The following is a 115343-nucleotide window of genomic DNA, read 5'->3' as shown; positions in this document are numbered from 1 at the left end:
CCACGAGCGCCGTCCGCGCCACCGATTTCATCAGAATTTCGGTGCTCGCCTCCGTCCTCCTGGTGGCAACCGCGTGTGGCGGCGCTCCGGCACCCCAGGCGGCACCGGCGTCGTCCGTGCCGGCGTCCTCCCCCAGCTCCCCAGGCAGACCTGAAGGCACGACGGCGGTCCCCACCACGGCACCGGCGGCCACCACCCGGGCGCAGGCCTCCCCACCGGCCCCTGCCTCCTCACTGTCCCCGGCCCCGAAACCGGCGGCCGCGCCCGCCGGCAACGCCCAGCCGGCCTTCGCGGCCAAGGCCCTGGACATCCTTGCGGGGCTCCCCGTCAAGGGCCGTGCGCCAAAGACCGGGTACAGCCGGGCGGAATTCGGCCAGGCCTGGGCGGACGTGGACAGGAACGGCTGCGACACCCGCAACGACATCCTTAACCGCGACCTGACAGCCAGGACGTTCAAGCCCGGGACCCGGAATTGCGTGGTGCTCACCGGCGTGCTGGCGGACCCCTACACGTCCACCGTGATCGACTTTGTGCGCGGACCGAACAGCGCCGTGGTGCAGATCGACCACGTGGTGGCGCTCAGCGATGCCTGGCAGAAGGGCGCCCAGCAGCTGTCCGTGCAGGAACGCACCGCGTTCGCCAACGACCCGCTGAACCTGCTGGCCGTGGACGGGCGCACCAACCAGCAAAAGGGCGACGGCGACGCCGCCACCTGGCTGCCGCCGAACAAGGGCTACCGCTGCGCGTACGTGGCGCGGCAGATTTCGGTCAAGTCCGCGTACAGGCTGTGGGTCACGCAGGCCGAGCACGACGCCATGGCGCGGATCCTGGGCGGCTGTGCCGGTGCCCGGGTGCCGGCCGCCCCCACGGCCGCCGCCAAGCCGCCCGTGGTGGCGCCCGCCCCCGCGCCCGCGCCAAAGCCCGCGCCCGCGCCAAAGCCCGCGCCGGTCCCGTTGGTCCAGCCGCCGTCGAACGTCTTCTACCAGAACTGCGCCGCCGTCCGGGCAGCCGGGGCGGCCCCCATACGCGCCGGTGATCCGGGCTTCCAGTCCAAGTTTGACCGCGACGGCGACGGGATCGGCTGCGAATAGCGGCCACTGGAAACTGCTCCCGGAATGGCTAAAATTAAGCCATGGCCCCCAGCGGTGAGCAGCCGGTCACCCCGGCACTGTGGATCCGCCATGACAGCGAGATTCTGCCGTTGTGGTGGGACCGGCTGTGCTCCCAAATCGGACCCCAACCGGCCTCGCGCTATGCCTCCGGACTCTTCGACAGCGACCGCCGCAGGCCCATCGCCCAGTGGTACAACCCGGCCCTCGGGGCGGCGCTTTTGGTGGCGATTGAAACCGGCCCGGAATGGCCTGTGCAGCGCTTTGCCGTCTTCTACGCCCCTCCCGGAGGCGGCTTCACCAAGGTCCACATGGACAACCACGAGTGGTTCACCCGCACGCCGCAGAAATCGCCCACCGAGGACGAGGCCTTTGCCGCCGCCGTCGCCTCGGCCGAGGCCTTCCTGCAGGTGGAGATGGACTTCATCTAGAACCCGACCGCTGGCACCCGGCAGCTAGAATCCGAACGCCATCCGCGCTGCCAGGAACACCATGACGAGCGCGATGGCGCCGTCGAGCACACGCCACGAAACCGGCCTGGCAAAGACGGGCCGCAACAGCCGGGCGCCAAAGCCGAGCGCGCTGAACCACAGCACGCTGCCCAGCGCCGCGCCGGCACCGAACCACCACCGCAGCCCGCCGTGCTGGTTGGCCAGCGTGCCCAGCAGCAGCACGGTGTCCAGGTAGACGTGCGGGTTCAACCACGTCAACGCCAGCACCGTCCCGAGCACCGCCCGGCGGCCCAGCGCTCCCTGCTGCCCCGAGACCGTCAGCGTGCCCGGCCGGAGCGCCCGCTTGGCGGCGAGGACGCCGTAGGCCAAGAGGAAGGCCGCCCCGGCCAGCCGGATGACCACCACCACGGCCGGCACCGCGCGCACCACCTCGCCGATGCCGAAGATCCCGGCCGCAATGAGCACGACGTCGCTGAGCATGCACACCAGGACCACCAGCCCCACATGCTCGCCGCGCAGGCCCTGGCGCAGCACAAAGGCGTTCTGGGCACCGATCGCGATGATCAGGGCCAGCCCGGCGCCCAGGCCGGTGCCTGCGGAGGAAAGGATGTCCAGTGGAGTCACATCCTTGAAGCTACTAGGCTGGCAGGATGCAGTACAGCTAATTATTCTTACGATACATAAGGAAAGCTAATGTTGAACTTCCAGACGGAGCAGCTGCGCACGTTTCTGGCCGTGCTGGAACACGGCACCTTTGACGCCGCCGCCAGGGCGCTGCACGTCAGCGCCTCGGCGGTCTCGCAGCGGATCAAGGCCATGGAACAGGCAGCCGGCCAGGTGCTGCTCCAGCGCACCACCCCCATCCGGGCCACCGCGCCGGGCGAAGTGGTGCTCAAGCTCGCCCGGCAGCTGCGCCAGCTGGAGGCCGACGCCGCGGCGGAGCTCGGAGTTGCCGGTACCGCACCGGTGCCCATCCCGGTGGCGGTCAATGCCGACTCGCTCGCCACGTGGTTTGTGGACGCGCTGGCCGCGGTGCCGGCCGGCTCGGGATTGACCTTCGAGGTCCTGCGGGAAGACGAGCAGCATTCCGCCGGCCTGCTGCGCTCCGGGGAGGTCATGGCGGCCGTGACAGCCGCGCCCGACGCCGTCCAGGGCTGCTCCGTCGCCCCTCTTGGCTCGCTGCGCTACCGTGCCGTGGCGTCGTCCGCGTTCATGCGGCGGTGGTTCCCGGGCGGCTTCGGTGCGGGGCGCTTTGCCGACGCGCCCACCCTCCAGTTCGACCGCAGCGACACTCTGCAGTCGAACTTCCTGGCCGCCGTGACGGGCGGCAGCCCCGCCGGCCCGCAGCACTTTATCCCGGACACCGTGCAATTCGCCGCCGCCGTCCGCGCGGGGCTGGGCTGGGGCCTCATGCCTGAGGCACACTGCGCCCAGGGGCTGCGGGATGCCAGCCTCGTGGAACTGGTGCCCGGCCGCATCACCGGCGTCCCGCTGTACTGGCAGCGCTGGAAAATCCAGTCGGCGGCCCTTGACCTCCTGACCGCGGCCGTCAGGACGACGGCGACTGCCGCCCTTTCGTAGCCCGCCGGCGTCCGGCGGGAGCCGCCTGGGGCCCGCCGGCGTCCGGCGCTTTAGCGCAGCGCGGCACCCATCTGCGCCACGATCCTCCGCAGGACGGGACGGGGGAGGGCAAAGTTCAACCGCACCCAGCCGCGGCCGGCGCCCCCGCATTCGGCGCCGTCCACCAGCGCCACCCCTGCGTGCTCCCGAAAGAAGTCAGCCGGGGACCCTGCGATTCCCAGTTGCGAGCAGTCGACGAATGCCAGGTACGTCCCGGCGGGCCGCAGCCAGCCCGCACCCGGCAAATGTTCGCCCAAAAGTTCGCCCAGCAACTGCCGGTTCCCGTCAAGATAGTCCAGGACATCGCCCAGCCACGGCCCGCCGTCGCGGTACGCGGCGATGTTTGCCACCACGCCCGGGGTGCTGGCGCCGTGTTCCGCAAAGTCGCCCACCTCGGACCACTTCCCGCGGTCCGCGGCATTGGAAAAGATCATTTGCGCGGCCTTCAGCCCGGCCAGGTTCCACGCCTTCGACGCAGAGGTGCCCGTCACCGTGTGCCCGGCCGCAGCGGAACCGGTCGATGCGTACGGGACATGGGTGCCGCCGTCGTACACCAGCGGAGCATGGATTTCATCGGAGAACACGCGCGCACCGCGGGCAGCCACGATCTGTGAAATGCGGAGCAGCTCATCCCTGCTGTATACCTTGCCCAGCGGATTGTGGGGGTTGCAGAGCACCAACAGGCCGCCCCCGGCGAGCGCCGTGTCGAGGGCCGCATAGTCCAGTTCCCACGACGATTCGGTGCGTAGCAGCGGCACCTCCACCAGTTGCCGGCCAAGGCTGTCGGGCAGCTTCAGAAACGGCATGTACGCGGGAGTGGGCACCACAATCCTGGCACCGGGGGCGCTGAAGTACTTGATGGTGCTCTCCAGGACCGCCAGGACGTCGGACGCGGGACGGATCCAGTCCGCGGGCACGTCCCAGCCGTGGCGGGCCAGCAGAAAATCGCCGCAGGCCGCTCCCATCGCGTCCACCAGCCCGCCCGGCAGGTAGCCGGTGAGCCCCTGTGCCACGGCGTCCTGCACCGCCTTCGCGATGGGGGGGCGCCAGACCAAAGTCCATCTCCGCCACCCACGCCGGCAGAAGCGGGGCGACCCCCGTCCACTTCAGGCTGCCGACGGCCCGCAGCTGCTCCGCCGTGATGGCGTCAAGCCGTGCGGCAACCGCTGCCTGGGCCGGAGTTTCCCTCATGATTGCCCCTGGTGCCGTGGAAGATGTGCGGTCCACCGAATCTTCCCACAGCACCCGACATGCCGTCACCCGGCCCGCCGGTCCCTTCGCCGCTAGAATCCACCCATGACCGTTTCCAGCACGGCCCGTTCCCGCGCCGGCCGCCGCAACCAGCGGGTCCTTGTCGCCGGCCAGCTCCTGTCCGGCGTTGGCGTGGCCTCCGGCATCTCCGTGGGCGGGATCCTTGCCGCACAACTGGCCGGCACGACGGCGGCGTCCGGCTTTGTGCAGACCGCCTCCACCTTGGGTGCCGGGCTGGTGGCGGTGCCGCTGGCCAACCTTGCCGTGCGTGCGGGCCGCCGCTGGGCGTTGAGCACGGGATTTGCCCTGGGCGCCGCCGGAGCCGCCCTGGTCTTCACTGCCGCCGCGCTGGGCCAGTTTTGGCTGATGGCCGTGGGCATGCTGTTCTTCGGGGCGGCCAGCGCCTCCGGCCTGCAGGCCCGGTATGCCGCCGTCGACGGCGCCCCTCCCGAAAACGCCGGCCGGGCCATGGCGATCGTCATCTGGGCCACGACGGTGGGCTCGGTGGCCGGCCCCAACCTGTCCGAGCCCGGCCGCCAGATGGGCATCCGCCTTGGCGCGGTTCCCCTGTCCGGCCCCTTTCTGTTTTCGCTGGTCGCGTTCGTGACGGCCGCGCTGGTCATCGCCACCTTCTACCTGGGTACGCCGCACCCGACCGAGGCACAGCCCGGCGCCGTCCCCACGCCGGACCGCGCTCCCACGGCGCACGACGCTCCCAAGGGGCACGACGCCGGAAAGCCGGCCCCCGCCGTCGTCCGGCCCGGGCGGGGCGGGAGTTCCAGGAAGCACGGCACGTGGGCGGCCCTGCGCCTGGCCTCCCACAACCCGCGGGCCCTTTTTGCCTTGGCGTCGGTGACGGGCGGGCACATGATCATGGTCGGCGTGATGGTCATGACGCCCGTCGCGATGGACGCTCACGGCCACTCGCTGGAGATCATCGGAATTGTCATCAGCCTCCACATTCTGGGCATGTACGCGGCGAGCCCCGTGTTTGGCTGGCTCGTGGACCGGCTTGGCGCCGGGCGCGTGGTCGGACTGGGATGTGGCATTTTCCTGGCGGCGATCGGGCTGGGCGCGGCCGTCGCTGACAGCAGCGACCCGGTGTTCATGTCCATCGCGCTCACCACGCTGGGGCTCGGCTGGTCCGCCTGCCTGATCGGGGGCTCTTCGCTGCTGAATGCGTCCGTGCCGGAGGACATCCGGGTGCCGCTGCAGGGCGCCAACGACATGATGATGAACTTTGGCGCCGCCGGCATGGCGGCCGTGGCAGGACCGGTGCTTGCCGCCGGCGGCTTCTTCTGGGTCAACATGGTGGCCTTGGCCGTGCTGGTGCCCGTGGTGGTGCTGGGCGTGCGCGCGCGACGGATCACGCCGGAACCCTCCGCGGTGGAAATGGTCGACGCCGGTGACTGAGCTTGTCGGTGGTCGGGCCTGTCGTCGATACCTGGTGGTCGAGCACCGGGCCCTGTGAGGACGTCGAGACCCTGGTCCCGGCGATGGTGCCCGTCGAAATCTAGGGTAGGGCGCCGGTGATTGAGCCCGTCGCCGCTGATTGAGCCTGTCACGGGTTGTCGGGGGTTTTAGGGGTTTTGGGCCTTGGTCGACGATGATGTTGTGCCGAAAATAGTTGTCCACAGATGTGCCGTTTGGGGCTTGTTTCCCGCCTGGATGTCGGTGCCTGAACCTAGAATAAAGGTAGTAAAGGATCAGGGAATTTCAGACTCTTGACGAATATATATTCGCTATGATTCCTCCAGGGACTGGAAGGGCGGGTGGGCAGGGTGGCGGCACCGGAGTGGGTGGAGCAGGGGACGGACACCGGGGCGCCTGCCGCCGCGTCCCCCGCTGCCGTTCCGCCGGCTCCGGTGCCCCTGGCGGGTGCCGGGGCCTTGGTTGGTCATGGATCCGTGGCGCCTGTCACGGCGTCGGTGTCCTCGGGTGCGGGGTGTGCGGTGCTGTTGTCCACGGCCGGGCTCCTGCTCGAGCAGTGTGCGGGGGTGTTTGATGCGGTGGTGCTGGCGCAGTTGGATGCGGCCCTGGCCCATGAACTCGCCGGTGATGCCCGCCGCCGCGCGGTGGAGGGCGCCGAGCGGCTGGAGCAGCAGGTCCGGGCCGGGGCCGCGGCGGGGAACCTGGCGGACCTGGCCCAGTTCGTCTCCACCGCCCGGGGAACCGCCACGAAGGCCCGGGCCCAGGCCGCCGCGGCCACCGAGGTCGTCCTGGCCCTGGGCGGCACCCTCGGCGGCAACACTGGAAACCGTGCCGGGACCACGGGCACCCCGGGGGCCGTCGCGGCGGGTTTTGATGCTGGCGTGGTGGACAGGGTGGATCCTGCCGCGTTGGTGGAGGTGATGGCCCGTTTGGAGGAAGTGAAGAACGCGGCGGCCGCGGCGCAGGCCCAGGCCCAGGCCGTTTTTGTTGCCCAGCAGCGCCTGCTCCAGGCCAGGTCCGGGGTGCCCCGGGAGAAACTGGGCAAGGGCGTCGCGGAACAGGTGGGCCTTGCCCGGCACGAGTCCGCGTCCCGGGGACGGATGCTGTGCGGGCTCGCGCACGTGGTGGTGCGCGAAATGCCGCACACCATGAACGCGTTCTCCGCCGGGATCCTCAGCGAGTACCGGGCCCGGATCCTGGCCCGGGAGACCGCCTGCCTCTCCGCCGGGGACCGGGCCCGCGTCGACGCGCTCGTGTGCGCGGACCAGGAAAAACTCGCCACGATGGGCAGCCGGGAACTGGCCGCCGCGGCGAAAAACGCCGCCCTGGCCCTGGACCCGGCCGCCGTCGCCAAACGCTTCGCCCGGGCCGAATCCGAACGCAACGTCTCCCTGCGCCCGGCCGCCGACGGGATGACCCTGCTCAGCGCCCTGGTCCCGCTGCGCCAGGGCGTGCGGGCCTACAACCTCCTGACCAAGATCGCCGACAGCGCCAAGGCCGCCGGAGACGAACGCGGCAAGGGCCAACTCATGGCCGACACCCTCCTCCACCGCCTCACCCGCCACACCCCCTGCACCCACAACACAGACGACCCCGGCACCGGCGGCAACCAAGACACCGCCAGCACCGCTGGTTCCGACAACCCCGCGGGCACCTCCGGCTGGTCCGCGGACTGGACGGCGGACTGGCCCGCGGGCTGGACGGGCGAAGGCAGCCGCCCGGGCCGGGCGCGGCTGTGCACCACCGTGACCGAGCCCGACATCGCCCTGGAACTCATCATGACCGACCGCGCCCTCTTCGACGGCGCCAGCGACCCCGCCCTGCTCGTGGGCCACGAACCCATCCCCGCACCGGCAGCCCGCGCCATGATCTACGGCACGCCCACCAACACCGACTCCGGCAGCATGAACAGCGGCAGCGACGCCGACACCGGCAACGGTGCCATCGCCGGCGGGGAAAGCGACCGGGTGGAAAGCGGCGGGGCGGACGGCCGGCCCCCGGGCCGCGCGGCGGCGTTTTCGCCCACGGTGTGGATCAAGCGCCTCTTCACCCACCCGGAAACCAACGCGTTGCTGGCCATGGACTCCAGGGGCAGGCTGTTCCCGGAAGGCATGAAGGAATTCCTGCGCCTGCGCGACCAAACCTGCGCCACCCCGTACTGCGACGCACCGATCCGCGACTACGACCACATCAAGTCCTGGGCCGCAGGCGGGCACACCAGCATCACCAACGGCCAGGGCATGTGCCGCGCCTGCAACCAGGCCAAGGAAGCACCCGGCTGGACCAGCACCACCAGTTCCAACGGCACAGCCGCGCCGGAAACCACCGTCACCACACCCACCGGACACCGCTACATCACCACCGCCCCGCCACTGCCCGGACCCACACGCAGGCAACGCCCCCAACGCTGCTGACCACAGAAACCGACCACCAGCGGCAGGTCCCGACGGCTCCCGGAAGCTTCAACAGGCCTCCGGCAAAATATGCGCACACCAGACCTGCCGGTGTCCCGCACCCAAGCCGTCCCTTGGCGGAGGCGCTACATTCCCAAAATATGCCGCAGGGCCGGCTCCAGGGACTCGTGCCGGAACTGGTAGCCGTCGGCCACGACCTTCGCAGCCGATACCCGCTGGTCCGCGAGCGCCAGCTCGTCGGCACCCTGCCGCCCCAGCAGAAGCCTGGGTCCCACGGCCGGAACCCTGACTGCTGAGGGCCGGTGGAGCACCGCACCCAGGACGCGTGCGTACTGTTCCGCCGTCACCGGGTGCGGGGCCACCGCGTTGACCGGGCCTTCCAGGGACGCGGACAGCACCGCGTGGGCATAGATTCCCGCCACATCGTCAATGCCGATCCAGCTTTGCCACTGTTCCTTCCCCAGCGGACCGCCCACGCCGGCCAGGTACATCGGCAGCAGCCGTTGCAGCACACCGCCGGCAGCCGACTGCACCACGCCCGTGCGAACATTCACCACCCGCAGCCCCGCGTCGGCGGCCGGCCGGCAGGCAGCCTCCCAATCAAGGCACACCTGTGCCAGAAAATCGGAGCCGGCGGGGTCCGTTTCTGCCAGCGCCCGGGACGACGCCTGGCCGAGGTTGCCCGCGGGATGATGGGGCGCCGCCCCGTAATAGCCGACGGCGGAGCCGCTCACCAGGGTGCGGGCAACGCCGTCGGACGCCAGAACGGCCAGCTTCCCGCTCAACAGCGCCGTCCCCTGGATGCGGCTGCGGTAGATGGCGTCCTTGGTCTTTGCCGTGAACCTCCCCCCGATGGGATGCCCGGCGAGGTGGACCACGGCATCGCATGCGGCCAGTTGCGTCGCGTCCAGCGTCCCCGTTGCCGGGTCCCAAAAAATCTCGCCAGCGCCTCGCGGCGTTCGGCGGACCAGCTTAATCACGGTGTGCCCGCCGCCGGCCAAAAGCGCACAAAGCTGCGCGCCGATCAGCCCGGATGCGCCGGTCACGGCAATGGTGAGCGGCCGGCCGGCATGTTGCCGGTGAAAGGCGAGATCGTCGGAGAGCTGGCGGGCGCGGAAGTCGAACATCCGCACCAGTTCCGCCTCAAAACGCCGCGCGACCCACCCGCTTTCAGCGACGCCCGGCAGCCGGTAGTTCACCGTGTCCGTCATGACGGTGCTGTCCGCAACCGGTCCGTCGGCAAAATCATGCCTGTGCGTCCAGCTCGTCAACGGCCCGCTGGTCATCACGTCGGTGAACGATTCCCCCGCCACCAGGTCGGTGTGGAGCGCGTCCCACCGCACCTGCGGGCGCACGGCATTGAGGCTGCGCAGGCCCGCCGGCAAAAGCCCTTGGAACGTGCCCGAGGCCGCACCCAGCCACATGCCGAACCCTCCTGGCGCGCCCACGCCCATGGCCGCCGTCGAACCCGGCTCGATCCCCTGGCTTGGCTCGGCCAGCACCGTCCCAAAGAACGACGGCGTGAGCCTCACCAGCGCGCCTGGCCGGCTGAACCACCGGAAGACGTCGCCACGCGGAAACGGAAGAGTGGTGGTACGACGGAACGTATGCATGATTCTCCTTCTGCTGCCCCCACGCTACCGCGCCTGGAAACCGTGCAGGCGGCCGGTCGCGGGGCCAACGGTGGCGTCCACCGCGGTCACCAGGCCCGGAGCCCGGTCCGATTCCAGCCATCCAAGCAGCATCCGGACGGCATGTTCTGGGCCTTCGGCGACCACTTCCACGGTGCCGTCGGCACGGTTGACGGCGCTGCCGGCCAGCTGCAGTTCCCGCGCCTTGCGTGCCGTGAGGTAGCGGAATCCCACCCCCTGGACCGTGCCGTGGACGACGGCGGCCAGCCGGATGGACCCGCCTGCCACATCGGCCTGTGCCATGGCCTCCCCTTCCCTGCTGGCCATATGGTCCCACAGATCGGCGGCCGGCGGGGAGACCCGCGGACACTTTGTCGGTGCCCCTTGCTAGATTCAAGGGACTGCAAGTCCGATCCGCCGGAAGGCCCCCATGTTCCTCCTCCCCACCCCCACGCCTTCCGCGGACGACGGCGGATCCCCCTTGATCTTTTCGGCCTCGGACCTGGTGGTGGCCAGCGAATGCGAATACCGCACGCTGCGGATCCTGGACGAAAAACTGGGCAGGTCCGACAGGCCCGGGTTTCCGGAGGACCCCATGCTCCGCAGGGCCGCCACGCTCGGTGACGCCTTTGAGCGCAAGATCCTGAAGGAGCTCAAAGCCCGGCACGGGGCCTGGGACCCCGCCGCCGGCACGGGCGTGAAGGAAGTGGACCGCGGCGAGCTGACATGGGAGGCCCTGGAGGCCAAGCGGGAGGAGACCTTGGCTGCGCTGAGGGGCGGGGCCGACGTCGTTTTTCAGGCAACGTTCTTTGACGGCTCGCTGGTGGGCTTTGCCGATTTCCTCGTGAGGCAGCCGGACTGCTCCTACGCGGTCTGGGACACCAAGCTGGCCAGGCACGCCCGGGTCAGCGCCCTGCTGCAGCTGGCGGCATACGGCGACCAGTTGGAAAAGTACGGCATTCCCGTGGCGCCCGTGACCACGCTGGTGCTCGGCGACCGCAGCGAGAGCAGCCACCCCATGCGCGACCTGCTGCCGGTGTTCCGCGAGCGCCGCGACAGCTTCCTGGCGCTGACGGCCGGCCACCGGGCGCAGCCCGGGCCCGTGGCATGGCTCCAGGACGGCCTGACGTACTGCGGCCGCTGCGACTACTGCACCGAGCAGGTCCGGGAACACCGGGACCTGCTGCTGGTGAACGGCATGACGGGCTCGCAGCGCCGCAGGCTCATGGCGCAGGGCATCACCACCATTGACGCCCTGGCCCGGATGCCCACGGCGGCCGCAACGGGTCCGCTGGGCCGCCTCCGCGACCAGGCCCGGATGCAGCTGGGACTGGAACCAGCGGACGGCACGGCCACCGCCGGCACGGGCAAGGACTCCCACACGGTGAGCTACAAGGTGCTCAGGGACAGCGTCAGCAGCCTTCCGGCCCCCAGCCCGGGCGACATCTTCTTTGACTTCGAGGGCGACCCTCTCTGGCAGGACCCGGTGACGGAAAAGTGGGGCATCGAGTACCTCTTCGGATCCATCGAGGCGCCCGTGCCCGGGTCGGCGGCGGCTGCCCAGCCGGTGTTCCGGCCGTTTTGGGCGCATTCCCGCGGGGAGGAACGGCAGGCGCTGGCCGATTTCATCGCCTACGTGCAGGACCGGCGGACGGCCCACCCTGACATGCATGTCTACCATTACGCGCCGTACGAAAAGTCGGCGCTGCGGCGCCTGTCCGTCCTGCACGGGGTGGGCGAAGACGCCATCGACGGCTGGCTGCGCACCGGGCTGCTCGTGGACCTGCTGGACACCGTCCGCCAGTCCGTGCGGATCTCGGAGGACTCGTACTCCATCAAGAAGCTCGAGCCGCTGTATATGGGCGAGCACCTGCGCAGCGGGGACGTGAAGGATGCCGGCGCCTCCGTGGTTGCCTATGCCCTCTACTGCGCCGCGCGCGACGCCGGACTGGCCGGGGACACGGCCAAGGAGGCCGAGGCGCGGGAGGCCCTGGCGTCAATCAGCGACTACAACGAGTACGACTGCCTCTCCACCCTGCGGCTGCGGGACTGGCTTTTTGAGATCGGTGCGGCCGTGCAGGTGAATGCCTGGACGGAGGGCAGCGGCAAGCTGGACATCCCCGAGGCGAAGGAAGGCAGCTACGAGCCCACACCCGAGGAACTCCTGCTGCAGGATTACCTCACGGAGCTGGCCAAGGAAAAAGGCCATGTCCTGACGGACGACGAGAACGCCGTCGCCATGGTGGCGGCCGCCGCCAGCTATCACCGCCGGGAGGACAAGCAGTTCTGGTGGGGGCACTTTGACCGGCTCGAAAAGCCCGTGGACTCCTGGACCGAAGAACGCAACATCCTGGTTGTCCGGGACGCCGAGGTGCTTCAGGACTGGGCCAGGGCAACCCCGAAGGCCAGGACCGAGACCCGCACCGTGCGGCTGACCGGAACGGCGACGGAAGGCTCAGACTTCCGTCCCGACACCCAATGGTTCGCCATGTTCAACGCGCCGCTGCCGGAGGGCATGGCAGATGAAGGCACGGACCCCGCCGAGCGCGGCGGACTGTTCAACGTGACCATCGTCGAGGACGTTTCGGATCCAGCCACCCCGGAGCTCACCACCCTTGTCGTGACGGAGAAGTCCAGCATGAAGGTCCCGCCGTACGGTCAGCTTCCCATGGCACTGGCGCCCACCAAGCCGGTGGCCACCAAAAGCATCCGCGAGGCGCTCGCCCGGCTGGCGAACACCGTTGGCGGCACCCTTCCGCAGCTGCCCAGGCACCCCGGCGTGGAGATCCTGCGCAAGGCCCTGCCCCGGCTGGCCGGCGGCGCGATCCTCCCGTCCGCAGTCGTTCCCGCGCCTGTTTCCGGGGACGGGCACAGCCCGGAACAGGTGGACTACATTGGCGCCATCACGGAGGCGGTGCTGGCACTGGACCATTCCTACCTGGCCGTCCAGGGGCCGCCCGGCACCGGCAAGACGCATGTCGGATCGCACGTGGTCGCCAACCTGGTGGCCCGCGGCTGGAAGGTGGGCGTGGTGGGACAGTCCCACGCGGTGGTGGAAAACATGCTGCGGGCCGCGGTGGAGAAGGCCGGAGTGGACCCGGCCCGGGTGGGCAAATCCCTCAAGGCGCCCCACCAGGTGCCGTGGCTCGTCACCGACGACAAGGAATTCGGCCGGCTGCTGGGCGGACGGGGCGGAGCACTGATCGGCGGCACGGCGTGGACCATGACCGGCGCCGGCGTGCCGCCCGGCTCGCTGGACCTGCTGGTCATTGACGAGGCCGGGCAGTACTCGCTGGCCAACACCCTCGCCGTGGCCCAGGCCGCCAGCCGGCTGCTGCTGCTGGGCGATCCACAGCAGCTGCCGCAGGTCACGCAGGGCTCGCACCCGGCGCCCGTGGACGAATCGGCGCTCGGCTGGATCTCGGCGGGCGAGTCCACGCTGTCGCCGGAGAAGGGCTACTTCCTGGCCGACTCCTGGCGCATGCACCCGGATCTGTGTGCCGCCGTGTCAATGCTCAGTTACGAGGGCAGGCTCAAATCCGCGCCGGCCGCGTCCACACGCCACCTGGCCGGGCGGCCCGCAGGCGTGGAAACCGTCCTCGTGGCGCAGGCCCCGGACAACGGCCGCGAGAACAGGCAGTCCTCCCCGGAAGAGGCCGCCGAGGTGGTGGCCCAGGCGAAGGCGCACATCGGACTGCCGTGGACGCCCGGCGCCGGCGAGGCCCCCCGCCCGCTCCGCCAGGAGGACATCCTGGTGGTGGCGGCCTACAACGCCCAGGTCCACCTGGTCCGCGGCAGCCTCGACCACGCCGGACTGCAGGATGTCAGGGTGGGCACCGTGGACAAGTTCCAGGGCCAGGAAGCCGCCGTCGTGCTTGTGACCATGGCCTGCGCCGACCCCGCCAGCGCGCCGCGCGGCATGGAATTCCTGCTAAACCGCAACCGGATCAATGTGGCGGTCTCACGCGGGCAGTGGCGCGCGGTCATCATCCGTTCCCCCCAGCTGACCAACTTCATGCCCTCAAAGCCGGCAGCAATGGCCGAACTCGGCGCGTTCATCGGCCTGTGCGGCCGCTGAACCCGACCGGCGTTCCACGCGATAAAATGAAAGACCGTGCCCCGACTCCCCAAAGGCCCCGATGCGCTCCACTGACAACGCCGTTGCGCAGTGGCATGCCCAAAAGCAGCTGCGGCTCAGCCCGGCCTGGCGGCTCCTGCAGGCCGCGCCCTGGTCCGTCGCCTTCCTGAGGGCGGAATTCACCGCGGCCCGCCAGCGCGTTCCACTGGAGGAATTCCACGCGGACCTCGCCGCGTTCATGAAGGAGCTGCGGCACGAGAACCTGAGCCTTAACGAGTCGTGGCAGGCCTCCAACTATGCCGACTCGTGGGTGCGCAGCCAGTTCCTGTCCCGCCCCATGGTGGACGGCCGCTTTGTCTACGAACCCACCGCCGCCACCACCCGCGTGCTCGCGTTCCTGGACTCGTTCACGGTGGAGCGCACCAACCTGAACAGCTCAAGGCTGAGCACCCTGCTGACCAGCATTGAAACGCTGTCCTTCCAGACGGACCCCAACCCGGATCACCGCGTTGCCGTGCTTGAGGCCGAAATCGCCGATCGGCTTGGAGAGATTGAGGCCCTGCGGAACGGCCGGAACCCCGCCGTCCTCTCCGAGAACTCCGCCCTGGCGGCCACGCGCAGCGTCCTCGACCTGGCCTCCAGCCTCCCTGCCGACTTCAAGCGCATGCGCGACGGCGTGGAGGGGATGCTGCACACCATCCGGCAGGAAATCATGGAATCCTCCGTCACCAAGGGCGTGGCGGTGGGCCAGGTGCTGGAAGGCGACAAGGCGCTGCGCAACACCGCCGAGGGCGAAACCTTCCAGGGGTTCACCGAGTTCCTCAACGACCCCGCCCGCCAGGCCCGCTTCCGGCAGGCCGTCAACGAGGTGCTCGAACGCGGCTTCACGGACCAGCTCACGGGCGAGGAACGCGGCACGCTGGCCACCCTGGTCCGCGAAATGCGCCGCCAGGCAGCGGACGTCCACGCCATCTACGGCCGCCTGTCCGAGAGCCTCCACAGCTACGTGATGAGCGACGAATTCCGGGAGTCCGTCCTGCTGCGCAAGGCCATCCACGCCGCCGAACAGGCCGTGGCCCGCGCCCCGCTGGGCCCGCGGACGCCCGTGATGGAGCCGCTGCTGTACGCCCCCGCCTTTGAAACACTTGCCGGGCTGGGCATCTTCAACCCCGAAGACCACGTCCCGCCGCCCCCGCTCGCCGCCCCTCCAGCCCTCAGCGGCGCCGACATCCACCGCACCCCCGCCACGCCGCTGCCGGACATGGCCGCCGTCCACGCCGCCGTCGCACTGGCGCGCAGCACACGCAACGGCACCGCCACCCTCGCCGACGCCTACGCCGAGATGCCGGCCCAGCAGCGCCACATCAACACCATCCGCGGCCTCATCCTCGCCGCCCGCGCCACCGACCAGGCCGTGGACCCGGCGCGCACCGAGGCCCTCCGCTTCACCCAGATCGACGGCACGGAGCGCACCGCCCGCCTGCCGCTGGTGACGTTCACAAAGGACACCGCCCCATGACCCCCAGTTCCGTGACTTCCCAGGAAACGTACGACGCCGGCGCCCCGCCCACCGCTGCCGGCCCCGGTGACGCGTACCGTTCCGAACGCTCCCTCTTCCCCGGGGACACTGGATCGTTCCCCCTGGAGCTGCGCCAGGCGTTGGTCCGCCTGCTGCGTGGACCGTACATCGACGGCACCGTGGACGCGCCGCTGTGGACCACGATCCTCACCCACCGGGCCTCGCTGCAGCAGTACCTGAGCGAAGTGTTCCTGCTGCTGACGGTGGATCCGGAACGCAAGATCGCGCTGCTCACCCCGGCCGGGATCGACGCGGTCCACACGCAGCCCATCGTGGCCCGCAAGCCGCTGCGCCGCGAGGAGACCCTGCTGGCGCTGCGGCTGCGCCTGCTGCTGGACCGGCAGTCCGGTACGGGAACGGACGCCACCATCACCCGCGGCGGGGCGCGGGAAATCCTGGCCGAGCACCGGCAGCCCGGAGCCGTGGATGACAAGCGCCTGGACGAGCAGACGGATGCGTCCCTCGCCCGGCTGCTGGCCTTGAAACTGCTCCTGCCCACCGAGCTCCCCGGCGAGTACCGGGTCAGCAACGCCATGGCACTGGCGCTGCCCTTTGATGCCATCGACCAGATCCCGGCCTACCTGGCCGCCCTGGACGCGGATGACACGACCGAGGACGGCACAGAATGAGCATCGCCACCACCTTGCCCATCGGCACGGAAATCAACCCCGGCCAATACCGGCTCAGCCAGATCCAGATCATCAACTGGGGCACCTTCCACGGCCGCCACGCCATGTACGTTGACCGCGCCGGCACGCTGCTCACGGGCCATCCGGGCGTGGGCAAGTCAACCCTCTTTGACGGCATCCAACACATCTTCTACGCCGCCCCGCGGCTGAACGAATCCGCCCACGAGGCATCCAACCGCAAGGACCGCCGCACCACCTTCAGCTACATGCGCGGGCGAAAGATCAAAACCCCTGACGGCACCGTGTACCAGCGGCCCAGCGCCACCTGGTCCGCCACGGCCCTCGTTTTCGAGGACGGCCTGGGCCGCCACGTCACGATCGCCGCGCTCTTTGACCTGCCCGCCAACGGTCTGGAGGGCCAGGTGGGCAAGCATTACGTGATCCACGACCGCCCCCTCGACACGGAAGCGCTGGAAAGGCACGGGAGCCGGCGCTTCTCGCCGTCGTCCCTGCATGCCGCGCTGCCGGGCTGCGAGGCCTTCGACGTTCACAAGACGTTTGCCGAGCGCTTCCGCCGGAAGCTGGGGATCGACAATGACAAGGCCTTCAGCCTGCTGCGCACCCTGCAGAACGGCAAGGGCCTGGACAAGGGCGTCAACAGGTTCTTCCGCTATGAGGTGCTGGACAAGCCCGCCACCCTGGCCGCGGCCCGGGCGGCCGTGGACGACTTCAGCCACCTGCGCGGCATCTACCGCCAGCTCGAGGACGCCCGGGGCCAGCGCGACGCCCTGGCGCCCGTGCCCGAACTCCACCAAAAACTGCGGGAATTCAAGGATTCCCACGGCCGCACAGTTGAGCTAAAAAATGTCCAGCTGCCGCTCCTTCGGCTCCAGTTCCAGGCGGAGCTGCTCGCCGCCAAGGCAGTTGCCCTGCAGGAGCAGCGTGCGCTGACGCAATCCGAAATCGCAGCGGCGGCGGCCGCCAAGGACCTCCTGGCCGAATCCGTGGCGGCCCTCGACGAACAGCACGCCAACCACGGCGGCCGCGCCATTGAAGGCCTGGAGAAGGACATCCGTGCGGCCAGGCGCGAGCTGGAGGAGCGCGTGCGCGTGGAGACGTCGGTCCGCGAGGACCTCGAAGCGGCCGGCCTCGAGGTCGGCTGGACCCCGGAGGGACTGGCGGCCGCACGCCAAAGCGCGGGCGCCGGCGTCGAGCTTCAGCAGGCGGAAACAGAAACGGCCCGCACGCGCGAGTACGAGGCCGTAGCTGAGAGCATCAACGCCAAAGCCGAGGAGAAGAAGCTCCGCGCGGAGATTGCCTCGTACCAGCGGCGTGGCACCAACATCGACGGCCGCAATGCCGCGGCCCGGCGCGCCATCTGCGCCGAGACCGGCCTTGACCCCGCGGACCTGCCTTTTGCCGGCGAGCTCGTGGACATCGCCGGCGGCCACGCCGCCTGGCGTCCCGCCGCTGAAAAGGTGCTGCGTTCCCTGGCCACCACCCTGCTGGTGCGCGGCGGGGACATCAAGGCCGTCACGCGCGCCGTCAACGGGCTGGACGGCTTCGGCCGGGTGCGGTGGATCGACATGGGAACGCCGGCGCGCCAGACCGAGCCCGGCGAGGACCACCTTGCGGCCAAGCTGGAATTCCATGCGTCCGACGCCGGAGGCTGGCTGCGTGCCAAGGTGGCCCGCGACTTCGCCTTCCGCTGCGTGGACAACGACGCGGAACTGCACGCCCATGAGCGGGCCATCTCCCTGGCGGGGACCGTGAAGGCCAGCTCCTCCACATTTGAGCGCGACACCCGGGCGGTCAACCCGGCCGACTACCTCCTTGGCTTCACCAATGTGGACAAGATTGCACAACTGGAGGCCCGCGCCGACGAGCTGGCAGGCGCCTGCGAAAGCGCGGCGGCCCTCGCCGACCAACGCAGCAAGGCCAAGGACCAGCTCAAGGGCAGGCTGGAGGCGCTCCGGCGGGTAGCCAAGGACGTCCGGCCATTTGAACAGCTCGATTCCGGCTCCCTGGCCGCGCAGCTGGAGCAACTCCGGCAGGCACTCCAGACGACCATCGACAGCAGCGCCACGCTCGCCAGCATCAGGAAGCAGCTGGGCGGGGCAAAAGCGGAGCTGGAGGCCGCCGTCGGACGCGTGGCCGTGCTCAACAACAGCCTCTCCACGGTGGAGCGTGAACTGAAAACGGTCCAGGACGCGGCCGAGGCCACCGCCGCGAAGGCCGCCAAGGAGCCGCCAGCCGGGTGGGCCGTGGAGGCCTTCACCCCCTACACTGCCGACGGCGGGCCGGCCACCCTGGAGGAACTGGAACAGCTTTTTGGCCATGCAGCCGTAGATCTCGGGGAGCGCGCGGCCACGGCCAAGGAACGCGTATTCCGCACCGAAGCCGCGCTGACCGAACTCTTCAAGGCGTTTGCCCGCGAGTTCGGGCCGGGCATGGGCGCCAGCTACGGCACCGGTGCCGACGCGGCCGAACACTACGAAGAGCTGTACGGGCGGATCATCGCCGACGGGCTGCCGCAGCGCCAGGACGAATTCCGCGAATACTTCAACAACCGCTCCTACGAGCGCTTTTCCGACCTCCTGCAGCTGCTGGAGGAGGAGCGGCGCGCCATCGCCGAGCGGATCCTGCCGCTGAACCAGATCCTCGCGGACGTGCCGTTTGAGAAGGGCAGCCGGCTGCGCCTGGATGTGGCCACCACCGTCCCCGACGAAGCCCGTGCATTCCGCACCGACCTGAAGGAAGCCCTGGGCAACGCGTACGCCAAGGCCACCGAGGAAAAAATGGCCGCCAGCTACCAGCAGCTGGAGCGGCTGGTGGACGCCCTGAGCGATCCCTCCCTGCAGTCCTGGGCCGACACCGTCCTGGATGTCCGCCAGCACGTGAGAATCAGCTGCAATGAGCACCGGCCCAACGGCGAGGTGGAGCTTGGCCTGGAACCGGGCACCCTGTCCGGCGGCGAGGGGCAGCGTTTCACGTCGTTCATCATGGGCGCCGCCCTGGCCTACCAGCTGGGCATCGACACCCAGGGCTACAGCACCTATGGAACGGTCATGATCGACGAGGCCTTTATCCAGGCCAACTCCGAGTACGCCGGTGCCGGCATCAACGCGCTGCAGGAATTCGGCTTCCAGCTGCTGCTGGCCGCGCCCGAGGACAAGGTGGACCTCTCACGCCACCTTGGCTCGGTAACGGACATCATCAAGCACCCGCAGGCGAACATCTCCGGCTTTGTCGCCTCGGGCCGCTCCCCCGCCACGGCGACGGACATCATCCTGCGGTAACCCAATGTGACACGATTTCACGCGGTTTTGTGATTCCTGCCGCCGCCCCGGGTAGTGTCGGTGTCAACAAACTTTCAGCACATGCCGGACGCACCCATGCCTGTCCACCGACGTACAGGCATGGGACCGGCGCTGCGAGGCAGTGCCGCGCCCCACCACTCTGCGCGGCAGTCGCCGTCGTCCAGGCAAATCTCCGCCCGGACGCTCTCGCGTCTCCCACCTTGGAAGCGACGCAGGAAAAACACATGTCACTAGAAGCAACCCTGACCCCATCCACCGGCAGCCAGATTGCCCTTTCGGAACAGGAGATCTTCGCGGCCCACCGTGGCGGCAAGCTCTCCGTCAGCAGCAAGGTCCCCCTGGACAGCCTACGGGACCTGTCCATCGCCTACACGCCGGGCGTGGCCCAGGTCAGCCGCGCCATCGCCGCCAATCCTGCCTTGGCCGGCAGCCACACCTGGGCCAGCCGGCTGGTGGCCGTGGTCAGCGACGGAACAGCCGTCCTGGGCCTGGGAGACATCGGCCCCAGCGCGTCCCTGCCCGTCATGGAGGGCAAGTCCGCCCTCTTCAAGACCTTTGGCGGCCTGGACTCCATCCCCCTGGTGCTGGCCACCACGGACGTAGAGGAAATCATCGAGACCCTGGTGCGGCTCCGCCCCAGCTTTGGCGCGGTCAACCTTGAGGACATTTCCGCCCCGCGCTGCTTCGAACTGGAAGAACGCCTGATCGAGGCGCTGGACTGCCCCGTCATGCACGACGACCAGCACGGCACCGCCGTTGTGGTCCTGGCCGCCCTCAGCAACGCCGCAAAGGTGGTGGACAAGGAACTTGGCGACATGCGCGCCGTCATTTCGGGCGCGGGCGCCGCCGGGATAGCCGTGGCGCAGATCCTGATCGACGCGGGCCTTGGCGACGTGGTGCTTCTGGACTCCCGCGGAATCATCCACCGGGACCGGGACGGGCTCAACGCCGTCAAGGCCGTCTACGCGGCGAAGACCAACCGGGAGGGCCTTCGGGGCGGCATAACCGAGGCCCTCAACGGGGCGGACGTTGTAGTCGGTGTGTCTTCCTCGACCATCCCCGAAGAAGCTCTGGCCGGCATGAATCCGGATGCCATCATCTTTGCCCTGTCCAACCCGGACCCGGAAGTCATGCCCGAGGTGGCGCAGCAGTACGCCTCCGTGGTGGCCACGGGCCGCAGCGACTTCCCCAACCAGATCAACAATGTGCTGGCGTTCCCCGGCATCTTCCGTGGCGCGCTCGACGCCGGCGCCCGGCGCATCACGCCCGCCATGAAGTTGGCGGCGGCTAAGGCCATTGCGGAGCTGGCGGCCGGCAGCCTGGCGCCGGACCACATAGTCCCGAGCCCGCTGGACCCGCGCGTTGCCCCTGCGGTGGCGGCGGCGGTGGCGGCGGCGGTCTGATCCGGGCGTGTGGTAGTTGGTTGTTAAAGTTGGGGAGGCCCCAACACTGGTGTGTTGGGGCCTCTACCCTTGTTGGTGTTGTCCGGCGGTGTCCTACTCTCCCACATCCTCTCGAATGCAGTACCATCGGCGCTGTGGGTCTTAGCTTCCGGGTTCGGAATGGGACCGGGCGTTTCCCCCACGCTATGACCACCGTAACTCTTCCTCCGCCCGCGGTGCCGGCCCCTTGGTGTTGGGGTTTCGGTGGTGCGGGGGAATTCTGTAGTTGGTGTCCTGTTGTGGACAACAGTATTTGATTATACACGCCCTTCCCGGCCCCTTTGGGGGGGGTGGGTGGGGTGTGCTGGTTTTTCCCGGGGCGCAAACCTGTTGGGTTTGTTGTTGGGGAACCATATAGTGAACGCGGGCATGTGGTGTTGTTTTTGTGGTGTAAGTTATCGGCCTATTAGTACCGGTCGGCTTCACGAGTCTTTAGTCCTCGCTTCCACGTCCGGCCTATCAACCCAGTGGTCTGCTGGGGGCCTCTCACACGCTAGGTGCATGGAAATCTCATCTTGAAGCGGGCTTCCCGCTTAGATGCTTTCAGCGGTTATCCCATCCGAACGTAGCCAATCAGCGATGCACTTGGCAGTACAACTGACACACCAGAGGTTCGTCCGTCCCGGTCCTCTCGTACTAAGGACAGCCCTTCTCAAATTTCCTGCGCGCGCAGCGGATAGGGACCGAACTGTCTCACGACGTTCTAAACCCAGCTCGCGTACCGCTTTAATGGGCGAACAGCCCAACCCTTGGGACCTACTCCAGCCCCAGGATGCGACGAGCCGACATCGAGGTGCCAAACCATGCCGTCGATATGGACTCTTGGGCAAGATCAGCCTGTTATCCCCGAGGTACCTTTTATCCGTTGAGCGACGGCCATTCCACAATGTGCCGCCGGATCACTAGTCCCGACTTTCGTCCCTGCTCGACATGTCTGTCTCACAGTCAAGCTCCCTTGTGCACTTACACTCGATACCTGATTGCCAACCAGGCTGAGGGAACCTTTGGGCGCCTCCGTTACTCTTTAGGAGGCAACCGCCCCAGTTAAACTACCCATCAGGCACTGTCCCTGACCCGGATTACGGGCCGAAGTTAGATGTCCAAAGTGACCAGAGTGGTATTTCAACGATGACTCCGCCGCCACTGGCGTGACGGTTTCACAGTCTCCCACCTATCCTACACAAGCCACTCCGAACACCAATACCAAACTATAGTAAAGGTCTCGGGGTCTTTCCGTCCTGCTGCGCGTAACGAGCATCTTTACTCGTACTGCAATTTCGCCGAGTTTATGGTTGAGACAGCGGGGAAGTCGTTACTCCATTCGTGCAGGTCGGAACTTACCCGACAAGGAATTTCGCTACCTTAGGATGGTTATAGTTACCACCGCCGTTTACTGGGGCTTAAATTCTCAGCTTCGCCGCACGAGTGCGGCTAACCGGTCCTCTTAACCTTCCAGCACCGGGCAGGAGTCAGTCCGTATACATCGTCTTGCGACTTCGCACGGACCTGTGTTTTTAGTAAACAGTCGCTTCCCCCTGGTCTCTGCGGCCCACACCCGCTCACGGGACGCGATGGTCCCTTCACGGGGCAGGCCCCCCTTCTCCCGAAGTTACGGGGGCATTTTGCCGAGTTCCTTAACCATAATTCTCTCGATCGCCTTGGTATTCTCTACCTGATCACCTGTGTCGGTTTGGGGTACGGGCGGTCCGAACCTCGCGTCGATGCTTTTCTTGGCAGCATGGGATCACCAAATTCCCCCTTGCGGGGGTCCCGTCAGATCTCAGGAGCGCCAACCCAATGGCCACGCGACGGATTTGCCTATCGCGTTCCCTACATCCTTAGACCGGGACAACCATCGCCCGGCTTGGCTACCCTCCTGCGTCACACCTGTTAATACGCTTGCCTCCCCGGTTCAGTTCCCACGCGCCCCACACATTCCTGGCCCGAAGGCACGCAAATGGCGGTTTGGGCGGTTAGTATCACCGGCTCAACATTGGCGGTTCTTCACCGGTACGGGAATATCAACCCGTTGTCCATCGACTACGCCTGTCGGCCTCGCCTTAGGTCCCGACTTACCCAGGGCAGATTAGCTTGACCCTGGAACCCTTGATCATTCGGCGGACGGGTTTCTCACCCGTCTTTCGCTACTCATGCCTGCATTCTCACTCGTGTGGGCTCCACCGCTAGTTCACACTGCGGCTTCCATGCCCACACGACGCTCCCCTACCACTCCAAACCCCTGAACCACGGAACGAATCCACGGCTAGGGTACATGTTTGAAATCCACAACTTCGGCGGTGTACTTGAGCCCCGCTACATTGTCGGCGCGGAATCACTTGACCAGTGAGCTATTACGCACTCTTTTAAGGATGGCTGCTTCTAAGCCAACCTCCTGGTTGTCTAAGCAATCCCACATCCTTTCCCACTTAGCACACGCTTAGGGGCCTTAGTTGGTGGTCTGGGCTGTTTCCCTCTCGACTATGAAGCTTATCCCCCACAGTCTCACTGCCACGCTCTCACTTGCCGGCATTCGGAGTTTGGCTGACGTCAGTAACCTTGTAGGGCCCATTAGCCATCCAGTAGCTCTACCTCCAGCAAGAAACACGCAACGCTGCACCTAAATGCATTTCGGGGAGAACCAGCTATCACGAAGTTTGATTGGCCTTTCACCCCTACCCACAGCTCATCCCCTCCATTTTCAACTGAAGTGGGTTCGGTCCTCCACGCGCTCTTACACACGCTTCAACCTGGCCATGGGTAGATCACTTCGCTTCGGGTCTAGATCACGCCACTGCAACGCCCTGTTCAGACTCGCTTTCGCTACGGCTTCCCCACACGGGTTAACCTCGCGACGTAACACTAACTCGCAGGCTCATTCTTCAAAAGGCACGCCATCACCACAACAACCACCCCCCAAAGGGGGCGCGGCGGCTCTGACGGATTGTAAGCACACGGTTTCAGGTACTATTTCACTCCCCTCCCGGGGTACTTTTCACCTTTCCCTCACGGTACTTGTCCGCTATCGGTCATTAGGTAGTATTTAGGCTTATCAGGTGGTCCTGACAGATTCACACGGGATTTCTCGGGCCCCGTGCTACTTGGGAAAAATCACCCGGAGGCGTGCCATGCATTTCGGTTACGGGACTCTCACCCTCTACGGCAGGCCATTCAAAGCCCTTCACCTATACACGCACCTAACCCCCCACCGGCCCGGCAGGACCAGTACGGCAACTCCCACAACCCCGACCATGCAACGCCCGCCGGCTATCACACATGGCACGGTTTAGCCTGATCCGCGTTCGCTCGCCACTACTGACGGAATCACTATTGTTTTCTCTTCCTGTGGGTACTGAGATGTTTCACTTCCCCACGTTCCCCCCACACACCCTATATATTCAGGTGCGGGTCACCACCTGGCCTCACGACCGGTGGCGGGGTTTCCCCATTCGGACACCCTCGGATCAAAGTTCGGTTATCAACTCCCCGAGGCTTATCGCAGATTCCTACGTCCTTCTTCGGCTCCTAATGCCAAGGCATCCACCGTGTGCCCTTAAAAACTTGACCACAAAAAACAGTCAACACACACTAAAACACTTATCGAGAGAACCATGAAACCGCCACCACCAACACCCCACAGGGCGCCGGCAGCATCAGATCCAGGTTCAAACATACTCAAAGAAATTGCTTCCTTTATAAGATGCTCGCGTTCACTATATAGTTCTCAAACAACAACCCCAACACACACCACCCCGCCAGGGAACACCAACACCCCAAAAAGGGGCACCAGCACCACCCGGCAAACCGGCCATGCACGGGAAAACCACGAAACACAACACCCCCACCCCCCCAACCAAGGGAAGGCAACGGGAACGTTGTTGTTCCAGGACCCAACAGTGTGCCAAACGCATGAAAACCCACACACCCACCAACCCAAACAGTCCTTTCCACACACCCCCGCAAGGGAAAGTGCCGTACTCAAACCAGGTCGCCGGATGCCGATCATCGGCTGCTTTATTGATATTCCACCCTTGAGCGGCCCGCCCGGAAACATGCGTCCCGGCAGCAGGCCATACTCCACGCACCCCCCACGAACGGTCCATGCGGACCCCGTGCAGGTGCCTGGTGCTCCTTAGAAAGGAGGTGATCCAGCCGCACCTTCCGGTACGGCTACCTTGTTACGACTTAGTCCCAATCGCCAGTCCCACCTTCGACCACTCCCTCCCTTGCGGGTTGGGCCATGGGCTTCGGGTGTTACCAACTTTCGTGACTTGACGGGCGGTGTGTACAAGGCCCGGGAACGTATTCACCGCAGCGTTGCTGATCTGCGATTACTAGCGACTCCGACTTCATGGGGTCGAGTTGCAGACCCCAATCCGAACTGAGACCGGCTTTTTGGGATTAGCTCCACCTCACAGTATCGCAACCCATTGTACCGGCCATTGTAGCATGCGTGAAGCCCAAGACATAAGGGGCATGATGATTTGACGTCGTCCCCACCTTCCTCCGAGTTGACCCCGGCAGTCTCCCATGAGTCCCCGGCACTACCCGCTGGCAACATAGAACGAGGGTTGCGCTCGTTGCGGGACTTAACCCAACATCTCACGACACGAGCTGACGACAACCATGCACCACCTGTAAACCGGCCGCAAGCGGGGCACCCGTTTCCGGGCGTTTCCAGTCCATGTCAAGCCTTGGTAAGGTTCTTCGCGTTGCATCGAATTAATCCGCATGCTCCGCCGCTTGTGCGGGCCCCCGTCAATTCCTTTGAGTTTTAGCCTTGCGGCCGTACTCCCCAGGCGGGGCACTTAATGCGTTAGCTACGGCGCGGAAAACGTGGAATGTCCCCCACACCTAGTGCCCAACGTTTACGGCATGGACTACCAGGGTATCTAATCCTGTTCGCTCCCCATGCTTTCGCTCCTCAGCGTCAGTTAATGCCCAGAGACCTGCCTTCGCCATCGGTGTTCCTCCTGATATCTGCGCATTTCACCGCTACACCAGGAATTCCAGTCTCCCCTACATCACTCTAGTCTGCCCGTACCCACCGCAGATCCGGAGTTGAGCCCCGGACTTTCACGGCAGACGCGACAAACCGCCTACGAGCTCTTTACGCCCAATAATTCCGGATAACGCTTGCGCCCTACGTATTACCGCGGCTGCTGGCACGTAGTTAGCCGGCGCTTCTTCTGCAAGTACCCTCAACCACACAACGTGCGGCCTTGTTCCCTACTGAAAGAGGTTTACAACCCGAAGGCCGTCATCCCTCACGCGGCGTCGCTGCATCAGGCTTGCGCCCATTGTGCAATATTCCCCACTGCTGCCTCCCGTAGGAGTCTGGGCCGTGTCTCAGTCCCAGTGTGGCCGGTCACCCTCTCAGGCCGGCTACCCGTCGTCGCCTTGGTAGGCCATTACCCCACCAACAAGCTGATAGGCCGCGAGTCCATCCAAAACCACAAAAGCTTTCAACCCCCCACCATGCGGCAGAAAGTCAATATCCAGTATTAGACCCAGTTTCCCAGGCTTATCCCAGAGTTAAGGGCAGGTTACTCACGTGTTACTCACCCGTTCGCCACTAATCCCCGATGCAAGCACCGGATCATCGTTCGACTTGCATGTGTTAAGCACGCCGCCAGCGTTCATCCTGAGCCAGGATCAAACTCTCCGTTAATAAAACAAACAGACACACAACAACGCACCGGAAAAAGACACGAAGCCATGCACTAAATTCGAAACCAGCTAAACGATCATGCATCACCACAGGGGCGGCAACACACAACCAAATAACCAATCCATAAAACAATAAATTGGTATCAATAAAACTTGGCACACTATTGAGTTCTCAAACAACAACCACACCCAGCCAACACACCCGAACCATCCAACAGTCCGTGGCGATCAGCACCGGGGCAACTTCTCAAACTTACCCGATCCGCCTCCAAGAAGCAAACCCGGCCCCCCGCGCCCCCAACCAACCAGAACCCGGACAACCACCCGCACACACGCCAAAACAACCGGCAAAACCGGCCACATGAACACAGGATTTCCGCTCCCCCGAACACCGGGACAACTCGAGAAACAATACACACCTTCCCGCCCCCACGCAAATCAACGACAACGCCCGGGCCGGCACCCCGCCCACACCCCACCGACCCCCAAACACCAGGCGGGACACCCACGGACGCCCGGCCGGCACCCGCGGCGTCCGGTCACAAGCGCAGCGATTAAACGAAAAAGTCCCCGGCTGAACCTTTCGGTTCTGCCGGGGACCCCATCTTACAAACGTGCGCGAGGGGGGATTTGAACCCCCACGCCCTTTCGGACACTGGCACCTGAAGCCAGCGCGTCTGCCGTTCCGCCACTCGCGCGTTTCGCATGTTTTCCACCGTCTCCCTTGTCGGGTTTCAGTGGAACAGCGAGATCAAGCATATAGGACACTTTGCCAAATTCCTAAACGGGCTCCTCCCCGTGGTGTTTCGGTTAGCGTGCCCGGGCTCAAATTGGTGCGTATGCCCCTAAAACGCGGGGTCGCCGCCCGCGGGAGGACCTGCCGTCAGGGGTCTTCCCGGGGTCTGGGATGGACCCCGGGCGGGGCGCCCAATAGGGTTATTCCAAGGCCCGGCCAGTAGTATCGACGTTGTGGATCGTTGCCCGAGATACGGGCGACTGTTTCTTAACGCGTGTTTACATGTGGCGCTGAGGAACATGGGGCGGGAATTTATCGCCAGGTGCCACACCCAGGAGAGGAGGAGAGAGCATGGGATTGTTTGACAATGTTGAAAGAGGCATTGAGAAGGCAGTTCGCGGCGCCTTCTCCCGCGGTTCGAAGGCCCTGCAACCCGTTGAGGTTGCCAGTGCCCTTCGCCGCGAACTGGATGACAAGTCCATGACGCTCGATGCCGGCCGCACCTTGGCGCCCAACGTGTTCAACATCCAGCTGGGCGATTCCGACTTTGAGCGTGCGCGCTCCTGGGGCGTGCCGCTCGCCGAAGAACTTTGCGATGTTGTCATCAACCACTCCCGCAGCCAGGGCTATGTGCTACAGGGTCCCGTCCGTGTCACGTTCAACCACAGGGAAGAGCTGCGCGCAGGGCATTTCGAGGTGTCCTCCGCCACCGAAAAGGAGAACCGGGCCGAGGCCCAGCGTCCTGGCATTGCCCCCGCGGCGCCAGCCCATGCACCCGCCCGGTCCCGGCAGGAGCCCGCGCCCCTGTACAAGAGGCAGGAACCTCCGGCGCAGAAGGCCGCGCCCGAGGGCCAGCCCGTGCTGGACATTGAGGGCCAGCGGTATTCCCTCAACGCCAGCTCCATCACGTTGGGCCGGTCCTCGGAGGCGGACATTCTCATTGACGACACCGGGGTGTCCCGCAAGCACCTGGAGATCCGCACGCGCGGCGGCGTCAGCACCGCCGTCGACCTCGGCTCCACGAACGGCAGCTACGTCAACGGACACCGGGTTCACGGCAGTGTGGACCTGACCGACGGAACAACCATCACCATGGGCCGGACGGAGATCATCTTCCGCGTCCTGCCGGCACGGAATGGCGGCCGCGCATGAATGATCTGAGCCTGACAGTCACCATTTTGCGCTTTGGCTTCCTGATCCTCATGTGGGTCATGGTTTTCAGCGTGGTGGCGGCCATGCGGCGCGATCTGGTGATCGGACGCAAGGCCAAGGTGGGCGCGCCCACCGCACGCCAGGCCCGCAGACATCCTGAGCTGGTCGACGAGCCTGCTCCCGCCAAGGCGCAGGCCCGCGAGCTGGTGGTCACCGAAGGTCCGCTGACCGGGACCACGCTGGAGCTCGCCGGCGCCCCCATCCTGCTGGGCCGTGCGCAGGAGTCAACGCTGGTGCTCGAGGACGATTACGCCTCCGGCCGCCATGCCCGGCTGTTCCCGCAGGGCACGCGTTGGTTCATTGAGGACCTCGGGTCAACCAACGGCACCTACCTCGGCGGCGCGCAGCTGACGCGGGCGCTTCCCGTGGAGCTCGGCGTCCCGGTTCGGATCGGCAAAACGGTCATCGAATTGAGGCCGTAGGTATGGCCGAACACCCGTTGATCCTGCGCTATGCGGCCAGGTCGCACGTGGGGCTGGTCCGGGCGAAGAACGACGATTCCGCTTACGCGGGCAAGCACCTGGCCGTGGTTGCCGACGGCATGGGCGGCCACGCTGGCGGCGACGTCGCCAGCTCCTCGACGGTGCTGGACTTGATCCACCTGGACCGCGACGGCTACGACGGGGACGACGCCGGCAACCTCCTTGCCGACGAGATCCAGACTGCCAACTCACTTTTGTCCGAGCTGGTCCATGTCAATCCCAAGCTGGCCGGCATGGGCACCACGGTGACAGCGCTGCTTCTGTCCGGGCGGCGCCTCGCCTACGCCCACATCGGCGATTCGCGTGCCTACCGGCTCAAGGACGGCGTCTTCGAGCAGATGAGCACGGACCACACCTTTGTGCAGCGCATGATCGACGAGGGCCGCATGACCGTGGCCGAAGCCGAGGTCCATCCCCACAAGAACGTCCTCATGCGGGTGCTCGGAGACGTCGATGCGTCCCCCGAACTGGACTTGAAGTACTTCGACGCCGAACCCGGCGAACGCTGGCTGCTGTGTTCGGACGGCCTGAACTTTGTCCGCCACGAGACCGTGGAGGAGGTGGTCCGCCACACAACCAATCTGGCCCACTGCGCGGACACGCTCATCGACCTGACGCTTGCCGTCGGGTCGCCGGACAATGTCACGGTGGTGGTTTTTGACGTGGCTGCCGCGAGCCCGAACGACACGGCCACCGCCGCGCTGGACGCCATAGCTGTGCCTTTGGCTGCCGGTACCGGCCCGGACGACGGCGGCGCGCCAGGCACGCAGTCTTCCCCGGCTGCCGTCCCCGGCCAGGACGGCGGCGAGGCCGGCGACAAGGACGGCGGCAAGGACGGCGGCAAGGACGGCGGCAACGCGGGTCCGGATACCCCGGAAACCATTTCCTCGGACGGCGCGGAAGGCGACGACGAGGAAACGGGCGGGCTCGACGCCCACATTCGTGCCGCCGTCGTCCGCCGTGAACTCTCCCAACGGCCGCACGAGCTGGTGGGTGCCGCGCTCACGGCCAACGCGGAGGGCAAGATTCCGCAGCTGGCGAACCACCCGGCCACACAGCGGGCCGCAACCGTGCTCACGCACAAGCCGATCGACGCGCCGCCGCTGGACGACGACACCGAGGAGTCGCTGCCCCGGGCCCGCTACCGGCGCTGGCTGTTCCCCATCGTGGGAGGCCTGGCCGCCATTGCCATCGTGGCCGGCGCGTGGACGGCGTTTGCCTGGACGCAGACGCAGTATTTTGTCGGGGTCTCCCACGGCAACGTGGCCATCTTCCAGGGCGTCTCGCAAAATCTGGGCCCCATCCCGCTCTCCCACCTGCAACGCGAAACCAGCGTCTCGGTGCAGTCGCTGCCTGAATACTCCCAGCAGCTGGTTGCCCAGACGCTCCCGGCCGGAACGCTCGGCGCAGCCGAACAGATCGTCACGGACCTGCAGTTGGGAACCGGCACCAGCACGCCGCCGTGCGACCGGGTCGCGGCCACGCATCCACCCTCCGGCACGCCCGGCGCCACGTCCTCCCGCGCCGCGAGCGGCAAGGCCGCAGGCTCCTCCAAGGCGACCCCTTCCGCCACGACGGCGGCCAAATCCGCCGTCCCCGCCAAGGCAGCCCCCAAGACAACGGCCAAGGCAACCGCCAGCGCCACGACCAAGCATTCGGGTACGCCCACGGCATCGCCGTCGGCCACCCCAACCTGCATTCCGGGAGGTGGACAATGAGCCAGCTGATGACCGTTGCCAAGCCACGCCGAAACATTGAACTGCTCTTGCTGGTGCTCGCCCTTGGCATGGGCGTCATGGCCAACGCCCTGGTCAACCTCAACCTGGGCCGGACCTTTGACAAGGACTTTTACACGCAGGCGGCCGTCCTGGCCGGATTGTCGCTGGCCGTGCACATCACCCTGCGGTTCCGCGCCAAATATGCCGACCCGGTCATGTTGCCCGTCGTGGTTGCCCTCAACGGCCTGGGACTGGCGGTGATCCACCGCCTGGACATCGTCACCGGGGATACCGCGGGGCAGCGCCAGTGGCTCTGGACGGGGCTTGCCGTGGCCGCCGCCGTCGCCGTGCTCTGGCTGCTCAAGGACCATCGGATCCTGCGCCGCTTCACCTACATCTCACTGGTCCTGTCCGTGCTGCTGCTCCTGTTGCCACTGGTACCGGGCATCTCGGCCGGTGATGTCAACGGCGCCACCGTGTGGATCAAGCTCGGGCCCTTCACCTTCCAGCCCGGTGAAATCGCCAAGATCACGCTTGCTGTCTTCTTTGCGGGGTACCTGTCCTCCAACCGTGACCTGATCCTCCTGGCCGGAAAGAAGATCGGCCGCCTGCAGCTGCCGCGCTCCCGCGACCTGGGGCCGATGGTCGTGGCCTGGATCGCCAGTGTGGGCGTTCTCGTGTTCCAGCATGACCTCGGCACCTCCGTCCTGTTCTTTGGCCTCTTTATGGTCATGATCTACGTGGCGACCAGCCGCATCAGCTGGGTCCTGATCGGGCTGGTGCTCATGGCCGTGGGCGGATACGCCGCCTACAAGATCTTTCCCCACGTCACCCGCCGGATCGACACCTGGATCCACGCCCTGGATCCCCAGGTCATTGGCGCCACCGGCGGCAGCGGGCAGGTTGTTGAAGGCCTGTTCGGCATGGCCAACGGCGGACTGCTGGGCACCGGCCTCGGGGAAGGGTCCCCGGACAGCGTGCCCCTGGCCAACAGCGACATGATCATCGCCAGCATTGGCGAGGAACTCGGGCTCGTGGGACTGTTCGCGGTCGTCTGCCTTTATGCGCTGTTCATTGCCCGCGGCTTCCGGGCAGCACTGGGCACGAGGGACTCCTTCGGCAAGCTGCTCGCCGTCGGACTGGCCTTCGCGTTCGCCCTGCAGTGCTTCGTGATCATCGGCGGAGTCACCCGGCTCATTCCATTGACCGGGTTGACCACGCCGTTCCTGGCGGCCGGCGGGTCCTCCCTGCTCGCCAACTGGATCATCGTTGCGCTGCTCCTGAAGATTTCAGACGCCGCCCGACGGCCGGCCGCGCCGGCCGCAAAGCCCGATGACCAGCCCCGGAAGGAGGTGCCCGCGTCATGAACCAGGCCATTCGAAACTCCTGGATAGTCGCCGTGGCACTGTTCATCCTGCTTTTTGGCTCCATCTCCTATGTGCAGTTCTTTGACGCAGATTCGCTCAATGCCAACCCCAGCAACAACCGCCAGTTGTTGAAGACCTTTTGCAGCGACCGCGGCCCCATCCTGGTGGGCGGCCATCCCATCGCGGAATCCGTCGCCACGGATTCGGACTGCAAGTACCAGCGCAAGTACAACGATCCCCTGCTGTACGCCGGGCTGACAGGCTTCTTCAGCAAGTATGCCGGTCAGTACGGGCTGGAATCCGCCATGCGCGATGAACTGGCCGGCACCACCAATGAGGCCGTGTTCGACCGCATTTCCCAGGCCTTCACCGGTACGCGGCCGCAGGGACAGTCGGTGGAGCTGACCATCGATCCGGCCATCCAGAAAATGGCGTATGACATGATCCCCGACGGCATCGCCGGGTCCATCGTGGTCATGAACCCCAAGACCGGCGCCGTCGTCGCCATGGTTTCCAAGCCGTCGTACGACACGAACCTCATGGCCAGCCATGACCAGAAATCCGTTGACACGGCCTATGCCAAGCTGGTCAACGAACCCGGCATCAACTTGTTCGGTTCGGCCGCCTACAAGCAGACGTACGCGCCAGGTTCGGTGTTCAAGCTCGTCGACACCGCCGCCGCGCTGGCGTCCGGCAAATACAACAAGGACAGTGTCCTGCCCAACCCGGCGGCGCTGAAGTTCCCCGGCATCGACTACACGCTGCCCAACTACCTCTACGGCCAGTGCGACACCCAGGACAAGGCGAGCTTTACCTTTGCCTTGGAGAACTCCTGCAATACGCCGTTTGCCAGCATCGCGCTGGACCTGGGCCAGGACGCCATCACGGCACAGGCGAACAAATTCGGCTTCAACGACAAGTCCCTTTCCTTCCCGGACTCCGTCACGGGGAGCCGCTTTCCCGGCTCCACGGCGACCCTGGACAAACCGGCCCTGGCCCGCAGCGCCATCGGCCAGCAGGATGTGAGCGCAACACCGCTGGAGATCGCCATGATGACGGCGGCCATTGCGAACGGGGGCAAGCAGATGAAACCGAACCTGGTCCAGACCGTCAGGACCCCGGACTTGAGGACCGTGGAAAGCCTCAAGCCGCAAATGCTCCGCCAGTCCACCACGCCGGAAATTGCGCAGCAGATCACCGACTGGATGGTCAGTGTGGTGGAAAACGGAATTGCCGGGGCGGCGGCCGTTCCCGGCGTGGAAGTGGCCGGCAAAACCGGCACCGCCGAAGTCGGCAATACTGGGTTGAACAATGCGTGGTTTACCGGTTTCGCGCCGGCCAATGATCCCCAATACGTGGTGACGATCATGATGCCCAATGTTGACGTCGCCACCGGTGCAGCACTAACAAGTCCCAATGCAAGCAAACTCTTCAAGGCGGTGTTGAAAAAGTGAGGCCTACTTCAGGAATCACCTTAGGCGGCAGATTCCAACTCACCTCACGCATTGCCATCGGCGGCATGGGCGAAGTTTGGAAAGCCCAGGACCAGGTCCTGGGGCGCATTGTCGCGATCAAGATCCTCAAGGACGAATACACAGGGGATCCTGGATTTCGGGCGCGCTTCCGTGCCGAAGCCAAGCACACCGCACTGCTGAACCATGTGGGGATCGCCAACGTCTTTGACTACGGTGAAGAGGACGGCTCGGCCTACCTGGTCATGGAACTGGTACCCGGGGAACCGCTGTCCACCCTGATCGAGCGCGAACACGTGCTCTCCGCCGACTGGACACTGTCCATGATCGCCCAGACGGCGCGTGCCCTCTCCGTGGCGCACGCCCAGGGCCTGGTGCACCGCGACGTCAAACCCGGCAACCTGCTCATCACCCCCGAGGGCCGCGTGAAGATCACCGACTTCGGCATTGCCCGCCTGGCTGACCAGGTGCCGCTGACCCAGACCGGGCAGGTCATGGGCACGGCCCAGTACCTGGCACCCGAGCAGGCCACGGGCCAGATCGCCACGGGCTCCAGCGACATCTATTCGCTGGGCGTCATTGGCTATGAGTGCATTACCGGCCACCGCCCGTTCACAGGCGAGTCGCAGATCGCCATTGCCCTGGCGCAGGTCAACGACGCACCGCCACCGCTGCCGGACACGCTGCCCACGCCGGTGCGCGCGCTGCTCATGTCCATGCTGGCGAAGGACCCGGCCAACCGGCCCGCCAACGCGCTGAAGCTGGCCGAGGCCGCCGAAGCCATCAGGGCCGGCAACACCAAGGCCGCGCACGCCGCCGTTCCCGGCATGCTGCTGTTCGAAGCCACCACCGGGCCCATCACGGCACCCGTGGACATCAACGCAACGGCTCCCACCTCCGTGGTCGGAAGCGTCTCGGAACCAGGCACGGCGGCGCTGCCCACGGTCGCCGCCGCCGCCGTCCCCTCCGGTCCCCCCACCCGGGCGGAGGCCCTGGGGGCGGAGCGCGCCTGGAATGCCGAGCCGCAGGACAGTTCGCTGATGGCCGACTTCGAGGAAGAGGACGCACCGGCGGAGCCCGTCAAGCGCGGCCGCAGCCCCTGGACCTGGCCCGCCGTGGCGTTGATCGCGCTCCTGCTGTTTGCCTTGGCGGCCCTGGTGCTCCAAAGCATGGGCGTCTTTGACGCCAAGCCGGCCGCCACGCAATCGACCACCCCCACCGTAAGCTCCGCACCGCCGACGCCGTCGCAAACCCCATCGGAAACGCCGACGCCGGAACCGACCACTGAAGCACCCAAAACGGTGAACGTACAGCTGGACCGGTTCTTGGGCAAGCCCTACGCCGAAGTCAGGGACACCCTGACCAACGAACTGGGCCTGCAGGTGCAACGCCAGGACGCCTTTGACCCTGACGTCGCCGCGGGCACGGTAAGCGACATCAGCCCCAGCGGCCCCTCGGTGCCCGCCGGCTCCACGGTTACCGTCACCGTCTCCAAGGGAGCGGAGACCGTGGCCGTGCCGTCCTTCCAAGGGCAGACCGGCAACGCATACGACCAGGCCCTGGTGGCCGCAGGCTTCGTGCCCAGCCGGTCCCAAGAGGCCTCCGACACCGTCGCCGAGGGCAACGTGATCAGTGTTGACCCCCCGCCCGGAACCCAGGCGGCCAAGGGCAGCACCGTCACCTACGTCGTCTCCACCGGACCGGCCGCGAAGGCACCGACGGCACCGGCGGAACCGCCCACCACCGCGCCGGCCCCGACACCCACGGGGTAGCACCACCCCCCACCCGAGAGCACCAACGGGCCCCGAACGGGCCCGCCCAAACCGCCAGCAAGTGAAAGGACACTGACACCATGAATGTTCCACGCGTCGTCAGTGGACGATACGAAATTGGCGAACTGCTGGGCCGCGGCGGCATGGCCGACGTCTACATGGCCCGTGACATCCGGCTGGGCCGCACCGTGGCTATCAAGGTGCTGCGCGGCGACGTGGCACGCGATTCCCAGCTGAAGGCCCGCTTCCGGCGCGAGGCGCAGGCTGTTGCCGGGCTGAACCATCCTTCAATCGTTGCCGTCTACGACACCGGGGAGCACCTCAGCGGCGATGCCCTCGGCGACGGCGCGAAGCTGCCCTACATTGTCATGGAATACGTCAGCCACACCACGCTGCGGGACCTGGTGCGGGCCGACGACATCTCCGTCGACCAGGCCATCGACTTTACGCTGGGTGTGCTCTCCGCCCTCGAGTACAGCCATCGCGCCGGCATTGTGCACCGGGACATCAAGCCCGCCAATGTCATGGTGGTGGAAGATTCACAGGGACATCCGGGCGGTGTGAAGGTCATGGACTTCGGCATTGCCCGGACCATCTCCGACTCGGCCGCCACCATGACCCAGACCCAGACCGTCATGGGCACCGCGCAGTACCTCTCGCCGGAGCAGGCCCGGGGGGAGTCCGTGGACGCCCGCAGCGACCTGTACTCGGCGGGCTGCCTGTTCTACGAAATGCTGGCGGGCCGGCCGCCGTTCACGGGCGATTCGCCCGTGTCCGTCGCCTATCAGCACGTGCGCGAAGTGCCGCCCGCGCCCAGCACCTTCAGGCCCGAGGTGTCCCCCGCGCTGGACAGTGTCCTGCTCCGGGCGCTGCAAAAGGACCGCCAGGACCGCTTTCAGGACGCCGCATCGTTCCGGCGGGCCCTCCGCGCCGCGCGGACAGGCGTTTCGCTGGTTTCGCCGGCTGTCCCGGCCGTCACCGACCCGCTGTCCACCGTGGCCGCGCCGGTCCCCGAGCCGGTCGTGGCTGTCTCCGCCGCTCCGCAGGCCGGCCCCGTGGCCCACGACGACAACGGACCGGCCACCCGTGCCATGGCCAAGGTCCTGGCGGGGGGCGCCCTGACCTCGGACGACGGCGGGGCTCCCGAGGTGCCCGGGGAACCCGACCGTGCCGTCAAGCGCCGCCGCCGGGCCTGGGTGGTGACCTTGTTTGTGTTCCTGGTGGTCATCCTGGGCGGCGGAGCATATTTCGGCTACAACCTGGTGAACGCCAAGCCGCCCGCCGCGGTACAGGTGGACATCCCCCCGGTGTCCGGCATGAACGAGATCGACGCGACCACGAAGCTGCTCGAGGTTGGCCTGGAACCGCAGACCACCAAGGAATATTCCAAAACGGCCCCCGCGGGCGAGGTCATCGGAACGGACCCGCCAGCCGGCGGCCTGTTGGACCAGCATGCCTCCATTGTCCTCCTCGTCTCGCAGGGGCCGTCGGAAGTCAAGATCCCCACGGACGTGGCGGGACGGACGGAGTCCGAGGTCCGAGCGGAGCTGTCCGCGCTGAATCTCCAATTCGCGCCCAATGAGTTTGTCGACGATCCCCTGATCCAAGCCAACAGGGTGGTGACCACCGACCCGAAGCCGGGCGAAACCGTTCCGGTGGGACAGCAAATCACGCTGAAAATCTCCAGCGGTGAGGTTGCCGTGCCATCGCTGTTCGACCTCACCAAGGATCCGGCCAAGGTGAAGCAGGCCGTCGAGGACGCCGTGCACAAGGTCTCCCCGCTCCTTCAGGTCACGTTTGAGGAACAGGTCAACACAGCCGTCGCCCCCGGAATGGTCACGGGGCAGTCGCAAAGCGCCGGAACCGAGGTGCCGCAGCGCACTCTCATCACGGTGACCTTGGCGAAAGCGCCGCCAAAGCCGGCACCCACCGCCGGGCCGACGGCCACACCGACGCAGGCAGCAACGTCCGCTCCGCCGACGCCGAAACCCAAAAACCCCAATAAGCACTGACGCCGGGGCTTGCGGCCCCCCGCCTGCCGCCGGTTAACGTATCAGTTATTAATGAGCGGGCTCAGCGTGGCTGCCTGCGCCGCCGCGCCCTTGAGGCCCACGGATTCCAGCCAGTTCCCCACCATCTGGTAGCCACCCTCGGTGAGGACGGACTCCGGGTGGAACTGCACTCCGCACAGTGGGGCAGACGTGTGGGCCAGCCCCATGACGACGCCGTCTTCGGTCTCGGCCGTGACCTCCAAAACGTCCGGAATGCTCTCCCGGACGGCGGCCAGGGAATGGTAGCGGGTGGCGGTGACGGGGCTCGTCAGACCGGCAAACACGCCGCCGCCGTGGTGGAACACTCTGCTGGTCTTGCCGTGCATGAGCTGTTTGGCGTGCGCGACGACGCCGCCATAGGCCTCTGCCAGGGCCTGGTGGCCGAGACAGACCCCGAGCATCGGCTTGGCGTTTTCACCGCACCAGCGGATCAGCTCGATGCAGATGCCCGCCTCCGCGGGCGTGCCGGGGCCGGGCGAAACCAGGACCCCGTCACGGGCGGAGGCAAGCTCAACCGCCTCGGCCAGCGTGACGTCGTCGTTCCTCACAACCGTCGTCTCCGCCCCCAGCTGCTGCAGGTACCCCACAAGGGTGTAGACAAAGCTGTCGTAATTGTCGATCACCAAAATGCGCGTGGTCATGGCTGGGACGTACCACCTATCGTTGAATCGTTGAGCGGGTTGAACTGGTTCAACCATGGGAAGACTACCTGCATCAGGACCAGGACCGCCGCCGCGATGAGCAGCGTGGAGGTGAGGATGCGCAACCAGAGGGGACCGGGCAGGTGGCGGAAAATCCATCCGTACATGCCTACCGCCCCCTGGCCCTGTTTGCGGCGGCCTGGGCTGCAATGGCCGCCGGGGGGCCCGCGCTGGCGGGCTGCCAGGAGTCCATGACGGAATAGGCAACGATGCGCTCCTCCGAACCAAACCTGGGGTTACAGCTGGTCATGGTCAGCAAACGTTCGGCGGGCTTGGCGCCGGGCTGTGTGGGCACGGGCAGGAGGACGTCGGCACGGTCTGGGAGCACAATCTCATCGTTCCGGAACACATAGGTGTAGTAGCCGTCCTTCGTCTGGATGTAGATCTTGTCCCCGGGGACGAGCGTGTGGATGGCATCCAGCACCGCCCCGTGGGTCTGGCGGTGGCCGGCAATGGCAAAGTTGCCGAGGCCGCCGGGCATGGCCGAGGTCTCATAGCGGCCCAGGCCCAGGGTGTTCAGCTGCGCCGGGGCGGTGCCGTCCACCAGGGGCCTGCTGTAGTCCTTGCCGAACCGGGGGATGTAGACCACGCCAAAAACCGTCCCCGGAGATTTGAGCTCCGGCATCACCACGGGCCTTCCATAGTCCTTCGGCGGGTTCCCCGGCACGGCCGCCGGCGCCACGGGCCCCTGGACGTCGTGGACGAACTTCGCGACGGCCTGCTGCTGGGTGTTGTTGGCCTCGAGGTTGGTCCACCACAGCTCCCACGCCACAAAGAGCAGGAGGATCACGCCGGCGGTGATCAGGAGTTCGCCCACCACCTGGACGAAGTTCCGGAACGCGCCGCGCCGTGGCCGCCGGGCGGACCTCCGGGGCCCCGTGCGCGTCTGGCGCCTGGCCACGGCCACATTTCCAGCCGGCCTCTCCTCCATGCCCACGGCGGAATCGACGTGCTCGGGCGATCGGACCACGCGCTGGATGCTCCTTAAAGGCGGGGGCTGGGCCCAGCGAAGTCTGGGCTGGGGCAATTGCGGCTAGAATTACGTCAACAATACCGGCAGTTCAGCGCCTTGGAACAATTCATTCCGCCACACCGCGGGCAATGGACGGCCGTCCAGCAGCTGCCAGCTCACCAACGTCGAGGAGTGCCACCGTGCCCGAGTCCAAACCGCGCCGCCGTACCAGGGGTCCAGCCCAAACGCCGTCTTCAAAGGCGCAACAGCCCAACGCGGCATGGTTCCTGCCGCTCATGGTCACCTTGATGCTGGTCGGCCTGTTCTGGATCATCACGTACTACATTTCCGACGGCCGGTTCCCCATTCCCAACATCAACAACTGGAACATTGGCATTGGGTTTGCCATTGCGCTGGCCGGCTTCATGATGACTACCCGGTGGCGCAGCTAGAGTCTCAGTCCTCCACTTCGCCGGCATCGCCGTAGTCGCCGGCGACATACTCACCCTTGCGGTCCGCGGGGCCGTGCCCGGGGACGTCGCCCGCGGTGCCATAGTCCGCTTCAACGAATCTTCCTGAGGCGTCGTCCGGTCCGGCAGGCTCGGAACCGGAATGCCCGTAGTCCCCTTCCACGTACCGGCCCTGGCCATCGGCGGCATGGTGCCCGGGTTCCGATCCGGCCTTGCCGTACGCGCCTTCAACGTACCTTCCGCGGTCCTCCGCCGGCGCCGTCCCCTCGTCATCCCGCGACACGTCGTCCGCGTTTTCCCCGACCATTGCTCCGCCCAACTTCCCGCACTGTGGTTGCGGCTGCCGCGGCCGGCGGCCGGGTCCCTGACCTGTGCATTTTTCAGTCTAAACCGCACTGGCACGCGGGGACAGGGGCGCGGGGACAGGGGAGCGCCTGCCGGAAACACAAGAGCCCCCGCGGGGGAGGCGGGGGCTCTTGCGTCCTGCGGTGTGACAGCCAGCTGGGGGACTTGGCTGCCACGGGTCCCCAACGCTTGGATCGCTGGAGGTACATTCCCCTGCCGGTTTTCCGCGGACAGTCCGCGCCTCCGGAAGGGGCACACCTGGACGGCGTGCTCCTTCAGGTTACGGAGGGCCCTGGGGACGAATCTCGAGTGGCGGCCACTCTATTTCCTGCACCCGGGCCACTCCAAGACCATGTAATACTACCTGCTGGACGATATGGGGGCGCCCGCATTGGCCCCCCTGCCTTCCCTGACCAGCGCCGCCAGCTGGTCCCTGGACTGCAGGTCCAGTTTGATGAAGGTCCGGTACAGGTGGCCTTCAACGGTGCGCAGTGACACGCCGAGCTGCTCGGCGATGGAGTTGTTGGACTCGCCCTCGGCGACGAGCTGCGCAATTTCCTGTTCGCGGCGCGTCATCTGGGGCAGGTCGTTGGACCTGAAGACGGGCGAAACGAGTCCCGGCAGCTTGTCCCTCATGTCGACGGCCTTGGCACCCGTCTTCCGGCTGCTCCTCCCCTTGCCGCCGTCCGCGTAGCCCCGCCGCGCCAAGGTGGCGAGCTCGGCGGCAATGAGCTCGAATCCGTGGGCCGCGGCGGTGGTGCTGGCCTCGTCCAGGGCTGCCGGGTCTCCGGACAGCAGGGCATCCGCCCACTCCCGGTAGAAGTCCCGGTAGGCAGATTCAACGGATTCTGCCACGTCCAGCATTCTGCGCGCCTCCGAAGTTTCACCCATGCGGACCAGCAGTGTCAGCACCGTCAGCTCTGTACCCGTGTAACCCAGGTCCTGGCACTCCTCCCGCACTTCCTTCAGCCGCCGCATGCCGTCTTGGTCGTTGCCCGTCATGATTTCCGCCGCGGCCGCGTAGGCGGAACCCTCAAGGTGATAGAACCTGCTGCCACGACGGTCCACTGCGTAGAACTGGTCCAGCCGCTGCCTTGCCCCGGCAGTGTCGTCGCGAAGTGCCAGGCAGTAGGCAAACAGGCCGAGCGCCGAGGGCAGGACGAGCCAGGGATCGTAGTTGATTAGGGCTGCCACCGCGGGCCTCAGGGCCGCCAGTGCCTCGTCGATATGGCCGAGTCTGACGTAGGCCATCGCCGCACCCAGGTCGCGAAGTCCACCCGCAAAGAGCATCAGGTCCGGATTGACAAACACCGTGGGTTCCAGGCCCTCCCGGACCAGGTCCCAGTCACCGTCGTAAATAAAGGCCGCCACCGCACGGGCGTAGGCCAGAAGGGCAATGTCAGGCCGCGGGAAACCGTCCACGCTTTGCAGCTCGGCTATGACCTCGCAGGCAACCTTGGTGGCTGACGTCAGGTATCCGGTGGTGGAGAGAATTTCGCAGAGCATGGACTTCAGGAGCGTCTGGTCCAGCCGGCCGCGGCAGTGCGGGTGGGCCAGCAGGGCCTGGATGCGTTCGGATGACTCCTGCACATGCCCCAAGGTCAGTTCCTTCGAGGCCTGCAGAATCATGACATCGACGTCCGGACGCGTTGACGTCGGCGTCAGGCGGACCGGGCCAAATTTTTCTTCATACGTGGCCAGCCCGGCCGAAAACCGGGAAGCATAGTCGAGGTCCGCAAAGTAGGCGAGGTGGACGGCACGGAGGGCGGCAGCCCCGGCGTCGGGCGTAGGGGCAAGCTCAAGGCTTTTGGTGGCCAGCGTGCGGGCCTGGTCCGTCCAGTTGCGGTTGAGGTGCGCGATGGACCGCTGGGCGAGCAGGGCCGCCGTGTGCTGGGCGGAGACATGCAGGCTGCTTAGCTGCATGGCGTCGGTGAGCCGCAGCAGATGGTTGGCCATGGCTGCTGCCGCCACAACCTGCCCGTCGTCGACAGGCATGCCGCAGTCGAGCGACCACCGCGTGAAGTTGATGATCATGTCAGGTCCGGACCCGGGACCGGGAACTATCACCTTGGACACGTCGGCAAGATACCGGCGGCTGCGCCCCACGGGGACCATCTGGCGGATGGGACCGGCCGTTGCTGGACGGGAGAGACCCATCGTCAAGACCTTTCCCGGGGAGATCGCGACCAAATCCCGCTGCTGGATGTCATCGATGGTCTCCGTCGCCGTCAGGTCAAGCAGCACATCCAAGGGCAGCGGACCGGCCAGAGCCAGGATTTCAATCATGCGCCGTGATTCGGGTTCCAACTGGTCAAGGTCCATTTGCAGGAAGTCACGCGTTTCCGTGCCGAGCCTGTCGCCCGGATGGTCAAGCACCCAGACACCGTCCACCTGCTGAAGCGAGCCCTCTTCCATTGCGCCGGCCACCAGCCCCTTCAGAACCAGCGGATTTCCGGCAGAACGGCTGGAAAGGTAGTCGGCGGCAGCAATGGACACGCCGCCGCCCAACACGTTCCCGATAAAGTTTTGCACGTCTTCGGACTTCAGCGGCGCCAGTTCAAACCGGGCCAGGTGGCCCTCCCTCCACAATTCGCGCAGGTGGGTGTCACGGCCCCCGGGGTGGTCCACCAGAATCAACTTGGCCTCGGTCGACATGACCACCTGGGTGATGACGGCGGCGCTTTGCCCATCGAGGTATTCACCGTTGTCCACGAGAAGGAATACCAGCTCGCCGGCAGCAATGCCCGCCTCGACCTGATCCAGCAGGCCCTGCAGCACAGTGTAGAAATCACTGCTGCGTACCAGGTTCTGGCCGACGCGGGCATTGACCGCGCCGAAAGGCACCGTCGACAGGGCTTGGCTGGGCGACAGCCTGATGGTGGTGCATCCCGAACCCAGGGAGTCCATGACGCGTCCCAGCATCCACGTTTTTCCGGCGCCATGCGGCCCCACGATGAGTACACCCCTGGACGAACTGTCCTTGAGCTGCGCAACAATGTCATCCACGTCAGCGCGTCGTGCCATGCTTCCCCCTTCAACGCCAAATCCGTCAGCATGCTGACGGATTTGCCAAGACCCACGTGCGGCAGGATCATTCACGCTCACCGTCCGCATGCCCCGCCCTCATTCTATGGATGCGGCACGGCATTAGTCGACATATTAACTGCCAGCACTGACATGTCCGTCCCTGCCCACCGCTCCGGAACCTACACCAAGCCTTCCGGGCACCGCTTGTACACACGTTGTCCCCAAGGTTGTCCACACTGTGGGTATCCGTCCACAGGGCGACGAACACTTATCCACGGCCCTTGACAACTTTCCGGGACTGTCCACAGGCGATCTTCGAAGACATGGTTGTCTCCAGTTGTTCACAAGGTTATCCACAGTAGTGGATAACCTTGGTGGTCTTTCCGTCCAAATCGATATAATTGCCGCCTCAAAGTAATCCACAGCTGTGGAATTACATGTGTGTAACTTAGGACCCTTGTGAACAACCCTGTGGACAAGAACGTGTTCGACGAACATTGAATTTCTAGAACTACAACTCTGTAAGTTATGCCCAGTTGGGGACAATCCTGTGGACAAGCGTGGATCAGTGGGACGATGAAGACATGGAAATCGCCAGCCCGCTCGATGCGCAGCAGTTTTCCCCACAGGCCCCCACCCGTGAGGACATTGACGAATACCGCCGTCTCAGCGCGGAACAGGCTGCCGGTGTGGGGATTGTCAGTACGGTGTGGAGGGGGCGCGATTACGCCGCGACGGTGAGTGCGTATCTGTCAGTCTCCTACGACCCGCCGACAATCCTGGTGAGCCTCTATGAAGGCTCGAGGATTGCCCAGGCCGTTGCGGCATCCGCGCGCTGGGCCCTGACACTTCTCAGCGCGGACCAGCGGCGGCAGGCCAACTGGCTTGCCAGCCCGGGCACGCCCATCGAGGGCCTGCTGGCACAGGTGCCGTTCCGGCGCGGACCCGCGACCGGCAGCGCCGTCTTGGAAGGCGGTCTGGCCTATTTTGAAGCCGCCACCACCGTGGTGCACGAGGCGGCAACCCACCTGCTGGTTGTTGGGGAGGTGGTGTCAATGGGCAGCGACGCCGGCTGGCATTCAGGCAAGTCGCCGCTGCTGCACTATGCGGGGGACTACCGCAGCATCAAGGCGCAGTAGGAAACTCGCGGCGCTCGCTTGCGCGCCTTTCAGCGGCGGAGCGCCCCCTTAATAAAGGACGTAGGCCGGAAATGTTGACACCTTGTACAAGGTCAGGCCCACCATGAGGAGCACGACGGCGGCCATGCCGCCCCACTGGACGAGGGCGCGGTTCCTTCGCGGCGCGTAGGCAATGACCGCGGCGCACAGCGCACCGGCGATGAGGCCGCCAAGGTGCGCCTGCCAGGCGATGCCGGGGATGATGAAGCCAAGGGCCGCATTGATGACCAACAGGACAATGATCGAGCGCAGGTCGCCGCCGCGCTTCCTCTGCACCACAAAGAGCGCACCGAACAGGCCAAAGATGGCTCCGGACGCACCCACAACGGTTGTGTCGACGGGGGTCATCAACAGCACGCCGACCGAACCCGCCAGGGCGCTGATAATGTAAACGGCCAGGAAGCGTGCCCGCCCGAACGCCGGTTCCAGGGCCTGTCCCAAAATCCACAGCGCGTACATGTTGAAGCCGATGTGCATGATGTTCGTCGAATGCAGGAAAGCCGAGGTCACCATGCGCCAGGGTTCGCTTTCGGTCAAAAAGGGCGCGTAGGCGAAGGTCTGGAAAACAAAGCCGTTCGGGATGACCAGGTCCAGGACATAGGCCGCAACACAGATCGCCATCATGGTCAGCGTAGCCACGGGGCGGCCGGCCCGCACTGCGCCCCCAAAGATGGTCCTGCGGGCGGGCATGGTCCTGGCGGTTTCCCGCACGCAATCCACGCACTGGACGCCGACGGCGGCACTGCGCTGGCATTCGGGGCACGTTGGCCTCCCACACCGTTGGCAGCTCACATAGGAGACACGCTCGGGGTGGCGGGGACAAACAGGTGCATTGGCAGGTGCCCCTGCGCCCGGCTGCGGAATGCTCATGGACGGGATCCTTAAACGGGGTCGAAATGTCAGTGGCCGCCGGCGGTGGACGATCGTCGAGCCCGTGTGGGCTCAGCCATCCCCTCCGCCGGCGGCCGGATGTTGCAGGCGTGCTTAGACGTTTTCCACCGTGATGGAGTTGATGACAACGTCCTCGCGCGGCTTGTCGCCGGGGCCCGTGGCAACGCCTTCAATGGCGTCGACGACGGCCTTGGAGTCGGCGTCGACCACTTCACCGAAGATGGTGTGCTTGCCCTGCAGCCAGCCGGTGGGAATGGTGGTGATGAAGAACTGTGAACCGTTGGTGCCGCGGCCGCCCTGGACGCCGGCATTGGCCATCGCCAACATGTACGGCTCGTTGAAGTTCAGCTCCGGGTGGATTTCGTCGTCGAACTGGTAACCGGGTCCGCCCACGCCGCGGCCCAGCGGATCGCCGCCCTGGATCATGAAGTCCTTGATGATCCGGTGGAAGATGGTCCCGTTATACAAGGGATCGTTGGTCTTGGCGCTGGTGGCGGGGTGCGTCCACTCGATCTCCCCAGTGGCGAGGCCAACGAAGTTCTTGACAGTCTTGGGGGCGTGGTTGCCGAAGAGGTTCACCACGATGTCGCCCAGGCTGGTGCTGATGGTTGCTTTTGCGGTTGGGATAGCAGTCATGGCGTCATTCTGCCACGCCAAACTGGCAATTTTGCCAACTCCCGGGCACATTCCGCGCCGGGCGAACTGTGCAGGGATAGCACGCGGACGGCGTCCGACGTAGGCTAACAACTGAACACGGACGACATCTGGAGGAGAAACGTGAAGACAGTGGACCGCTTTACCCATGGCCTGGAAGACTCGCTGAACGCCGGTGTGGACAACGCCCGGGACTGGGCCGGGCCCCGTGTGGAGAGTGCCCGCGAATGGACGGCACCGCGCGTGGAGGCGGCTTGGGGTTGGGCCGCCCCACGTATCGAGAAAGGTATCGAGACTGCCTCGCCCAAGGTTCAGGACGGCATTCGGAAGGCGGCCCAGTACACGGCCGGCGGCGTCGCTGCCGTCACACCCAGGATTCAGGAAGGGCTGGAGAAGCTGGCCCCGAGGATTTCGGAGGTGGTGGACGAGGCCGGTCCGCGCATGCACGAGGCGCTGGACAACGCCACGCCCGTCATCGCGGCAGCGCGTGACAAGGTGGTGGGCGAATACATTCCCAAGTTTTCCGAGAAGCTCGGTGACGCCGCCAATACCTTGGGTGCCATCTTGGAAAACGCCAAGTCTCCGGAGCAGGTAGATCTGGTGATTGCCAAACTCGGCGGCAGCAGGAAAGCCATCAAGCACGCTGAAAAGGCTGCCGCCAAGGCAGCCAAGGCCGCCGCCGCGGAACTGAAGAAGAGTCAGAGGAAGGGCGGGAAGGGCTGGATCGTGCTCGGTGTTCTTGCCGCGGCAACGGCGGCCGGCATCGCCGCGTGGAAGGCGTCCAAGCCGGTGCCCGATCCGTGGAAGACTCCCGTCGCCGTGTCCCCCGCCACCCCTCTGGCCCCGGCGGTTGTGCCCGCCCGGGACGCTGAGGTGCCCGCCCCGGTCCCCGCTGACGACGCCGTTGCCCAGAATACTTCGACCCCCGCCGATGTCTCGGAGAACCCCTCGGAACCCGCGCCGGAAGCCGGCAGGCACCAGGCCGGGGAAGCGGCGACGGACGCCGTTCCCAAGCCCAAGGCACCCAACAAGTAGCGCACCGATCGTCGCGTCCCCATCGGGGCGCCGGCGTGATAGGGGTCCGGACCGAATCGGCCGGGCCCCTTTACTTGCCTGTGAGGCCGCTGCGCCCCTGCTGCAGAACCACCACGGCCAGGCCGGCGATGATCAGCGCCAACCCGGCGTAGGTGCCGGCCGGCAGCGTCTCGCCAAGGAAGAAGCCGGCCAGCAGGGCGGCACCGGGAATTTCAAGCAGAATCATCATGGAAACCACCAAGGGGGATATGGTGGCGAGCAGGTGGTTGAAGATCGTGTGCCCCAGCAGCTGGGCGGCGACAGTCACGGCAAGGATCCCCCACCATGCTTCGGGTGGAAGGTGGATCAGGGGCTGCCGGGCCACCAGACACATCACCAGCAGGAGCAGGGCGGCGATGGAGTAGCACAGTCCCGTGTACAAGGTGGTGGACATGCTCCTGCGGGCCTTCGAACCCGCGAGAGTGTAGACGGCGGCCAGCGCGCCCCCGGCGAGTGCCAGGATGTCGCCCGTCAGCGCGCGGCCGGACCCGCCCACGTCAAAACCAGTAATCGCCACGACCCCGGCGAGGGATATCCCCAGCCCGAGGAGAAGGGCCCGGGCGGGACGGTGCCCGCGCGTCCACTGGAACAGCGCAATCCATGCCGCCTGCAGGCACACCAGGGCTGTTGCGGCGGCAACACTTGTCAGCTTGACCGAAGTCACAAAGCAGGCAAAGTGCAGGGCCAGCGCGACGGCTGCAAGGCCCGACCATTTCAGTTCGGCCCGGGAGAGGTTCTTAAGCGTGCCGGGGTTGCGCAGGAGCACCGGTGTGCCCATGGCCACGCCTCCGATGGCATTGCGCCAAAAGGCGATGGTGAGCGCCGGCGCGGCCGTCGCGGCCATGATCGGCCCCGAAGCCGAAACGCCTAAGATGCCGACGACGGCCAGGAGCAGGATCACGTCTCAACAGTAGGGCATCACGGGCCCGTGCGCGGTACCGGCCGCCCCGGACGTTAAGACAAAAACACCCCGGCCGCAGGGACCAGGGTGTTTGTTCATGGTGGAGGCACGGGGACTCGAACCCCGAACCCCCTGCTTGCAAAGCAGGTGCGCTACCAATTGCGCCATGCCCCCATGGGGTGGTTCGTTTGGAGCTTAGTTGACGGTGTCCGTCGCCTTGCTCCACGTCGCTTTCGCAACCTTGGAATGCTGCCACTTCTTGTTCAGCAACGCTGCGGCGCCAAGAGCTGCCACGATCACGAGCAACTTCTTCACATCGCACCTGCCTTACGCAAGAACCTGAGTTGATTCCGTGGGCGTACCAGGACTTGAACCTGGGACCTCTTCGTTATCAGCGAAGCGCTCTAACCGCCTGAGCTATACGCCCCCACTGGCCCGCATCGGGCCGAGACAAAACTTTACCCCACACATTCCCAAAGTCCCAAATCGGCGGTCCTGGCACGTGCCAGGACCGCCGATGCAGGGATTGGTGCCGGATTTCAGTCGTCGGTCAGCGTGACGCCGATGCCGCCGACCAGTGTGGCGGAGATGTTGTAAAGCACCGCGGACAGCATGGACAGTGCCGTCAAAAGCACCACATTGACAACGGCAATGATCGTTGAATACGAAGCCACCTGGCCGAGCGAAGCGTACTTCATCAGGTTAAACGCGGTGCCGCCTTCAGAGCCCTGAATGTCCGTCATGAGGGAGTTGACCTTGTCAAAGAGGCCAATCACGTCCAGGACAGACCACAGCACGATGGCCGCGACCACCGTGATGATGCCCAGGGCCACGGAGAGCAGAAACGCCATTTTCAGGACGGACCACGGTTCGACCTTGCTGACCAGCAGGCGGGCCCTGCGGGCCTTGGCCTTGGGGGTGGGCTTGACCAGCGGTGGCCGCGCAGGCGCCGGCCGCTTGGCGGCAACAGGTGCGGACTTCGTGGCCGTGGGCGCTGATTTCGCGGCGCCGCCCGTTCCGGGACGCTGCGCAGGGCGGGCCGGTGCACTTACCCTCGGGGCGGTACCTGGCCGCTGATTCGGGTTATTCGTGCTCAATCGGTACCTCCATTTGATGCGTCATGGTCGCTTAACGGTACTTCATCAGTCTGGGCGTTTGCTTCAAAAGCCTCCTCGGAAACCGAACCACCGTCCACGGTGCCTTCCAAAATACCGGCTGAATCGCCGTCCGCAACCCCTTCTGATTCGCCTTCCTCCAGGTCTTCGTCCTCGTCGAGTCCGCGTTCGCTGTTGCGGGCCACCTCGATGATCCTGTCGTTCTTGTCCGGCTTGGCAAAGATGACGCCCATGGTGTCCCGGCCCTTGGCAGGGACCTCGGAGACGTTGGAGCGGACCACCTTGCCGCCGCTCATGACCACCAGGACCTCGTCGTCTTCCTGCACAATCAAGGCGCCGACCAAATCGCCGCGGTCCTCGACAAGCTTGGCGACCTTGATGCCCAGCCCGCCGCGGCCCTGAAGGCGGTATTCCTCCACGGCCGTCCGCTTGGCATAGCCGCCCTCGGTGACAATGAACACGTAGGACTCGTCCGTGACCACGTTGGCCGCCAGCAGCTCGTCCCGGTCGCGGAACTTCATCCCCGTGACGCCGGAGGTCGCCCGGCCCATGGGCCGCAGGGCGTCGTCGGTGGCCGTGAACCTGATGGATTGTCCCTTGCGTGAAACCAGCAGGAGGTCATCCGTTTCAGAGACCAGCTGCGCCGAGACCAGTTCGTCGTCGTCACGCAGGTTGATGGCGATGACGCCCGCCGAACGGTTGGTGTCGTAGTCCTCCAGGCGGGTCTTCTTGACCAGCCCGTTCCGGGTGGCCAGCACCAGGTACGGGGACTGCTGGTAGTCCCTCAGCTCCATGACCTGGGCGATCTTCTCCTCCGGCTGGAACGCCAGCAGGTTGGCCACGTGCTGGCCCTTGGCATCGCGGCCCGCCTCGGCGAGCTCGTACGCCTTGGCACGGTACACACGGCCGAGGTTGGTGAAGAAGAGCAGCCAGTGGTGCGTGGTCGTCACAAAGAAGTGCTCGACGACGTCGTCGCCGCGCAGTTGGGCGCCCTTGACGCCCTTGCCGCCGCGGTGTTGCGTGCGGTAGTTGTCGCTGCGCGTGCGCTTGACGTAGCCGCCGCGGGTGATGGTGACCACCATCTCCTCTTCGGGGATGAGGTCTTCCATGCTCATGTTGGGGTCGTAGCCCATCATGATTTCCGTGCGGCGCTCGTCCCCGTAGCGTGCGGTGATGTCGGCCAGCTCGTCGCTGACGATGCCTCGCTGGACTTCGGGGTCGGCCAGGATCCTGTTGAACTCGGTGATCATGGTTTCCAGCACATCGGCCCGGTCCTGGATCTTCTGGTGCTCCAGGGCCGCGAGCTTGCGCAGCTGCATGTCCAGGATGGCCTTGGCCTGGATCTCGTCAATCTCCAGAAGCGCCATCAGTCCGTCGCGCGCTTCCTCGGATGTGGAGGAGCGGCGGATGAGCGCGATGACCTCGTCGAGCGCGTCAAGGGCCTTCAGCAGCGCGCGCTGGATGTGTGCTTCCTCTTCCGCCTTGCGCAGGCGGAACCGGGTGCGGCGAATGATGACGTCCATCTGGTGCGTCACCCAATGCCGGATGAATGCGTCCAGCGGCAGCGTGCGCGGCACGCCGTCAACAATGGCGAGCATGTTGGCGCTGAAGTTTTCCTGCAGCTGTGTGTGCTTGTAGAGGTTGTTCAGCACCACTTTGGCTACGGCGTCGCGTTTAAGCACGACGACGAGGCGCTGGCCCGTGCGTCCGGATGTCTCGTCGCGGAGGTCGGCAATGCCGGCGATCTTCCCGTCCTTGACCAGTTCGGCGATCTTGATGGCCAGGTTGTCCGGGTTGGCCTGGTAGGGCAGCTCCGTGACGACCAGGCACGTGCGTCCCTGGATTTCCTCAACATTGACCACGGCGCGCATCGTGATGGAACCGCGCCCCGTGCGGTAGGCGTCCTCGATGCCCTTGCGCCCGAGGATCTGGGCGCCTGTGGGGAAGTCCGGGCCCTTGATCCGCGCGATCAACGCCTCGAGGAGTTCCTCGCGGCTGACCGTGGGATTGGCCAGGAACCACTGGACGCCGTCGGCCACTTCGCGCAGGTTGTGCGGGGGGATGTTGGTGGCCATGCCCACGGCGATGCCGGAGGAGCCGTTGACCAGCAGGTTCGGGAAACGCGACGGCAGGATGGTCGGCTCCTGGTTCTTGCCGTCGTAGTTGTCCTGGAAGTCGACGGTTTCCTCGTCGATGTCCCGGACCATCTCCATGGCCAGCGGGGCCATCTTGGTTTCCGTGTATCGGGGCGCCGCCGCGCCGTCGTTGCCTGGCGAGCCGAAGTTTCCCTGTCCCAGGGCCAGCGGGTAGCGCATGGTCCAGTCCTGGATCAGGCGCACCAGGGCATCGTAGATGGCCGAGTCGCCATGGGGGTGGTACTGGCCCATGACCTCGCCCACCACGCGGGCGCACTTGTTGAACGAGCGCTCCGGACGGTAGCCGCCGTCGAACATGGCGTAGAGCACGCGGCGGTGGACCGGCTTGAGGCCGTCCCGGACGTCCGGAAGGGCGCGGCCCACGATGACGGCCATGGCGTAGTCCAGGTAGGACCGCTTCATCTCATCCTGCAGGTCGATCTGCTCAACCTTGTCGTGCATGACGTCGCCCGTCAGGACAACATCCGAGGAGCCGTCGGCGCTTCCCATGCCGGGATTTTCGGGAGTTTCGTCACTCATAATCTTTTATATTCCATTCCAAATATATGTCCGGTTCGTTATATTCGCGTGCGGGAACATCCGCGTCCCCATCAGGTTATATATCGAGGAACCGGACGTCCTTGGCGTTCTGTTGAATGAAGTTCCGCCGGGATTCCACGTCCTCGCCCATCAGGGTGGAGAACGTCTGGTCCGCCTCGGCGGCGTCGTCCATGGTGACCTGGAGCAGGGTCCGGTGGGCCGGATCCATGGTGGTGTCCCACAGTTCCGAGTAGTCCATCTCGCCGAGGCCCTTGTAACGCTGGATGCCGTTGTCCTTGGGGATGCGGCGTCCGGCTGCGGCGCCCGCCGCCAATGCCGCGTCGCGTTCCTTGTCGCTGAACACGTAGTCGTGCGGGGCGTTTGACCATTTGATCCGGTACAGCGGCGGCTGGGCCAGATACACGTAACCGCTTTCGATCAAGGGACGCATGTAACGGAAAAGGAGGGTCAGCAGCAGGGTGGTGATGTGCTGGCCGTCGACATCGGCATCGGCCATCAGCACAATCTTGTGGTAGCGGGCCTTGTCGACGTCGAAGTCCTCCCCGATGCCGGCGCCAAATGCCGTGATCATGGCCTGGACCTCGGCATTGCCCAAGGCCCGGTCAAGGCGTGCGCGCTCCACGTTGAGGATCTTTCCGCGCAGCGGCAGGATGGCCTGCGTGGTTGGGTTCCGGCCGCGGACCGCCGAGCCGCCGGCGGAGTCGCCCTCCACAATGTAGATCTCGGACAGCGCCGGATCCTTGGACTGGCAGTCCTTGAGCTTGCCGGGCATGCCGCCGGATTCCAACAGTCCCTTGCGGCGGGTGTTTTCGCGCGCCTTGCGCGCGGCCATTCGGGCCTGCGATGCCTGGATGGCCTTGCGGATGATGTCGCGCGACGGGCCTGGATTGCGTTCGAGCCAGTCGCCAAGCCCGTCCGTGACCACGCGCTGGACAAATCCCTTGACCTCGGAGTTGCCAAGCTTCGTCTTGGTCTGTCCCTCAAACTGGGGTTCGGAGAGCTTGACGGAGATGACGGCGGTGAGGCCTTCACGAATGTCGTCGCCCGTGAGGTTGTCGTCCTTTTCCTTGATGATGCTCTTTTCCCGCGCATAGCGGTTGATCAAGGAGGTCATGGCGGCACGGAAGCCCTCCTCGTGTGTTCCGCCTTCGTGGGTGTTGATGGTGTTGGCGTAGGTGTGGACGCTTTCGGAAAAGGAGGTGGTCCATTGCAGGGCCAGTTCAACGGCCATGTGGCGGGCCGCGTCCTCCGTTTCAAAGGCGATGACGTCCTCGTGCACGGGCTCGTACTTCTTTGAGGAGTTCAGGTACTTGACGTAGTCAAGCAGTCCGTCAACGTACCTGTACACGACTTCACGCCTGCCGGTGGCAACGTCCTTGCCCTCGGGAATGGCGTCCAGGTCCGGGTCGTCGCCGGCTTCCTCGTCAACGCGCTCGTCCGTCAGCGTGATCTGAAGTCCCTTGTTCAGGAAGGCCATCTGTTGGAAGCGGGCGCGCAGGGTTTCAAAGTCAAACTCGACGGATTCAAAGATCTCGGGGTCCGGATAGAAGGTCTGCGTGGTTCCGGTTTCGGTGGTGGCCTCACCCTTCACCAGCGTGCCCTGCGGCTTCCCGCCGTCCGCGAAGCTCATGCGCCAGACGTGGCCCTTGCGCCGAATTTCCGTCTCCACCCGGCGGGAGAGGGCGTTCACCACGGAGATGCCCACCCCGTGCAGGCCGCCGGACACGGCATAGCCGCTGCCGCCAAACTTGCCGCCGGCGTGCAGGATGGTCATGACCACTTCAACAGTGGGCTTGTGTTCGGTGGGGTGGATGTCGACGGGAATGCCGCGGCCGTTGTCGACGACGCGGACGCCGCCGTCGGCGGTCAGCGTAATTTCAATGTGGTCGCAGTATCCTGCCAGCGCCTCGTCGACGGAGTTGTCCACCACTTCATAGACCAGGTGGTGCAGCCCGCGCAGGCCCGTGGACCCGATGTACATGCCGGGGCGCTTGCGGACGGCTTCCAGTCCTTCGAGCACCGTAATGTCGCTGGCATCGTAATGGGGCTTGTTGTTGTCCGGGGACGCCTGGGCCTCAACGGGACCCGCAGCGGCGGTGTCTTCCACGAGCGCATTCGTTGCGGTGCCCGGGTTCTCCGGATTGTTTTCAGTCACAGGCGCGTTCGACCCCTTTAGATAGTTCGCTGGATTGCCGCCGCAAGGCATGGCACGGTTACGGCCGGTCCGTGCACCACATCAACCTTGGGAAGGCTCGTCATTACCGCCCCAAGGGGCGCCACAAAAGCGGTCGTGGCGCCGTCGAGAGGCGGTCCTGCCTATAATTCTACCTTGCGGCGGGGCCCACGCGGTGACAAACGTGCCCTGAGACGCAAGATATGCGCCCTGGAATCGAATGATGTGGCTGCCGATGAGGGGATATACGCCCCGGGGGGTTCTAAACGCCCTGCAGCGACGCTGGCAATTCCGCGCCGGTCCACCCTTCCGGCCTGCCATCCGCTATCCGTACGTGTCGCGGGGGCCGCGTCCCTTGACGTTGCGGTAGCCCTTGCGCCAGCTGGGGGCCGCCGGTCCCAGGACAAGGATCTTGGTGACGACGCCGGCGCCGAGTTCGGCGTCAAACTTGGCCAGGAGCGACGACGACAGGAGCCTGAGCTGCGTGGCCCAGCTGGTGGAGTCGCAGCGGACGTGAAGGGTGGTGACTTCGAAACTCTCCGGCTGGCAGTGGGCCGCGATGTCCGCGCCGACGAGCGTGTCCCATTGGGCCATGACCGATCCCACGGCCAGCGGCGAAGTCCAGCCGCGGTCCGACACCAGCCGGCTGACCACCCTGCCCAGCCCCTGCGGGTCCCGGCCGCCGTCCAGGGAATCCAGGAATGCAGCGCGCTTGGCTTTCGGCACCGGCTTTGCGCCCAGCCGGCTGCGCGGTATGCGCAGTTCACCCCGGCTTTTGGCGATGGTGCGCATCCGGTTCAGTGCGGCCTGGGCGGCATCCACCTCGGTGGCGTGATCCGACGCCTGGGCCTGCAGCCGGCTGGTCCGTCCGGTGGCATCATCGCTGCCGCGGCTTTTGGACGCGTCGTCAGGCGCCATCGTGCGCCGCTTCCCCTTCAGGATTGGCGGTGCCGGGGAGGATGCCGCCGGGAATGACCTGGACGTGGGCGCCGGCCAGTTCCGCCGGGATGTCACCGGCGACGGCGGCCGTCACCAATACCTGTTCCGCGCCGCCCACCATGGCGGCAAGCTTGCGACGGCGCTGGACATCCAGTTCGGCAAACACGTCGTCGAGGATCAGGATGGGCTGGTTGTCGGGAATGTGCGAATCCTCGTCCAAGACATAGTAGGACGCCAGGCGCATCGCCAGCGCCACGGACCAGGATTCCCCATGGGACGCGTAGCCGCGGGCAGGTGCCTGTCCCAAAAGCAATTCCAGTTCGTCGCGGTGCGGACCCACCAGGGACATGCCGCGTTCCAGTTCGCGGGGCCGCGAGTCAGCCAGCGCCTTAACATAAAGTGCGGTGAGCTCCTCCACGGTACACAGCGACAGGTCCTCCGCCTCACTGGCGGAAGTGGCACGGGGGAGGCCGCCGGCGTCGGGGGTTCCGGCGTCGTCCTGGCCTGCCGCCTCTCCGGCCGGGTCCAGGCTGCTGCGGTACAGGCCGCGCAACAGCTTGGATCCGTCGGTCAATTGCGCGTAGGCCTCGGCCATGTGCGGGCGGAGCCGCTCCACCAGGTCAAGCCGGGCGGCCAGGAGGTTCGCGGCCGCGGCAGCCAGGTGGGCATCCCACACGTCCAGGGTGGACAGGTGGCCCTCGGTGACGCCGCCGCGGGAGAAACGGGCCGAGCGTGCGGACTTCAAGAGGGCGTTGCGCTGTTTGAGGACCTTGTCATACTCCTGGCGGGTGGCGGCGTGCCTGGGCATCAAAACTACCAGCAGGTCGTCCAGGAAACGGCGCCGGCTGGCCGGGTCCCCCTTGACCAGGGCCAGGTCTTCCGGGGCGAACAGTACGCTGCGGCACAGGCCCAGGACGTCCCGCGAACGGATGGGATTGGCACGGTTGATGCGTGCGCGGTTTGCCCGGCTGCCATTGATTTCCACTTCGACGGTGACCTTTTGGGCCCCCCTGACCAGCCGTCCCCTGATCAGCGCCTGCTCGGTGCCGAAGCGCAGGAGCGGGGCGTCGGAGCTGACCCGGTGTGAGGACAGGCTGGAGAGGTAGCCGATGGCCTCGACCAGGTTGGTCTTGCCGAGCCCGTTGGAACCCACCAGGACGGTCACCCCGGGTGAAAGCTCCAGGTCCACCTGTGCGTAGCTGCGGAAATCCGTCAGGGAAAGATGCTCAAGATACACGGGTACTGCTTAGCCTGGCTTCTTCAGGAACCCGACGGCTTGGTGGCGTGGCCGCCAAACTGGTGGCGGAGGGCCGAGACCATCTTCATGGCGGGGGAATTGTCCTCGCGTGAGGAGAAGCGGGCAAAAAGGGCGGCCGTGATGGCCGGCGCCGGCACTGCGTTGGCGATGGCCTCCTCCACGGTCCACCGTCCCTCGCCGGAGTCCTCCACGTAGTCGTCGATGGTCTCCAGGCCCGGATCCTCGTCCAGCGCCTTGACCATCAGGTCCAGCAGCCAGGAACGGACCACAGTTCCCTTCTGCCACGCACGGAACGTTCCGGGAAGGTCCTTGATGATTTCCTTCTTGGACAGCAGCTCATAGCCTTCGGCGTAGGCCTGCATCAGGCCATATTCAATGCCGTTGTGCACCATTTTCGCGTAGTGGCCCGCGCCGACGTCGCCCACATGGACGAAGCTGTCCGCGCGGTCGCCCTCGGGGCGCAGTGCATCCAGGATGGGCAGGGCCCACTCCACATGGTGGGCGGATCCGCCGGCCATGAGGCCATAACCGTTTTTCAGTCCCCAGACGCCGCCGGACACGCCAACGTCCATGAACCCAATGTTTTTTTCACCCAGCTGGGTGTGGTGGCGCTGGTCCTCGGTGAAGCGGGAGTTGCCGCCGTCGACAATCAGGTCGCCGGCTTCCATGTGCTGGGCAAGTTCCGTGATGACCGAATCCGTGATGTCGCCGGAAGGCACCATCACCCAGATGAGTCGCGGTGCCTCAACTGCCGCAACCAGGCCCGCGAGATCCGCAACGTCGGTGACGTCCGGATTGCGGTCGTAGCCGGTGACCTCGATTCCCGCCTCTCGCAACCGGGCGCGCATGTTGAAGCCCATTTTTCCAAGTCCGACAAGTCCGACGTGCACGGCGTTTCTCTTTTCTGGTTGGGTGGCGCTGGGCGGAAGGGCAGGCCTTACTGGTTCGGCAGCCTGACGGGCATGACCAGGTAGCGGTAGTCGTCGCTGTTTTCACCGTCGAGATCGTCCTGGGCCGTGAGCATGGCCGGCTTGGGCGCCGAGGTAAAGGAGAAGCGGACGTACTTGCTGTCGAACGCGTTGAGGCCTTCGCTGAGGTAGTGCGGGTTAAAGGCGACCGTGATGTCGTCCCCGGACAACGCCGCTTCAAGGTTTTCCGAAGCCTGGGCGTCCTCGCCGGTTCCGGCGTCCAGGGTCAACTGGCCGTCGGTGAAGATCAGACGGACCGGGGTGTTGCGTTCCGCAACAAGGGACACACGCCTGACCGCCTCGGCCAGGGCAGTGGTTTCCACGGTCGCGTGGATGGGGGTGTTCTCCGGAAACAGCGATCGGATCTTGGGATAGTCGCCGTCTACGAGCAGCGACGTGGTGCGGCGGCCGCCGCTTTCAAAGCCGATCAATTCGCTGTTGTCCGAAAGCGCGATGTTGATGTTGCCTGCGCCGCCGAGTGTTTTGGCGACCTCGCTCAGTGTCTTGGCCTTGACCAGGGCGCCCGTGGAGATTCCCGGCGTCGTCGGGTTCCAGCGGACCTCCCGCAATGCGAGCCGGTAGCGGTCGGTGGCCAGGAGCGTGATCAGGTCCCCTTCAATTTCCATCTTGACGCCGGTCAGGATGGGAAGGGTGTCGTCCTTGCTTGAAGCGATGATCACCTGGGATACAGCCTGGGCGAAGGCTTCGCCGTCGACCGTTCCGCTGAGTTCGGGGAGCGCCGGCAGTTCTGGATAATCGTTGACCGGCATGGTTGACAGATGGAATCGGCTGCTGCGGCACGTCAGTGTGACCTTTGAGCCGTCGGTTTCGACCTCGACCGGAGCGGAGGGCAGGCTGCGGCAGATGTCTGCGAGCAGGCGGCCGGAAACCAGGATGGTGCCTTCCTCCGCGATGTCGGCGGCGATCTCCAAGCGGGCCGAAATCTCATAGTCAAAGCTGGCCAGGCTTAAGGTACCGGCCTCGGCCTTGAGCAGGAGCCCCGACAACACCGGAACAGGGGGCCGGGGCGACAGGGAACGTGCGGCCCAGCTGACTGCTTCAGTCAGAACATCCCGTTCGACTCGGAACTTCACGGAAGGGTGCCGCCTTTCATCGAGCAAAAAGTGTGTGGTGCCGGTGTGGCGTTCCCCGGGACTTGAATGGGCATCGAGGTCGGCGCTTGGAATTACATGCTTGCAGACAGCTTAGCCCTTTGACCAGCCGAGGCTGACATCGACGATGGGCCGGATCGGTGGGTCCGTGGTGGAAATGAAAATGTTGTTTGAAACGAAGAATTCTTGGGATTCGTAGTGGTAATAAGTCCTGTGGATACTGTGGGTAACCTCGCTGGGACGCGGTACCGCCGAGATCTGCCCTGTGCACAAGATGTGGGGCTGGCCCGCTTGCCGCTGTGGGGAACGGTGGAGAACTTTCCGCGCCAACTATGGGATCCACAGGCGAGGGGGTGGTTGTCCGCAAGTAAAGTGCGGTTGTGCACTTAAGTTTCCACAGGCTTATCCACAGCTGTTAATGAGTGACATTTTTTTCGCCGCTTCGCGGACCTCAGCCCTCGCGCTGCTGCTGCTTGATCTTGTTGGTGAGCTCGGTGACCTGGTTGTAGATTGCCCGTCGCTCCGCCATGAGTTCGCGGATCTTGCGGTCCGCGTGAATCACCGTCGTGTGGTCGCGACCGCCGAACTCCTGGCCGATCTTGGGCAGGGACATGTCCGTCAGTTCACGGCACAGGTACATGGCGATCTGCCGGGCCGTCACCAGGGTCCTGGTCCGCGATTTGCTGCACAGCTCTTCCATGGAGATGTTGAAGTAGGCGGCCGTCTGACCCAGGATCGCGGTGGACGTGATTTCCTGGGCGCCGTCGTCGGTGATGAGGTCCTTCAGCACCATTTCGGCCAGCCCCACATCCACGGGCTGGCGGTTGAGGCTCGCGAAGGCCGTCACCCGGATCAAGGCACCTTCAAGCTCACGGATGTTCGTCGAGATCTTGGACGCGATGTACTCCAGGGCGTCGTCGGGCGCGGACAGGCCTTCGCCGATGGCTTTTTTACGCAAAATGGCGATGCGGGTCTCCAGCTCCGGCGGCTGGACGTCGGTGAGCAGGCCCCACTCAAACCGTGAGCGCATGCGCTCCTCAAAGCCTTGCAATCGCTTGGGCGGAAGGTCGGAGGTGATGACCACCTGCTTGTTGTGGTTGTGAAGGGCGTTGAAGGTATGGAAAAACTCTTCCTGGGTGGCGTCCTTGTTGGCCAGGAATTGGATGTCGTCAATCAACAGGATGTCCACATTGCGGTAGAGCTGCTTGAAGCTTGCTCCTTCATCGTCGCGGATCGAGTTGATGAAATCGTTGGTGAACTCCTCGGAGTTGACATAACGGACACGAATTCCGGTGTAAAGGCGGCGGGCGTAATGGCCGATGGCGTGGAGAAGGTGGGTCTTGCCCAGCCCGGAGTCCCCGTAGATGAACAGCGGGTTGTAGGCCTTGGCAGGTGCCTCCGCCACGGCCACGGCCGCAGCATGGGCGAAGCGGTTGGACGCACCAATCACAAAGGAGTCAAAGATGTACTTGGGGTTGAGGCGCCCAAATTCATGGGAGGTGCTCGGAAGCATCGGGGACGGCTTGGAGGCGCTATCACTGCCGTGGGTTCGCTCGATGCGCTCGCTTCGGTCGATGCGCTCGGTCCGTTCGGCGCGTTCCGGGCGGGCGGTCCGGACCGGGTCATCGGCGGGGGCGGCTTCCTCCTCCTTGGCAGGAGGCACCAGGTCCGCGTTGACACTGAAGGCGCAGCTTATTTCTTCAGGGAAGACCTGCCGCAGCGCGTCAACGAGTGTTTTGCTCAACTGGGTCTGAAGGACTTCGCGGGTCAGCTCGTTGGGGACGGCCACCAGAAGCGTATTTCCGATGAGTCCTTGCGGTTGGGTGAGAACGACGAAGCCACGCTGACGCGGTGACACGCGGTCATCCTGTTCAAGAATTCGGATAACCCGGCGCCACGAACTTCCAACGTCATTGATTTCCTCAGTGCTCATTGACCGTTCCGCCCATTGTGTGTTCCACCTTTACTGCCAGACGGTCGTGCCGCCGGATTTTCGTATTTACGCATTTTGCCGCGTGATTTCCCTTACACGGCCCCGCTTGGGCCCGGCTGCCAGGAAGACCCTCTGACTGCGTCATCCACAGAGTTATTCACAGCCGTGGATAACTCCGTCACGGGCTAGCCTAGGTGATCAAAAGAGCAGAAGATAGCGAGGGAATGGGGTTGTGGATAAATGTCACACGACGGGTCGCCGGCGACTGGCGTCCTCACAGTTTGTCCACGGGTTATCCACGGAGCCGTACACAGGCCAACATCCGGCTCCCGGTGAGGCGCAGCGGGGACGGCCCGGAAGCAGCACGTTGGCCAGGGTCACCGTTTGACTAGCGGGACCGCCATGACCTAACGTTGTGAAGTCCCATGTGTCTGCTTTGCGCTTTTGCGCGACTCCTTGAAGAAGGAGACAAAGGCGGGCATCCATATACTTAGCGTCGGCCTGTTCTTTCCCTTACTTAGCTTCGGGCAAGGCGCATCTTTGATTGTCTTGGAGTAACTACCGTGAGCAAGCGGACTTTTCAGCCGAACAACCGCCGTCGTGCCAAGAAGCACGGCTTCCGCCTTCGCATGCGCACCCGTGCCGGCCGCGCCATCCTGGCCGCACGCCGTGGCAAGGGCCGCGCCGAGCTGTCGGCATAGACCAATAACTGCCTGGCGATCCGTCAGGCCCTAGGGAAGCAGCGGTAGAGCGCAGGGTGCTGGCCACCAGAAACAGAATGCGGACATCCGCTGCCTTCTCACATACTGTACGTTCCGGCGTCCGCAACGGACGCCGGAACGTAGTGTTATATGTGGTGTCCACTTTGTCCGAGGAACCCAGCCAGATCGGGTTCATCGTTTCAAAGGCAATTGGGAACGCTGTGACCCGGAATCTCGTTAAAAGGAGACTACGGGAAATAGCGGTTGACACTGTTCGCCGCCATCCATACGGGATCAACGTTGTGGTGAGGGCTCTGCCCGCATCAGCAGCCGCCTCGTGGGGTGAACTTGTCAATGATTACCAAAGGGCATTTTCCAAGGTTGAATCCGGGCTTTCGGCGTCAGCCAGTGGAACCGCCGGTTGACGCCGGCGGGACAGACGCAACTTCCGCAGTGGACAGGGCCTGAAGGATTGAAGGAGAACATGTCTGTGACCCAAGCCGGGCTTGAACGTCGCGCGTTGTACCAATCTGCCCTTGTCGGCAGGTTCTTGTGGCATGTTCCCCGCAACATCTTGATGGCCATCCTTAAAACCTACCGGCGCCTCATCTCACCCGCTTATGGGCAGGTGTGCCGGTTTTTTCCATCATGTTCGGCTTACGCGCTTGAGGCAATAACCGTCCATGGCGCCGTCAAGGGCAGTTGGTATGCAGCCGGCCGCATCGTGCGGTGCCATCCCTGGAATGCCGGCGGCATTGACCCGGTGCCATCCCCGGCTCATGCCCGCTGGGATGATCCGTCCTCGGTCCCCCTCATTGTCCAACTGAACCACCCGGATTATTTTCTGGCGGTTCAAGCGGAGACACAAAGCCGCCATGCGGCTTCAGGAGAATAGAAAAGAAATATGGATTTCCTCCAGACGATTCTGACGCCCTTCGAATGGCTCGTGTCCATGATCATGGTGCTGTTCCATGACGGCCTGACATTCCTCGGGCTGCCTGCCGCATCCGGCGTCACCTGGACACTTTCCATCATCGGCCTGGTGCTGGTGATCCGGGGCGCCCTGATCCCTGTCTTCGTCAAGCAGATCAAGGCCCAGCGCGGAATGCAGGCGCTGCAGCCGGACATGAAGAAGCTGCAGGCAAAGTACAAGGGCAAGACCGACCAGCTCTCACGCCAGGCCATGGCGCAGGAACAAATGGCTCTCTACAAAGAGCACGGCACCAACCCGTTCTCCGCCTGCCTGCCCATGTTGATCCAGATGCCGTTCTTCTTCTCCCTGTTCCGGGTCCTTTCCGGAGTGTCCAAGGCCGCATCGAACGGCGTCAGCATTGGCGCGATGAACCCGCAGCAGGTGGCGCAGTTTGACCACGCCAGCATCTTTGGGGCTCCGCTTTCCGCGGCCTTCCTGCCGCAGTTGCAGGGAGGAGACCTCAAGGTCGCCGTTGTGGTGCTGTCGCTGATCATGATCATTGCGATGATTGCCTCGCAGTTCATCACGCAGAAGCAGATCATGACGAAGAACATGTCCGAAGAGGCCATGCAGGGACCGTTCATGAAGCAGCAGAAGATGATGCTGTACGTCCTGCCGCTGGTCTTCGGCATTGGCGGCGTGAACTTTCCCATCGGCGTGCTGATTTACTGGACCACCACCAACATTTGGACCATGGGTCAGCAGTTCTTCGTGATCCGCCGCATGCCCACTCCCGGCTCACCTGCCTACAAGGAATACCAGAAGCGCCGTGAGGCCAAGGGCCTGCCGCTATTGGGTGCCTCAAAGAAGGCCGTGGCCGCCGAAGTTGAAGTTGAAGATGTTCCTGAGCCCAAGGGACAGCGCAGCCAACCACAACGGAAGAACAGGAAGAAGAAGTAATGCCTGCTGAAACTGAAATTGTCGCCGAAGAAACGCCTGCACACGATGGTGAAGTTGGAGTGAGCCGCCTCGAAGAAGAGGGCGACATCGCTGCGGATTACTTGGAAGAGCTTCTCGACATCGCGGACATTGATGGCGACATTGACATTGAAGTCCGCGACGGCCGCACGTACATCTCCATCATTTCGGACCAGGAATCGGATGCGCTGACGGATTTGGTCGGGCGCGAGGGGGAAGTGCTGGACGCACTTCAGGAACTGACCCGTTTGAGCGTCCTGTCCGCCACAGGAAGCCGTTCCCGCCTGGTGCTGGACATCGCCGGATACAGGGAACGCCGCAATGCCGAGCTGATGCGGACGGCGAACGACGCCGCGGAACAGATCAAGGCTGGGCGCAATTCAGTGGCACTGGAACCGATGGGGCCCTACGAACGGAAGATCGTCCACGACGCCATTGCAGAGCTGGGGATGGAGTCGGCATCCGAGGGCGAAGGCGCGAACCGCCACATTGTTGTTACGGCCGGGCAATAAAGAACAAACGTAATTCAACTGGGTTGGTCCCGTTCCCCTGCCCCCGGGCAAGCGGACGGGACCGCTTGCGAGGGGACCACCGTTATGGCAGATCTAACCGCTGAAGAAGCCATTGCCGCCGAGCAGATTTTTGGGGACCGGCTGGACCTGGCCAAACGCTACGTGGAACACCTTGCCACATCCGGCATTGAGCGCGGGCTGATCGGTCCGCGCGAAGTTCCACGGCTGTGGAGCCGTCACGTACTCAACTGCGCGGTTGTCGCGGAGTTGATTGACGACGGCGCTAGGGTCGCCGATGTGGGTAGCGGTGCGGGTCTTCCCGGCCTCTGCCTGGCCATCGCCCGGCCGGACCTCTACCTGACCCTGATCGAACCTCTGGAGCGCAGGGTGGTCTGGCTGGAGGAAGTGGTCATGGACCTTGGACTGGACAATGTGGAGATCATCCGGGCCAGGGCCGAGCAGGCGGTCGAAAAAGTGGAGTGCGATGTCGTGACGGCCAGGGCGGTTTCGGCACTGAACACTCTGGCGCCGTTGACCATTCCGCTGCTGGGAGGCGCCGGTGAGCTGCTGGCAATCAAGGGACGCAGCGCAGAAGAAGAGATCAGCAAGGCGGCCAAGACGATCAAGAAGCTTGGCGGCATTCAAACCGAAGTGTTGACGGCCGGTGCAGGGATACTGTCCGAGCCCACCACGGTGGTACGAGTGAAGGTGCAACGCCGCTGATCCACCGTGCGCCACGGTGGAACGGATAGGCTAGTGACGGGCAAACCCAGCCAAATGAAAGTGAGAGTGTCAGCGTGACGAGCAGCGAAGCAGCTTCGCAACGGATACCACCCTTTATGTCGCTGGGGTCGGCACGGTCTGACATAACGGGCGGCATGGCCACCGGATTGCGATCTTCAAATCAACTTAATTCAGTTGATAAAAAGAAAGTTGTCCGTGTTTCACGTGAAACATCCCCCCAGAGGGGGCCATCGTCGCTCGGGGACGATTTCGACGACAGCAGCCCCATTGCCAGTCAACTGGTCAGTGAGACGAAGCGGCGCGAACGGTTGCTTGGACGGGCGCTTCCCCGTCCTCAGCGGACCCGCATTCTTACCGTGGCCAATCAAAAGGGCGGCGTGGGAAAAACTACGACCACGGTAAACATCGCGGCCGCCTTGGCATCGGCCGGCCTGCACGTCCTCGTCATTGACATCGACCCCCAGGGCAACGCGTCTACGGCCCTGGGCGTGCCCCACCATGCAGACATTGACAGCATTTACGATGTGCTGATCAATGACTTCACGCTTGCCGATGTAGTAGCGGCGTGTCCCGACATCGACAACCTGTACTGTGCGCCTGCAACCATCCACCTGGCGGGGGCGGAAATTGAGCTAGTCTCCCTCGTCGCGCGTGAGCAGCGCCTGCGCCGTGCCATCGACGAATATGTAAAGTTCCGCGACGAAAACGGCGAACAACGCCTCGATTTCGTCTTTATCGACTGCCCTCCGAGCTTGGGTCTGCTCACCGTTAATGCTTTTTGCGCCGCCAACGAAGTGATGATCCCCATCCAGTGCGAGTACTACGCGCTTGAGGGGCTGAGCCAACTGTTGAAAAACATCGAAATGATCCAAAAGCATCTTAATTCCGATTTGGTCGTTTCCACGATCCTCCTCACCATGTATGACGGACGGACAAACCTGGCGGCGCACGTGGCAGCTGATGTGCGGGAACACTTCCCCAATCAGGTGCTCAAGGCGCTTATTCCTCGATCGGTTAGGATTTCCGAGGCTCCGAGCTACCAGCAGACCGTCATGACCTATGATCCGTCGTCCACCGGCGCGTTGTCGTACCTGGAAGCGGCGGCGGAGATCGCCGAGCGCTAGACTTCTGCTGGGAGAACAAGATGAAACAGTGAGTCCCCCGGTTTAATGTGCAATTCACTAGGCCCGCAACAGACTGGGCTCGTTCTATGGAGGAATAATCGATGACCGACAAGCGTAGAGGGCTTGGTCGCGGCTTAGGAGCCTTGATTCCCAACTCGGCCCAGGACGAATCCGGTTCTTCCTCCTTACCCAGCCGCCCCGTGGACCTGTTCTTCCCGGAACCCAAGGAGAGGAAGATGCCTCCCGCCACACGGGTCACCAAGCGTGAAGCTGCACCGGCGCCTGAGCCGGAGCTCGTGGAAGTGCCGGGCGCGCATTTCATGGAGCTCCCAGTGGGGAAGATCCACCCGAACCGGAAACAGCCACGAACGGTGTTCGATGAAGATGAAATGGCCGAATTGGTCCATTCCGTCAGGGAAATCGGCATCCTGCAGCCGATTGTGGTGCGCAAGTCGCCCGAAACCGGGGACCAGCCCTATGAACTGGTCATGGGTGAACGCCGCTGGCGCGCATCGCAAGCGGCGGGGCTTGACACCATACCGGTAATCGTCAGGGAAACCACTGACGACAACCTGTTGCGAGACGCTCTCCTTGAAAACCTGCACCGCAGTCAGCTCAATCCTTTGGAAGAAGCGGCAGCATACCAACAGTTGCTGGAAGACTTTGGCACCACACATGAGCAGCTCGCCGACAGGATTGGCAGGTCGCGACCGCAGGTGTCCAACACCTTGCGGTTGTTGAAGCTCCCGCCCATCGTGCAGCGACGTGTGGCGGCCGGTGTCCTGTCAGCTGGCCACGCCCGGGCCCTTTTGTCATTGCCGGGCGCGGAGGTAATGGAGCAGCTCGCGCAGAAGATTGTTGCCGAGGGAATGTCGGTTCGTGCCACCGAAGAGGCAGTTCAGTTGTATCAAGCGCCGGCCCAGGACCACAAGGCGCGCTTGACGAAGCCTAGCCCGCGCCATGAGCGTCTGGACTTTCTTGCCAGCTCACTGTCCGACCGTCTTGATACCAATGTCAAGATTTCCCTCGGCGCTCGAAAGGGAAAAGTCAGTATTGAGTTTGCCTCAGTCGAGGACCTGAACAGGATCATGGACGTTTTGGCGCCGACCTCGAACTAGCTTGGGCACAGGCGATGCGGCGGTGTTTCACGTGAAACACTGCCGCATCGCATTTGAACGGCGTTCGCCAGGATTGATCCTCAGGACTTCTGCGCGGGTGATGACTGCGCCCCCGGACAAACCCGCACGTCCCGCTACTGGCTCCCAGTTGAGGCCCGAGGATGTCATTTTTCGGTATTGGACCGGGATTTCCCCGGATTCGAGGACGAGGCAAGCGACGAGAAAGCGGCGCCACACCCATAGCCCCCGACCGGACCTGAGGCAAAATTGGGGCTGCGTTGATAACCCGTATGCTGTCCATGGTGCTCGCTGCTTGGACCGGGTCATGGAGGGACCCTTCCGGGCGGCGCCAGGGACGACAACGATATTTGGGGCCTCCTGCGGGTTCGCGATATCCCATGCTGGTGCCGGAACAGACGGCCAAAAGGCCGATCGAAAACACAAAAGCTCCGCGGACGGCGAGCCGGCACCCGCTTCATGAGGGCCTAAAAGCAAGACCACGAGAGACGGGTGCGGCTTCAACGTCGGCACGCATCGGCTGGGTCTGGACGCACACTACGACAAACCCGCCCGGTCACACTGGTCGGCGACGGCCCTGCGTGCGCCCTCATCGGGGCCCCCGCGAGAAGCGCGCGCTCGACGACTCTTCCCTTCTCGAGCATGAGCCTTCCGTGTTTCACGTGACACCTCCCTGCGGGTGCCCAGACCGGCCGGTGCACGGAGGACATGACCATCTGTGCAGAGTATCTGATATGGCCCGATCGGATTGGATGGGTCCGCATGGCGGCTCGTTCGGTTAGACGACGCGCGGCGTATGAGCGCGTGAGCGGTTCAAATTCCTCGGGCGGCCCGGTCGCACACTGGTGCCCCGGAAGGCCATCAGGCGCCCGCGTACAGGCTCCTGGAAAGCCTCCGTCGAAGCGGTCTAAGGGGGAGACGCGTGCTGTTCGCGGATCACATTCTCGACCAGCACTGTCCCATGCGCGACGGCGGGACCCGACTAGGACGTTGCTCGGTCAATAGGAGCTACTGGTACATGTGGGTGCCACTGGTATTGCCCGTATACACTGCCCCAGACGGCAGGGCCGAATGGTGGCACCCTGAAATCGACTGTTCATCCCGCGGAACCTGATGGCCTGCGCGCCGACACGCCTATGGCTGGCCGACCTCCGCGGCAGGGCCAAGAGTCGATACCGACCCGTTTACGAGCCCTGTTGACAACGACGCGAATCCGGCAGCGCTGGGGGTTGCCGTTTATCCAATGAAGCGGCTCGATAGACGAACGTCTCTCGGAGGTAGCTGGCGCGGCGCAAGGGCACATCGGTAGTTCCATGAGCGGTGATCGACCGGTCAGGGAACGGGCAGCGGTGACGCATTTACGCTGGCTGTGTCGGGAGAATTGCGGGATTGCTTTCCGAGCGACGGTCCGTCGTGGACTCAGCGATTCTTGGTCATGGGTCGCACGCGAACTGGCGGCAGCGTTTGGACGAGTCCTGTTTCACGTGAAACTGCACCGTTCACTATCGGCGCGGACCCTTTGCCAGTCTGAAGGGCGGCACGGGGAGTTGCCAGACACAGACCCGTCTGCGATGGGGTATGTTGCTGAATGCTTCCGTGCAGTAATGCCACCGAGGCAGCAGTGATTTTGACTGCTCTAGCCGTGATGGTCCGGTTGAGCATGAGCATGAGCATGACGAGGCGGCCCAGGACGTGCCTGGAATGGGGCGCGACGACAGCGGCTGGTCCGAGCGGAGCACCAGCGCTGCCGCTACCTGGCGGCTCTCTTCGTGGCGGACTCGCACGGGGCGCTCCTTGCACGGCTTTCAGAGTCAGGTCGGCAAATGTTCCAACGCCTCTTGGAGCAAGCCTGGATTGCTGTTGGTTGATTGCTGAACCCATGGAGCTCCATTGAGCCCAGGAGGACCTGTGCCTGCGGGAACAGCGTTGGACGCCATGGAGATGCCGGTCGCGCCGAACGAATGATTTCAGCCTCGTTGCCGCAAGTCGTCAAAAGCGGTGCCGGACATGTCCACCTCAACGTTGCCGCGAATGGTCAGTTTCAAGTTGCAGCTAAAAGATGGCGTTCTGCGCAACCGTCGATCGTTGTGCCGATCTGCCATGAGGTCGTCGCCGCTGAACGTTGACCAGTAAGCACTGGCTGAGGATGTGAAGGTCGCCGGATTGGTCCCACGGAGCGCCTTCTGTCATGCGACCTTTTAAACGCCTCAGGTACAGCGTGGACTCTATTCGCTGGAATCGGTGATTGCCGATTGTGCCGCTGCGTGGTCCACGATGCCATCTGTCGATGAGTACGATCCCATCACCGCTGAGGGGGCGAGGTTGTCTATGGTTCGCAGCGCGCCTCGGAGTTCTTGACAGTTGGCGGAGACCCGGGCCCAAGGCGGCGCCCGCAGCCTGCGGGAATTCTCTGTGAGGATCCGAGCATGGCGGAAGGCGGTATTCCCACCTGTGCTTGTCTGGGTCTCGCAATACTTGTCTACGTCCGTGGTGCGGGGACGATTGAGCTCCGCAATGTTCAGGCTTCCGGTCGTACTGCCGCGAGGTCGCTATTCTTTGACGCGACGTAAAGCCACAAGGGGAAGTTGGCCCGCTCGTCAACGCTGACTGAAAATAGGGCCATTTTTGCCGTTTGAAAACGGGGCCACGGTGTGTTGTTTTATTGTGCCAGAGTTTGTGGCTTGAGTCGGCCTTGGAGCCTGTAGCTGTTGCCGGAGAGGTTGATGACCTCGGCGTGGTGGACGATTCTGTCGATCATGGCCGAGGCGATCGTGGCGTCGCCAAAGACGTCGGCCCAGCGGCTGAAGGCCAGGTTGCTGGTCAGGATCAGCGAGGCCCGCTCGTAGCGGGAGGAGACGAGCTGGAAGAACAGGTTCGCGGAGTCCTGGTCGAACGGGATGTACCCTACTTCGTCAATGACGAGGACTTTGTAGCGGCGGAGCTTGGCGAGTTCCGCCGCGAGTTGACCACGGTTGTGGGCCTCGGCGAGGCGGGCGACCCAGCCGATGGCGGAGTCGAACAGGACCCGGTGCCCGGCGTGGGCGGCCCGGGTGGCGATGCCGACGGCCAGATGGGTTTTGCCGGTGCCGGGCGGGCCGAGCAGGACCACGTTCTTCGCTTCCTCCAGGAACACCCCGGTGCCCAGGTGGGCAATCAGGGATTGGTCCGCGGCGGGCTGGTGGTCGAAATTGAACTCCTCCAGGGTCTTGTGCCCGGGGAACTTCGCGGCCTTGACCCGCAACGCGGCGCCGGAAGCTTCGCGTTCGGCGACTTCCCGGGAGAGGACGGCGGCGAGGTATTCCTCATGGGACCAGCCCGCGGTGCGGGCCGTGTCGGCCAGGTGCCGGTAGCCGTCCCCGATCCGCGGCGCCCGCAGCGCCCGGGCGTAGTACTCAATGTCCCTGCCGGCATTGGCTGCCACCGCGCTCATAGCGTTGCCCCGACCAGCTCGGGGGCTTCGCCGGTGGTGATGCCGAAGGCCTGGTCGTAGACGGAAAGGTCCCGTTCCTGCACAACGGCCTGCCCTGGAGGTTTCCTGGCCATGGAGGACCGGTAGTCCCGCCGCAGCTCGGCGGCGCGACTGACATGGGCCGGGTCGGTGAAGATCTGGTGCCTGGCCCACCGGCGTTCATGCCGTGCCAGCACCGTGGCGCCGGCGGTGACGGTGACGGTATCCAAATCCGCGGTGACCTGCACCATCCGCCCGATCGCGGACGGATCCACGGAATAGTCGTTCGAATGCACCCGCACCTGTTGACTGAACAGCCTGCCGGGTTTGGGCATGTCGCAGAGGGACGGGTCAGCTGGGGACATAGCGTCTTGGATCATGGTCGAAGAATCTGATTGTTCCAGGGAGTTGGAATATCTGCGTGTGCCTGCGGTCGGTTCGCTGGAGGCAACCGGGTCGCGGTGGGAGCCGTATCGGCTGGTGGGCGCGGACGGCGGAACAGTCCATGCCGTCGAGGCGTTTTTCGCTGATCTGCTGGCGGCCGGGCGCAGCGAGGCAACCGTCCGCTCGTATGGCATGGATCTGCTGCGCTGGTTCCGTTTCTTGTGGGCGATTGGCGTGGCCTGGGATCGTGCATCCCGGATCGAGGCGCGGGATTTCTGCCGCTGGCTGGCGGTAGTGGCCCGGGAAGGCCGCGGGTATTCAATTTCGGCCCGGCTCCACAGCGAGACGGTGCTGCGGGGCTTCTACGATTTCCACCGCGATGTCGGATCGGGCCCGTTGGTCAATCCGTTCCCGCTTGCTCGGTCCCGACGCACCGGACGGGCGAACGCCCATCACAATCCTATGGATCCCTACCGGCTGGAAAAGTCGGGCTTGTACCGGCCCAAGCCGCAGCGCAGGATTCCACGGAGCATCCCTGATCGGGTTTTCGACGACATCTTCGCGAAGTTGCGCTCGAACAGGGACCGCGCCATGGTGGCCTTCTACGTGTCTACCGGTGCGCGCGCCTCGGAGTTGTTATCGGCCACTCAGGGAGGCGTGGACCCCGGAAGGCAACTGATAACGGTGGTGCGCAAGGGAACCCGGGAAGTGCAGGAATTGCCGGCGTCACCAGACGCGTTTGTGTGGCTACGTTTGTATCAGGTCGAGATGAAAGATGCGATCGGGCAGGGTCCGCTGCAGCCGTTGTGGTGGACGCTGGACCGGCCGGCGCGGCCATTGACCTACCACGCGGCACACCGGATGTTTGAGCGTGCCGGCCAGGCGGCCGGCCAAGAAGCAACGCTACACGCGCTTCGGCACACCGCTGCCTACCGGATGGCCGAGGACCCCTCGATGCCGCTCACAGACGTGCAATACGTCCTTGGTCATGCCCGGCTGACGACCACCCAGATTTACATCACGCCGCGAAAGGAGGACGTGATCGCCCGCGTGTTGGCGCACCACTCCGCCCGCGACCGCATCGAGCAGCCGCCCCCGGCGGCGCCGGGCTACTCGCCAGAAACCCTCGCCGTGCTCTTTGGAAAGGCCACACCATGAGCATCAGCGCCGTTATGGCCCCGGCAGAACAAAGCAAAGACACCAACGGCGACTGGCCACCACAGTCGGATGACACCAGGGACGTGGCCGCATGGCGGGCACGGTTTCCCCCGAGGCCCACCGTCGATCGGTGGCCGGCCACCGGCGTTGACAGGCGGACCTTGGATCAACGGGCGTCGGAAGCGCTGTGTGCCCCGGTATCGAAATCGATGCGGCTGCTGGGCCTTCGCGGATTGTTGATGCTCCTGGACTGGTTGTCAGAGCACCCGGGCGACACCTGGCAGGAACGATGGCTGGCCAGCGGAGCGGACGCGGCGGGCGACGACTGGGCCGAGCTGCCCGCCCGGTGGCTACGTGAGCGCGGCGACTACTCGCCCTCCCGGCTGGAGGTGATGACCAGTTCCTTCCTGATCGCCGTCGGACTCGATGTGGTTCGCCCGTCCTTGCGGTGGCTGCTGACCGGAGGAAAGAAACGCAAGCTGGTCCGTCACCTGACCCGTACCCGCGACGGTGAAGGATTCGCCCGGCTGGGCGACCACTGCGAGCGTGACGAGACAGTCGGCACCGACGTGGGCAAGCACGTGCTGTTTCGTTGCGCCGTGATCGTCGCCGCAAAAGGCGGCACAGTCGAGGACATCACCGTCGGTGATGTCCTCGAGGTCATCGACCTGGAGAAGGAGATTCGCGCCAAAGCACCCTCAGCCGGGGCGAGCATCCGCGTCCTGCGGCAAACCGGGATCATTACAGCAGACGTACCGAGCCTCAAACAGATCCACAGCACCGGGCAACGCACCGTCGAACAACTCGTCGACCGCTACAACATTGCCTGCATCCCAATACGCGACCTGCTGGTCGACTACCTGCGTGAGCGGCAGCCGTCCGTCGACTACTCCACACTGCTGTCGCTGGCCTACGCGCTGGTCCGCTGCTTCTGGGCCGACCTGGAACGCCACCACCAGGGCATCGAATCGTTGAACCTACCCCGCAATATTGCCGGGGCGTGGAAGCGACGACTGAGCACCAAAATTCGCACCATTGTCCGCGACGGCAAGGAAATCCAGATCGAGACCGAGCGACTGTCGCACCTGGATATTCTGGCAGCGGTCCGGGCGTTCTACCTCGACCTGTCCCAGTGGGCATTAGAAGACCCTAGCCGGTGGGCCCCATGGGTGGCACCGTGTCCTATCAGCCAGGACGATCTGTCACGCCGGAAAATGGTGCGGCACCGCAAGGCGCGCATGGACAGCCGCACCCGCTCCCGATTGCCGGTAATGCCCGTATTGACCAACTCCACCACCACCTGGCGCCGTCAATCAACAGCGCTCCTCGCCGCCGGGCTACGCGCCGCGCCCGGCGAACCGTTCACCTCCGACGGCATCACCATGACCAGGATTAAACGTCCGCACGGCACGCAGGCCAACGTCTGGGTCACCAACCCGGACACCGCCAAAAAAACCCTGCTCAACCGCGATGAAGACCATGCATTTTGGGCGTGGGCGGTCATCGAGGTGCTGCGGCACACCGGCGTCCGCATCGAGGAACTGCTTGAGATCAGCCACCACAGCCTGATCCAATACCGGCTGCCGGACAGTGGGGAACTCGTTCCGCTCTTGCAGATCGCCCCGTCTAAAACCGACACCGAACGGTTGCTGGTGGTCAGCCCCGAACTGGCCGAGGTGCTTTCCACGATCATCAGCCGCCACCGCAAACCCGAGGGCACCATCCCCCTGGTCAGCGCCAGAGACGAACACGAACTGGTTTGGCGCCGACCTGCCCCGCTCCTGTTCCAACACCTCGTCAACGGCGAACACCGTGCCATTACCGCACGATTTGTCTCCACCCTGCTCGACGAAGCGCTGGCACGCACCGGCCTGACAGGCCCTGATGACGGGCAGCCGCTCCGGTTCACCCCGCATGATTTCCGCAGGATCTTCATCACCGATGCAATCATGAACGGGCTTCCGCCGCACATCGCGCAGGTCATCGCCGGCCACCAGGACATCGGCGTCACCATGGGATACAAGGCCGTCTATCCAGAGGAAACGATCACCGCCCACCGGGCGTTTATAGCCCGGCGCCGCGCCCTGCGACCGAGCGAGGAATACCGCGAGCCCACCGACGACGAGTGGCAGCAATTCCTTGGCCATTTCCAACGCCGCAAGGTATCGGTCGGGACCTGCGGCCGCGCGTTCGGCAGCAACTGCATCCACGAACACGCCTGCATCCGCTGCTCCCTGCTCTGGCCCGATCCGAACCAGCAGACCCGCCTACTCGAGATCCGCGACAACCTCAAAGCCCGCGTCGTCGAAGCCCATGAGCAAGGCTGGCTCGGTGAAGTCGAAGGCCTCGAAGTCAGTCTCGCCGGCGCCGAAGACAAACTGGCCCAAGTGCAACGGCGCACCAACACATCCGTCGCCCTCGGCATCCCGACCATCGGCCACCAGCCCGCTGGCTGACGCCGGCGATTCGCGATGATATATATGACTCATTCGAGTTCAGAGAACACGTAGTAGTCCCTCGGCAGCCGGACTTCCTTGCGGAAAACTGCATCCGGTGCGATCGGGCCCAGCGGGCGCATCGCCGCCCGGTCCGCAGCCACAAGGTCCGCCGGCGTGCCGCCGCGGGAGCGGGTGTACCGGGCGTTGGCCCGTGGCAGCCAGGCGATGAGCTGGTCGTTGAAGTCATGCGGGTCAATGAAGTCCCGGCCCGGCATGAACCCGCGCCGGAAGAACCCGTTCATCCGCTCCACCATGCCCTTGGACTCAGGGTCCCTCGGCGGCAGGAGCTTGATCTCGGTGCCCGACACACCGGCGAACGCGCTGGCAGCCTCGGTGAGCTTCCCGCGCCCGATCCCGGTCTCGTTGTCCCACAACAGGCGGGCCGGGACGGCCTCCGCTTCCTGGATCAGCTCCCACATGCCCCCGAGCAGGTCCTCGGTGGTCCGGGAGGGAATCATCCGTGCCTGCACGAAGCCGGAATAGGCGCTGGTCATCACCAACACCGGCGGCTTGCCCTCCTGCCCATACCCCAACGGCAGCCCCTGGTGCGGGAACCACAGATCACACTGCACCGTTTTGCCCGGTTCATGGACCAGCCGGTCCGCCGGATCCGCCGGCGCGTACTCCGGCCGCACATCCTTCTCAAACGCGTCGAACGACGAACCAGCAGGCCGGCGCTCATACTTCGGGGCGGTCTCCGCTGCCAACGCCCGATCAACGGTCCTGCGAGAGACACCCAGCTGCTTCGCCAACTCCCGCTTCGAGATCTTCTCGTTCGCAAAGCGGTGGCGGATAGTCACCCAATCATCCAAATTGATCACCTTCAATGATGTCAGGTGGCCTCATTTTCACTTGGCAAAACTGGCCCTATTTTCGGTTGGCGTCGACACACCTTCGGTGGGGAGCCCGTTCCCATCCCTTTCCGGCAGTCGGAAACGTCGCCGCGGCCTCTACCTCGCTGAATCGGAGCTTCCTACGGTGGGCGCCAGTCTAAGTACACTTCTTCGTCTCCGCTATGACCATTCCAGCCAAATGGCGGCTCTGAACAGACGTGTCCGCCTGGCGCGGGCGGCGCCGGCGGGGCCGCCGCAAGGGTGGTCAGCGGCTACACGCCACCGTGGAGTGGAGACGCAGTTACGGCAACCCATTGCACTATGGATACCTGCAACGACAGGATCCTCTCTCAGGCAGCGTTTACAGGGAGGAGGCGTGTTGGCCGGCCCAATCGTGGCCACGGGTGCTTTGGATGGTGCGATATGTCAAATACATTGTCTGGTTCGATGCCCCGTCAGATCATTGAGTTCTACGTGCACCTGTCAGAGGCAGCGAGCATCTCGCGGGTCTGCAAACAAGTGGAGATCAGCAGGCGCCTCCCAACGGGAGGTCACGAAACACTGCCTCGCTAAGGGCGACAAGGCACTCAGTCCGCATTCGATGGCCCACACCACCGCGCGAGTCTAGGGGACCACTCTCAGGGTATGGTTTGGCGCATCCGGTAGCACCTGAGGAGATAGGCGTGGGACCTAGGCCCGCGGTCAATCTGCTTCGAAGGTGGTGATACCGACGAGTCCGGTTGGGAAGGTCCCTGCGGTGGCAACGACCGGCAGGAAACTGTCCGAGGCGGGCCTGACGGACACCAATCCCCGCAAGAAACCACAAAGCGTCTGGATGCGGTTGGCTCGGTCGTATCCGATGGAGGTTGACAGCTCGACGGGATGGAGTGGCGCCAGTTCGAGTAGGACGGCACGAAGGTCTGGGTCGGCTCGCTGCTCTATGACGGTAGCCGCTTCGATGCCGGCACACGGGTGCTTCGCCGATATTGACGCATATCGGGCCCCGCAGCCACTTCTCGTCGGCACCGCCAGCAGGCCCTGAAAGTCGGGCACACCCACCCACGCCTGGACAGGCATGGGAGACCGGGGAGCACTGCAAATCGGACGGCATCCCGTTCGTCACCGGGGAGCTGTAAGCCACTGCCACCGTGTTCGGGGACCGGAAACCTGCCCAAAAGGCCGATCAATCGGTGGCTGGAACGGGCTGCGGGGAGGCTCTGCCTTGCAGCGGAGCCGGGGCGTCCTGCCAGCCCATACCGTCTTGCTGCGGCGGCGCCAGCCGAGAACGAAGTGGAGACCCGCCGGATGAGTCCGCGGATCTGTTACCGCGGTGGGCTCTTAATGGTGCCCACCTATCTCGGTGGCACCTGTCCATTGGAGGCCACCCACCGGGTTCACCTTGTTCAGCACCGTAAGGCGAGGAACCCATCTACTTCCACTGCCTGTGAGTGCGGGTTCAAGCAAGCGGAACGTACCGTTATGGATGGTCCATGGGCATGGTCCCATCGAAATGATCAGTTCGACTGTCGGTGATGTGATTAATGCGTGTGCAAACGAGGAGAGTGGATACGCAACAGATCTGTCGTCCGTGTCATGGCGCTGGTGCGTGGCTCGCGACGCGTGCGTGCCAAGGGAGGGAGGTCGCTTCTGGCTTTGCTCTGGAAGGACCCTTCGAAATCCACTTTCATACGGTCCGCCGCATGCTATCCCATGGTGGAGCCAGCGCGGGCGATCAGCGTGCTCGGATGTGACCATCAGGCGCCAGGTGACCTTGCTGCCACATCGTTTCACGTGAAACAAAAGGTTCAGCAGAGGGGGGGTATCTCCAACCTCGACGGGGAGGGAGGTCATTATCTCGAACCTCGACGGTTTTGCGCGTTGAAACCGGGGCGCTGCAGTTCGGAGCGTGGCGCTTAGGATCAATCTGGGAGAAGCGCTTAAAGGTTGTGGACCGGACATTTGTCCGGTCCACAACCATTTTAAGCCACCTGCCGCTACTGCAGGTAGTCGGCAAATTCCTTCTCAAAGTACTGGCGCGGGCGGGCACCGATGACGGTGCTCTTGACCTCGCCACCCTGGAACAGATAGACGGCCGGGATGGACGTGATGCCGTACTTGGCGGAGATGGCCGGGTTGGCGTCAACGTCCACCTTGATGACCTCGACCTTGTCCGCGTAGTCCACGGACATCTCGTCGAGGATGGGACCAAGCTTGCGGCAGGGGCCGCACCATTCGGCCCAGAAATCGACGATCACGGGTTTGTTGGAATTCAGGACGTCGTCGGTAAACGTAGCGTCCGTCGCGCTCTTTGCGTTGCTCATGGCAATCTACTTTCTCTTAGGAATCTTGGTCGGCAAGGTAGTGCTCCACGTCCAGTGCTGCCACGCAGCCGGAACCGGACGCGGTGATGGCCTGGCGATAAGTGGGGTCGACGACGTCGCCCGCGGCAAACACGCCCGGAATGGACGTCTTCGAGGAGCGGCCCTCGACGGCGATGGTGCCGGCCGGGGTCAGTTCCAGAACATCCTTGACGAGGTCAACGCGAGGGTCGTTGCCTATAGCAACGAAAATGCCGGTGACGGGAAGGTTGCTCTTCTCGCCGGTGACGAGGTTGCTAAGCGTGGCGCCCGTTACCTTGGCGTCCCCCTCAATGCTGGCGACCTCCGAGTTCCAGATGAACGTGATCTTCGGGTGGTTGAGGGCCCGGTCCTGCATGATCTTGGAGGCTCGCAGCGTGTCGCGACGGTGAACCACGGTCACGGAATCGGCAAACTTCGTCAGGAAGATGGCCTCCTCCATGGCGGAGTCGCCGCCGCCGATGACGGCAATGTCCTGGCCCTTGAAGAAGAAGCCGTCACAGGTGGCGCAGGAGCTGACACCGTGGCCCACCAGGCGCTTCTCACCCTCAACGCCCAGCTCGCGGTAGGCGGAGCCGGTGGAGAGGATCACGGTGCGGGCCTTGAACTCCTGCCCGTCGGCGAGGACCACGGTCTTGACGGCGCCGTCGAGAGACACGGAGGCCACGTCGTCGTACATGACCTCGGTGCCGAAGCGCTCTGCCTGCTTGCCGAAGTTTTCCATCAGGTCCGGACCCATGATGCCATCGGGGAAGCCGGGGAAGTTCTCCACGTCGGTGGTGTTCATCAGCTCGCCGCCGGCGGTGACGGAACCGGCAATCATGAGCGGCTTGAGGTCGGCGCGTGCCGTGTAGATGGCGGCCGTGTAGCCTGCCGGGCCGGAGCCGACGATGATGACGTCACGGACATCGCTGGCGGGGGTAGCTTGCGTGGTCACGGGTGCGTGTTCCTCTTCCTTCATGATTCAGCCCCTGAAGGCTGTGTCGGTGGCTTCTCTGGCACAACTTGCACGTGCGCCGGATTATTCCGTCCTGGCCCGGCTGTGGGGCCCGCGGGGCTGCTACTTGACGCTGATCTCGGCGATCTTCAGCCCGAAGGGATAGACCTTGAACGGCTGCAGCCGGGGCAGTTGGGTGAAGTTGATGATCACGTATTTGGCCTTGACGCCCGCGGCGGCCTTCAAGGTGAAATCGGGGGCGCTGAACGATCCGCTGCCAATCTTGGTGGCACCATCCAGGGACGGCTTGCTGTTGGTCAGGATGTTGAACTGCCCGCCGGAACCGCCAATCTGGTTGATGGTCACCGAGCTGATGGTGGATTCCTGCTTCAGCCCGACGGCGAGATTGATGCTGTCCGCCGCGCCGGCGAAGGTGTCGTTGGAGAACTCGACTGTGGGCCAGTAGGTGCCCTTGTTGCCGTCGACGGCGTCCGGCAGGCGTGGGATGAACATGTCGTTGTAGTGCGTCTGGCCCGGAAGGTAGGTGGTGGCGTCGGTGATGCCGGCGATGGCCGGCGCCACTGCGGGGGCAGGGGCAGGCGCCTTGGGACTTGACTTGGCGGCGGTGCTCTGCTGGCTTGAGGAGGAGGTGGTGGACTTGGCGTCCTGGGCGACGTTGCCGCCGTTGAACAGGCTGCCGATGTGGGAAATGGCAAAAATCAGGGCCGCGACGATTAACACTGAAACGATGACGCCGGTCAGCCAGCGGCCCCCGGTGCGGGGAGCATTGCCGTCGTCGGAGTCGTCATCACCGTCGTCCGATTCGGCGTCGAAGGACTCGTAGCTGTCGCTCGCGGCGAGGACCGCGGCCGGGAACATGCCACCCTTCTTAGGCGCGGTGGCGGAGGCGTCGTGGTCTTCGTTGATGAAGCCGTAGTCGTCGTCGCTCCACAGCGTGACTTTGGGTGTTGCCGTGGTTGCGGCCGGGTCCGGGGCCGGTGCCGCAGGCGCCGCCGGGGCAGGGGCGACGGGGGCTGCGGGCGTGGGTACGGGAGGGACCGGTGCCACCGGCTGGGCGGACGTCGGCTCTTCTGCGGACGCCCGGGCAGGGGTCCTCGTGACCGCCGGCGCGGGATGGGCGGGCGTCACCGGACTGTTATCTTCGTAGACATAAGGACTGGACGCGGGGGCGGCGTCGCGGGACGAACCAAAGATTTCGGTGCCCAGGGTGTCGGTGAAGAACGGCTCGTGGTAGACGCCGTCGTCGTGCTGGCCGGCGGAGGGCTCAGTGGGGACCACCAGGTCCAGGAGGTCGGCGGGGGCCGTGCGGGACGCGATGAGGTAGGTGGAGTCCTCCTGCGTGCCGAGGTCGAGAATGGATACGTTGGAGACACGCTCGCCCGTTGCGACGTCCCGGGCGCTTGCCGTCAGGTACTGCGAATTTTCGACGGCTGACACCAGAATACTGACCGGTCGGTTCAAAACCTGGTCAAGGCCGTCCAAAATGACGTCATCCTCGGCGGATGCCAGGATGCGGCCGGTGACCTTGTAGCGGCCGCCAAGGATGGAGCCCACATCAATGGGTTGTGGCACCGAATCCTCCTTGAAAATCTTCATGGGGTCCCGAACAACGCGCGCGGGCCGTAATCCCACTGATTCTATAGGACGGGGCTGGAACTTTACGTAGTCCGTGCCGTTGCGGCGGGAACAGGTGTGCGCAACTTTACCGCTGGGACGGAATCCGGGCACGGACCTTGGACAGCAGGGGACCGACGACGTCGTCGAGTTCGCGCACGCGCAGCACCTTGAGCATCAGGAAGTAGACCACCGCCATGGCGGGTCCCACCACGACCAGTGTCATGAGGGAGGCGGAGATGGAGGTCCACATGAACCCGGTGGGGGACGAGCTGCCGAAGGCCCGCAGCGCCAGTTCGCCAGCCACTCCTGCCACCAGCGCGGCGGCCAGGAACCGCATGTAGGCGCGCAGGATCAGCCCGCCTCCGTAGTTGCCCAGGCGCCTCTTGAGGTAGTGGTGGCTGAGGAAGGGCCCGATGAAGTTGTTGAGGGTGTAGCTCACGGCCAGGCCGTAGATGATCAGGCGCGGCGGCAGGGCGGCGGCGCCGAGCACCATGGCCACGCTGGTGACCACCACGATGCACTGGATGATGAACGGTGTCCGGGCGTCCTCGAGGGCGTAGAGCACGCGGTTGAGGATGAAATAAACGCTGAAGAAGGGCGCGCCGATGGCCAGGATGGCCAGCGCGATGGCGATTTGGCGTCCGGAAAATTCCCTGTTGCCGCCGAAGAGCATGCCCAGCGGCCCGGACAGGACGATGAGCGCGATGCTGGCAAAGACGGTGGCCACGCCCGTGGTCCGGAGCGCCGCGGAGAGAGAGCTGCGCAGGCCGGTGAAGTCGTGGGCGGCCGCCGCCCGGGCCATCGCGGTGAACATGACCGTGGCAATGGACAGGGCAATGATGGAATGGGGCATGATGTAGAGCTCGGTGGCGCGGTTGAATTCGTAAATGCCGGGGATGGCGCTGCCGCTGTCCCCGGCGCCGTCAGGCTTGCTTCCCGAGGAGATGGTGGCGACGCGGAGCACCACCAGGTAGCTCAACTGGCCAATGACCATGGTTCCCATGGTCCAGCCGGCAATCCTGGCCGTGACCCCGAGGCCGGTCCCGCGCAGGCCGAACTTGGGCCGCAGCCTCAGGCCAAGCCGCTTGACGGGAATGACCAGCACGGCGGACTGGACCACGATCCCGAGCGTCGCCGTGCCCGCGAGCAGCAGGGTCTCGGTCGTGGTCCAGTTGTCCACCGTGTGCTGGTGGGACCGTGAACTGCCGGCCACCACAATGAACATGAGGAGGCCGGCAATGGCCACCACGTTGTTCGCCACCGGGGCCCAGGCGTAGACCTTGAACGCGTTGTGGGCGTTGAGGATCTGGCCCAGCAGCGAATACAGCCCGTAAAAGAAGATCTGTGGCAGCAGGAACAGGCCGAAGGTGATGGCCAGTTTCAGCTGCCCGCCGGAGAACGAGGTGGATGCCCCCATGATCGGGACCACCAAGGCCGTGACGGCCACCGTCAGCACCAGCAGCCCGGTGACGCACAGCGTCAGCAGCCGCGAAATGAATTCGCTGCCCCGGTCCGGCTGCCGGCTGGCCTTTGCGATCTGTGGAATCAACACCGCGTTGAACACGCCGCCTGCCACCAGCAGGAAGATGATGTTCGGGAGGTAGTTGGAACCTTCAAAGACCTGCGAGACCGTGGTGCCGGCGATGGCGATGCCCAGCACCACCCCCTTGACCAGGCCCAGGATGCGTGAAATCAGCGTTCCCACGGCCATGGAGGCGCTGGAGCGTGCCGTGGATTCGCGTGCAGGCACCGTATCGACGTCGCGGCCGCCGGGGGCGTCCCCGTCCGGTCCGCCGCCGAGGAGCCTCCGGGCCGTTGCCTGGGCGGCGCCGCGTGCGGGAGCGTTCGACGGCGGAAAGGCGGGTTTGGCGGGGATTCTCACCCGTTGTTCGTTAGACATCGTTCCCCATCATCTCACTGCAGCCCGAAAGGACGCTGGCAGGGCCGGCGCGGCAGGCCGCCTGCACCGGACGCACGAACGCGACGCCCGAACCGGACGACGCCGGGCGGAGACTAAAAGTAGGCCGGCAGCAGGTCGCGGGCCAGGTCGGTGATCCTGCGCTCGTTGGGGAAGGAGAGTTTGCGCCCCAGCTCGGCGACGGGCACCCAGGCGACGTCCACGGCCTCGTGGTCGGGATCATTCTCAATGGTCAAAAAACCGCCCGTGGCACGCAGCAGGAAGTGGTGAACGGTCTTGTGGACACGGTGGCCGCTGACGGTGAACCAGTAGTCGATGCTGCCCAATGGCGCCAGGACGTCCCCGGCAATGCCGGTTTCCTCCTCAATTTCGCGCACGGCGGCTTCGGCGTAGCTTTCCTCGCCCTCGGGATGGCCCTTCGGCAGGCACCACTCAAGCCGGCCACCGCGGTTGATGCGGGCAATGATCGCAACGCGCAGGCCGCCGTCGTGCTTCTCAACCACCACGCCGCCGGCGGAGATTTCCTCCACCGTGGGCAGCTGGCTGGCGGCCGCCGGTGCCGCAGGCACGGCCTGGGTGCCCAGTGCCGGTGGCAGTGGGTTCCTCTTCGGCGCGCGCGGTACGGGGTGGACCATGAAGTCCACTCTAGCTACCTTTGTGCGGGGATGATGACAGGGTGGAGGTGCCATGTGGGGCCGGTTGGCTGGTGCCGCCGCGGCGCGGCGGGACGGTGCCGCGGCGCCGCGGCGCAGGGGTGGGTCTCACGGTCGGGCGGCGGGAAAAGCGAAAAGTCTGGCATTCTTAAGTAACTATGCACATGGCGCCAAATACCTCCCAACTCGACCCGGCCGTCCTTGAACTGGGGCAGCTCTTTGCCGACGCCGGATTTGAGCTCTCGCTGGTGGGCGGGCCCGTCCGGGACCTCTTCCTGCACCGGACGTCCCCGGACCTGGACTTCACCACCGACGCCACGCCGGATGAAATCCTGGCGGTGGCGAAGAGGTGGGCGGATTCGCATTGGGAAATGGGCCGCGAATTCGGCACCATCGGATTCCGCAAGCGCAAGCCCGGCGGCGGGGTGCTCCTCATCGAGGTCACCACGTACCGGGCTGAGGCGTACGACCCCGAGTCGCGCAAGCCCGCCGTCGCCTTTGGCACCAACCTCGAGGACGACCTGGCGCGCCGGGACTTCACCACCAACGCCATGGCACTTCGCCTGCCGTCCCTGGAGCTGGTGGACCCGCACGGCGGCGCCGCCGACCTCGCCGCGGGGATCCTGCGCACGCCCGGCACGCCGGAGCAGTCCTTTTCCGACGACCCTCTGCGCATGATGCGGGCCGCCCGGTTCGCCTCCCAGCTGGGCCTCTCCGTCCACCCCGAGGTCCGCCGCGCCATGGCGGAAATGGCCGGACGCATCACGATCATCTCCGCCGAGCGGGTCCGCGACGAGCTCATCAAGCTGATTTGCGGCGCCGACCCGCGGGCAGGCGTGGACCTGCTGGTGGAGACCGGCCTGGCCGAGCTGGTCCTGCCCGAGGTGCCGGCCCTGAAGCTGGAAACCGACGAACACCACCGGCACAAGGATGTGTACCAGCACTCGCTGCAGGTGCTGGAGCAGGCCGCCGCGCTGGAGACCGGCCCCGACGGACCCGTGCCCGGCCCCGACTTTGTCCTGCGGTTCGCCGCGCTGATGCACGACGTCGGCAAGCCCAAGACCCGCCGCTTTGAGCAGGGCGGCGCCGTCAGCTTCCGCCACCACGACCTCGCCGGGGCCAAGCTGACAGCGCGCCGGATGAAGGCGCTGCGCTTTGACAACGACTCCATCAAGGCCGTCAGCCGGCTCGTGGAACTGCACATGCGCTTCTATGGCTACGGCGACGCCGGCTGGACGGACTCGGCGGTGCGCCGCTACGTGACCGACGCCGGACCCGTGCTGGAACGCCTGCACCGGCTGACCCGCTCCGACGTCACCACGCGCAACCAGCGCAAGGCCGACAGGCTCTCATTTGCCTACGACGACCTGGAACAGCGCATCGCGGTGCTGGCCGAACGCGAAGAGCTGGACTCGATCCGGCCGGATCTGGACGGCGCGGCCATCATGGCCATGCTTGGCCTGAAGCCGGGCCCGGTGGTGGGAAGGGCCTACAAGTTCCTGCTGGAACAGCGCATGGAGCTCGGCCCGCAGTCCGCCGAGGCCGCCGAGGCCGCCCTGCGCGCATGGTGGGCGCAGCAGCCGGAATCCCGCGCCGCCGAACCGGAGGCGCACGCCCCTATAGCAGAGGACCACGCATGAGAAACGCACCCGCAGTTGAACCGGCAGGCGCCACGCCGCTGACGCACATCGCGGTCCCCGGCGGGCCCAAGTTGTGGCTGCTGCGCCATGGGGAAACCGAATGGTCCCGCAGCGGACAGTACACGGGCCTGACCGACCTTCCGCTGACCGCGGACGGCGAGGACCAGGCGCGCTCCGCGCGGCCGGCCCTGGCCGGCACGGAGTTTGACCTGGTGCTGACCTCGCCGCTGCAGCGGGCCCGCCGGACCGCCGAGCTTGCCGGTTTCCCCGACGCCGAGGTGGAGCCGAACGCCGTCGAGTGGGACTACGGCGACTACGAAGGAATCAACAGTGCCGTGGTCCGCGCCGAAAACCCCGGCTACCTGATTTGGGACAGCGGAGTGCCCAACGGCGAAACGCTGGAGCAGGTCTCCGCCCGCGCCGATGCGATTGTCGACCGGGTGCGGGCGCCGCTGCCCGACGGGACGTTGGCAGCCAATGTTCTTCTCGTGGCGCACGGCCACTTCCTGCGCATCCTGTCCGCCCGCTGGCTGGGCCTTGCCCCGGACCAAGGGCGCCACTTTGTGCTCGGCACGGCCAAGGTCTGCACCTTGGGGTGGGACAAGCAGACTCCGGCCGTGGAGCAGTGGGGGCTGTAGCGGGACCCGAGTCCCTGTATTCAACGGGCACCCGTGTCCTGGCCTCCGCCGCCTGGGCTTTTTGCGCCTTCTTCGCCCTGAACCTGCTGCTCACCGGTACGGCGGCGTCCACCTGGCACTTCCTGCCGGCCCTGGCGTTGGCCGCCTGGGCCGTCTTTCTGCTGCTGTGGCGCCCGCGCCTGACGGTCGGTGCGGACGGGCTCACCGTGGTCAACATCCTGCGCAGTCACCGGATCCCCTTCGGCGCGCTCCAGGCCGTCCGCGTGGGCCAAAGCGTCAGCCTGGAAACCACGGCGAAGCGGATTCCCAGCTGGGGAGCCCCGGGCGCGGGCCGGCTCGGGCCGAGGCTGGGCGGGCGGCCGGCCGGCAGCAACCGGCTCCCGGCGACCGCACACACCCAGGCGGCCATCGAGGCGGCCTGGAACGCGTGGGAACGGGCCGAAAAGGACAGTGCAGAAAAGGACGGTGCCGCCGGCGTCGCGTCGGCGGGGGATGCCGCGCAGACGGTGGCGACACGCTGGGACGTGGGGCACGGCGTCGTCAGCCTGGTGTTGCTGGCAGTGGTGGCCATCAGCGCGGCCACCTAGCCGCTGGACGCACGGAAGGCCCGGGGGTTTCGACGAGCTCAACCACCGGGCCTCCCGCACGTGCAGGTGCCGCTAGGCCTTCCAGCCCACCTTGGTCCAGTCGATCGACTGGAACTGGGCGGCACCGTAGTTGACCAGGCCGGTGGTCACGGCGTAGGTGTTCGGCGTCGGTGTCAGCGGGATGACGGGCGTGTAGGCGAAGATGGCCTTGTCGATCTCCGCGGCCATGGCAATGCGCTTGGCCGGGTCGAGTTCGGCGTTGGCCTTCTGCCACATGTCACCGAGCTTTTCATCGGTGATGCCGGTGAAGTTCTGCCCTGACTTCACCGGGTAGAAGATGGACTCCGTGGAGGAGACCGGGAACGCCGTGCCGGACCAGGCAAATCCGGTCATCTCAAAGTTGGACTTGAGCACGTAGTCGGAGAAGAACTTGTCCGAGGGGACGGTGTTGTTCTTCAGCGTGATGCCCACAACCTTGAGGTTCGCCTGCAGCTGCTTGAAGATCTGCTCCGAGACGGGGTTGTTGGCGTCAAGCGTGTACGTCAGTTCCAGCTTCTTGCCGTCCTTGGCCTGGACGCCGTCGGACCCCTTGGTGTAGCCGGCCTCCTTGAGCAGGGCCTCGGACTTGGCGGTGTCAAAGCCGATGACGGCGCTGGCGTCGTCCTGGTAGCCCTTCTGGCCGGGCATGTAGATGTAGTTGTTCATGCTCGTGACCGGGGCGCCGATGGGGCTCAGTCGGCTGGCCGAGATGGTCTCACGGTCGATGGCGCGGGCCACGGCCTGGCGGACCTTGGCCTCGGCCAGCGGTCCCTTGGAACCGTTGATCGTGACGTGGTTCCAGGTCAGGCCGCCGGACTGCTGGACGGCGCCGTCGGCGCGCTTCTTGGCGGTGTCATAGTTGTTCTTGTTGGTGCCGATGCTGAAGGCGTCCAGTTCCTTGTTGGCATAGGCCTGGGCCAGGCCGTCACGGGAAACCACCTTCATGATGATCTTGTCCAGCTTCGGCTTTTCACCCCACCACTTCGCATTGGGTACAAGGGTGACCACCTGGCCGTTCGTGTCGACGTTGGAGACCTTGAATGGTCCGTCGGAGGGCAGCGGCTTGGCCTTGTAGCCTTCATTGAACGCCTTGGGATCCGAGGCGATGGCGGCCGGCAGGATGCTCGCCGTGGCCGTGCCGGCCGTGCTGCCGCCGAGGATGGAGGGCCAGTCCGCGTTCTTGTTCTTGAACGTGATCTTGAAATTCTGGTCCGTGTCTTCCTTGGTGACCGATGCAATGTCCTTGTAGACGTTGTCGGAAACCGTCTGGTAGTCCTTGTTGGTCCCGTCGCTCGCCTTGACCGTGGCGGCGAAGTCCTTGTAGGTGATGGGCGTGCCATCTTCCCACACGGCCTTGGGGTTGAGCTTGACCTCGACCACCTGCGGGTCCTGGCTGACCAGCTTCACCTCGGTGGCGTAGTCCGGGTTGACTTCCCAGCCGCCGTCGGCCGTGTTGCGTACCGGCCCGCCGGTCGTCGGGTCCATGATTTGGCCGGTGGAGACGTTGTTGCCGTCTGCCTGAAGGGTGTTCCAGTTGTCCGGCAGCTGGTCGATGGCCAGCGTCAGCGTGCCGCCGTCCTTGACGGCAGCGTAGTCCGCCTTCGTCCAGTCGACGGTGGGCAGCGTGGCCGAGTCGGCAGCTCCCTTGCTGTTGTCCACGGCAGGCTTTTCGCTGCCTCCGCCGCCGGCGCTGCAGCCGGTGACGGCCAGGGCCAGAGTCAGGACTCCGGCTCCCACCATCTTCTTGATGTGTTTCATTGTTTCCTCCCTTGTGGCCCTTGGCGGTGTTTGGTTGTCCACCGGACCGTGATGGTTAAGGTGCGTGATGATCGGTCATGAGGTCTATGTGTTCCGCGTGATGGCACGCAACGGAGCTGCCCGCAACCTGGCGCCGCTCGGGATCCTGCGTGCGGCATTGTTCCTGTCCCTGGGCGTCCATGATTTGGTACAGCGGGCAGCGGGTGCGGAAGTTGCAGCCGCTGATGTCCTCCGTGGGACTGGGCAGGTCGCCTTCCAGGATGATGCGCGTACGGGCCCGTTCCAGCGTGGGGTCCGGGACGGGAACGGCGGAGAGCAGCGCACGGGTGTATGGGTGCTGTGGATGGTCAAAGATGTCTTCCGCCGGCCCGCTCTCCACGATCCTGCCTAGATACATGACGGCCACGGTGTCCGCGATCTGGCGGACCACGGCGAGGTCGTGCGCCACGAACAGGTAGGACAGGCCCAGCTTTTCCTGGAGGTCTTCCAGGAGGTTGATGACGCCCGCCTGGATGGAGACGTCCAACGCAGAGACAGGCTCGTCCAGCACCATGATCTTCGGGTCCGTCACGAGCGCCCGCGCAATTCCGATGCGCTGGCGCTGGCCGCCCGAGAACTCGTGCGGGTAGCGCGACGCCATGGACGGGTCCAGGCCCACGAGGTCCAGCACTTCGTGGACCTTTTTCATCCGCTCCTTGGGCGGCACCCCGTGGACCGTGAGCGGCTCCGCCACGATGTCCTGGATGGGCAGGCGCGGGTCAAGGGATGCCATGGGGTCCTGGAACACCACTTGGATGTCGCCGCGCAGGGCCCGGCGCTCCTTGCGCCCCATGGCGGCAACGTCGCGGCCGTTGACGGTGATCCGGCCGGCCTGCGGCTTGGCAAGCTCCAGGATTTCCATGATGGTGGTGGACTTCCCGCAACCGGACTCGCCCACCAGGCCCAGTGTCTGACCGGCGCGGATGTCAAAGCTGACGCCGTCCACGGCACGCACCGTGCCAATGGTGTGTTTGAAAACGGATCCCCTGGTCAGCGGAAAGTGCCGCACCAGCCCGTCCACGCCGAGCACGCTCTCGGGGGTCACCGCGGCCCGCTCCTCCAACGCGACGGGCTCCGGCACCGGGTACAGCCCGCCGCGGCTGAGCCCTCCGGAGGCAATCTCCTCCACGCGCAGGCACGCTGCGGCGTTGGACGCGGCGCCGGCGACCGGGATCAACGGCGGTTCCGTGGTGCGGCAGGCGTCGATGGCAATGGGACAGCGGGGGGCAAAGGGGCAGCCCGGAGCCAGGTTGGCCAGCTGCGGCGGACGGCCTTCCAACGGAACCAGCCTGGTATGCCCGGCCGTTGCCAGGTTCGGCATGGAGCGCAGCAGGCCGATGGTGTACGGCATGGACGGCGCGTGGAAGACTTCCTCCACCGTGCCCGTCTCCACGATCCGGCCGGCATACATGACGGCAATCCGGTCCGCGTTGCCGGCCACCACGCCGAGGTCGTGGGTGATGAGCACCACGGCGGCGCCGGTCAGGTCCTTGGCCTTCTGCAGCACCTCCAGGATCTGTGCCTGGATGGTGACGTCCAGCGCCGTCGTCGGTTCATCGGCGATGATCAGGCGCGGGTTGTTGGCGATGGCGATGGCGATCATGGCGCGTTGGCGCATGCCGCCGGAAAATTCGTGCGGGAAGGCCTGGGCGCGCCGTTCCGGGTTGGGGATGCCCACCACCTTCAGCAGTTCCACGGCCCGCGCATTGGCTGCCAGTTTGGACAGTTTTTGGTCGTGGAGCTGCAGGGCCTCGGCGATTTGTGTGCCGATCGTGTACACGGGGGTCAGGGCAGACAGCGGGTCCTGGAAGATGATGGAGATTCCCTCCCCGCGCAGCTTGGACAGCTCCCTGTCGCTGCGGCCCAGCAGGGACCTGCCCTCGAAGAGGATGTCGCCACTGACCTGCGCGGAGGACGGCAGCAGTCCCATCACGGCCAGCGAGGAGACGGACTTGCCGGAGCCGGATTCGCCCACGATGCCCAGGAATTCGCCCTTGTCCACGTGGTAGTTGACGCCGCGGACCGCCGTGACGGCCCCGCTGGGCTGCGGGAACGTGACGCTGAGGTCGCGCACCTCCAAGAGGTGGCCGGACGTGTTCGACGGCGTTTCCCCCTGCCGCCGCCGGGCGTGGGTGTGCCCCGTGCCGTGTTTCGCTTCGCGGGTGCTGTTAGTCACGGTTGACTCCGGAGGTTGGGTCCACGGCGTCGCGCAAGGCATCGCCAACGAGGCTGGCGGAAAGCACCGTAAAGACGAGGATGGCGGCGGGGAAGACGAACAGCCAGGGGCGGGTGGCCGCCGCGCCCTGCCCGGCGGAAAGCAGGGTGCCGAGCGAGACATCCGGGGCCTGGATGCCGAAGCCAAAGAAGCTCAGCGTTGTTTCGCTCAGGATGGCCCCGCCCACGCCCAGCGTGGCGTCGATGATGAGCAGCGAGGAAACGTTGGGCAGCACGTGCCGGCGGATGATGGTCCAGGTGTCCACGCCCATGAAACGGGCGGCCTTGATGAAGTCCCGCTCGCGCAGGGACCGTGTCTGCGCCCGGATCACCCGGGCCATGATCATCCAGCCAAACCCGGCCAGCAGGAAGATCAGCGCCACCCAGGACAGGGACTTGAAGATGGGGCTGAGCAGGATGAACAAAAACAGGCTCGGCAGCACCAGCAGCAGGTCGATGAACCAGACGATGACCCTGTCCCACCAGCCCCCGACGTATCCGGCGACGGCCCCGATGATTCCGGCGATGATGGCGGCCAGCGGTCCCACCAGCAGGCCAATCACGAGGGACTTGCGCAGGCCGACGATGGTTTGGGCGTAGATGTCCTCGCCAATGTCGCTGGTGCCAAACCAGTGCAGGGCCGTCGGGGAGGAACCCATGTTGTAGACATCCAGGTCGGCGGCGTTCCACGCATTGGGGACCAGGCCGAAGATGGCCCACAGGATGATCGCGCCCAGGCCCACGACGCCCACCCAGAAGCGCGGCGTCCCGCGCAGGCGGGAGAGGACCAGGCGGAACCGTGAGACGGGTTTCCGGGACCTGATGATTTCCGGGGTGCCTGCCGTTGCGTCGGCAACGGGCATTTCTTCAATCATTGACATGGCTATACCCGCACTCTCGGGTCGAGGGCGGCGTAGACAACGTCCGAGAGGGTCCCGGCGATCAGCACCAGCACGGCATTGAACAGGATGGCGCCGGTGAAGGCATTGATGTCGCTTTGCGTGATGGCCTGGACCAGCATCTCGCCCATGCCGTGCCAACTGAAGACCAGTTCCGTCACCGCTGCGCCGGCCAGGACGGTGGCGAAGGAGTAGGCAAAGTAGGTTGACATGGGAATCAAGGCCACACGGACGCCGTGCCGGACCAGGGCCGAACCACGGGTGCGGCCCTTGGACCGCGCCGTGCGGATGTAATCGGCGGAGAGCACGTCGAGCATGGCGCTGCGCTGGTACCGCGAGTAGCCGGCCGCGCCCATGAGCGCCAGTGAAATGGTGGGCAGCAGCAGGTGCGCCGCGCGGTCCCAGAACTGGACCCACCAGCCGCCGTCGAGCCCGGCGGTGTATTCGCCGGTGAAGTTGATCAGCTGGATGCCCAGGGTGCCGTTGAGGAAGGTGGCCGCGATCATCAGCAGGATGCCCAGCACAAACGACGGCGTGGCGAGGATGGTGAAGGACGCGTAGGAGATGGCCTGGTCGCTGAACTTGTATTGGCGCACCGCGCCCCACACGCCGATGATCACGCCCACGATCGCCGCGATGATGGTGCCCAGGATCAGCAGCCGCAGGCTGGTGCCGGCCCGGGCGGCCATTTCGCTGACCACGGAGGTGTTGTGGATGGTGTCGCCCAGGGACCCGTGGGTGACCAGGTTGACGAGCCAGGTCCACAGCCGCTCAATGACGGGGGTATGCGGGTTGACGCCCAGCCCGTTGAGGATGGTGTTGATGGTTTCGTCCGTTGGCCGCGGGTTGCGTCCCAGGTAGCGGCCGGCGGGGTTGAGGATGAGGCTCGCCAAAACGTACGCGCTCAGGGTGGCAATGGCCGAGAGTATGGCGTAGTTGATGAAGCGCTTGATGATGAAGCCGATCATGCGGGGAGTCTCTTCCGGCTCTGCCTGGCGGCGCGCGGGGTCCCGTCAAGAGGACGGGCCACCTGCCGCGTGGGTGGGTGCAGTGGCAAAAAAACATCCTTAGTGCTTGTCCGCTGCACCGGCCAGGGTTGGCGGCCGGAGTGCACCGAGAGATTGTCGTTCCCATGATGGCAGCGTCAGGGCGATTCCCCTGGTGCCTTCACCGTGCCAATGTACCGTGGATCACACACGGACGTGTTGTTGCCGAGACGGGTCCGGCCGTCTTCTGTACTGGTCGGTAACTGTTTGGCGGCCTCGAAGCGCCGGAAGCCGCGGAATTCCGCGGAAGTTATCGTTTCCATGCCCGCGGAAAGGGTAACAAAACTGTTATGGACCGTGTTGTGCGTGTCGCGTCGCGCAGGACCCGCACGGGCGCAGGGATCCCTTGCCGGGCCCGAACAATGTCCCCCGAAGAATGTCCCATGGGCCCACTAACCCTTGGCTGCAATCCTTGGCTGCAAAATTCCTTCAATAATATTCGTCACGGGCTGGCCAATACGTGGTCCATGATGTACTTTATAAATTAGTTCCGATGAGTTCCCTCGGAATGTCCGCGTGCATGTTGAAAGGAGGCCATGATGTTTGCAGTAATCAAGTCCGGAGTTTCAGGAGATCGTCTGGCCTCGGCATGGCACGCCGGCAAGGCGTCGTAGCCCCTCCCGGGTCTTCGCACGCATCCGGGTTGGCCTGCTGAGGCAGCGCAAGACCGGCCCCCCCGTTTCACCGCAGCTTGCCCCTGTCTGCCCTCCGCGGATTCGGGCTGCGGCTCCGTGCCGCGCGCTTGGTTCGACGCAGGGATTGCCGCCGGCGATTAAACGCCGGCATTGACGCACAAAATCATTCGCGCCTTTTTGTGCTCTCATTATGCCGTTTTTTTCAAGGAAAACCATGGCTTTATTTGTCGCGCCAAAAAACAGTTTTTATCCGTTAATGCAAGCGCTCGAAAGGGGGTGAACAAGTTGAATCCAAAGCCACAGTTCTCCGCCGTCAAGAGGGTGTTCTTCACCCCCGTCGACCAGCAGAAATTTCGGGAGATGCGGGACCGCCAGCAACGCGAAATCCTGCGCATGGATCTCTTCAACATCCGGTAAGGACCTTCTGTCCGCCGGCGCCCTGGTCAACGGGGAACAGCCCGCGCTGCCCTGCGCGGGCTGTTCCGTATTCCCGGCGGCGAATCTCCCGCCGCTGCCGGCCACAGCCGGTAGGCTCGAACCATGGCGGATTCACGGGCGCCGGAGCGCCGGCAGGGCATTGCTGTTCCTTCCCGCAGCGATCCCGTGCTCCGCGCCATGACGGAGCCGGTGGGCGGGCCGCTGGGCCGGCGCACAGCGCCAGGAATCACCAACCCGGGATTCTTCACGGTGGAGCGCGTCCTGGTACTGATGGCGGCCGTCTCGGCGCTGCTGGCGGTGCTGTCCAAGAACCACTGCCGCGTGAGCGCCTGGACCACCCCGGACCAGTACTCAACCGTGTGCTGGTCGGAGTTCCCCAACTCCCTGACGAGCTACGACCTGGGCCGCTTGTTCCCGTTTTTCACGGCGGGCACCAGCTTTGACCACCCGCCGTTCACCGCCTTCATTGCCGGTGCCACCGCCTGGCTGGCGGGCGGCTTCACCGGCGCGGCGCGGCAGTTGTCCTATTTTGACGTCAACGCCGCACTCATTGCCGCGGTGTGGATCTTCGTGGTGGTGGTGGTTGCCCGCTCCGCGGGAAGGCGGCCCTGGGACGCTGCCATGGTTGCCGCCAGCCCGCTGCTGTGGCTGGCCGCTTATGTCAGCTGGGACTTCTGGGCCGCCGCGCTGGTGTGCCTTGGCCTTTACCTTTTTGCCCGGCGCCGTCCCGTGTGGGCCGGGTTTGTCCTGGGTGTGGCCGCCATGGCCGCGTCCTACGCCCTGCTGGTGCTGCTCGCCCTGCTCGTGCTGGGCGTCCGCAACCGCCAGGCCACCCGCATGCTGGAGACGCTCGCCGGCGGTGCCGTGGGCTGGCTGCTGGTCTTGGCCCCGGTGATGTTGTCCAACCCCTCCGGCTGGGGCGCCTACGCGGCTTCCGCGCTGACCAGCCCCGCCACGCCGTCGTCCCTGTACGGCAGCTGGAACCTCATCGCCGTCCGCACGGGTCTGCCGCCGCTGGGGGACGACGCCGTCAACGTCGTGGCCGTCCTCCTGCTGGCCGTGCTGGTGCTGGGCGTGGCGGCCCTTGGGCTGTATGCCCCCCGCCGGCCCAGGGTGGCCCAGCTGGCGGCCGTTGCCGTCGCGGGGTTCCTGGTGGTCAACAAGTACGCCGAGCCCTGGGACGCCGTCTGGCTCCTGCCGCTGCTGGCGCTGGCGCTGCCCCGCTGGCGGACGGTGCTCCTGTGGCAGGCCGCCGCAGCCGCGCACTTCATTGCACTGCTGCTCTTCCAAAGCAAGGAATTGGGCGGGATCAGCGACCAGCACGCCATAGACATGCCCTATTTCGTGCTCGCTGCCGCCCTGGCGGGTGCCGCCACCTGCGTGCTGGCCGGCCTGCTGGTCCGCGACATGTGGCATCCGCGGCACGATGTGGTGCGCAGGGGTGGCGTGGACGATCCCTTGGGCGGGGTGTTGTTGGACGGACAGGCAGCCGACAACGCTGAAGGCGCCGGGACCATCGCCCATGGTTGACGTCGCGGTGGTCGGGTCAGGACCCAACGGACTCGCCGCAGCCGCCACGATGGCCCGCGCCGGCCTGTCAGTGGCCGTCTTCGAGTGCGCCCATGCGTGGGGCGGGGGGACACGCACGGCCGAACTGACGCTGCCGGGCTTCCGGCACGACGTCTGCTCCGCCGTCCATCCCCTGGCCCTGGCGTCCCCGTTCTTCCGGGCCTTTGAACTGGAGCGGCGCATTGAACTGATGGTTCCGGCAATCTCCTACGGCCACCCGCTCGACGGCGGACGGGCCGGCATTGCCTACCGCGACCTGGACCGCACCGTGGATTCCCTGGGTGTGGACGGGCCTGCCTGGAGGTCCATGTTCGAACCGCTGCTGCGCAGGATGGACGGCGTCATTGACTTCACCCAACACGGCATGGTCCGCGTTCCGCGCGACCCCGCGGCGGTGCTGCGGTTCGGGCAGCGGGCGCTGGAACAAGGCACGCCCGCGTGGGGGGCGCGGTTTCGGGACGACGCGGCACCGGCCATGCTGTCCGGCGTCGCCGCCCACGCGATTGGAAAGCTGCCCAGCCTTGCGACGGCCGGGGCCGGACTGCTGCTGGGCGCCCTGGCCCACGCGGGTGGCTGGCCCGTACCCCGTGGCGGATCGCAGGCCATTGCCGACGCGCTGGCAGCTGACCTCGTGGCGCACGGCGGAAGCATTGAGGTGGGCCGGCGGATCACGGGCATCGCGGCCCTTCGTGCCGAAACAGGCGCGGCGGCTGTCATCTGCAACGTGACCCCCCGCGCGCTGGCCTCCCTCGCCGCCGATGAATTACCCGCTGCGTATATGCGCAGCTTGGAATCCTTCCGTTACGGGCCGGGAGTGTGCAAGATCGACTTCGCACTGTCCGGATCCGTCCCCTGGAGCAACGCGGCCCTGGCAGAAGCCCCGACGGTCCACCTCGGCGGCACGCGCGCGGAGATCGCCGCCGCGGAAAACCAGGTCCTGGCGGGAGGACTGCCGGAACGGCCCTACGTGCTGGTGGTCCAGCCGGGCACCGTCGATGACACCAGGGCCCCCGAGGGCCGCTGCACCTTGTGGGCCTACACCCACGTGCCCGCAGGTTCCAGGCAGGACCGGACCGCCGCCGTGACGGCGCAGCTGGAGCGGTTTGCCCCGGGCTTCGGCGACCTCGTCCTGGCCTCGCACGCCGCGACGGCCGACGACCTGTCCGCCTACAACCCCAACTGCGTCGGAGGCGACATCAGCGCCGGGGCGGTGACCCTGTGGCAGCTGCTCAAGCGCCCCATCGTGGCCCGCGAGCCGTGGAGGACGCCTGCCACCGGCCTTTACCTGGCGTCCGCGTCCACGCCACCGGGCCCCGCCGTGCACGGCATGGCGGGCTGGCTGGCCGCACGGTCGGCCCTGCGCCACACCTTTGGGCTTCCCGCTCCCGACTTGTCCCGAAGGTGACCGCCGGCGCGTCAGTTGGCGGCGGTGAAGCGCCGGCGCACGTGCCTGGGGGTCTCCAGCTCATCCAGCATGGCGACGGCAAAGTCCTGCGTGGAGATTCCCTCGCCTGCCGGGGAGTCGACACCGAGCACGTACCGTCCGGTCCGCTCGCCGGGGGCGATTTCCGGGGCTGGCGCCTGGACTGTCCAATTGACATGTTCGGGCAGGGCCCTGATGGCCTCCAGCGCGGTAGCGGCGGTCAGGGCCTCGGCGCGGTAGGCGTCCGGGAAGTCCGGCCGGTCCAGCAGGCGCGTGCCGTCCACCAGCAGGGTGCCGGCCCCGCCCACCACGATGGTGCGCGTGCCGCCCACGTTGGCCATCGCGGTGGCGGTGGCGTCGAGCCACAGCTGATGGTCGCCGCCGGTGCGGCTGGGCCCGGTGGCGAGGACGACGGCGTCGTGCGCCTTCGCCACGGAGGCGACCGTCCCGGCGTCGGACTGGTCCGCGGCCAGGACGGCGGTAGAGGGAACGTCCGCCACCGTGCCGCCGGAACGGGAAATGGCGGTGACCTCATGGCCGCGCCGCACGGCCTCCGCGGCGATCTGCGAACCCACCATTCCGGTGGCGCCGAAAATTGCAATCTTCATCGTGGTGCTCCTTGTTGGTCACGCTGTTGCTGCCTGGAGGCAACTGCTGGGACAATGGTATTCAAAAGAAAGTATTGTCTACAACGAAACTGGGTTACCAAATGGATACTCATGGGGCCGGGTTCATCGGCAACGTGCTGGACCCCGGCTGCCCGTCGCGCGTGGTCTTCGCCCGCATCGGGGACAAGTGGGCCACGCTGGTCATCCAGGTGCTGGCGGACGGGCCGCTGCGGTTCTCGGAACTGCGTGCGCGCGTGCACGTGGTCACGCCGAAGGTCCTGACACAGGTGCTGCGGGCGCTGGAGCGCGACGGGCTGCTCACGCGCACCGTCTTTGCCCAGGTGCCCCCGCGCGTGGACTATGAACTGACGCCCCTGGGGCGGACGCTGCTGGGTCCGATCACCGCCCTGCGCCAGTGGGCGGAAAGCAACATCGCGGCCATGCTGGATGCGCGCGATGCCTATGACGAGCGGGAAGACGCGGGCATACTGCAGCCCGGCGGGCCCGCCGGACCGGTAGGTTGAGACCATGCAGCCTACGTAGCCGTCGGGCAGGAGAACCAGCCGCATGTCCCGTGCACGGATCAGCATTGACCGCGACTTCACCACCATTTCCGGGGTGCCGCGCCGCCTCTTCGGATCGTTCGTGGAGCACATGGGCCGGTGCGTCTACACCGGCATCTACGAACCCGGCCACCCGGAAGCCGACGGCCCGGGCTTCCGCCGGGACGTCCTGGCCTTGACCCGCGAACTGGGCGCCACCGTGATCCGCTACCCCGGCGGCAACTTCGTCTCCGGCTACAACTGGGAGGACGGCATCGGCCCGGTGGCGGACCGCCCCCGCCGCCTCGCACCTATTGGTCGGACCTGCGCGCGAAGAACGGTCACAAGGATCCCTTTGACATCAAGCTCTGGTGCCTGGGCAATGAAATGGACGGTCCGTGGCAGATCGGCCACAAGACCGCCGACGAGTACGGGCGCCTGGCCCAGGAGGCCGGCAAGGCCATGCTCCTGGTGGACCCGGACATCGAGCTGGTGGCCTGCGGCAGCTCCGGTTCCGGCATGCCACCTTCGGCGCCTGGGAGCAGACCGTCCTCACCCATGCCTACCACGAGGTGGACTACGTCTCCCTCCACGCCTACTACCAGGAGCACGACGGCGACGCCGCCAGCTTCCTGGCCAGCGCCGTTGACATGGACTGCTTCATCGACGCCGTCGTGGCCACGGCCGACGCCGTCCGGGCCAGGGGCAAGCACAAGAAGCACATCAACCTGTCCTTTGACGAGTGGAACGTCTGGTACCAGCGCGGCCTGGACTCCGAAGACCAGCCGGAACGCGTCAACGCCTCCGGCTGGCGAGAGCATCCGCGCGTCATCGAGGACAAGTACAACGTCACAGACGCCGTGGTGGTGGGCACCCTGCTGAACTCCCTGCTGCGGCACGGCGACCGGGTCAAGATCGCCAACCAGGCCCAGCTGGTCAACGTGATCGCCCCGATCCTGGGCGAGCCCAACGGCCCGGCCTGGCGCCAGACCATCTTCCACCCGTTCGCCCGCATGGCGGAGCTCGCCAAGGGGCAGGTCCTGCGCACCCACGTGGTCTCGGACACGGTGGAAACCGCCCAGTTTGGCGGGGCCGACCTGGTGGACGTCAGCGCCACCTGGGACGAGGAGGCCGGGCGAATCGCCCTCTTTCTTGCCAACCGCGGGCTGGCGGAGGCCGCGGACGTTGACGTGTCCCTGCGCGGCTTCGACGCCAGACGGGTCACCCGCGCCGAGGTCCTGACGGTTCCCGGGGGGCGGGGACCGCTTCACCCGGAACACGCTCGAAGCGCAGGACCGGGTGGGCCTGGTGCCGCTGTCCGGCGTCAGCGCGGCCGGGGACGAGCTCACGGTGACGCTGCCCGCGCTCTCCTGGGCCGTCGTCGAACCTGAGGTGGGGAAGAACTAGCCCGCCGTCAGGGCGGGGAGGGCCTAGTTGCGGCGGTCCAGCGTGCCAATGGTCTTGCCCTGGGCGTCCTTGACGGTCAGGACGTTGCCGTCGACGCTGCCGGACGCGGCCTTGGAGAGCCAGCTGTCAACGCCGTCGCACGTGATCTGGGTCTTGCCCAGCTGCGGGAACGTCAGCTCCCCGGAGGCCATCATCCACTGCCCGGACAGCCGGTTGCACCCGTCGCTGCCCTGCAGGTAGCCGGCGGTGTCGCCGTTCTGCTCGGCCCCCAGCGACAGTTCCAGGTACGGCTGCTTGTCCGTGTTGTAGCCGTTGCCCCACGTGCCCACCGGGCCGGTTGCGGCGGCGCAGGAGGAGAGGACAAAGGCAAGGACCAGGCTGCCGGCCAGGGCGAGGACGCGTTTCATGAAGGGGTGTCTCCGTTTCGAAATGCTGAAGAATCGTGGTTCCCCCCATGTTATTGCATGGGCGGGAACCCAGGCGCTTCATGCGGGGCAGTTACCGGGCGCCGACGGCGGCCACGGTGGGCACCGCGGCGGCCAGGACGCCGTCGCGCATGGTGGCCACGGCGTCGGTGAGCGGGACAAACTCGGTGTCATGGGTGACCATGACGGTGCCCACCCGGAACTCGTCCGTCACCTGGCGCAGGAGGCGCACGATCGACTCGCTGCGCTCGTGGTCGAGGGCCGCCGTCGGCTCATCCACCAGCAGGACCGACGGGGACCCCATCAGTGCCCGGGCAATGTTGACCCGCTGGCGCTGGCCGCCGGAAAGCTGGTGCGGGCGCTTGCGTGCGGAATCGGCCAGCCCGACCATCTCGAGCAGCTCCGCGGCCCGGGCCGCCGCCGCGCGCAGCGGCTTCCCGCGCAGGTGGTCGCCAATAATGAGCTGCTCGGCCGCCGTGAGCGAGGCGAGCAGGTTGGGCTGCTGGAAGATGATGCCCACCTTGTCCCGGCGCAGCGTGGTCAGCGCCTTGTCGCCAAGCCCGGTGGCGTCTTCGCCGTCGATCGTGACCAGGCCCGAGGTGGGCTTGACCAGGGTGGCGGCCACGGCGAGCAGGCTCGACTTGCCCGAGCCCGACGGACCCACCAGTGAGACGAACTCGCCGGGGTCCACGTTCAGGGAGATGTGGTCCAGTGCGGTGACGGTGCCGTCGCCGTCCGGGTACTCAAGGGTGACGTTGGTCAGGGACAGGGCGGGGGTGGTCAGTGCAGACATGGGGTTTCCTTAAGATTTGAGGTTCGAGATCATTCCCACGACCTCCCGCGCTGGGCGGGGTCGGGCTCGGGACAGGTCAGCTGCCGCCGAGGGCGATGAGGGCGTCGACCTTCGTGACCTTGCGGACGGCCACGGCGGCGCCGGCCAGGCCCAGGACCACGATGCCGAGCATCGGCAGCACGGTGGTGGCCGGGGTGACCAGGAACGGGGCGGCCTTGGCGGCGAAGAACCCGCCGGCCACGCCCACCAGGCCGCCGAGCGCGGCGCCGGCCAGCAGCACCAGGGCCGCCTGCGTCAGGGCGTCCCGCAGCAGGTACCTGCCGGAGGCTCCCATGGCCTTCAGGACGGCGATGTCGCGGGTGCGCTGCACGGTCCACACGGTCAGGAAGGCCACGATCACCAGGGCGGAGATGCCATACAGGAACGCCTGCATCATCAACAGTGAGCCGTTCTCGCTCTTGTAGCCACCCAAGCCCTGGAAGGCGCCGCTTCGGTTGGTGCTCACGGTGCCGGCCGCGGCGTTGGCCGCTGCAGCATCAACGGAAGCGCCGGCGTCGTACGTCACGGCGACCGTGGTGGCGAGCTGGGCCGGATCGCTGAGGTGGGCCAGCTTGGACCAGGTGGGCAGCGTGGTCCAGACCACCGAGGTGTGCGAGTACCACTGGTCGGGCACCACGGCGGAGACCTTCAACGTGCTCCCTCCCAGCGTCACGGCGGCGCCCACGGCCAGGTGGAGGTCCTTCGCCACGTTGTCACCGATGATGACGGTGGAATCGCTGAGGCCCGACGGCGCGATCCCGGCCTTGGCGCCCCCCTCGCCCACACCGAACACGGCCACGTTGGTGGTCCCTGTTTTCCTGCCTGGCGCGGCGGCGTCGGCCCCCTGGAAGCGGGTCTGGCTGATGCCCAGCGGGATCGCGGAGGAGACGCCGGGCTGCTTGGCCCAAGTGTCGACCTGCGCCTGCGTGACCTGGCTTTCGGTGAAGGAGACCTTCGGGTCGTTGGTTCCCGGTGCCCCGAACACCAGCTGGTCCACGGGGGCCTGCACCGACCTGCCGAGATCGGCGATGGAGGAGGTGGACTGGTTGCCCAGCCCGGCGGTCAGGCCGGAGAGCAGGACCAGCAGCAGGCTGATCAAGGCCACCACGCCGCCCATCAGGGCGAAGCGGCCCTTGGCGAAACGGATGTCTCGGATGGCGAGGAACATGTGCGCACCTTCTTTCATTTATGGCCCGGACGGGCCGTTTTTTCCTTTAGTTCCACTGTCCTTCCATTCCGGGCCGCTTCCATCGCAGGCTTGGATGGTCTGCCCGGGCCCGATGGTTGAACCCGCAGTCAACCATTCAGTTGATACGGCCGGCGGGCGCACGGCCTAAGCTGGTGGCATGTCTGCCCTGAACGACCCGCCCGTGACAAGTGCTGCCATCCTGCGCTTCCTGCGCGTGGCGCTGCACGTGGGATTCGCCATCCTGCTGGCCGTGGCGGCGGCCCGGCTGCTTGCCGCGCACCTGGACGGGACCGAACGGTACGCGCTGCTCGGCCTGGCAGTGCTGCTGGCCGCCGTCTACCTGGTGGGGACCGTCGCGGAAAAGCGCTTCTCCACCGGCCGCGCCGCCCGGAACCCGCGCCGCCACGCCTACCTGTGGCTGGCCCTGGTCACCGTCCTGTGGGCGGCGCTGATGGTCGGTTCGGCGGAATTTTCCTGGCTCGCGTTTCCCTTGTTCTTCCTGCACCTGCACCTGCTGCCGCGCTGGGCCGGGAACGCGATGGTCATCATCATGACCGCCGGCGTGATTGCTGCCCAGTGGCTGGCCGGCGGCGCGGCCCACCCGCCGCTGGCCGCCGTGCTGGGCCCCCTCTTCGGCGCGGGCTTTGCCGTGGTCACCTCCAAGGCCTACCGGATGCTGTACCAGGAAGGTGAAAACCAGCGCCGCGCCGCCGACGAGCTGCGCCGCACCCGCGCCGAACTGTCCGCCAGCCAGCATGAGGCAGGCGTCCTGGCGGAGCGCGCCCGGCTGGCCGGCGAAATCCACGACACGCTGGCTCAGGGCTTTTCCTCCATCGTCCTGGTGGCCCGGGCGGCAGGACGCTCGCTGGCCTCGGGCGACCTCGGCTCGGCCCGGGAAAGCCTCGCCATGGTGGAGGCCACGGCCGCGGAAAACCTGGCCGAGGCCCGCAGCTTTGTGCGCGGCCTGTCCTCGCCGGCGCTCGAGGGCACCTCCCTCGTGCAGTCCCTGGCGCGCCTCTGCGAGAAGACGCAGCTGGCGGCGGCGGCACGCGGCGTGAACCTCAGCTGCACCTTCCGGGCGGACGGGGACCCCGTGGACCTCCCGCAGCCGTACCGGGTCACCCTGCTGCGCGCCGCGCAGGCGAGCCTCGCCAACGTCTGGCTCCACGCCAAGGCCGGCACCGCCGTCGTCAGCCTGGCCTACCTGGACACGGAGGTGACCCTGGACGTGTACGACGACGGACGGGGCTTTGACCCCTCAGCGCTGGCCGCCGCCGTGGCAGGGCGCGCGGACGGGAGCGGGTTCGGGCTGGAGTCCCTGCGGCAGCGGGTGGCGGCGCAAAGCGGGTCCCTCGAGATAGAGTCGGCACCGGGCGAAGGCACCGTGGTGGCCGTCAGGCTGCCGCTGGCTTCGTCGCCGCCGGCGGCGACGAACGACAATGAAGGGGCGGCATGATGGAAATACGGATTCTGCTCGTGGACGACCACCCAGTGGTTCGCGCCGGGCTGCGCGCCATGCTGACCGACTTTGAAGGTTTCACGGTGGTGGCCGAGGCGCCCGAAGGCGCCGCCGCCATCAAGGAAATCGAGCGGCTGCAGACCCTGGGCGAGCCCCTGGACGTGGTCCTCATGGACCTGCAAATGGGGGCCGGCATGGACGGGGTCACCGCCACCAGGGCCATCAAGGCGCTTTCGTCCGCGCCACCCGTGCTGATCCTGACGACCTACGACACCGACGCCGACATTCTGGCCGCCGTCGAGGCCGGGGCCAGCGGCTACATGCTCAAGGACGCCCCGCCGGAACAGATCCGCGCGGCCGTCCAGCAGGCGGCGGCCGGGCAGACCGCGCTGGCGCCGGAGGTGGCGGCCCGCCTCATGGGACGCATCCGCAACCCGGAACCGGTGCTGTCCACGCGCGAGGTCCAGCTGCTGGAGCTGCTCGCCACCGGCATGAGCAACAAGGCCATGGCGAAGCAGCTGTTCATCTCCGAGGCCACCGTCAAGACGCACCTGGTGCACATCTACGACAAGCTCGGCGTGGACAACCGCACCGCCGCCATCTCAGTGGCCGCCCAGCGCCGCATCATCCGCACCGGCGGTTGAGCCTGTCGAAACCCGGTAACGGGGCCGCGGTGGCCGAATCTGTGCGACACGCCGGGAGGCTAAGTGCGCTTAAGGGACATTGTGTGAATATGGGAAAATCCTGTTTGCTTTTGAGTATCCGGCGTAAGCTCGGGCCTAACGATTGCATTGAAGCAGGGGGACCTGTAAATGGCGTTTCCACGGGAGAAGTCTCGGCCGTTCCATTTGGGCATGGCGGTTGCGTGCATGCTGCTGGCCTCCGGCGGTTTTGTGGGTGCCGGATACGCCGGCACTTCCGTGGCGGACAACGCTTTGGCCGGGCCAACCCGGCATCCGGTTCCGGCCGGCTCCAATCCACCGCCCGCTTCCTCACTTGATTCCTTTGCGCCCCCGGGCGCAGCCATCAAGGTCATATTCGCCGACACCTTGATCCTGTCGCGCAAGCCCGCGCCCAGAACGGTTTTCGATCTCACAAACCCTGGTGGAGAACTGTCGGGACCGGGGGATCCCGCCGAAGCCCTGCTCGGGGGCATTGCCGACTTTTCACCCGAATTCATCTCGCAGGTCCGCCAGGAGATAGTGGCCGCCGCCTTCGTGGGACTGGGCCATAGCTATGTGTGGGGCGGGACCAGTTTTTCCTCGGGGTGGGACTGTTCAGGGTTTGTGCAGTGGGCCTACGCCCAGGCCGGCATAGCACTGCCGCGCACGGAGCAGTGGGTTCCCATGGTCAAGACCAACACCCCACAGCCTGGCGACATCGTGGTCCAAAACCCGGATGGCCCCGACCACTGGTCGCACATTGGCATCTACATTGGCGGCGGCCTGATGATCAGTGCGCTCAATCCCTCGGTGGGAACCATCATGCATACGCCGGCGTCGACCAGCAGTTCCTCCACGTACTTCACGATGCCCGGGTTCGCGAGCCTGGACCAGAAGGCAGCGAAGGACCATGCCCTGGCGGACAGGGCGGCTGCCGCGAAGAACGCAGTGGCCAAGGCTGTCGCTGAGAGTGCGGGCAAGGTCTCACCGAAGCCCAAGGCCACGGAAACCGCCCGTCCAAGCGTGAGCACGCGTCCCACGCCGAGTGCGGCGGCGAAGCCAACACCGAGTGCGACGGCGACACCCACACCCACTGCGGCGACGAAGCCAACACCCACTGCCAGCGCGACGCCAAGCCCCAGCCCGACGCCAAGCGCCAGCGCGACGGCGGAGCCGACGCCCAGCCCCAGCGCGACGGCGGAGCCGACGCCCAGTGCCAGCGCGACGGCGGAGCCGACGCCCAGTGCCAGCCCGACGCCAAGCCCCAGCCCGTCGCCAAGCGCCAGCGCGACGCCGAAGACGGAACCCAGCGCGGGCCACACGGGAAGCGTCCCCGCGGACACGACGCCTGCGCCAACTAAATGTGCGCCTGTGGCAACGGAGCACCCGGCTGCCACGGCCGCCCTGCCGGCAGGTCCGACGTCGGGCGCCACCCCCTGTTTGAACCCGACATCGAGCTCAGCCTCGCCCATGCCCACGGAGTCCACGGCGTCAGTGAACTAAGCGGCGTAACATTTGGGCTCTGGAATCAAGCCCCGATCCGGCAGGGCACGCGAGCCGCTGTCCTGCATCTTCCACCGACGCGCCTCCGGGGCGCCTCCAGCGGTAGTGTGGGCAAGTTCTTCCCGATCCGCCTGACCTCTGAAGGATGGTCCATGACCGCAGTGAACCCCGACGACGCCTTCCGCTCGCGACTGCGGCTTTCCGGCAGCAAGGACCGGGTCATACTTGTGATGGCTCTCGGAATCCTCAGCGCCGTCAGTCCCATGGCAACCGACATGTACCTGGCGTCGATGCCGCGGGTGGCCGACTATTACCAAACTTCTGCTTCCGCAGTTCAGCTGACCTTGACCACGTACATGGTGGGCATGGCCGTCGGACAGTTCCTGCTCGGCCCAATCTCGGACATGGTCGGGCGGCACCGATTGATGGTGGCGGGCAACGTTTTGTTTTTGGCCACCTGCCTGGCCATCGTGGTGGCTCCCAGCATCGGCGTCGTCATTGCCCTCCGCGCGGTTCAGGGTGTCTCTGGTGCCGCGGGCGTGGTGATAGCGCGGGCCGTCGTCTCAGATATAGTGACAGACCGCCAGGCGGCCAAGCTCTTCTCAGTCCTGGCAACCATTACTTCCCTCGCACCTGTCGTTGCGCCACTGCTCGGCGGTGTCATCGCCAGTGTCGCCCCGTGGCAGGTTGCCTTCTGGGCGCTTGCAGGTTTCGGGCTGCTGATGCTGGCCGGATCGGTGTTTGTGGTTCCGGAGACCCTGCCGGTGCACAAGCGCCACCGTGGCGGCCTGGCCGGCGTCGTAAGCATCTCCTTGGGGGTCATGCGCAACCGCGCGTTCATGGCCTACTCGCTGGCGTTTGGGTTTACTTTCGGGTCTCTGTTCTCCTACATTTCCGCCTCGTCCTTCGTGCTGCAAAGCGTGCTTGGCTTCTCAGCGTTGGGCTACTCGGTGATCTTTGCGGTCAATGCTGGAGGCTCCATCGTGGGAGCCCTTGTCAACACAAGGCTTGTGGATCGGATCGAGCCGGGACTGATCCTACGGACGGCGATCACGACGGCATGCGTGGTCAATATCGCGGGTCTCGCCCTCATTCTGGCGGGCGTTACCGGCTGGCCCACGCTGGTCCACCTCTTCGTCAACCAGGCCTGCGTCGGCTTCATTATGGGCAACGCCGTCGCCATGGCGCAGGGCCGCGTGCCCGGGCGGGCGGGCGCCGGCTCGGCGGTGCTCGGGACCGTCCAGTTCCTTTTCGGTGGCCTGGTAAGTCCCCTGACCGGCATCGCCGGGCAGCACACCGCCGTTCCGATGGCCGTATCAATGGCAATCTGCTCCTCATTGGCCCTTTGTGCGGTTGCTGCAGCGGGACGCCTGGCGCGCCGTGAGGGCTGAATCCGCCACCTGGTGGTCGTCCGACGTGGCCGAGGTGCGGTCCGGTGATCCAGGCCACGCGCCGGCGGTCGAGCCTGTTGACTCCCCGCCCCGGCGGTAGGGCCCGTCAGTACTCCGATGGTGGAGCCGCTGGGTCCGGGGATTGGTGGCGTGGGCGGGGCGGAAACTGTTTAGAACTAATGTTCTAGAAACTATTGAGAGTGTGGTATATAGGGCGTAGGCTTGGTGTCATGGACAGGCCGGAGAGCGGCCCCGGCAGCGGGGGAGTTCCCGCCACAGCGGATGTGGCGGCCCTCATCGCCGCCGTGTCCCTTCCCTCCATTGAACCCTTCGGCCCCGACACGCCCGGGCTGGCCGGGCTGCCGGCGTACACCCGGCACCCGGCCCCGGAGCCGGAACCGGCCTCGCGGGTCCAGGTCGCGCGCACCGTGCAGGACGCCACCATCGCCGCCCTGGCCGCGGTGCGGGTCCTGGAGGGGAGGACCGCGGCGTTGAAGGCGGCCCTGCTCGCCCGCCACCTGGCCGCCGCCGCCGTCGAATCGGCCGCGGTGGCCCTGGATCCGTGGCAGGCCGGGCTGGGCGAAGCCTCCGCGACCGCCGAGATCGCCACGACCCTGTGCATCGCCCAGGGCAGCGCGGCCGCCCTGGCCCGCCAGGCCGTGGAACTGCTCGCCCACCACCCCGAGACCCTTACCGCCCTGGAAACCGGCACCCTGTCCTGGCGGCACGCATGCACGGTCCTGGGTGAAACCGGCACCCTGGCCCAAACCCCGTCCCTGGCCCCGGCCGACATCACCGCGTTCGAGTCCCGCCTGCTCGCCGCCGCGCCGGGCACCACCGCCGGCGGGTTCGCCTCCCGGGCCCGGCGGATGCGCGAGGGCCTGCACCCGGAAACCCTCACCACCCGCACCCGCCAGGCCATCGCCAAACGCTCCCTCACCCTCGAACCGGGCAAGGACGGCATGTCCTGGCTGACCCTGCACATCCCCGCCCCGGCAGCCCAGGGCGCCTACGTCCAATGCACGCGCCTCGCCCGGACCCAACAAGGCCCCGACGAACACCGCACCCCCGGCCAACTCCAAGCCGACACCGCCACCCTCCTCCTCCTAAACCAACCCCTCCCCACCACCACCAACGAAGGCACCACCAACACCACCGGCGGCAGCAACGCCGGAACCAACGGCGGAACCACCGGCGGGCTCAGCGACAGCGACAGTAACGCCGGAACCACCCGCGGAACCACCGCCGGGCTCAGCAACAGCGACAACCGCACGACCGGCGCAGACAGCGACAGGAGCAACGGCGGCTCAAGCAGCACCGGCGGAAGCAACGGCAACACCCGCCACGACGGGCCCGGAGGAAACAATGCCGGCGGCGCCGCTGGCGCTCCGGACGGCAGCCACACTGTGGCCGGCGGCCGCAATGGCGGGCCTGTCGGCGGCCCGTACGTGGGTGCACGGTTCATCAGCGACCCGTTCTCGGGCCAGATCCTGGACATGTACACCATCACCAGCCCCACCCCGATGGAAGAGGGCCGGTATACCGGGTTGACGCTGGTGGACGTGGTCCCGGACTGGGCCCACGGGCCCTCGCACGAAGTGATCGGGCCCCTGACCCGGGACGCCGACGCCCGCGCCAGGGCCTGGGAGACCAACCCGGAAAACATCCCCCTGACCGGAACCCTCTGCCCCGACACCCCACCCGGCACCGGCAGCACCGGCACGGCATCCGGCACCGGCGGCACGGTCGGAGGCTCCGTGATGCGGGACGGTCATGCCCGAGGGGACGGTTCCGTCCCGGGCGGCGGCACGAATGGAGCCACCAACGGCGGCACGGGCGGCGGCTCCGGTGTCACCGGTGGCATGATTGGGGAGCTGGTTGCCGGGCTTGCCGGCGCCCTGGTGGACGGGGTGGTCGACGGGTTGCTGGAGGATCCCGTGCAGGACTACCTGGACCAGCTCGAGGCCGCCCGCAACGGGGCGGCGATCACCGGGCCTCCGCTGCCGGGCGCGCAGGTGATCATCACGGTCCCGGTCCTGGGCCTGCTCGGAGCCACGAACGAACCGGCGCAGCTGGCCGGGCACGGGCCGATCCCGGAGGAAACCGCCCGCAGGCTCCTGGCGAACGCCGGGGCGTTCCTGCGCGTGCTCACCGATCCCGTCACCAACGTGCCCCTGGCGGAGCTGGCCCCGGAACGGTACCGGCTGCGGGAAGCCGAGAAAACCCTGCTGCGGGCGTTGAACGAGACGTGTTCGTTCCCGAACTGCACCAACCCGGCCATCACCGCCGACATCGACCATGTCATCGCCTACGGCCAGGGCGGGCCCACCACAAGGGCCAACACCCACCCGGGCTGCCGCCTCCATCACGCGCTGCGTCACTTCCGTGACGACAAGGACCGCCACGGCCGCTACCGCCAGGACCGGGACCCGGACCGGGCCGGGATCAAGCTGCGCGGCTGGAAGCCCTGCACCACCGCCGACGGGCGCGTGGGCTGGACCTCGCCCACCGGCAAATACCACGCCCCCGCACCCCGCGACACCCAGCCACCGGCCTACCCCAAATGGCTCAAAAAACGCCTCGCCAAAAACCCCAGCCACCACAAAAACCGCCCAACAACCGGCCCGGCACCCCGGATCGACCTAAGTCAAAGCCCCCTCGAAAGCCTCCTCGACTACAACTTCAAACACCCCAACAACAACAACCAACCCGACAGCTGACAGACCCAGCCACCGGGACCAGGGTCTCGACGCCCCCGCAGAGATCGCAGCCCGACCACCGGGCCCAGGGTCTCGACGCCCTCGCAGAGCTCGGTGCTCGACCACGGGGTGGCCAATGAACCAGGACGGTGCAGGCCTGCTGGACACGGAACCTTTCATGCTTCAATCCTCGCCGCCATCGGCGTCTTGAAGTCGTCATGCCGGCAGGCCAATTCGCAGGGGCTTTAACCCCACCTCCCCATCGGCGGGACCGCGGCCACGGCGAATTGGACGGGGCGGAAAGATGGGAGGATTAACCGGTGGGACACATCGACGTTGCAAACATTGACTACTTTCTCTCCGACGGCCGGCAACTGCTGAACGGGGTGAACTTCCGCGTCGCCGACGGCACAAAGACGGCACTGATCGGCCCCAACGGCACCGGCAAGACCACTCTGCTGCGCATCATCTGCCAGGACATCAAGGCTGATGAGGGTGTTGTTTCGCGCTCCGGCAGCATGGGAGTCATGCGCCAGTTCGTGGGCCAGGTCCGCGACGACAGCACCGTCCGGGACTTGCTGCTGTCCGTCGCCTCCGCCAACATTTCCGGCGCCGGGAAGGCGGTGGACTTAGCCGAACTGGCCATGATGGAGCGCGACGACGAGCCCGCCCAGATGGCCTACGCGCAGGCGATCGCGGACTGGGGTGATGCGGGCGGGTACGAAATGGAAACGACCTGGGACGAAGTCACCATGGCCGCCATGGGCATGGATTTCTATTCGGCGCAGTACCGCAAGGCCTCATCCCTCAGCGGCGGCGAGCAAAAGCGCCTGGTGCTGGAAGCGTTGTTTGCCGGTCCGGACGAGGTGCTGCTGCTCGATGAGCCGGACAACTACCTGGACGTCCCGGGCAAGCGCTGGCTCGAGGCGAAAATGGCTGCGTCGGACAAGTCCGTGCTGTTCGTCAGCCACGACCGGGAACTGCTGGCCAACGCCGCGGACAGGATCGTCACCCTGGAGCCGGGCATCAACGGCGCGTCCAGCTGGACCCACGGCGGCGGCTTTGAATCGTACGTGAAGGCGCGCGAGGACCGCAATGCCCGCTTTGAGGAGTTGCGCAAGCGCTGGGATGAGGAGCACGTCAAGCTCAAGGAACTCGTCAACATGTACAAGAACAAGGCCGCGTTCCGCTCCGACATGGCGAACCGCTACCAGGCGGCGCAATCGCGCCTGGCGCAATTCCTGGAAAAGGGTCCGCCCGAGGCGCTTCCGATCGAACAGAACGTGAAGATGCGCCTCAAGGGCGGGCGCACGGCCAAGCGAGCCGTCGTGGCCACAAAGCTGGAGCTTTCGGGGCTGATGAAGCCGTTCAGCGCGGAGATCTGGTTCGGCGACCGGGTGGGAATTCTGGGTTCCAACGGCTCAGGCAAGAGCCACTTCCTGCGCCTGCTCGCAGCCGGCGGTTCCGATCCGGACAAGGAACACGAACCGGTGTCCGACGTCGAAATTGCCCACGTGCCGCACCAGGGCTCGGTGAAGCTTGGCGCCCGCATCCGGCCCGGCTTCTTTGCCCAGACCCACGCCCGGCCGGACCTGCTTGGCCGGACGTTGCTGGACATCCTGCACCGTGGCGACGAGCACCGCTCCGGTCTGGGCCGCGAGGCCGCCGCCGGTGCACTGGACCGCTACGGCCTGGCCTCCAGCTCCGAGCAGAAGTACGATTCCCTGTCCGGCGGCCAGCAGGCGCGCTTCCAGATCCTGCTGCTTGAACTCTCTGGAGCCACGTTGCTGCTTCTCGACGAGCCCACCGACAACCTGGACCTGCATTCAGCAGAGGCGCTGGAGAAGGCGATCGACTCCTTCGAAGGGACCGTCCTGGCCGTCACGCACGACCGCTGGTTTGCCCGCTCCTTTGACCGCTTCCTGGTCTTCGGCTCCGACGGCAAGGTGTATGAATCCGAGGAACCGGTCTGGGATGAAAAGCGGGTGGAACGGGCTCGGTAGCGGTCCCGGCCGACGTGTGGGGCTGCGGAGCGGCCGAAGTCAGCCGATCTCCACCTCCGCGCCTGGAAATCGTCCTCCACATGCCTGCCCACGAGGACCCTGAAGACACCGGGTTCCTGCTGCCAGCCGCCGTCGTAATGGGCAAAGGCACGCGCCGGAACCTGGACCTCCACGTTGCCCGAGGAGCCGGACACCGGTACCTTGGCCCGACGGCAGAACCGCCGGATGTCCCAGGACAAACGAGGTGTAGCCCTGGCCGAAGCCAAAAGGATATGCCGGCGCCGCCCCACCGGCGGCCTGCTGCCTCAGCCAGGCCCGATAGCCGACATGGATACCCTCGCCGTACACCAGCTGCCCGTCCACGGGTGTGGTGTTCAACACGGGCACATCCGCCAGTGCGGCCGGCCAGGAGGTGGGCAGGCGGCCCCCGGGTTCGGCGATGTCCAGCAGGATGTCCGCGATCGCGGCCCCAAACTCCTGCCCGCCAAACCAGCCCAGCAGCACGGCCCCGACTTTTCCCGCCATGGCATGAGCACGGGCGAACCGGAGATCACCACCACAACGGTGCGCGGATTCGCTGCGGCAACCGCCTCCACCAGTTCGTTTTGGCGGCCGGGCAGGTCCAGGTTTTCGCGGTCAAAACCCTCAGACTCGATGGCGGCGTTGGTGCCGACCACCACGATCGCGACGTCGGCGCCCCGCGCGTTCTCGACGGCCTCGGCAATCTCCGCGGCCGGATCACCCGCCGCTGCTTCCTCGCCGAGGAGGATCGCCGTCAAGGGTGTCGTCTGGTTCGGCGGCAGCCGGTATTCGGCCGTCAGGGATACTTTTCCGCCGGCAGCCGCGGTGACGTCGAAGGTCTTCTGCGGCGGCGCGAACAGGGCCGCTCCCAGTACATTGGTGCTGTCGATGAGTTCATCGTCAAAAACGTCAGCGCCGTCAATGGTCAGCCTGACCTGCCCGACCGTGCCGATGCCCACGGTATGCGCCCCTGCGGCAGGGACCGTCCACACCGTATCCAGCCGGATCGCCGAGGTCCCTTCCGGGGTGCTGGCGCCAAACCAAATCAGGCGGGAGGCCAGCCGGTCCTCGCCGCTGACCCCGGCCCCGGCTGCGTCCAAGAACGTCACGCGGATGCCGGGAACGCCGCTGACGGGGTTGTGGAGTTTGCCGCGTGGGAATTCCTGCAGGCCCTCGGCCACCTTCGCGCTGCGGGAGTACCGGACGACGACGTCCGCGGGCAGTGCGCTGTGCAGGCCTTCCAGCGGGGAAATGTTGTGCCTTGGCAGGAGCGGTCTGTCTCGGCCTCGTTGGCGATGTAGTGCTTGGGGGTGGCGCCGACGTCCATGGACTGCACGCCGTCCACATAGGCCGCCGCGAGACGGGCCGTCAGGACGGGATCTTCGCTGAACGCCTCAAAGTGGCGGCCGCCCAGCGGCGAACGGTGGAGGTTGATGGTGGGGCCGAGCACGGCGTGGACGCCCTTGCGGCGCGCCTCCTGGCCCACCACCTGGCCGTAGCGGCGCGCGACGTCCAGGCTCCAGCTGGCCCCGAGGGCCGATGAGGACGGCAGGGAGAGGGAATCGTGCCGCTCGTCAAAATCCTCCCCGCGGACGCCCGAGGGCCCGTCGGAGAGCACAATCCGACCCAGGCCGATCTCCGGGATGGCCCGCGTGGACAGACGTCCGCGCCGGCCAGCAGCCAGACCTGCTGCTCCAGCGAGAAGGAACGGGCCAGGTCGCGCAGCCGGGCATCGGGTGGGGTCTGCGGTTCAGGGCGGGGTGCGGCTGTCATGCGGACAGCGTCCCGGTAAAAACAAAGTATGACTAGATTTTGTCAGCCCGCGTGAAATAGACTGGGAGGCATGTCGATTCCGCAATCCCGCGGGCGGTACGCCAAGGGCGTTGAACGCCGGGAGCAAATCATCCAGACGGCCACCGACATCTTTGCCACGGACGGTTTTGAGGGCACGGCCCTCAAACGCGTCGCCGAACGGGTGGGCGTGCGCGAGGCCACCCTGTTCCACTACTTCAGCAGCAAGCAGGAACTGCTCACGGCCGTCCTGAAGGAACGCGACCGGCGCGCCCACCGGGACATCGGCGGGGAGAGCGGGGGGCTGGTCTCCACCATGCCCGCCGTGGCCCGGCGGAATGCCACCCAGCCGGGGTTGACCACGCTATACGCAGTGGCGTCGGCGACGGCCAGCTCGCCCGGCCACGCCTCCCACGATTACTTCCAGGAACGCTTCAAGGCAATAGTGGAGACCGCGGCCCGCGACATCGCCGCCGGGCAGGCCGCCGGCACGCTGCGCGACGACCTGCCGGCCACTGTGCTCGCCAGGCTCCTGGTCGCGGCCTCGGACGGACTGCAGCTGCAGTGGATGTACGACAAAACCATCGACATGGCCCAGGACCTGGAACACCTGGCCGCCACCCTGTTCGCCCCCACCAGCCGAACCAACGACCAGTGAAGGCCATCCCCTCCATGAACCAGAAATCGGTCCGCCACGCGGCCCTGGCCACGTTTGCCGTCTTTGCCATCAACGGCTTCGTGTTTGCCAGCTGGGCGGCCCGGATCCCCGCCGTCACGCGCGTCCTGGGGCTGACTGCCGGTGAGATGGGCCTGCTTCTGCTGACCATTGCGGCCGGCTCCGTCATTGCCCTGCCCCTCGCCGGCACGGTGGTGGCGCGCCTGGGCACGGCGTGCACGGTCCAGGTGGGAGGCTTCACCTCCTCCCTCGGCGGCCTCATCATCGCCACGGCGCTTGCCTGGGGTTCGGTGCCGCTGACCGCACTCGGCCTGTTCTTCTTCGGCGTGGGGATCGGCCTGTGGGACGTTTCCCAAAACGTGGAGGGGGCCGACGTGGAACGGCGCCTGGGCCGGACCATCATGCCGCAGTTCCATGCCGGCTTCAGCGGCGGAGCCCTGGTGGGGGCGCTCGTCGGAGCCGCGTTGTCAGCGATGAACGTCAGCATGTCCGCGCACCTGTTTGCCATTGTCGCCCTGGTGGTGGTGGCCATGGTCGCCATCCCGAGGCACTTCCTTCCTTCCGCACGCACGACGGCGGCGCCTGACTCCCAGCGTGCGCCCGGGTCCCAGCCGGCCCGGGCGCCCGGCGGCTCCCTGCCCGGCAGCGACATTTCAGGCGGTGCCCTGCCTGGCAAGGCGCGCAGCGCGTGGTCGGAGAGCCGCACGCTCCTGGTGGGGCTGGTGGTGCTTGGTGCGGCACTGACCGAGGGCGCCGCGAACGACTGGATCGCGAAGGCGACCGTGGACGGCATCGGTGCCACCGAATCCGGCGGGGCCGTCATGTTTGCCGTGTTCGTGGCGTCCATGACGGCCTTCAGGTTCTTTGGCGGCCGGTTCATCGACGCCCACGGCCGCGTGCCCGTCCTTTACGGCAGCCTCGGCGCGGCCCTGCTGGGCCTGGTCCTGTTTGTGGTGGCCCCGAACATCTGGCTCGCGGGACTTGGCGCCGTGTTCTGGGGAGCCGGGGCGGCAATGGGCTTCCCCATGGGCATGTCCGCCGCCGCGGACGACCCCGCCCGGGCGGCTGCCCGCGTTTCCGTCGTCTCCACCATCGGCTACGTCGCGTTTCTGGCCGGACCGCCGCTCCTTGGCTTCCTCGGCGACCACGTCACCGTCCGCTGGGCGCTGCTGGCCATCGGTGTGGCCATCGTCGCCTCCATACTTACCGCTCCTGCCGCCAAGCCGCTTCCCGTCGAGGACTACGTGGGTGCCTCCCACTGACCCCGCCTCCGCCGCGTCTGGTCCCGGCTTGAAATATTCCGAGGAAGGCATTTATGGTGCGCCAGGGCCCAGGGCAGCAGCGTCACGCCCAGCGCCAGCAAGGCCCCGGCAACCGTGTCGGAAAGCCAGTGGGTGCCCAGGTACATGCGGCTGTTCATCATGGCCACGCTGACGACGGTCCCGCTGGTCCATATCCACAGCCTGCCCACGACGATGGCGGTGGCCACCATCGCGGCGACCGTGGCGCTTACATGCCCCGACGGGTATGAAGCCGACTCGACGTGCACCAGGCACAGGGGAGGGCGTTCCCGGCCCACCAGGAATTTCAGCAGCTGCGTGGCCCCCGGCCGTGGGCAGGTTCGCGGCGGCGGTGAAAAATGCCAGCCGGCGGTGGCGGACCAAAAGCGCCAGGAACAAGGCAATCGAATACAGGAACATGCCGGTGTTGCCCACAATGTCCACGGCCAGGGCGCATCATCCAAAATGACGACCCTGATCCGGCCCTGATTCATCCCTGAGATCGAAGAAAACGCCGGACAGGATGCGTACGGTGGTAACAAGCATTGGAAATGCGACCGGAAATTCATCCACGCGACTCCACAAAAATAAGGGATGTCCACATGATCGAGGCAGTCAACCTCACCAAGCACTACGGTGCCAAGACCGCGGTGGGCGGTGTCACTTTTACCGTCAAGCCGGGCATGGTGACCGGCTTCCTGGGGCCTAACGGCGCCGGCAAGTCCACGACCATGCGCATGATCGTGGGGCTGGACCGGCCCACCGCCGGCACGGTCACGGTCAACGGCAAGCATTACGCCGAACACCACGACCCGCTCCACCAGGTGGGCGCCCTGCTGGACGCCAAGGCCGTGCACACCTCCCGCAGCGCCTACAACCACCTGCTGGCCATGGCGGCCACACACAACATCCCCACCCGCCGGGTCAACGAGGTCATCGACATGACCGGTCTGGCCACGGTTGCCAAAAAGAAGGCCGGCGGCTTCTCCCTGGGCATGGGCCAGCGGCTGGGCATTGCCTCGGCACTGCTGGGCGATCCCCAGACGCTGATCCTCGACGAACCGGTCAACGGCCTGGACCCGGAAGGCGTGCTGTGGGTGCGCAACCTGGCCAAGCACCTGGCCGGGCAGGGCAAGACGGTGTTCCTGTCCTCGCACCTGATGAGCGAGATGGCGCAGACGGCGGACCACCTCATCGTGATCGGCCGCGGCCGGATCATTGCCGACGCCCCCATCGCGGCGATCCTGGCCGGCAGTCAGCAGGCCAAGGTCCGCGTCCGCACCGCCGACGCCACCCGCCTGACCGAGCTGCTCAGCGCCACCGGCGTGCAGGTGGAGTGCAACGAGACCGAGACCCTGGAGGTCACCGGCGTCGATTCACGCCGGATCGCGCAGATCGCGCTGGACAACCACGTGCTGGTCTACGAGCTCACCCCGTTGACCACCTCCCTGGAAGACGCGTACTTCGACCTGACCAAGGATTCCGTAGAGTACCACTCGCAAGAAATCGATGACGCCGAACCGGCCGCCGCCCTGGAAGGGACGCAAAAGTGATGAGTACGACGACGATGCCCGCACCATCCGCGGCTCCCGGAGGGACCGGACTGACCTTCCTTGGCGTGTTGCGCAGCGAATGGATCAAGTTCCGTTCCCTGCGATCCACCCAGTTGCTGCTGCTGTTCACCTTTGTGGCGGTAGTGGGCGTGGGCACGATTGCCGCCTTCCTGCGCGGAACCATCATCGACCAGCTCATGAAGTTCGGGGCGGAGCGTCCCGGCGCCGGTGGCGGACACACCATGACCATGGACCAGGCGGTCGCCGCCGCCGGCGCGCAGGGAATCAACATCTACGGCACGCCGATCGCCGGATTGCAGCTGGGCATCCTGGTGCTGGGCGCCCTGGCCGTGCTGTTGATCGCCTCCGAGTTTGGCACGGGAATGATCCGTTCCACCATGACGGCCGTGCCCAAGCGCCTGCCGGCCTTTTTCGCCAAGGCCATTGTGCTGGTGGTGGTCTCCTACGTGCTGACCCTGGTGGCCGCATTTGTCACCTTCCTGATCTCGATCCCGATCCTGCACGGCTACGGCATTGACATGTCCCTGGGCATGGACGGCGTGGTCTACAGCATCTTCATGGGCGGCGTCTATGTCGCCGGGGTTGCATTGACCGGCCTCTCGCT

Annotated in this window: 85 protein-coding genes, 3 tRNA genes, 3 rRNA genes and 3 pseudogenes (2 of these 94 only partly in view); 48 read left to right on the top strand and 46 right to left on the bottom strand. The window is 65.7% G+C overall.

What is annotated here, in order from left to right; genetic code table 11:
- Both DMB86_RS02535 and DMB86_RS02530 read left to right on the top strand, forming a co-directional pair.
- Positions 1-1091, top strand: the 3' portion of a protein-coding gene (locus DMB86_RS02535) for a GmrSD restriction endonuclease domain-containing protein (protein ID WP_227878555.1). Its footprint begins 25 nt before the window's first position; 1091 of the gene's 1116 nt are visible here — the last part of the coding sequence; the start codon falls outside the window, past its left edge; it ends in the stop codon at positions 1089-1091.
- Positions 1092-1132: 41 nt separating this feature from the next.
- Positions 1133-1540: a hypothetical protein gene (locus DMB86_RS02530; RefSeq protein ID WP_113716415.1), complete on the top strand. Its 408-nt coding sequence runs from the start codon at positions 1133-1135 to the stop codon at positions 1538-1540.
- Between the two features lie 24 nt (positions 1541-1564).
- Here the strand turns inward: DMB86_RS02530 and DMB86_RS02525 are convergent, their stop codons facing one another.
- Positions 1565-2185: a LysE/ArgO family amino acid transporter gene (locus DMB86_RS02525; protein ID WP_113716414.1), complete on the bottom strand. Its 621-nt coding sequence runs from the start codon at positions 2183-2185 to the stop codon at positions 1565-1567.
- A 69-nt stretch (positions 2186-2254) separates the two neighbouring features.
- Here DMB86_RS02525 and DMB86_RS02520 point away from each other — a divergent pair, with 69 nt between their 5' ends.
- Positions 2255-3142 (top strand): LysR family transcriptional regulator ArgP, encoded by an 888-nt coding sequence (locus DMB86_RS02520; RefSeq protein ID WP_171814340.1) that lies wholly within the window; start codon positions 2255-2257, stop codon positions 3140-3142.
- Positions 3143-3192: 50 nt separating this feature from the next.
- On the opposite strand, the gene DMB86_RS02515 is transcribed toward DMB86_RS02520, so the two are convergent.
- Positions 3193-4236 carry a MalY/PatB family protein gene (locus tag DMB86_RS02515; protein WP_227878554.1) on the bottom strand — a complete coding sequence of 348 codons (1044 nt, stop codon included), beginning with the start codon at positions 4234-4236 and terminating at the stop codon, positions 3193-3195.
- 241 nt (positions 4237-4477) lie between these two features.
- Between DMB86_RS02515 and DMB86_RS02510 the strand changes: the two genes are divergently transcribed.
- Together DMB86_RS02510 and DMB86_RS02505 are read left to right on the top strand one after the other, a co-directional pair.
- Positions 4478-5845 carry an MFS transporter gene (locus DMB86_RS02510; RefSeq protein WP_113716413.1) on the top strand — a complete coding sequence of 456 codons (1368 nt, stop codon included), beginning with the start codon at positions 4478-4480 and terminating at the stop codon, positions 5843-5845.
- A 368-nt stretch (positions 5846-6213) separates the two neighbouring features.
- Entirely contained in the window at positions 6214-8277 is a 2064-nt protein-coding gene (locus DMB86_RS02505; protein WP_129545448.1) for an HNH endonuclease, read from the top strand.
- Between the two features lie 125 nt (positions 8278-8402).
- Here DMB86_RS02505 and DMB86_RS02500 read toward each other — a convergent pair whose 3' ends face one another.
- A complete protein-coding gene (locus DMB86_RS02500) occupies positions 8403-9890 on the bottom strand; it encodes a TIGR01777 family oxidoreductase (protein WP_113716411.1) in 1488 nt (495 codons plus the stop codon).
- A gap of 24 nt (positions 9891-9914) precedes the next feature.
- Entirely contained in the window at positions 9915-10211 is a 297-nt protein-coding gene (locus DMB86_RS02495) for an acylphosphatase (protein ID WP_227878553.1), read from the bottom strand.
- 127 nt (positions 10212-10338) lie between these two features.
- Between DMB86_RS02495 and DMB86_RS02490 the strand changes: the two genes are divergently transcribed.
- From DMB86_RS02490 to DMB86_RS02470, 5 genes are all read left to right on the top strand, one after another.
- Positions 10339-13986 carry a TM0106 family RecB-like putative nuclease gene (locus DMB86_RS02490; protein ID WP_113716410.1) on the top strand — a complete coding sequence of 1216 codons (3648 nt, stop codon included), beginning with the start codon at positions 10339-10341 and terminating at the stop codon, positions 13984-13986.
- 61 nt (positions 13987-14047) lie between these two features.
- Entirely contained in the window at positions 14048-15505 is a 1458-nt protein-coding gene (locus DMB86_RS02485; protein WP_113716409.1) for a DUF3375 family protein, read from the top strand.
- Positions 15502-16194 (top strand): DUF4194 domain-containing protein, encoded by a 693-nt coding sequence (locus DMB86_RS02480; RefSeq protein ID WP_113716408.1) that lies wholly within the window; start codon positions 15502-15504, stop codon positions 16192-16194. Before DMB86_RS02485 ends, DMB86_RS02480 begins: the two co-directional genes overlap by 4 nt.
- Positions 16191-19493: an ATP-binding protein gene (locus tag DMB86_RS02475; RefSeq protein WP_113716407.1), complete on the top strand. Its 3303-nt coding sequence runs from the start codon at positions 16191-16193 to the stop codon at positions 19491-19493. Before DMB86_RS02480 ends, DMB86_RS02475 begins: the two co-directional genes overlap by 4 nt.
- 245 nt (positions 19494-19738) lie before the next feature.
- On the top strand, positions 19739-20917 hold the full coding sequence (locus DMB86_RS02470) for an NAD(P)-dependent malic enzyme (protein WP_113716406.1): 1179 nt from the start codon (positions 19739-19741) through the stop codon (positions 20915-20917).
- An 80-nt stretch (positions 20918-20997) separates the two neighbouring features.
- Here DMB86_RS02470 and rrf read toward each other — a convergent pair.
- The 4 genes from rrf to DMB86_RS02450 form a co-directional block, all read right to left on the bottom strand.
- A 5S ribosomal RNA gene (rrf, locus tag DMB86_RS02465) occupies positions 20998-21114 on the bottom strand.
- Positions 21115-21341: 227 nt separating this feature from the next.
- Positions 21342-24520 (bottom strand): 23S ribosomal RNA (locus DMB86_RS02460).
- 569 nt (positions 24521-25089) lie between these two features.
- Positions 25090-26624: ribosomal RNA gene (locus tag DMB86_RS02455) — 16S ribosomal RNA — on the bottom strand.
- Together the 16S, 23S and 5S rRNA genes form the textbook arrangement of a ribosomal RNA operon.
- A gap of 614 nt (positions 26625-27238) precedes the next feature.
- Positions 27239-27321 (bottom strand) — tRNA-Leu (locus tag DMB86_RS02450).
- 389 nt (positions 27322-27710) lie between these two features.
- On the opposite strand from DMB86_RS02450, the gene DMB86_RS02445 reads away from it, so the two are divergent.
- From DMB86_RS02445 to pknB, 7 genes are all read left to right on the top strand, one after another.
- On the top strand, positions 27711-28511 hold the full coding sequence (locus DMB86_RS02445) for an FhaA domain-containing protein (protein WP_113716405.1): 801 nt from the start codon (positions 27711-27713) through the stop codon (positions 28509-28511).
- A complete protein-coding gene (locus tag DMB86_RS02440; RefSeq protein ID WP_113716404.1) occupies positions 28508-28993 on the top strand; it encodes an FHA domain-containing protein FhaB/FipA in 486 nt (161 codons plus the stop codon). The genes DMB86_RS02445 and DMB86_RS02440 overlap by 4 nt, the downstream gene beginning before the upstream one ends.
- A gap of 2 nt (positions 28994-28995) precedes the next feature.
- Positions 28996-30771, top strand: coding sequence for a PP2C family protein-serine/threonine phosphatase (locus tag DMB86_RS02435; protein WP_113716403.1), 1776 nt, complete (start codon positions 28996-28998; stop codon positions 30769-30771).
- A complete protein-coding gene (locus DMB86_RS02430; RefSeq protein WP_113716402.1) occupies positions 30768-32138 on the top strand; it encodes an FtsW/RodA/SpoVE family cell cycle protein in 1371 nt (456 codons plus the stop codon). The genes DMB86_RS02435 and DMB86_RS02430 overlap by 4 nt, the downstream gene beginning before the upstream one ends.
- Positions 32135-33592, top strand: coding sequence for a peptidoglycan D,D-transpeptidase FtsI family protein (locus tag DMB86_RS02425; RefSeq protein WP_113716401.1), 1458 nt, complete (start codon positions 32135-32137; stop codon positions 33590-33592). The genes DMB86_RS02430 and DMB86_RS02425 overlap by 4 nt, the downstream gene beginning before the upstream one ends.
- On the top strand, positions 33589-35382 hold the full coding sequence (locus DMB86_RS02420) for a protein kinase domain-containing protein (RefSeq protein WP_113716400.1): 1794 nt from the start codon (positions 33589-33591) through the stop codon (positions 35380-35382). The genes DMB86_RS02425 and DMB86_RS02420 overlap by 4 nt, the downstream gene beginning before the upstream one ends.
- A gap of 80 nt (positions 35383-35462) precedes the next feature.
- Positions 35463-37394 (top strand): Stk1 family PASTA domain-containing Ser/Thr kinase, encoded by a 1932-nt coding sequence (pknB, locus tag DMB86_RS02415; RefSeq protein ID WP_113716399.1) that lies wholly within the window; start codon positions 35463-35465, stop codon positions 37392-37394.
- A gap of 41 nt (positions 37395-37435) precedes the next feature.
- On the opposite strand, the gene DMB86_RS02410 is transcribed toward pknB, so the two are convergent.
- From DMB86_RS02410 to DMB86_RS02405, 3 genes are read right to left on the bottom strand one after another with little or no spacing between them, the layout of a single operon-like run.
- Complete coding sequence (locus DMB86_RS02410; protein ID WP_113716398.1) at positions 37436-38074, bottom strand: anthranilate synthase component II; 639 nt, start codon at positions 38072-38074, stop codon at positions 37436-37438.
- Entirely contained in the window at positions 38071-38241 is a 171-nt protein-coding gene (locus DMB86_RS20475; protein WP_171814338.1) for a hypothetical protein, read from the bottom strand. The genes DMB86_RS02410 and DMB86_RS20475 overlap by 4 nt, the downstream gene beginning before the upstream one ends.
- Positions 38242-38243: 2 nt before the next feature.
- Positions 38244-39065, bottom strand: coding sequence for a class E sortase (locus DMB86_RS02405; RefSeq protein ID WP_113719277.1), 822 nt, complete (start codon positions 39063-39065; stop codon positions 38244-38246).
- A 221-nt stretch (positions 39066-39286) separates the two neighbouring features.
- Here DMB86_RS02405 and DMB86_RS02400 point away from each other — a divergent pair, with 221 nt between their 5' ends.
- Positions 39287-39538: a cell division protein CrgA gene (locus DMB86_RS02400; RefSeq protein WP_113716397.1), complete on the top strand. Its 252-nt coding sequence runs from the start codon at positions 39287-39289 to the stop codon at positions 39536-39538.
- 4 nt (positions 39539-39542) lie between these two features.
- Here DMB86_RS02400 and DMB86_RS02395 read toward each other — a convergent pair whose 3' ends face one another.
- Both DMB86_RS02395 and DMB86_RS02390 read right to left on the bottom strand, forming a co-directional pair.
- Positions 39543-39863, bottom strand: a complete 321-nt coding sequence (locus DMB86_RS02395) for a hypothetical protein (RefSeq protein ID WP_113716396.1) — start codon at positions 39861-39863, stop codon at positions 39543-39545.
- Between the two features lie 398 nt (positions 39864-40261).
- Positions 40262-42925 carry a LuxR C-terminal-related transcriptional regulator gene (locus tag DMB86_RS02390; protein WP_171814337.1) on the bottom strand — a complete coding sequence of 888 codons (2664 nt, stop codon included), beginning with the start codon at positions 42923-42925 and terminating at the stop codon, positions 40262-40264.
- A 587-nt stretch (positions 42926-43512) separates the two neighbouring features.
- On the opposite strand from DMB86_RS02390, the gene DMB86_RS02385 reads away from it, so the two are divergent.
- Positions 43513-44067, top strand: coding sequence for a flavin reductase family protein (locus tag DMB86_RS02385; protein WP_113719276.1), 555 nt, complete (start codon positions 43513-43515; stop codon positions 44065-44067).
- 48 nt (positions 44068-44115) lie between these two features.
- Here the strand turns inward: DMB86_RS02385 and DMB86_RS02380 are convergent, their stop codons facing one another.
- A complete protein-coding gene (locus tag DMB86_RS02380) occupies positions 44116-44976 on the bottom strand; it encodes a rhomboid family intramembrane serine protease (RefSeq protein WP_113716394.1) in 861 nt (286 codons plus the stop codon).
- Between the two features lie 114 nt (positions 44977-45090).
- On the bottom strand, positions 45091-45633 hold the full coding sequence (locus tag DMB86_RS02375) for a peptidylprolyl isomerase (RefSeq protein ID WP_113716393.1): 543 nt from the start codon (positions 45631-45633) through the stop codon (positions 45091-45093).
- Between the two features lie 141 nt (positions 45634-45774).
- Here DMB86_RS02375 and DMB86_RS02370 point away from each other — a divergent pair, with 141 nt between their 5' ends.
- Positions 45775-46686, top strand: coding sequence for a hypothetical protein (locus DMB86_RS02370; RefSeq protein ID WP_113716392.1), 912 nt, complete (start codon positions 45775-45777; stop codon positions 46684-46686).
- Positions 46687-46756: 70 nt separating this feature from the next.
- Here the strand turns inward: DMB86_RS02370 and DMB86_RS02365 are convergent, their stop codons facing one another.
- From DMB86_RS02365 to dnaA, 12 genes are all read right to left on the bottom strand, one after another.
- Positions 46757-47626, bottom strand: a complete 870-nt coding sequence (locus DMB86_RS02365) for a DMT family transporter (protein ID WP_113716391.1) — start codon at positions 47624-47626, stop codon at positions 46757-46759.
- Between the two features lie 98 nt (positions 47627-47724).
- Positions 47725-47800, bottom strand: a tRNA-Ala gene (locus DMB86_RS02360).
- A 21-nt stretch (positions 47801-47821) separates the two neighbouring features.
- On the bottom strand, positions 47822-47926 hold the full coding sequence (locus tag DMB86_RS20830) for a DLW-39 family protein (protein ID WP_227878551.1): 105 nt from the start codon (positions 47924-47926) through the stop codon (positions 47822-47824).
- Between the two features lie 53 nt (positions 47927-47979).
- Positions 47980-48053 (bottom strand) — tRNA-Ile (locus tag DMB86_RS02355).
- A gap of 112 nt (positions 48054-48165) precedes the next feature.
- On the bottom strand, positions 48166-48723 hold the full coding sequence (locus tag DMB86_RS02350; protein WP_113716390.1) for a DUF3566 domain-containing protein: 558 nt from the start codon (positions 48721-48723) through the stop codon (positions 48166-48168).
- A complete protein-coding gene (gene gyrA, locus DMB86_RS02345) occupies positions 48720-51416 on the bottom strand; it encodes a DNA gyrase subunit A (protein ID WP_113716389.1) in 2697 nt (898 codons plus the stop codon). The genes DMB86_RS02350 and gyrA overlap by 4 nt, the downstream gene beginning before the upstream one ends.
- Positions 51417-51492: 76 nt before the next feature.
- Positions 51493-53643, bottom strand: a complete 2151-nt coding sequence (gene gyrB, locus DMB86_RS02340) for a DNA topoisomerase (ATP-hydrolyzing) subunit B (protein WP_113716388.1) — start codon at positions 53641-53643, stop codon at positions 51493-51495.
- Between the two features lie 291 nt (positions 53644-53934).
- Positions 53935-54528 (bottom strand): DciA family protein, encoded by a 594-nt coding sequence (locus DMB86_RS02335; protein WP_113716387.1) that lies wholly within the window; start codon positions 54526-54528, stop codon positions 53935-53937.
- On the bottom strand, positions 54518-55786 hold the full coding sequence (gene recF / locus DMB86_RS02330) for a DNA replication/repair protein RecF (protein WP_113716386.1): 1269 nt from the start codon (positions 55784-55786) through the stop codon (positions 54518-54520). The genes DMB86_RS02335 and recF overlap by 11 nt, the downstream gene beginning before the upstream one ends.
- A 23-nt stretch (positions 55787-55809) precedes the next feature.
- Positions 55810-56697, bottom strand: a complete 888-nt coding sequence (gnd, locus tag DMB86_RS02325; protein ID WP_113716385.1) for a phosphogluconate dehydrogenase (NAD(+)-dependent, decarboxylating) — start codon at positions 56695-56697, stop codon at positions 55810-55812.
- A 47-nt stretch (positions 56698-56744) separates the two neighbouring features.
- Positions 56745-57869 (bottom strand): DNA polymerase III subunit beta, encoded by a 1125-nt coding sequence (gene dnaN, locus DMB86_RS02320; RefSeq protein ID WP_113716384.1) that lies wholly within the window; start codon positions 57867-57869, stop codon positions 56745-56747.
- A gap of 469 nt (positions 57870-58338) precedes the next feature.
- Positions 58339-59820 carry a chromosomal replication initiator protein DnaA gene (gene dnaA / locus DMB86_RS02315; protein ID WP_113716383.1) on the bottom strand — a complete coding sequence of 494 codons (1482 nt, stop codon included), beginning with the start codon at positions 59818-59820 and terminating at the stop codon, positions 58339-58341.
- A 563-nt stretch (positions 59821-60383) separates the two neighbouring features.
- Here dnaA and rpmH point away from each other — a divergent pair.
- From rpmH to DMB86_RS02275, 8 genes are all read left to right on the top strand, one after another.
- The gene (gene rpmH / locus DMB86_RS02310) at positions 60384-60521 is read left to right on the top strand and encodes a 50S ribosomal protein L34 (RefSeq protein ID WP_113716382.1); all 138 of its coding nucleotides are present in this window, start codon (positions 60384-60386) and stop codon (positions 60519-60521) included.
- 77 nt (positions 60522-60598) lie between these two features.
- Positions 60599-60946 carry a ribonuclease P protein component gene (gene rnpA, locus DMB86_RS02305; RefSeq protein WP_418202317.1) on the top strand — a complete coding sequence of 116 codons (348 nt, stop codon included), beginning with the start codon at positions 60599-60601 and terminating at the stop codon, positions 60944-60946.
- Positions 60947-61005: 59 nt separating this feature from the next.
- Entirely contained in the window at positions 61006-61416 is a 411-nt protein-coding gene (gene yidD / locus DMB86_RS02300) for a membrane protein insertion efficiency factor YidD (protein WP_113716380.1), read from the top strand.
- A 9-nt stretch (positions 61417-61425) separates the two neighbouring features.
- A complete protein-coding gene (gene yidC, locus DMB86_RS02295) occupies positions 61426-62394 on the top strand; it encodes a membrane protein insertase YidC (protein WP_113716379.1) in 969 nt (322 codons plus the stop codon).
- On the top strand, positions 62394-62924 hold the full coding sequence (locus DMB86_RS02290) for a Jag family protein (RefSeq protein WP_113716378.1): 531 nt from the start codon (positions 62394-62396) through the stop codon (positions 62922-62924). The genes yidC and DMB86_RS02290 overlap by 1 nt, the downstream gene beginning before the upstream one ends.
- An 84-nt stretch (positions 62925-63008) precedes the next feature.
- Positions 63009-63647 carry a 16S rRNA (guanine(527)-N(7))-methyltransferase RsmG gene (gene rsmG / locus DMB86_RS02285; RefSeq protein ID WP_113716377.1) on the top strand — a complete coding sequence of 213 codons (639 nt, stop codon included), beginning with the start codon at positions 63009-63011 and terminating at the stop codon, positions 63645-63647.
- 74 nt (positions 63648-63721) lie between these two features.
- Complete coding sequence (locus DMB86_RS02280) at positions 63722-64792, top strand: ParA family protein (RefSeq protein WP_227878549.1); 1071 nt, start codon at positions 63722-63724, stop codon at positions 64790-64792.
- Between the two features lie 101 nt (positions 64793-64893).
- A complete protein-coding gene (locus DMB86_RS02275; protein ID WP_113716375.1) occupies positions 64894-65910 on the top strand; it encodes a ParB/RepB/Spo0J family partition protein in 1017 nt (338 codons plus the stop codon).
- A 2677-nt stretch (positions 65911-68587) separates the two neighbouring features.
- On the opposite strand, the gene istB is transcribed toward DMB86_RS02275, so the two are convergent.
- Both istB and DMB86_RS02265 read right to left on the bottom strand, forming a co-directional pair.
- Positions 68588-69358 carry an IS21-like element helper ATPase IstB gene (gene istB / locus DMB86_RS02270; RefSeq protein WP_113716374.1) on the bottom strand — a complete coding sequence of 257 codons (771 nt, stop codon included), beginning with the start codon at positions 69356-69358 and terminating at the stop codon, positions 68588-68590.
- Positions 69355-69756 carry a Mu transposase domain-containing protein gene (locus DMB86_RS02265; protein ID WP_171814336.1) on the bottom strand — a complete coding sequence of 134 codons (402 nt, stop codon included), beginning with the start codon at positions 69754-69756 and terminating at the stop codon, positions 69355-69357. The genes istB and DMB86_RS02265 overlap by 4 nt, the downstream gene beginning before the upstream one ends.
- Between DMB86_RS02265 and DMB86_RS02260 the strand changes: the two genes are divergently transcribed.
- Both DMB86_RS02260 and DMB86_RS02255 read left to right on the top strand, forming a co-directional pair.
- Positions 69755-70918 carry a tyrosine-type recombinase/integrase gene (locus DMB86_RS02260; RefSeq protein WP_113716834.1) on the top strand — a complete coding sequence of 388 codons (1164 nt, stop codon included), beginning with the start codon at positions 69755-69757 and terminating at the stop codon, positions 70916-70918. The two genes, DMB86_RS02265 and DMB86_RS02260, sit on opposite strands and share 2 nt — an antisense overlap.
- Complete coding sequence (locus DMB86_RS02255; RefSeq protein ID WP_227878548.1) at positions 70915-73374, top strand: tyrosine-type recombinase/integrase; 2460 nt, start codon at positions 70915-70917, stop codon at positions 73372-73374. The genes DMB86_RS02260 and DMB86_RS02255 overlap by 4 nt, the downstream gene beginning before the upstream one ends.
- Before the next feature lie 29 nt (positions 73375-73403).
- On the opposite strand, the gene DMB86_RS02250 is transcribed toward DMB86_RS02255, so the two are convergent.
- The 6 genes from DMB86_RS02250 to DMB86_RS02220 all read right to left on the bottom strand — a co-directional run bounded on the left by DMB86_RS02250 (position 73404) and on the right by DMB86_RS02220 (position 81734).
- A complete protein-coding gene (locus tag DMB86_RS02250; RefSeq protein ID WP_227878547.1) occupies positions 73404-74216 on the bottom strand; it encodes an HTH domain-containing protein in 813 nt (270 codons plus the stop codon).
- A 2027-nt stretch (positions 74217-76243) separates the two neighbouring features.
- Complete coding sequence (gene trxA / locus DMB86_RS02240) at positions 76244-76570, bottom strand: thioredoxin (RefSeq protein WP_113716371.1); 327 nt, start codon at positions 76568-76570, stop codon at positions 76244-76246.
- Positions 76571-76586: 16 nt separating this feature from the next.
- Positions 76587-77543 carry a thioredoxin-disulfide reductase gene (gene trxB / locus DMB86_RS02235; protein WP_418202295.1) on the bottom strand — a complete coding sequence of 319 codons (957 nt, stop codon included), beginning with the start codon at positions 77541-77543 and terminating at the stop codon, positions 76587-76589.
- 123 nt (positions 77544-77666) lie between these two features.
- Positions 77667-79136, bottom strand: a complete 1470-nt coding sequence (locus DMB86_RS02230) for an ABC transporter substrate-binding protein (protein ID WP_129545446.1) — start codon at positions 79134-79136, stop codon at positions 77667-77669.
- A gap of 130 nt (positions 79137-79266) precedes the next feature.
- On the bottom strand, positions 79267-81081 hold the full coding sequence (murJ, locus tag DMB86_RS02225; protein WP_113716368.1) for a murein biosynthesis integral membrane protein MurJ: 1815 nt from the start codon (positions 81079-81081) through the stop codon (positions 79267-79269).
- A gap of 113 nt (positions 81082-81194) precedes the next feature.
- Complete coding sequence (locus DMB86_RS02220) at positions 81195-81734, bottom strand: NUDIX hydrolase (protein WP_171814573.1); 540 nt, start codon at positions 81732-81734, stop codon at positions 81195-81197.
- Between the two features lie 182 nt (positions 81735-81916).
- On the opposite strand from DMB86_RS02220, the gene DMB86_RS02215 reads away from it, so the two are divergent.
- From DMB86_RS02215 to DMB86_RS02205, 3 genes are read left to right on the top strand one after another with little or no spacing between them, the layout of a single operon-like run.
- Positions 81917-83392, top strand: a complete 1476-nt coding sequence (locus DMB86_RS02215; protein ID WP_227878546.1) for a CCA tRNA nucleotidyltransferase — start codon at positions 81917-81919, stop codon at positions 83390-83392.
- Positions 83393-83430: 38 nt separating this feature from the next.
- Positions 83431-84030 carry a histidine phosphatase family protein gene (locus DMB86_RS02210; RefSeq protein WP_418202316.1) on the top strand — a complete coding sequence of 200 codons (600 nt, stop codon included), beginning with the start codon at positions 83431-83433 and terminating at the stop codon, positions 84028-84030.
- On the top strand, positions 84018-84617 hold the full coding sequence (locus DMB86_RS02205; RefSeq protein ID WP_171814335.1) for a PH domain-containing protein: 600 nt from the start codon (positions 84018-84020) through the stop codon (positions 84615-84617). Before DMB86_RS02210 ends, DMB86_RS02205 begins: the two co-directional genes overlap by 13 nt.
- 72 nt (positions 84618-84689) lie before the next feature.
- Here the strand turns inward: DMB86_RS02205 and DMB86_RS02200 are convergent, their stop codons facing one another.
- From DMB86_RS02200 to DMB86_RS02185, 4 genes are all read right to left on the bottom strand, one after another.
- A complete protein-coding gene (locus tag DMB86_RS02200) occupies positions 84690-86414 on the bottom strand; it encodes an ABC transporter family substrate-binding protein (protein ID WP_113716364.1) in 1725 nt (574 codons plus the stop codon).
- Between the two features lie 55 nt (positions 86415-86469).
- Positions 86470-88527: an ABC transporter ATP-binding protein gene (locus DMB86_RS02195; RefSeq protein ID WP_236783357.1), complete on the bottom strand. Its 2058-nt coding sequence runs from the start codon at positions 88525-88527 to the stop codon at positions 86470-86472.
- A gap of 94 nt (positions 88528-88621) precedes the next feature.
- Positions 88622-89548: an ABC transporter permease gene (locus DMB86_RS02190; protein ID WP_227878544.1), complete on the bottom strand. Its 927-nt coding sequence runs from the start codon at positions 89546-89548 to the stop codon at positions 88622-88624.
- Between the two features lie 2 nt (positions 89549-89550).
- On the bottom strand, positions 89551-90534 hold the full coding sequence (locus DMB86_RS02185) for an ABC transporter permease (protein ID WP_113716362.1): 984 nt from the start codon (positions 90532-90534) through the stop codon (positions 89551-89553).
- Between the two features lie 998 nt (positions 90535-91532).
- On the opposite strand from DMB86_RS02185, the gene DMB86_RS21390 reads away from it, so the two are divergent.
- From DMB86_RS21390 to DMB86_RS02175, 3 genes are all read left to right on the top strand, one after another.
- Entirely contained in the window at positions 91533-91664 is a 132-nt protein-coding gene (locus DMB86_RS21390) for a hypothetical protein (protein WP_257792226.1), read from the top strand.
- A 123-nt stretch (positions 91665-91787) separates the two neighbouring features.
- A complete protein-coding gene (locus tag DMB86_RS02180) occupies positions 91788-93215 on the top strand; it encodes a glycosyltransferase 87 family protein (RefSeq protein WP_113716361.1) in 1428 nt (475 codons plus the stop codon).
- Positions 93208-94659, top strand: coding sequence for a phytoene desaturase family protein (locus DMB86_RS02175; RefSeq protein ID WP_113716360.1), 1452 nt, complete (start codon positions 93208-93210; stop codon positions 94657-94659). Before DMB86_RS02180 ends, DMB86_RS02175 begins: the two co-directional genes overlap by 8 nt.
- 11 nt (positions 94660-94670) lie before the next feature.
- Here the strand turns inward: DMB86_RS02175 and DMB86_RS02170 are convergent, their stop codons facing one another.
- Positions 94671-95285 (bottom strand): NAD(P)-dependent oxidoreductase, encoded by a 615-nt coding sequence (locus DMB86_RS02170; RefSeq protein ID WP_113716359.1) that lies wholly within the window; start codon positions 95283-95285, stop codon positions 94671-94673.
- A 101-nt stretch (positions 95286-95386) separates the two neighbouring features.
- On the opposite strand from DMB86_RS02170, the gene DMB86_RS02165 reads away from it, so the two are divergent.
- Positions 95387-95809: a winged helix-turn-helix transcriptional regulator gene (locus DMB86_RS02165; RefSeq protein WP_113716358.1), complete on the top strand. Its 423-nt coding sequence runs from the start codon at positions 95387-95389 to the stop codon at positions 95807-95809.
- A 43-nt stretch (positions 95810-95852) separates the two neighbouring features.
- Positions 95853-97234: pseudogene (locus DMB86_RS02160) on the top strand (alpha-N-arabinofuranosidase).
- Between the two features lie 23 nt (positions 97235-97257).
- Here DMB86_RS02160 and DMB86_RS02155 read toward each other — a convergent pair.
- The 3 genes from DMB86_RS02155 to DMB86_RS02145 all read right to left on the bottom strand — a co-directional run bounded on the left by DMB86_RS02155 (position 97258) and on the right by DMB86_RS02145 (position 99659).
- Positions 97258-97641: an META domain-containing protein gene (locus DMB86_RS02155; RefSeq protein WP_113716357.1), complete on the bottom strand. Its 384-nt coding sequence runs from the start codon at positions 97639-97641 to the stop codon at positions 97258-97260.
- Positions 97642-97732: 91 nt separating this feature from the next.
- Positions 97733-98452 (bottom strand): ABC transporter ATP-binding protein, encoded by a 720-nt coding sequence (locus tag DMB86_RS02150; protein WP_113716356.1) that lies wholly within the window; start codon positions 98450-98452, stop codon positions 97733-97735.
- Positions 98453-98528: 76 nt separating this feature from the next.
- Complete coding sequence (locus tag DMB86_RS02145) at positions 98529-99659, bottom strand: ABC transporter permease (RefSeq protein WP_113716355.1); 1131 nt, start codon at positions 99657-99659, stop codon at positions 98529-98531.
- Between the two features lie 178 nt (positions 99660-99837).
- Between DMB86_RS02145 and DMB86_RS02140 the strand changes: the two genes are divergently transcribed.
- The 3 genes and pseudogenes from DMB86_RS02140 to DMB86_RS20825 all read left to right on the top strand — a co-directional run.
- Entirely contained in the window at positions 99838-101136 is a 1299-nt protein-coding gene (locus DMB86_RS02140) for a sensor histidine kinase (protein WP_113716354.1), read from the top strand.
- On the top strand, positions 101133-101783 hold the full coding sequence (locus tag DMB86_RS02135; protein ID WP_113716353.1) for a response regulator transcription factor: 651 nt from the start codon (positions 101133-101135) through the stop codon (positions 101781-101783). Before DMB86_RS02140 ends, DMB86_RS02135 begins: the two co-directional genes overlap by 4 nt.
- A 168-nt stretch (positions 101784-101951) precedes the next feature.
- Positions 101952-102548, top strand: a pseudogene (locus tag DMB86_RS20825) (C40 family peptidase); the annotation flags it as partial.
- 20 nt (positions 102549-102568) lie between these two features.
- On the opposite strand, the gene DMB86_RS20820 reads toward DMB86_RS20825, so the two are convergent.
- The gene (locus tag DMB86_RS20820; RefSeq protein WP_171814310.1) at positions 102569-103273 is read right to left on the bottom strand and encodes a hypothetical protein; all 705 of its coding nucleotides are present in this window, start codon (positions 103271-103273) and stop codon (positions 102569-102571) included.
- Positions 103274-103456: 183 nt separating this feature from the next.
- Here DMB86_RS20820 and DMB86_RS02125 point away from each other — a divergent pair, with 183 nt between their 5' ends.
- The 3 genes from DMB86_RS02125 (at position 103457) to DMB86_RS02115 (ending at position 109397) form a co-directional block, all read left to right on the top strand.
- A complete protein-coding gene (locus DMB86_RS02125; protein ID WP_113716352.1) occupies positions 103457-104695 on the top strand; it encodes a multidrug effflux MFS transporter in 1239 nt (412 codons plus the stop codon).
- A 230-nt stretch (positions 104696-104925) separates the two neighbouring features.
- Positions 104926-107415 (top strand): DUF222 domain-containing protein, encoded by a 2490-nt coding sequence (locus tag DMB86_RS02120; RefSeq protein ID WP_113716351.1) that lies wholly within the window; start codon positions 104926-104928, stop codon positions 107413-107415.
- Positions 107416-107714: 299 nt separating this feature from the next.
- Positions 107715-109397, top strand: a complete 1683-nt coding sequence (locus DMB86_RS02115; RefSeq protein ID WP_113716350.1) for an ABC-F family ATP-binding cassette domain-containing protein — start codon at positions 107715-107717, stop codon at positions 109395-109397.
- 59 nt (positions 109398-109456) lie between these two features.
- On the opposite strand, the pseudogene DMB86_RS02110 reads toward DMB86_RS02115, so the two are convergent.
- Positions 109457-111191: pseudogene (locus tag DMB86_RS02110) on the bottom strand (glycoside hydrolase family 3 C-terminal domain-containing protein); the annotation flags it as partial.
- Positions 111192-111261: 70 nt separating this feature from the next.
- Here DMB86_RS02110 and DMB86_RS02105 point away from each other — a divergent pair.
- Both DMB86_RS02105 and DMB86_RS02100 read left to right on the top strand, forming a co-directional pair.
- The gene (locus DMB86_RS02105; protein WP_113716349.1) at positions 111262-111867 is read left to right on the top strand and encodes a TetR/AcrR family transcriptional regulator; all 606 of its coding nucleotides are present in this window, start codon (positions 111262-111264) and stop codon (positions 111865-111867) included.
- A 14-nt stretch (positions 111868-111881) separates the two neighbouring features.
- The gene (locus DMB86_RS02100; protein WP_113719271.1) at positions 111882-113147 is read left to right on the top strand and encodes an MFS transporter; all 1266 of its coding nucleotides are present in this window, start codon (positions 111882-111884) and stop codon (positions 113145-113147) included.
- Here the strand turns inward: DMB86_RS02100 and DMB86_RS21310 are convergent.
- A complete protein-coding gene (locus tag DMB86_RS21310; RefSeq protein ID WP_171814334.1) occupies positions 113126-113464 on the bottom strand; it encodes a phosphatase PAP2 family protein in 339 nt (112 codons plus the stop codon). The genes DMB86_RS02100 and DMB86_RS21310 overlap by 22 nt on opposite strands.
- Before the next feature lie 303 nt (positions 113465-113767).
- Here DMB86_RS21310 and DMB86_RS02090 point away from each other — a divergent pair, with 303 nt between their 5' ends.
- Together DMB86_RS02090 and DMB86_RS02085 are read left to right on the top strand one after the other, a co-directional pair.
- Positions 113768-114718 carry an ATP-binding cassette domain-containing protein gene (locus DMB86_RS02090; RefSeq protein WP_113716347.1) on the top strand — a complete coding sequence of 317 codons (951 nt, stop codon included), beginning with the start codon at positions 113768-113770 and terminating at the stop codon, positions 114716-114718.
- Positions 114718-115343, top strand: partial view of an ABC transporter permease gene (locus DMB86_RS02085; RefSeq protein ID WP_113716346.1) — the 5' portion only. The gene runs 274 nt beyond the window's last position; 626 of the gene's 900 nt are visible here — the first part of the coding sequence; its start codon is at positions 114718-114720; its stop codon lies beyond the right edge, outside the window. Before DMB86_RS02090 ends, DMB86_RS02085 begins: the two co-directional genes overlap by 1 nt.

Source organism: Arthrobacter dokdonellae (genome assembly GCF_003268655.1).
In the GTDB taxonomy this organism is placed as follows: domain Bacteria; phylum Actinomycetota; class Actinomycetes; order Actinomycetales; family Micrococcaceae; genus Specibacter; species Specibacter dokdonellae.
This window is presented reverse-complemented; position numbering and strand designations above follow the sequence as displayed.

What these genes read in the sequence shown, in the direction of transcription:
- DMB86_RS02530 (WP_113716415.1), top strand. Translation starts at nt 1,133, where the DNA reads ATGGCCCCCAGCGGTGAGCAGCCGGTCACCCCGGCACTGTGGATCCGC.
- DMB86_RS02520 (WP_171814340.1), top strand. Translation starts at nt 2,255, where the DNA reads ATGTTGAACTTCCAGACGGAGCAGCTGCGCACGTTTCTGGCCGTGCTG.
- DMB86_RS02510 (WP_113716413.1), top strand. Translation starts at nt 4,478, where the DNA reads ATGACCGTTTCCAGCACGGCCCGTTCCCGCGCCGGCCGCCGCAACCAG.
- DMB86_RS02500 (WP_113716411.1), bottom strand. Translation starts at nt 9,890, where the DNA reads ATGCATACGTTCCGTCGTACCACCACTCTTCCGTTTCCGCGTGGCGAC.
- DMB86_RS02495 (WP_227878553.1), bottom strand. Translation starts at nt 10,211, where the DNA reads ATGGCACAGGCCGATGTGGCAGGCGGGTCCATCCGGCTGGCCGCCGTC.
- DMB86_RS02490 (WP_113716410.1), top strand. Translation starts at nt 10,339, where the DNA reads ATGTTCCTCCTCCCCACCCCCACGCCTTCCGCGGACGACGGCGGATCC.
- DMB86_RS02485 (WP_113716409.1), top strand. Translation starts at nt 14,048, where the DNA reads ATGCGCTCCACTGACAACGCCGTTGCGCAGTGGCATGCCCAAAAGCAG.
- DMB86_RS02480 (WP_113716408.1), top strand. Translation starts at nt 15,502, where the DNA reads ATGACCCCCAGTTCCGTGACTTCCCAGGAAACGTACGACGCCGGCGCC.
- DMB86_RS02475 (WP_113716407.1), top strand. Translation starts at nt 16,191, where the DNA reads ATGAGCATCGCCACCACCTTGCCCATCGGCACGGAAATCAACCCCGGC.
- DMB86_RS02470 (WP_113716406.1), top strand. Translation starts at nt 19,739, where the DNA reads ATGTCACTAGAAGCAACCCTGACCCCATCCACCGGCAGCCAGATTGCC.
- DMB86_RS02445 (WP_113716405.1), top strand. Translation starts at nt 27,711, where the DNA reads ATGGGATTGTTTGACAATGTTGAAAGAGGCATTGAGAAGGCAGTTCGC.
- DMB86_RS02440 (WP_113716404.1), top strand. Translation starts at nt 28,508, where the DNA reads ATGAATGATCTGAGCCTGACAGTCACCATTTTGCGCTTTGGCTTCCTG.
- DMB86_RS02435 (WP_113716403.1), top strand. Translation starts at nt 28,996, where the DNA reads ATGGCCGAACACCCGTTGATCCTGCGCTATGCGGCCAGGTCGCACGTG.
- DMB86_RS02430 (WP_113716402.1), top strand. Translation starts at nt 30,768, where the DNA reads ATGAGCCAGCTGATGACCGTTGCCAAGCCACGCCGAAACATTGAACTG.
- DMB86_RS02425 (WP_113716401.1), top strand. Translation starts at nt 32,135, where the DNA reads ATGAACCAGGCCATTCGAAACTCCTGGATAGTCGCCGTGGCACTGTTC.
- pknB (WP_113716399.1), top strand. Translation starts at nt 35,463, where the DNA reads ATGAATGTTCCACGCGTCGTCAGTGGACGATACGAAATTGGCGAACTG.
- DMB86_RS02410 (WP_113716398.1), bottom strand. Translation starts at nt 38,074, where the DNA reads ATGACCACGCGCATTTTGGTGATCGACAATTACGACAGCTTTGTCTAC.
- DMB86_RS20475 (WP_171814338.1), bottom strand. Translation starts at nt 38,241, where the DNA reads ATGTACGGATGGATTTTCCGCCACCTGCCCGGTCCCCTCTGGTTGCGC.
- DMB86_RS02405 (WP_113719277.1), bottom strand. Translation starts at nt 39,065, where the DNA reads ATGGAGGAGAGGCCGGCTGGAAATGTGGCCGTGGCCAGGCGCCAGACG.
- DMB86_RS02395 (WP_113716396.1), bottom strand. Translation starts at nt 39,863, where the DNA reads ATGGTCGGGGAAAACGCGGACGACGTGTCGCGGGATGACGAGGGGACG.
- DMB86_RS02390 (WP_171814337.1), bottom strand. Translation starts at nt 42,925, where the DNA reads ATGGCACGACGCGCTGACGTGGATGACATTGTTGCGCAGCTCAAGGAC.
- DMB86_RS02385 (WP_113719276.1), top strand. Translation starts at nt 43,513, where the DNA reads ATGGAAATCGCCAGCCCGCTCGATGCGCAGCAGTTTTCCCCACAGGCC.
- DMB86_RS02380 (WP_113716394.1), bottom strand. Translation starts at nt 44,976, where the DNA reads ATGAGCATTCCGCAGCCGGGCGCAGGGGCACCTGCCAATGCACCTGTT.
- DMB86_RS02375 (WP_113716393.1), bottom strand. Translation starts at nt 45,633, where the DNA reads ATGACTGCTATCCCAACCGCAAAAGCAACCATCAGCACCAGCCTGGGC.
- gyrA (WP_113716389.1), bottom strand. Translation starts at nt 51,416, where the DNA reads ATGAGTGACGAAACTCCCGAAAATCCCGGCATGGGAAGCGCCGACGGC.
- gyrB (WP_113716388.1), bottom strand. Translation starts at nt 53,643, where the DNA reads ATGCCTTGCGGCGGCAATCCAGCGAACTATCTAAAGGGGTCGAACGCG.
- DMB86_RS02335 (WP_113716387.1), bottom strand. Translation starts at nt 54,528, where the DNA reads ATGGCGCCTGACGACGCGTCCAAAAGCCGCGGCAGCGATGATGCCACC.
- dnaA (WP_113716383.1), bottom strand. Translation starts at nt 59,820, where the DNA reads ATGAGCACTGAGGAAATCAATGACGTTGGAAGTTCGTGGCGCCGGGTT.
- rnpA (WP_418202317.1), top strand. Translation starts at nt 60,599, where the DNA reads ATGCGGACATCCGCTGCCTTCTCACATACTGTACGTTCCGGCGTCCGC.
- yidD (WP_113716380.1), top strand. Translation starts at nt 61,006, where the DNA reads ATGTCTGTGACCCAAGCCGGGCTTGAACGTCGCGCGTTGTACCAATCT.
- yidC (WP_113716379.1), top strand. Translation starts at nt 61,426, where the DNA reads ATGGATTTCCTCCAGACGATTCTGACGCCCTTCGAATGGCTCGTGTCC.
- DMB86_RS02290 (WP_113716378.1), top strand. Translation starts at nt 62,394, where the DNA reads ATGCCTGCTGAAACTGAAATTGTCGCCGAAGAAACGCCTGCACACGAT.
- rsmG (WP_113716377.1), top strand. Translation starts at nt 63,009, where the DNA reads ATGGCAGATCTAACCGCTGAAGAAGCCATTGCCGCCGAGCAGATTTTT.
- DMB86_RS02275 (WP_113716375.1), top strand. Translation starts at nt 64,894, where the DNA reads ATGACCGACAAGCGTAGAGGGCTTGGTCGCGGCTTAGGAGCCTTGATT.
- istB (WP_113716374.1), bottom strand. Translation starts at nt 69,358, where the DNA reads ATGAGCGCGGTGGCAGCCAATGCCGGCAGGGACATTGAGTACTACGCC.
- DMB86_RS02260 (WP_113716834.1), top strand. Translation starts at nt 69,755, where the DNA reads ATGGTCGAAGAATCTGATTGTTCCAGGGAGTTGGAATATCTGCGTGTG.
- DMB86_RS02265 (WP_171814336.1), bottom strand. Translation starts at nt 69,756, where the DNA reads ATGATCCAAGACGCTATGTCCCCAGCTGACCCGTCCCTCTGCGACATG.
- DMB86_RS02255 (WP_227878548.1), top strand. Translation starts at nt 70,915, where the DNA reads ATGAGCATCAGCGCCGTTATGGCCCCGGCAGAACAAAGCAAAGACACC.
- trxA (WP_113716371.1), bottom strand. Translation starts at nt 76,570, where the DNA reads ATGAGCAACGCAAAGAGCGCGACGGACGCTACGTTTACCGACGACGTC.
- murJ (WP_113716368.1), bottom strand. Translation starts at nt 81,081, where the DNA reads ATGTCTAACGAACAACGGGTGAGAATCCCCGCCAAACCCGCCTTTCCG.
- DMB86_RS02220 (WP_171814573.1), bottom strand. Translation starts at nt 81,734, where the DNA reads ATGGTCCACCCCGTACCGCGCGCGCCGAAGAGGAACCCACTGCCACCG.
- DMB86_RS02215 (WP_227878546.1), top strand. Translation starts at nt 81,917, where the DNA reads ATGGCGCCAAATACCTCCCAACTCGACCCGGCCGTCCTTGAACTGGGG.
- DMB86_RS02200 (WP_113716364.1), bottom strand. Translation starts at nt 86,414, where the DNA reads ATGAAACACATCAAGAAGATGGTGGGAGCCGGAGTCCTGACTCTGGCC.
- DMB86_RS02190 (WP_227878544.1), bottom strand. Translation starts at nt 89,548, where the DNA reads ATGTCAATGATTGAAGAAATGCCCGTTGCCGACGCAACGGCAGGCACC.
- DMB86_RS02185 (WP_113716362.1), bottom strand. Translation starts at nt 90,534, where the DNA reads ATGATCGGCTTCATCATCAAGCGCTTCATCAACTACGCCATACTCTCG.
- DMB86_RS02180 (WP_113716361.1), top strand. Translation starts at nt 91,788, where the DNA reads ATGGCGGATTCACGGGCGCCGGAGCGCCGGCAGGGCATTGCTGTTCCT.
- DMB86_RS02175 (WP_113716360.1), top strand. Translation starts at nt 93,208, where the DNA reads ATGGTTGACGTCGCGGTGGTCGGGTCAGGACCCAACGGACTCGCCGCA.
- DMB86_RS02170 (WP_113716359.1), bottom strand. Translation starts at nt 95,285, where the DNA reads ATGAAGATTGCAATTTTCGGCGCCACCGGAATGGTGGGTTCGCAGATC.
- DMB86_RS02165 (WP_113716358.1), top strand. Translation starts at nt 95,387, where the DNA reads ATGGATACTCATGGGGCCGGGTTCATCGGCAACGTGCTGGACCCCGGC.
- DMB86_RS02155 (WP_113716357.1), bottom strand. Translation starts at nt 97,641, where the DNA reads ATGAAACGCGTCCTCGCCCTGGCCGGCAGCCTGGTCCTTGCCTTTGTC.
- DMB86_RS02150 (WP_113716356.1), bottom strand. Translation starts at nt 98,452, where the DNA reads ATGTCTGCACTGACCACCCCCGCCCTGTCCCTGACCAACGTCACCCTT.
- DMB86_RS02145 (WP_113716355.1), bottom strand. Translation starts at nt 99,659, where the DNA reads ATGTTCCTCGCCATCCGAGACATCCGTTTCGCCAAGGGCCGCTTCGCC.
- DMB86_RS02140 (WP_113716354.1), top strand. Translation starts at nt 99,838, where the DNA reads ATGTCTGCCCTGAACGACCCGCCCGTGACAAGTGCTGCCATCCTGCGC.
- DMB86_RS02135 (WP_113716353.1), top strand. Translation starts at nt 101,133, where the DNA reads ATGATGGAAATACGGATTCTGCTCGTGGACGACCACCCAGTGGTTCGC.
- DMB86_RS20820 (WP_171814310.1), bottom strand. Translation starts at nt 103,273, where the DNA reads ATGGGCGAGGCTGAGCTCGATGTCGGGTTCAAACAGGGGGTGGCGCCC.
- DMB86_RS02125 (WP_113716352.1), top strand. Translation starts at nt 103,457, where the DNA reads ATGACCGCAGTGAACCCCGACGACGCCTTCCGCTCGCGACTGCGGCTT.
- DMB86_RS02120 (WP_113716351.1), top strand. Translation starts at nt 104,926, where the DNA reads ATGGACAGGCCGGAGAGCGGCCCCGGCAGCGGGGGAGTTCCCGCCACA.
- DMB86_RS02105 (WP_113716349.1), top strand. Translation starts at nt 111,262, where the DNA reads ATGTCGATTCCGCAATCCCGCGGGCGGTACGCCAAGGGCGTTGAACGC.
- DMB86_RS02100 (WP_113719271.1), top strand. Translation starts at nt 111,882, where the DNA reads ATGAACCAGAAATCGGTCCGCCACGCGGCCCTGGCCACGTTTGCCGTC.
- DMB86_RS02090 (WP_113716347.1), top strand. Translation starts at nt 113,768, where the DNA reads ATGATCGAGGCAGTCAACCTCACCAAGCACTACGGTGCCAAGACCGCG.